Below are 115,343 nucleotides of genomic sequence, written 5' to 3' on the forward strand. Positions count from 1 at the left end.
AGATGTAAGCTAAGCTATGCGTTTGGTGGCGATGGCGGAGGGGTTCCACACGTACCCATCCCGAACACGACCGTTAAGCCCTCTAGCGCCGATGGTACTTGGACCGCAGGGTCCTGGGAGAGTAGGACGCCGCCAAGCAATCAAAAGACACGATCGTAATTAAGCGATCGTGTCTTTTTCTGTTATTATGATCATGGGAATGAATATAACTCCTGTAGGCTGTTTTATATATCTTCGTCTTAGAGATAAAACTCATTTTATACATAAAATACTGGCCTTCCCATCATCCAAGCTGTGATACAATAGGTGGGGTCTATATAGAAACGGAAACACGCATGAGTACGAGGAGGAACTGAATTACGATGAAATCAGCCCCGTTTATTGCCGTGGAGGGTCCGATTGGTGCGGGGAAAACAACGTTAGCAACGATGCTTTCTCAGGAATTGAACCTTCCGCTGGTCAAGGAAATTGTAGAAGAGAATCCTTTTTTGGCTTCCTTCTATCAAGATATAGATGAGTGGAGCTTCCAGCTTGAAATGTTTTTTCTGTGTAACCGGTTTAAGCAACTGGAAGACACAGGCGTGCACTATATTAAGAAGAATACACCCGTCATTTCAGACTATCATATCTATAAAAATATGATTTTTGCTGAACGTACCTTAAAGGGAACGAAACGGGACAAATACCGTCAAATCTATCATCTCTTAACGGATGATCTGCCGAAACCCAATCTGGTGCTCTATATTGAGGCTGAACTCGATACATTGATGAACCGGATCAACAAACGTGGACGGTCTTTTGAGCAGGATATGGACCCGGCTTATATGGAGCAGTTAATTGCAGATTATAAAACAGGTATGGCTTACCTGGCCAGCAGCCCAAATCCGCCGATAATTATCAAGGTGAATGCGGAACAACTCGATTTTGTAGAACATCCCGAACATTTCAAACAGATTGTTAATCAGGTAAAGGAGTATATCACATGAATAACTATGGCATTCCGGCGAATGCATTAATTACGGTAGCAGGTACCGTTGGGGTGGGCAAATCCACTCTGACAGCCGCACTGGCTGAGCGTTTGAGCTTCAAGACTTCACTCGAGCAAGTCGACCACAATCCATATCTGGAGAAGTTCTATCATGACTTTGAACGTTGGAGCTTCCATTTGCAGATTTATTTCCTGGCAGAGCGTTTCAAGGAACAGAAGAAAATCTTTGAATTGGGCGGTGGATTTGTACAGGATCGTTCTATCTATGAGGATACAGGTATCTTTGCGCAAATGCATGCGGATCAGGGCACAATGTCTGCTACGGATTTCGAGACGTACAGCAGTTTGTTTGAAGCTATGGTGATGACACCGTATTTCCCTCATCCGGACGTACTGATTTACCTGGAAGGCAGCTTGCCATCCATTCTGAATCGAATTACGGAACGCGGACGGGAGATGGAGATTCAGACCGACCGTTCCTACTGGGAGCATATGCATGAGCGCTATTCGGTATGGATTAATCAATTTACGGCTTGTCCAGTGCTGCGTTTGAACATTGATGAGTATGATGTGAATGACCCAGCATCGGTGGATGCCATTTTGGCGCAGATTGCTGCTGTCATTAATCCTGCCAAGGGAGCTTGATTTATATAAAATACCTTTTGACATGAGATAATTAGATCTATATAGTATTCCCCTCTACGCCAGCGAAAGCTACTAGAGGGGATTTTTTTCGTTATTTGGTAAGAGGAGAATTCTCAAAAGATGTTTTTGACTTATGCTTTGTTAAGTAATACAGGAACCAGACGGCATGTCTCTGTTCATCCGTTGCTGCACGTCGAAACGATTCCTTAATGTAAGGGTCATTTGCTTGATCTGCGACTTGTGAGTAAAACTCAACCGTGTTTTGCTCATCACTAAAAGCATAATCTATTCCCGCGAAATAATCTGATGGACAATCCGAAGAGATTTGGACCGTAGGTTGCGTACCTGTTAACGAAACATAAATGGCGGTGAATTTTTGAAGATGCTCTAATTCATCAAGACGTATCTCCAGAATACGAGCTTTTTCCACTTCTGAGGGTGCTAATTCTGCCAGTTTGGCGTAACAGGCAATTGCTGAGGATTCTCCATTAATAGCTTTGGAAATTTGCGCTAACAGCAAGTTGTCATTTCTGTAATAGGGAACATAGTACATGGGGAGTACTCCTTCCAAAACACGTTTTAACCAGAATATGCGGTTATTAGGCGGATGTGCCTATTTCTTAAAGAGTGAGGGGACGAAACAAAAGCAGAGAGAATTTTGTTGAATAAAAGGAGTAATTGTGGTTTCATAGGAAAGGTGAATTCTGGAAAAGAAGCATAAGCATGACTCAGGAGGGAAAGACAACGTGGAAGAGAAACAAGGGATCAAGATTGGCATGCCAATCGTTGGTGGATTATTGGCAGCAATTGTAGGAGGAATTGTTTGGGCAGTAATCGCTGCCATGACGGAAAGGGAGCTAGGGCTCATTGCTATCGTCATTGGGGCGCTCACAGGCTACGCGGTTGTATTGTTCTCGAACAAACGGATCGCGACGGCACATAAAGCCATTGCAGTTATCTTTGCCCTTATCGGCATTTTGCTTGGGAAGTATCTGACGGTGGTGTATTTTACTTCCGAGTTGTTCAGCGATGCAAGCATGTTGGATCTGGTGTTCGATGGTGAGATGGTTAGTGCATTTGTGGATACCTTTACGGATTATTTCAGCGAGCCGGTTGACCTGTTATTCATCGTACTGGCGATTGTATCGGCATGGCAGATTCCAGGACGGATGGCGAAGACCAGTCTGGCCTCGGATGCTTCTTCGTCTGATCACGCTCCTAGAGCTTAACCAATGGCTAGCAGGAAGCAAGACTTGTGTAATACAGGGACTGCCTTCATTAAAAAAGTACTCAGAGTGAATAACTGTAATGGCTTATTCACATTGCGGCTGAGATACTACAAGAGGGACGTGACGTCTTAGGGCGTACGTCCCTTTTTTGTGTAAACTGAGTAATGTTGAATCCCTCGGCTGTCCAGCACATTCCATGAACACGGATAAGATGTGGCAGAACGGGGTTCTATATAATACGAGCATATTGCCTATATCGAGAGAGCAGGTTTTCATTTGCAATAGAAAGATCGAAATGGAACTACTTGTCTACAACTTACACCTGATTGCGAGGGGTATCGGATAATATGGATAATGCTATAGGTGGAATCCATGTAGGCCTAGATTAACTGTTTCGATCAGCAAACACAGCCATGGCATCCCTCATAAATACAGCCAAGCCTTCGCCGAATTGATCAATATTACTTGTAAAACGTTCGTCATCTACGTACATTTGGCCCAACCCTCTGAAGGCTTCAGGAGAATAATTGCCCATGTTGTTCAGATAGCTGTACCATTCCGAGATTCCGGCTTGAGCTTCGGCAGAGTTTGGATCCGTGTGACGAATTGCTGCAAGACGAGTGTAGATTGAATTCATTTGATCGGATAGATCTTTTTGCTCCCCAGTAGACTGTTTGTGTAACTTTTGATTAGCCTGATCCACCGCTTGATCTCCCCAACGTTCCCTCGCTTCCTGTTCATACGGATTATGACTGAAGTTAAACCCTTCAAATTGTTCTTTGGCTGTCATCTTAATTTCTCCTCTCACGTGTTGAACCGATTTATCAATGGTGGCGATCATTTGGTCCAACCGCTGGCGTTTCTCCAGCAAAATACGGCGATGCATATTTAGAGCTTCTTCTCGATCGAACGATGGATTGTTTATAATCTCCTTGATATCTTTCAGAGAGAAATCGAGTTCTTTAAAAAATATAATCTGCTGCAGCATTTCAAGATTGGCATCTGAATACAGTCGATATCCGGCAGAAGTCACTTCGTCCGGTGTTAACAGTCCGATCTCATCATAATGATGCAGTGTGCGCACACTGATCCCGACAAGTTCGGCCACTTCTTTTACTTTCATGGCCATGATGGAAAACCTCCTTACACCACCGATTGTACAGCGTCACGTTACGTGAGAGTCAACTATTAAAAATGAAAAAATAAGATGCAGGCACAGAGGCTGCATCTTGAGAATGATTGAATGTGTTGCACCATCTATCTGGTGCAGCACACGGCTGGCGGTGCAGGGAGCGCATGGCTACGCCTGCATCCCGCGCACCGCCGCAGCGAACTGCGCAGCCGCTGCGCGCACATCGGCCGCACCCGCTATGGCGGAGATGACGGCTACGCCGTCGGCTCCTGCCGCCATCACGGCGGCCGTGGTATCGGGCGTAATGCCGCCGATACCCACCACCGGAACTGCGATGCCTGCGGCGCGCAGTTCGGCAACCCCGGCGGGGCCCAGCACAGCGTGGGCATCCGCTTTGGAACGCGTCGGGTACATTGGCCCGACGCCAAGATAGTTGGCGCCCGCCTGCACCGCACGGCGGGCTTCCAGCACGGAGTGGGCGGATACGCCAAGCATCCGCCCTTCTCCGATGCGGGCGCGTACCAGCACCGCGTCCGCATCGTCCTGGCCGACATGTATGCCGTCGGCCTCCACCGCCACAGCCAGCTCCACATCATCGTTCACGATGAACGGTATTCCGTGCTGGCTGCACATCTCGCGAAGCCGCCTCGCAAGCGTGATGCGTGCTTCGCCAACCAGAGCGCCAGTTCCTTTTTCCCGGAACTGGAACAGCGTAATGCCGCCAGCGATGGCTTGGCGCAGCACCTCTACAGGGTCACGCGTCGTATTCACGCTGCCCATGACCAAATACACCTGCAGCGCATGCCGTATTGCTTCTGCATCCAGAGGGCGCATTACTGTTCACCCCGCAGTCTGCGCTGATACGCAAAATGATTCGTCGGCCCATGTCCGTCCCCAATCCCCAGCTCATCTTCGATGGCTGCCTGAATGAATGCTCGCGCGGTGGTGACGGCAGCCAGTACAGTTGAGCCCTTCGCCAATTCGGCAGTAATGGCCGCAGAATACGTACATCCCGTTCCATGAGTATGCCTTGTCACTACCCGAACGTTCTCCAAATAGTGAAAAGATTGCCCATCATAAAGCACATCGACAATCATGCCACTTCCCTCATCATGACCACCTTTCACCAAAGCATACGTGGAGCCCATCTGCACGATTCGTCTTGCGGCTTCTTCGCGCTGACTCAAATTCAAAATGGACATTCCAGTAAGAAGCTCGGCTTCCGGAATGTTCGGTGTCGTGATCAGTGCATGAGGCAGCAGCTCTGTAATTAACGCTTGAACGGCCTCCTGTTGCAGCAGAGGGGCGCCGCCTTTGGCAACCATAACCGGATCGATGACCAAATTGGACCATCCATATTGCTGCCATTTCTCGGCAACCAGTTTAATTATTTCAGCACTATAGAGCATGCCCGTCTTCACGGCTGTAGGCTGAAAATCATCACCAGTCGAATCCAACTGTTGAGCAATACCTTCATATGAAATAGGGAAGACGCCCTGCACACCTGTTGTATTTTGGGCAGCGATAGCTGTAATTATAGTCATGCCGTACACACCAAGCTCCTGAAAGGTCTTCAGATCAGCTTGAATTCCGGCGCCGCCACCATTATCGGAACCAGCAATCGTCAAAGCCTGCGCAATACTCATTACGCACCTCCATCAAACTGGCGAACCTGTGCTCGCTCTGCGAGAACGTCAGGTGTCACTTGGGCCAGTTGATTCAGCAATTCGATCTGGAAGCTGCCCGGTCCAAGGTCAGCGGTGCGTTCCGCCGCAATCTCTGCTGCAACGCCATAGAAAGCGAGTGCCTCCACAACACTGTTCAGCAAGTCTTCTCCCGGTTTCGCAATGGCTGCAAAAGCACCAATTACCGAGCTGAGCAAGCAGCCTGCACCAGTCACTTGGGTAAGCAAGGCATGTCCATTACTCGTCAGAAACGTCGTTTGTCCATCCGTAATGACATCCTCGCGTCCGGTAATGACGACCACACAGCCGAGTTTTAGTGCTGCCCGTTTCGCTATTCCGATTCGATCTCCTTCGCCTTGACCTGCATCCACACCTTTGATGCTCCAACGCTCACCGATGACATTGGCGACTTCTGCCACATTGCCCCGCAACACCGTGAGGCGAAGCTCACGAACGAGCATCTGAACGATTTCCGTACGATAGGCGGTTGCGCCAGCTCCAACCGGATCGAGCACAACAGGTACGTTATTTGAATTAGCTGATCGACCAGCCAAACGGATCGCCTCAACCACCTTTTCGTCCAGTGTGCCAATGTTCAGTACAACTGCTCCCGACATCTTGGCAACATCAGCAACTTCTTCATGCGCATAAGCCATAAAGGGAGATGCACCTAGTGCGAGCAAACCGTTGGCCGTAAACGGAGCGACGACAATATTCGTAATGTTATGAACAAGCGGATTTTGCGTACGAACACGTTCCAGATAAGACATATAAGTTCCTCCTTATAAATAAGTAATTTGATCAATAAAAGCAGGGAAGGTTGCCATTATAATCAGTTGTTAGTTCTGCAACGTTGCTGGTTTCCAATTAATGACGGGTGTTAAACGTTATTCCCGGATAGCTGCAAAGTCCATATAGAAAATTCCTAATAGAAGGCCCTCATCCTCGTTAAAGATTCTATTCGTCCAAATGTAATCCCGAAACTACTCTTGTGGGCGACATCTTCCTTACTCACCCTGCAAGTTGATAAAAGCATCCTCAGCCTTTACGGAATCCGGAATCAGTTCACTTTGAACCAACCATGCACGTACATTTTCCCAAGAAGAGGCGTCCTGCCTGCCAAACGGCTGACCTTCTTCATTCATCAGTGGCAGTAAAATATTCAGACTTTTGGTTTCGATCTCCGGGTCAAGAGGAGACGTTTCGTTCTCATGTGCGAGCAGAATGTTCAGCGCGTCCTCGGGGTGCTCTGTTACATATTTCTGTCCTTCCTGTATCGCTTTGATGAAGCGGGTAAGCTGATCCTTTTTCGCTTCAATGCCCGCATCACTTGCAGTGAGGACCAGTTCATAATAATCAGGTACGCCGTAATCGACGGGATTGATCGATTTCATGGCATGACCTTCCTTTTCCAGAATCAATTGTTCATGGTTAATAAAACCACCCATAATGGCATCTGCCTGTCCGGAGGCCAGGGAAGGAATCAGGTCAAATCCTACATCGACCAGATTCATCTTGTCGGCATTACCGCCATCTTGGCTGATCATGGTACGCACCATCGCTTCATACAGAGGGATTGAGGAATAGCCAACCGTCAGCGTTTCAAGATCTTTTGGCGATTTCACTTTACCGTTGAGTTCGGTCAACAGATGCACGAGCGGATGACGAACGACCGCAGCAATTGAACGTACAGGAATGTTCTCCCCACGCGCGAGCAAAATTTGCGGCTGGTAGCTTAGTGCCAAATCGATCTTCCCGGCGGCAACAAGTTTGAGGGCATCATTCGTATCAGCAGGCATCTGGATTTCCACGTCCAGACCTTGATCCGCGAAGTAACCTTTTTCCTGAGCAACATAGATGAAGGAATGTACTGCATTTGGGTACCAATCGAGCATGATGGACAGCTTCTCTTTGGGTTCCGATGGCGTTTCTATCGCAGATGAGTCTGTATCGTTTGCATTGGAAGTTGAGCCTGTGGAGGGCGTATTGATGCCCGTTTTACCGCATCCGCTGATGATCAGCAACAGAGACATGAGCAGAATGGGGAGCAGGGAATAGATATGCTTTTTATTCATAACGTAGAGTTCCTCGTTTCTTTTGTTTTTTGTTTTGAAATCCGAAAGTTATCCAGCTTTTCTTCTACCTGCATGACGTGGTGTACCAAATCTTCTCTCCATCCATGCAATGAGTACAAACAGGGCGATACCAAGCAGGGATAATAGCATAATGGCGGCGAACATCGCATCCGTGTTCATATTGCTCGACATTCTGCGGCTGAAGTAGCCAAGCCCCTTGCTTCCACCGAGCCATTCACCGATCGTTGCACCGACCACACAATACACCACAGACATTTTCAGTCCCGAAAAGAAGGAGGGAAGGGCAAGTGGAATCTGGAGTTTGCGAAAAATATCCCACTTGGTGGCCCCCATCGTCAGCAGCAGTTCACGCTGCTCCGGATCACCCTGGCGCAGGCCATCGTAGGTGCTCACCACAATTGGGAAAAATGCGATCAGGAACACCACCGCCACTTTACTCCACAGCGTGTAGCCAAACCACAGGATGAAGACGGGGGACAGGGCAATCAGCGGGATCGTCTGACTGATCACGATGAAGGGATATAACGCTTTTTCAATCGACCGATTCATATGCATACCCGTTGCAAATGCAATTCCGGCACCAATGGACAAGCCAAAACCAACGACAACCTCCATCAAGGTGGCGGGCAGATGTGTAGCCAGCAGAAGGTGGTGATGTTCATACAGCGAACGGACAATCGCCGTCGGGGCTGGAATGATGAAGGAAGGCACCCATCCCATACACACAATCCACTCCCAGAGAGCAAGCAGCAAGATCATGAGCAAAAGAAACAGACCATAACGGGCAAGCCAACCTCTTACGCTATGCTTCATGCTATCTCTCAAGTTACCGTCTCGCATGCAATTGTTCCTCCAGTAGTCGTCTCATCTGAACGAGAGCCGGTTCGTAGATCATGTCCGAATGCCTTGGACGTGGCAAAGGTACCGTCAGATCCTGCAGCTGTTGGTCTTGGCCCACCGGAGTTAACAGGATAATCCGATCACTGAGCAGCAGGGCTTCTTCAATGTCATGTGTGATGAACAACACGGTTTTGCCCAGGCCCCCCCAGAGCTCCAGCAGCCACCGATGCATCTCACGTTTGGTCAGGGCATCGAGTGCGCCGAATGGTTCATCCAGGAGCATGAGTTGGCCACCTGTCAGCAAAGTACGAAGCAGCGCGACACGCTGGCGCATGCCACCTGACAGCTCGTCCGGGTAAGCATGCGCGTGACCGGATAAGCCAAATCGGTCGAGACCGGCCAGAATGTCCGCTCGAATCCTTACCTTATCCTGCCGACCTGGAGCAAGTTCAGCGGGGAGCATGCAATTCTCCATGACGGTTCTCCAGGATAATAGGAGGTCCTTTTGTGGCATGTAGGCCACCTGCCCCAGTCGCTTTCCTTCTTGAACCCAAGGAATGTCAATGGTTCCGTGTGTTGGCTCAAGCAAGCCTGCCAGCAGCTTGAAGAGGGTACTTTTACCGGAGCCGCTGGAACCGATGAGCGAAACGAATTCTCCTTTGGCTACACGCATCGACACATTGGAGAGCACGGGGGAATCCCTTTTTCCCGGGAAAGCGTAGCTCATGTTGTGAAGGGTTATATCGTTATCCATCTCGTTCCGTCCCCCCTTGTTATTCAAAATTCAACCTCAAACCGCGGGATCTTTAATTACACCTTCTGATCTGCCCGCAGAACGCGAAAAAGACCCACCCATTTCCGGAGAAATGAGTGGGTCTGTAAGTCAATTCACATTAAATTTCATCATCAACATGAAAAAATCCGCTTACTGAGAGGCCGCTCCACTTCCCTCCGCTGGTATGATCCAGATCAGGTTCAAAGGGTCCGAATCGTTCGATTCGTCTCAGCCGCAAGGCTCCCCTAGTGCAATGTTCAAGATATGCAGTTGTGTGTTCAGCATATATCACATGCAAGTGGAATGTAAAGAGGGCGGCTTAAAAGAAGTGTGCGTAATGTGAGTTAGGAAAGTAACCTAGGATTCTAATCGTTGGAATGTAACAGTGAATCAAGCTCACCGATCAGCCGGGCAATCTGCTCAGGTGTGCCAATCGTAATCCGAAGCCAGGTAGGCATACCGAATTCGGCACCGCCGCGAACAGAGATGCCTCTGTTCAACAATTCTTGGGTAATCGGGCCACTATCCTGCAACAGATCCACCATAATGAAATTTGTTTCGGAAGGGATGTAGGGTAAGTTCCAATGATCAAAGGACTGCATTAACGTTTCCCGTCCCTGACGATTGTAGTGCAGGCAATGAGAAACAAATTCATGATCATCCAGGCTGGCCGAAGCAGCGGCTTGGGATGTGGCTGTTAGACTGATGGGCAGCTTGACCCGGTTAATGCCTTCAATAATACTTTCATTCCCGATGCCATATCCAATACGCAGGCCGGCCAGTCCATATATTTTGGAGAAGGTCCGCAAAATAATCAGATTATTGTACTGCTCCAGCAGCTTAACCGTATCAGGATAATCTTCACTTTCCGCGAATTCATAATACGCTTCGTCCAGGACAACCACGACATGGGAGGGAACATGTTCGAGTAAACCAAGCAGGGCATCTGCCGTGAAAATGGTTCCGGTTGGATTATTCGGATTGCACAGCCAGATGATTCGGGTAGAAGCATTAATCCGGTGCCGGAATTGCTCCAGGTCCAGCGAATGGTTGACCAAAGGCACTTCATGAATAACCCCGCCTGCCAGCAGCGTAGCGCCCTTATACCAGTTAAAGGAGGGCACCGGAATGAGTGATTCCTCGCCGGGATTAAGATAGGCTTGGGCGGTAAGGGTTAGGAGCTCGAATGATCCACTGCCAAATACCAGTTGGGAGGTACGCACACCTAGACGTTCCGCAAGTTTGTCACGGAGCAGTTGGCTGGAACCGTCGGGGTATTGAGCCAAAAGATCGGAACCCAGCGATCTGACCGCTTCTGCTGCCAGGGGAGAAGAACCAAACGGATTTTCGTTCGCTGCAAGTCGATCTACACTTTCCAGTCCCAACTCCCTCCGGATCTGTTCCATGGATTTGGCAGGCGTATAAGCCGGAATTCGATTTAACAAGTCTTTAACAGGTGGAGAGGGAACGGATGAAAGGGATTGCATAATCATGCCTTCTTTCCAGTGGAATTAGATCGAGAATGATATCTGTTTCTGGGCAATCTGCTGTGGTGTCTCTTGTGGAGGAGTCAACAATCGATTCAGAATCAGGTTTTCAAAATGAGCAAACCCGCTGTCCCGAACGCGAGGCCGCTCCAGCGTAATTCGGGTATCCATCGTTATATGACCATCCTCGATTAAAAGCACCCTGTCTGCCAGCGCAACCGCCTCGCTGACATCATGCGTGACCAGAATGACGGTCAGATCTTCTTCAGCCCACAAGCGTTCGATTAACTGCTGCATCTCAATTCGGGTTAATGCATCGAGTGCACCCAGCGGTTCATCCAGCAGCAGTAAGCGCGGATGACTTGCGAGTGCTCGTGCCAAGGCGACACGTTGTTTTTGTCCGCCAGATAATACCCCCGGCCAATCACCTTCACGCTCTTCAAGTCCTACATTGCGAAGCGACTGGCGTGCATCTTCCTTGTTCTTGTCGGGGATGCCCAATCGTACATTGTCGAGCACGGATTTCCAAGGCAGCAGCCGGGCTTCCTGAAACAGAAATCGTGTCTCGGGTGCTGTACTGCCAAGCTTTCTGTTACTCAGCATAATGCTCCCGGAAGAGGGAGGTTCCAGCCCGGCGATCAGACGCAGCAAAGTACTTTTGCCGCAGCCGCTTCGTCCAACGATGGCTACAAATTCCCCTTGTCTTACGTTGACGTTAATGTCGGATAGAATCGTCCGCTGATCATACGATTTCTGAACCCCATCTACTTGAAGAAAAGGACTGATCTGACTTGTGCTCATGGATTAATTCACGCTCCTTTGGCTTTACTTGCGGGATAGAGCCGGGTTCCAGCGCAGCCAGCGCCGTTCCAGCCATTTGGCGATGGTATCGGACAGCTTGCCCAGCAAGGCATACAGCAGAATGCTTAAGACGATTACGTCCATCTGCATGAATTCCCGCGCGTTCATTGCCATATATCCAATCCCCGCATCCGCCGCAACCGTCTCGGCTACGATGAGGGTCAGCCACATAATGCCAAGTGCATAACGAACACCCACCAGAATGGAAGGCAGTGCACCAGGCAGGATAATGTCTTTATAAAGGGACCAACGACTGAGGCCATATACTTTGCCCATTTCAATCAGACCGGGATCGACCGATCGTATGCCGTGGAACGTATTCAGATATACCGGAAAGAATACACCCAGGGAAACGAGGAATAATTTGGCTTCTTCACCGATCCCGAACCACACAATAACGAGGGGGATCAAGGACAGATGCGGAATGTTACGGATCATCTGTACCGAGGAGTCGGCGATCTTTTCCGCAAGGGAGGAGATGCCGTTCAGCACTCCCAGCAGAAAACCCAGACCCCCACCAATGAGGAATCCTCCCAAAGCCCGTCTGGCGCTAATACTGATATTGTTCAGTAGTTCACCGTTACCAAGCAGACGAATGAAGGCCCCCAGTACTTGAGCGGGACGGGGCAAAATATTGGCTGCAACAACTCCGGATGCAGTCAGCCATTGCCACAGAGCCAGAATGAGTAGTGGTACAACAAAAGGAATGAACTGGTTAAACCATGCCCGGTTAAAGGTTTTGGACCGCACGTTATGCCTACCTCCTTGCTTCCTTCGTTATTGACTACCTGGAGCTGGAAGTTGATCTTGAAGTGCATCACTCCAGAATGTGCTCACATCGACTGCCTGCCCAAAAATTCCCGCTTGCTGAAACGTATCTGCTACGTCCTGTTCGGACTTGATGGCCTCATCAGAAATGGCAACAATACGTGATGGGCGTTGTGCTTCTCCATCCGTGTAGGTTTTAAGGGCTTGTTCCACCGGCTGGTGGGTGTTGTCTGCTGTAATTTGAGCCCATGCATCCTTATTGGCACGAGCCCAATCATTGAATTTGTTGATTCGCTCCAGATAATCGGCAAGGGCCTCTTTCTGTTCCGCATTGGCAATAGCCTGATCGGAGGCGGCTACAAGGAAGCTGCCTGACAGGATATCTTTGGCGCTGGCGAGCGTTGTTGCTTCATTCTGATGTGCGGAGATGATGGCATTGCCGTAACTGGCAAGGGCATCCACTTTCCCGCTAATCAGGGCGCTGAGTCCATCGGCTGTTGAAAGTTCGACCGGACTGATGTCACTCCAGGTTAATCCGGCTTCCTCCAGCATTTTGAGCAGGAAATAGTGGGCCGTTGTATTTTTTACGAAAGCAACTTTCTTGCCTTTCAGGTCAGCAACCGATTTGATCGAAGAATCTTTGGGAACAACGACCTCCTGATTTAAGGTGCTGCCTTGTTGTACCGCTATAATTTTGAAGCTTCCACCATTGGCAGCCTGAGATGCAAAAATGGGCGGAATTTCACTGGTCACACCAAAGTCCAATTGATTTGCAGCCATCGCTTCGAGGATCAGGTTACCTCCCTGAAATACGTTATAAGTGACTTTATAGGGGGTGTCATCGAGTCCGGCGGCTTTTAGCCCCAATTCGAGATTGCCCCATCCGGTCTGACCAACCCGAATAGTAACGTCTTTATTCGAAGCAGCTGATGCTACTGTCGGTGTTGTGCCTGTACCGGTGGCCTGATTATCAGTTCCGGGAGAGCAGCCGGAAATCAGCAACAACAGAAGCGCACTCAGAAAGGCAGTTAAGGGAAGAGTGTACTGGCGGTTTGGACGGATCATAGGGAGGAAACCTCCTTGGTGTATGTACTGCTTTCACTAGACTGACTGGATTCTATGAATGTTTGGCCGATGCGGTCTGCCTGAAGAATGGCTTCGGTTACCTGCGCCGTGCTAACTCCGAAGGAGAGATGTGCCGCACTGCCTTCCCGCAGCTGTAGTCCTGCTGCAATGCGCGCAGCAGCTTCCTGAGGCTGTTGTTGTATCCCAAGTTGGGCAAGAGTGATGGGCAGATTCAGCTTATGTAACAGAGTGGTCAACTCATGAAGCTCATCCCCTGCTTTGCCTTCAAGAATCCACTGGGTGAAGAGTCCAAAGGCTACCTTTTCTCCATGTAGCGAAGCGTGTGTTTCGGGTAATTTGGTGAGGCTATCATGCAGCCCGTGAGCAATCGCAGCATGAAGTGATCCATCGCTAATGCTGCCTACAAGTCCTGCGAGCACAATGATGGCATCGGCAACATCACGGAATTGAGGTGTACTACCGGTTGTATCGGTGGATTCATAGACATCGATGGCGTGCGCTTCAAGAATATCGAGTGCAAGCTTGGCAGTGCTGACACTGTTTCGGAGAGTGAGGCTGGTGGCGTTGCCACTTAGATTAACGGCGAACTCATGCCATTTTACGAGTGTGTCACCGATCCCAGCGGCCAAATACCGCCTTGGTGCACTCGCCAGAATATGAGGATCAGCCAGAACGAGATTGGGCGAACGGCGCATGGGACGATATCCTGCAGCTTGGCCCTGTTCATCATAGAGCACGGTTAAGGCGGACCAGGCAGCGCAGGTTGCGGCAATCGTAGGGACCGTTACAATGGGCAATTGGGCTTGCTCGGCCACCGCTTTGGACAGATCGAGAACTTTACCACCACCGACGCCGATAATCAGATCAACATCCAGATCGAAAGCTTGCTGCGTAAAAGTATCAATCTGGCCTGTTGTAACTTCACCATGAAACAACTGCACATGGAACTTGATCTTATGCTCTTCCAGTGAAGGAAGAAGGTAAGGCTTTACGGCTTTTAATGCAGCCTCACCGGCGATGATGAGAACATGCTGCCCAAGCTGTGCAATCCGCGAACCACTTTGCTCAAGAATGTTAGCCTCGTGTACATATACTGCGGGTGCCTTAACAGTAATCATGAATACACTCCCCTTATAACTTATTATTCTTACGTTTTAACTTGGTTTTAAATTGTTTAGATTCTAGCATTGCGTTTCAGCAACCACAATAACCCGGACAATCAATACATCCTATACTTCGATTGAAAGAATCTATAAGTAATAATAGAACGGGGGAACGAGGGGCAATCGACTCTTTACTTTGCTTATGTTACGGAGGCAGGTTTATTTAAGATGTAAGATACGGTACAATGTCTAATAATTTCTATAGGTTGCTTTCGGGATATGACCAATGGAGAGGGGAGTGCTTATGAAAACTATTGGCCTTATTGGCGGAATGAGTTGGGAGTCATCGTTAGAATATTATCGAATTATTAACGAAGAAGTAAAAACTAAATTGGGAGGATTGCATTCAGCCAAGTGCATTTTATATAGCGTGGATTTCGAAGAAATCGAGCGCTATCAAGCTGAAGGAGAATGGGAAAGCGCTGGGAAATTATTAGGCAATGCTGCTCAGTCTTTGGAAAAGGCAGGAGCTGAAATGATTGTAATTTGTACAAATACGATGCATAAAGTAATTAATCATATTGAAGAAAAAGTTAGCTTACCCGTTGTGCACATTGCTGATTCAACAGCCAATCAGATTCTAAAGTCCAAAATAAGTACAGTTGGTTTACTTGGCACTAAATATACGATGGAACAGGACTTCTATAAAAAACGAATTGAGTTTAATGGTATTAAGGTTTTGGTGCCGAATGAAGAGGATCGAACAGGCATAAATAAAGTAATATATGAGGAATTGTGTTTAGGGAAAATTCAACAAGAATCAAGGGATTATTATAAAGAGGTTATTAAGAGATTAGTTGATCATGGAGCCGAGGGGATAATATTAGGTTGCACCGAAATTGGTTTATTAGTAAAACCGGAGGATTCAGAAGTGCCCTTATTTGATACAACACGAATACATGCCATTGAATCTGTTAATCTGGCATTAGCCAAATAAAATGGACCTAACGGGATAAACCGGTTCTCGGATTTACCTTGGCACCTGAACCCGATATAATAGTGGTGGCACATATGGGCCGGATCACAAATGAGGGTGGGACTGTTCTCCCTCTAAGCAGAATGGGGACCCCGAGTTGAAAACGTTCAAGAAAGTATATATTGAGATCACAAGTATATGTAATCTGGCATGCAGCTTCTGTCCGCAGACCAAACGTGCCAAAAATTTCATTGACCCTGAAGTCTTCAACAATATATTGGATCAGATCAAACCCCATACTAAACATATTTATTTACATGTCAAAGGTGAGCCGCTGCTTCATCCCAAAATTGATCTGTTACTGGATTCAGCGCATGAAAAGGGATTCAAGGTTAACATTACGACAAACGGTACGCTGCTGCCCAAAACCCAGCACAAACTGCTCGGCAAACCGGCACTGCGTCAGATGAACTTCTCCCTGCACAGCTTTGATGGTCACGAAGGTTCTACAGACCGTGAGGGTTATCTGGGCAATGTGTTGTCTTTTGTCCGGGAAGCAGTGAAGCACAATGTCATTATTTCATTCCGACTCTGGAATTTGACACAGGATAACTTCACGAATGCGCAGATGAACCGAAACCGGGAGACGCTGGAGGTTCTTGAACGTGAGTTCAATCTGGATTTCCGTATTGAGGAGAAGGTGGTGCCAGGGAGCGGTGTCAAAATTGCCCCGAATGTGTATCTGAATCAGGACCATGAATTCCAGTGGCCGAGTCTGGATGCACCCGAAGATGATGGCAAAGGCTTCTGTCATGCGCTTCGCAGTCAGGCTGCCGTGCTTGTCGATGGAACTGTAGTTCCATGCTGCCTCGATGGTGAGGGTGTAATTAACTTGGGCAACGTTCATGAAAAATCGTTCTCGGAGATTGTGGATGGTGAACGAGCCAACAATCTGTTCTATGGTTTCTCCAAACGGGAAGCAGTGGAGGAATTATGTCGGAAGTGTGGATATCGTCAGCGGTTTGGCGCTTAAAGCGTAATTTAATAAATAAAATGAGATGCAAAATAATAGAGATCACGTTGTCTGGAAACAGATGAAGTGGTCTTTCGTTTTTTTTATAGGCCCATACAGGAACATATAGCCCTAAATTACAAGTTGTAAAAGAAGCATACCCGAAGTTGAGATCGGCACATTACACAATGGAGTACGATACAAAAAATGCCGAAATCACAGACATAATGCTGTCATTTTGATATCTAAGCTAATGATTATTATCGTAACACTCCTTTTTTGGTAGGATCAGGGTAGGTTCCGAGCCAGGGGTGCACCTCTGATCGGTTCCTTGAGGACAAGCTTATGCTTGTACGCCAATTCATCTGAATAAGGGAGGATTTAAGTGATGAAAAAAATGTTGACGTTGTTGCTGTCCGCCGGTCTGGTTGCTTCATTGTTCGGTGCAATTCCAGCTTTTGCTGCACCTACTGTTGTGAACTCAACGATTATTGTAGCCAAGGGAGAAACTTTTGATGGCAAAGGCCAAACGTATGTAGCCAACCCTTCCACCCTGGGAGATGGATCTCAAGCTGAAGATCAGAAGCCGGTATTTCGGTTGGAGGCAGGCGCCACACTCAAAAATGTAATTATCGGTTCACCTGCAGCTGACGGTGTTCATTGTTACGGTAACTGTTCTATTTCGAATGTGGTATGGCAAGACGTGGGCGAGGATGCACTGACGCTGAAGTCTTCCGGAACCGTAAACATCACTGGTGGAGCAGCTTACAAGGCCTATGATAAAGTATTTCAAATGAATGCAGCCGGAACGATTAACATTAAAAATTTCCGTGCAGACGATATTGGCAAGCTGGTACGCCAGAATGGCGGAACAACCTTCGCCGTGAACATGACGCTCGACAACTCGGACATTTCCAATGTCAAAGATTCCATTATGCGTACGGATAGCAGTACATCGCAAGGCAAAATTACAAATACCCGTTATTCCAAAGTACCGACCTTGTTTAAAGGCTTTGCATCGGGCAAAACAAGTCAATCCGGGAATACACAATATTAAAACGGAGCTTACCGGTTCGCAAGAATTTTCCTCTAAATAATATGATGCATAAACAATTAAAGGGGTTGTCCCATCAGTCATGAATATGACGGAGGACAGCCCTTGTTTGCGTTATTTTGGTTTAATGAACCTGACACACGTTATTCACTCACATTTGCACCTTTCTGAGATGTAACGAATCACAGAGACGTTATTTCTTGAAGCAGAAGCATATTTGTACAAGGAAGAACATATAGTTAATCACTCTTTCTTCTAGGTTAAACTGATTTTTCCTTATCGGGATTGTCACAAATACCCATGTGTTGTACAGTAGAAGCAATGAAATAAGTGAACCGGGAGCTCAATGAAGTTGGGCTGAGAGAGCGGCCTTGTGCCGCTGACCGTATATCTGATCTGGGTAATGCCAGCGTAGAGAACATGATTTGCGATGTGCAATATTTAAGCGATAAGGGATAAATAATAAATGTCAGCGTTTCTTGAGTGCAGCGGAATTTTTCTGATGTAACGGGGATGGTGTCGTTTGTTTTCTACTTTCTCTATATCTGCCTAATGCGCAGCATCGTGAGAATTGTAAACTGTGCGTATGGCCTGCCTGGGAACCGGGGAGGCTTTTTTGTTTGTTTTATTATTTATTTTAAATCAAGGGAAACAGAGGAAGGAAGTAGAGAACATGTCAACAGCAGTAGGCAGCAACAGATTGAAGTTAACCGATATTTTGGTAACGATTGTGATTGCGGTGGTCTTCGGGGTGATCTATAAAATATGGGGACCTACATATGATCTGATGAAGCCATTCGGCGTTCATGCGGAGCAGATGATTTACGGCATGTGGTTCATGGCGGGCACCTTTGCCTTTGTAATCATTCGGAAGCCAGGTGTAGCCATTCTGGCAGAAGTTGCGGCATCCACGGTGAGTGCTTTTCTCGGAAGTGAGTGGGGCATGTCCACACTGGTATATGGGCTGCTGCAAGGGCTGGGTGCAGAGATTTTCTTCGCCGCATTTCTGTATCGGAAAAGCAATCTGCTCGTCACTTGCCTTGCGGCTATTGGTGCAGCGGCGGCTTCGCTTGTACTGGATTATCAGTACGGGTACATTGATTCCCTCTCGGCTTGGAACTATACACTGTTTATCGGGTTCCGCTTCATTGGCAGTATTCTGATTGCAGGTGTATTCGCCTATTATCTCGCCAAAGCGCTGGAGCTTACAGGTGTAACACGATCCCTTAGACCGGTGTCGAAGCAGGATTATGAGGCGCTGGACTAGATGAATGAAGTGGAGAATGTGCAAGCGGTAGGTGTTACGAATCTAAGATGCAAGTTCCCGGGAGAGAAGGCCTTGGTGTTCCAAGGCTTGTCTCTCTCTGTGCGTCACGGGGAGAAAGTATTGTTGCTTGGACCAAGTGGCTCTGGCAAATCAACCTTGCTGCAAATTCTGAGCGGTCTGATTCCGCGATCTGTGGAGATTCCGATGAAATGTGATGATATTCAGGTTCCTGAGCAGCCCGGCATTGTTTTTCAAGATCCGGATACCCAGTTCTGTATGTCGTATACGGATGAAGAGATTGCTTTTGTACTGGAAAACCGGAATATTCCACGCGAGCAGATGTCTGCTCTTATTCATCGATACCTGGAACAGGTTGGGTTATGCTTTGAGCATAATCGCACACTCATTCAATCCATGTCACAGGGTATGAAGCAGCGTCTTGCGATGGCCTCGATTCTGGCCATGGAGCCAGACGTACTCTTTTTGGATGAACCAACGGCACTGCTGGATGACGAAGGAACCTCTCAGGTGTGGGATACGGTGAAACAGATTGCACAGGACAAAACACTCATTATCGTGGAACATAAAATTAATGAAATCGTCGAGTGGGTGGATCGAATCATCGTATTGTCGCCTGAAGGAAAGATTGTGGCAGATGGTCCGGCGAATCAGGTGTTTACAGATGAGCGGAATATGCTCAGGGAATACGGAATCTGGTATCCAGGGGTTTGGGAAGAACGAGGGCAGACGAAAGCACAGACGTTGGTCACAGGAGAGTTTATTCGTTATGGGGCAACAGAAACTGAAAGTATAGATTATAAGGAGAGGGAAACCTCTGCGCTGCCCCAACCAGCACTGGAAATGCAGCAATTCACCGGATGGCGCGGGAAAACGCCATTCATTCAGGTGGAGCAGGCCAAGGTATGGCACGGAGATTGGGTGGGGATTGTCGGGGCTAACGGGGCAGGTAAAAGTTCATTATTGCTGTCCATGATGAATATTCTAAAAACGACAGGTCATTATGGTGTGGAAGGACAATCGGCCGGAAAAACCGAGCAACTTGCAGATCGTATTGCCTTTGTGTTCCAGAATCCTGAATTCCAATTCGTGACGAATACGGTCCGGGATGAAGTGGGATTTTCCTTGCTGAGCGGCAAGTTAACTGCCGCAGAAAGAGGTATTCGAACCGATCAAATGCTGGAGCAATTCGGACTGACTGAGCTGTCGGGGAGACATCCATATCAATTGTCGATGGGACAGAAACGACGGCTGAGTGTAGCATCAGCTCTGGTACGGGAACAGCGTATTTTGTTACTGGATGAACCTACCTTTGGACAGGATGCGCGGAATACCTTTGCCATGTTATCACAGCTGGAGCGGCTGCGGCGTGAAGGGACAGCCATCGTGATGGTTACGCATGATCATGAAATCGTAAAACGTTATTGCAACCGAATCTGGAAGGTGGATGAGGGGAGGTTAACGGATGCAGCTCTCGTTTCCTCATCGTGAGACCTGGCTTCACGCGGTGAATCCGGGGTTGAAAATGATTTTCCTGACATTGCTGTTTGTCTTCGTCATCCTTGTTCACAACCTGAATGTAATGGCTAATGTGGCAGTTGTCATGCTTTTACTGCTGGGCTGGACGGGTCACCCATGGCCCAGATTATTGCTGTATGCGTCTCCGTTCATTTTGGTATTTATATCAACTTCCACAGGGATGATCATGTTTGGTAAAGGCGAGACCACCTGGTTTCAGTGGGGATTGATTCATATTACCGAAGAGAGCTTCTATCGCGGGTTGCACCTGGGATTTCGTTCCCTAAGTATGGCGGCAGCTGGATTGTTGTTCGGCTTGACGACCAAGCCTGTGCGTCTCTTTTATTCCCTCATGCAGCAGTGGAGGCTCCCACCCAAGTATGCTTATAGCTTTCTGGCGGCGATGCGCATGATTCCGATTTTGCTGGATGAATTCCAGACGTTGCGGTATGCCATCCGTATTCGGGGAACGAGGCAGCGCGGCTCCCGTTGGAATGTGTACGGCATATTGAAACGATATGCTATTCCACTACTTGCACAGAGTATTCGCCGTGCGCAGCGTATGGCGGTGGCGATGGAAGCAAAAGGATTCAAGGAAGGTGGGAGCCGGACCTATTACGTCCAGATCGGGTATTCCCGAGCGGATGTATGGTTTGTGGGATATTTTATCATCATGTTAACCGCTGCTTATATATTGGGAACCACATTTCCTTATAATTCAACCCTATTGGATGTAAGGTGAGACCTGTAATTATTTGCACCTTGTAAATATATTTGGGAGTAACAGTAACTTTTCCTTGTTCAAAACGTCTTTAATGGAAATAACTTCAAATAGATGAGGTGAACGAGTGTGAAGACAGGGTCGAAGTGGCAAAAGACGGGGTACCTATGGATCACTGTAAGCGGAATATCGGCCGTGCTGTTTACAGGATTCATGCTGCTGGATACGAATACGGAAATACAGGCAGGACAGGGCTCCGGTTCGACAACTCAATCCTTATCTGCGCAAACGAAAACGACCTATAAACCGGGTGATACATTGAATTTGGAGGCAGGTATACCCCTACACACCCAAGTTATAGGTAACAAAATGCCCGTTGATTTGATGGGAATACAGTACTACACTTCCAGCAACGAGAAAATCAAAGTACAAGCCGTTCGCGGCGAATGGATCCAATTCCAGGATTACAACAGAGGTGAACTCTGGATTCCCGCCTGGTATGCATCCAAGGAAAGCCGAAGCCTGAAGACTGTAACTCCCCAGACGTTCAGTCTTCGTCCCGGAAGTAAGCTGTATCTGGCTCCTGGAAGTACGACAAGTTGGACTCCAAGTCCAACGCTGACAGACCAGGCTTTGATTGTTGCAGCGACGAAGGATTGGTATGGCGTTTCTATTGCCCCGCGCGTCTGGAATAAGGAATCATTCACCTATCGTCCTGCATTGCTGTGGGTTAAAGCACAGGCTGTAGAGCAGCAAGCCATTGTAGCGGATGGTTGGTTTCAACAGGATGCATCGCAGTCCGCTTTGGCTGTACGTCATTTGACGGATATCACGTTGAACAAAAAAACAACCTCCAAACAAGTCAAACAATGGCTCGGCGAACCGGATTGGAAAGAGAATTCGGCCAATTTGAATGACACCGGTTATACGATGAGTATTGGACAGACTTGGCGATATGAGCGAGCAGACGCGCAATTTTTGGTGACATTCAATAAGAACGGCAAACTTGCTAGAACACGCTGGAATATACCGCAAGATGATCGGAACCATGTGGTGACGGATTGGAGCTTCAGTCGTTCGGATGAATATGAATTCACAACCAAAATCACAGGCAAGTCATTGCCGATAACGCTACCTTGGAAACCAATATGGACAAATCAAGGCGATATCAACTATACCTTTTTGAAAGCAGCGACAGATGATGTGCTCCTGATGAAAGGGGATGACGGTGGATTTAGTGGTTTTCATTATGAGAGTTCAATGTATGCTCTTGACCGACATTCCGGTAAGAAATTATGGGAGATCAATGCGGGGTATGGGAGACAGCAGGTAGAAGTAGATGCAGGACGCCAATACGTTACAATGTATACAGATTATGACCCTGACAAGAAAGAATACGTAGATCGTATACGCCACCTCCAATTGAAGAGCGGTGATGTCGTATGGGAGTATGCTCCCAAGCAAAAATTCAGATTGAACGGCATCACTGCCGCAAAGAATGTAGTTGTTGTGAGTAGTCCAGTTGTCGAAGGCTCAAGTAATAGCTGGTTAACGGTGTTGGACAGTGCAAATGGAAAAACATTATGGACAAGAAAACTTAGTACAGGATATCAACTGTTAAACAAAGGTTCAGATGACCCTTATGTGATGTATTGGGAGAAAAACCAACTGGTCGCAGCGGACCCTCTGTCTGGCCGAACCGTATGGAGCATTAAGGTTGGTAAACCGACTGTGGATCATCCTGAGAACAATTCATACTTTGATGGAATATACCGTCTTGATCCCTTTGCGTCAACTCAGCCAGAACGCTGGATGTTGTTGAGAGATCAGTGGGCGTTGCTTGATCTGAACACTGGCAAGAAGCTTGCACAATTCCCTGCTCGGAATGGACAGCAATTTGAGGTGCTGAGCGACGGCAAGCTGCTAATTCGTGAAAACAAGAAAGGGGATATATACGGCGATTACGCAGATTTCACAACAACTCTGTACGATGCCAAGAGCGGCACAAAACGTTGGACGCAAAAGGGCAAGATCGAACGAGGATTTGTGGAGGACGATCAATTATATGTAGTCAAAAACGGTTATCCGGCAGCCCTTGCATATGGTACAGGAGAGACACGTTGGAATACACAAAACACGATTTCGTCACTTCGATACCCTACCAATCAGGGGAGTTACGTGGTGATTGAAGATCAGCTTTTGCTGCCGATGGGAGAGGATCTACTGGTTATGGATAAAAATAACGGTACCTTGATTGGCCGTGTGCATGATGTTGTGATGGCCACACCGGAGCACCGGGATCGGGATGCGAAGAATGGAACCATGAATCGATTTGGAAATGAAGTCTATATTGGGTCGTCCAACGGACGGTTTAGTATATATGATGCAAATGATTTGCACACAGATATCTCACGTTAAAGCTTGTTTCATGTGGGATGATGATTTATTATAAATAAACAGGATTGCTCGCGCTCCGGTTATCGGCTGTGCGGGCTTTCTTCATGTGTTCTTGAAGGACCATGTACGATTAATCGCAGGAGGAATCTCCCATGATTTCATTATACGGGGTAAGCAAGCGTTATAACGAGCGTGGGTCCCGTGAAGATCAGGGATTCGAAGCGTTAAGCTCGGTTTCCCTGGAAGTAGGCCAGGGAGAGATCCACGGCATTATCGGCTCTAGTGGTGCAGGGAAATCCACACTTCTGCGCATGCTCAATGGATTGGAGAAGCCGGATGACGGCGAAGTCATTGTGAATGGGCAGCATCTGACCAGGATGAGTGAGAATAGTCTGCGTCAGGCACGGAGGTCCATTGGCATGATTTTTCAGCACTTCAATCTGGTCAGCAATCGGACCGTAAGTGGCAATGTCTGCATGCCTCTGGAACTCGCTGGCGTATCCCGTACCGAGCGGGTTGCACGGGGACTTGAAGTGTTGAGATTTGTCGGACTTGAAGATAAGGCCAACCAGTATCCTGCACAGTTAAGTGGAGGGCAAAAGCAACGTGTTGCCATTGCCAGAGCACTAGCCAGCCGCCCGGATGTGCTGCTCTGTGATGAACCAACATCTTCGCTTGATCCGCAGACCACGAGTGGAATTCTGGATGTGTTGCGTCATGTCAATGAAACGCTGGGGGTAACTATTGTACTCGTTACACATGAGATGGAGGTTGCCCGAAAGCTCTGCAACCGGATATCGGTGATGAAAGAAGGAAGGATCATCAAAACGCTGTCGGAAGCGGAAGTACGTAGCATACCGGCACCGAAGCCTGATCTTCTAACATCCTTGTTGATGGGCGAAGATGTATCCATGAGTGGACGAAATACCTCTCTTCATGGTGGCCAGGAGGAGCAAAACGATGATACCTGAGTCCGTTGTGAAGTATCAGCATGAAATTTGGCAGGCCATCGGAGAGACGTTTGTCATGGTGGGGATCTCCATCACGGCAGCCGTGTTAATCGGGTTGCCTCTGGGTACACTGCTGTATCTGTTCAGAAAAGGGCAACGTTATCAGAATCGACCTCTGTTCACGATTCTGGGAAGTCTCGTCAACATCATTCGTTCCTTCCCGTTTCTGCTGCTAGTGGTATTTATGATTCCGTTCACACGTCTGCTCGTTGGAACATCCATCGGGACGCTCGCGGCAACCGTGCCGCTCTCGGTCATCGCCATTGCTTATTACGCCAGACTGGTAGAACAGGCATTGCTTGATGTCCCGAAAGGGGTGGTTGAAGCTGCTTCTTCTATGGGTGCATCGACCATACAGCTTGTGGTGAAATTCCTGTATGTGGAGGCTCGCTCAAGTCTTGTACTCGGCTTAACTACGGCAACCATTAGCTTTATCTCTTACTCTACGGTCATGGGTATTGTCGGTGGTGGCGGTGTTGGTGATTTTGCGATTCGTTACGGTTATCAGCGATTCGAGACGGAGATTATGGTATTTACGATTATCATTATGATTATCCTGGTACAGATGATCCAATTTACTGGCAGCAGACTGTCCCGCTGGCTCGATCGCAGATCCTGAAGAAGGACAAGCATTGCAGAAAGATTGAATTACAGCATGAACAATACAGATTACATGATGAAGGGGTTTATATCAGATGAAAGCAAAACTAATGCTCATGCTGCTGGCAGTGACGCTGGTAGCAGCCGGATGCGGCAAAAAAGAAGAAACACCTGCGGCGGAAGGAAATAAGGAAAGTACTCAAGCCGGACAAGAAGTGACTTTGAAAGTAGCTACTTTGATTCCGCCAATGACGGATGTGCTGGATATTGTGAAACCATTGCTGAAAGAAGATGGCGTTAATCTGGAAGTTGTTGTACTTTCCGATAACGTTCAACCGAATACTGCACTGGCGAACAAAGAAGTAGACGCAAACTTCTTCCAGCACGTACCTTACATGAATCAGTACAATGAAGCAAATAACGCTAACTTGGTGGCTGTTCAACCGATCTACAATGCCATCTACGGAGCATATTCCAAAAAGGTTAAATCCATTGAAGAATTGCCTGAAGGTGCAACGGTAGCGATTGCCAACGATCCGTCCAACATTGGACGCTCGCTGGTGATGATGGAGCAGAACGGCCTGATCAAGCTGAAAGAAGGCGTCGGTTTTAATGCAACGCAAGCAGACATCACGGAAAACACGAAGAATTTCAAGTTCAAAGAAGTGGATCTGTTGATGCTCGCCCGTATGTTGGATGATGCGGATCTGGTTGCCATGACGCCAGCCTATGCGAGTCCGCTTGGACTTACACCGAAGAAGGATGCGCTGTTCACTGAGAAGGATGATTCCCATTTTGCCATTACCTTGGTTGCCCGGGAAGATAACAAGGATTCGGAAGCTATTCAGAAGCTGGCGAAGCGTATGGCTGGTCCAGAAGTGAAAGCCTTCTTTGAAGAGAAGTATGCAGATATTGCAATCCCGGCGTTTAAATAACATCCGTTAATCAGCAACTGAAATGATTGTACAGATAGGATTCAGGACAAACATGAAGACCCAGGCCTCATTGCCTGGGTCTTTTTTTGTTAACTTGTATTACGGAGTAAAGGAGAAGAGCAGCATCAGCTTTTGTCAGAGTCAGGTTCTACCTTTGGCTCCATGAGGCGGATCAATTTACGCTCGGTAGCAGTGTCCGTTGCAGGTGTGTAGATACTGCACCGCAAATCGGCATTTCCCTGAACCTGAAGTGAGGTAAGATCAAAAAGCATTTTGCCAGCTTTGGAATGTCTAAATTCAATCAACACGTCCGGGGCGCTGCTAACACTGCTTTGTTTCCAAAGGGGTTGAAAATCGGGATATCTGTCCATCATGTCATCCAAAAACAAGTTGTACCATTCATCATCGACATATTGACCATAATAAGCACGGAAAATAGCCAGGAATCCGCTGACAAAATCCTCCCAATTGACGGCCAGTCTTCGAAATTCTTTTCGTTCAAACAACAAACTGATCATGTTCCGCTGTTCAGCAGGAATCTGTTCAAAGTCCATAAACACATGCCGCGCTGCGTCATTCCAGCCCACAATGTGGCAGCGTCGGTCTGAGATGATTGTGGGACAATTGCGAAGTTCCTGCAATATTTTTTGCAAAGAGGGATGTATTTGGAGTGGCTTCTCATCCAGAATATGAAGTTCCGAATGGTAGTCCAGACCAAGGGAAAACAAATACTTCCGTTCATCCGCTGTCAGCCTGAGAGCTGAGGCGATGTTATCCAATACGGAATGAGATACCTGAATATCCCGGCCCTGTTCAAGCCAGGTGTACCATGTGGTGCTCACACCTGCCAATTGGGATACTTCTTCTCTTCTTAATCCAGGCGTTCTTCTCCGGGAGCCCGCGGGTAATCCGACAGATTCTGGCGAGATTTTGGAGCGCTGGTTTTTCAGAAAAGCGGACAGTGCCTGCAGCCTGACATCATGGTTCATTCCATCACCTCCGTTCCTGAGTTTATCATGGTAGTCATTATACTATTATAATTGACAACTTGTAATAGGATAATACGAATGGCAATATAAGTGCATAACTTAACTAAACAAGTATGGAAAGAGCACTAAAGGAGGATGCATTATGGAGCGTGTTGTTATTACAGGAATGGGGATTATCTCTCCTTTGGGGAATGATGTGCATACATTTTGGAATGGATTGGTGGAAGGCAAATCAGGAGTTTCGCCAATTGAAGCGTTTGATACAACGTCCTATAAAACGAAGATAGCAGGGGTGGTCCGTGATTTTGACGGAGAAGAACGGTTTGGACGGAAGGAAGCACGGCGTATGGACCGGTTCGTGCAATTTGCTGTTGCGGCAGCAGATCAGGCTTTATCTGACTCCGGTCTCGAGATGGAGCATGTGGACAGGGAGCGCGTTGGCGTGTATATCGGTTCCGGCATCGGCGGAATCCAGACCCTGATGGAACAAGGCAAACTCCTGTCTGAACGTGGGCCTGCAAGAGTCAGTCCAACACTGGTGCCCATGATGATATCCAATATGGCGGCGGCTATGGTGAGCATGAGATTTGGCTGTTGGGGACCTACTCTCTCGCCAGTGACAGCCTGTTCGATCGGCAACACCGCCATAGGTGAGGCTTTCCGGCTGATCCGTCACGGAGGAGCAGATGTGATTTTTGCTGGAGGGACGGAGGCAGCTGTTACCGAAGTATCACTGGCAAGCTTCGGCAATGCGACGGCGCTATCTACACGAAACGAAGCGTACGAAGGAGCGAGTCGACCATTTGATGCAGGCAGAGATGGTTTTGTCATGGCTGAGGGTGCCGGGGTCTTGGTTGTAGAGTCTTTGTCCCACGCCCTTGCGAGAGGTGCAAACATCCTTGCAGAGATCGTAGGTTATGGTGCCAGTTCAGACGCGTATCATATGGTAGCAACCCATCCCGAAGGACGTGGTGCATACTTGGCCATGAAAGCCGCTCTGGCGGATGCACAGCTTCAGCCGCAAGACATTGATGTCATTAATGCTCATGCTACCAGTACGGAAGCGGGTGATCTTTCCGAGACACGAGCAATCAAGCAGCTGTTTGGTGCGGAAGCCTATCATATTCCGGTAACAGCAAACAAATCGATGACCGGACATATGCTGGGGGCGGCTGGTGGTGCGGAAGCTATATCGCTCATTCAAAGCTTGCGTAACGGCATCATTCCACCGACAATCAATCAAGAGCAGAGCGATCCGGAATGTGATCTCGATTATGTCCCCAATGTTGCAAGAGAAGCTGACCTGAAGATCGGGATGTCTAACTCATTTGGCTTCGGTGGTCATAATGCGGTAATTATTTTGCAGAAATATCTATCGTAAACTTACAGAGAGCAGTGACTGCCCGAAGGCGCACTGTTCTCTTTTTATTTGCTGTGCGAAGACTGTTCCGGCTACGAAAGTGCAATAAAGGTCATTAGTTCGCTAGTTGCATGTAAACATGAGAAATGGCCCATGAATATGGTCGGGATATTCGTTAGAATATTCAATAGGGGCACATATGTACGTATATTTGAATGGATAACGAAATAGGCCGATGCTTAAGTTTGGCCCATTTTCCATGGTGGTATAGATATAAGGGCTGATAGAGGCTTCTTCTAACATAAAGCTATACATAGGAGGTTAAGCAGTGAACGTATGGATTACGGTGAAAAGTCTGGGTAAACGCAAGCCGGCACTTGCCAAACAAGCTGCCGAACTTCCGGAAACAACCGATACGCTGAGAAAGCTTATTAAGAACATGGTGGCTGAGCAGCTCAAGGCTCTTCAGGACAAGAAGAGTGAAGCGGAATGGCTTGCCTACCTGATGCCCGAAGACATTCAAGAGCAGGGAGCAGCAGGAAAAGTAGGCTTTGGCACGATCTATAACGAAGGGGTTCCCGATGTAGAAGGCGCCATTGATACAGCTGTAACCGCATATGAAGATGGGTTATTTAAGGTATTTCTTAATGATGAAGAGTTGCAGGCATTGGATGAGCCGTTGATGATACAGGAAGACGATAATGTGGTGTTTATCCGCTTTACAATGCTTGCCGGACGTATGTGGTAGAGAGTGATGAGGAGGAGAATGGAATGAATCAGGAAGATAAAGTTCAACAGTATCAACAAGAGTTGCAGGAAAAAGTGAAATCGCTGAAGGGTGTGGAGCAAGAACTCGCAGGCTATGTTGCAGAGATGGCTGGATTCACCTATTTGCGCGAAGACGAAAAGGCCTATTTGGATGCAGTGCAGCAATTGCAAGGTATGTCCGCTGAGACGAAAACGCCATTGTTCCGTCCATTGCTGGATGTGCTGGAGCAACTGGTCAGTGGATCCTTCCTGACTCGATTCCGTTACATTGCAGAACGTGCCGTGAATTTTCCTTATAGCAAACATTATGAGCGCAGACCATTTCGTACAACCGATCCCGAGCAGCATATTGGACAGGTTCTTCGTAAAATGATTGCCTTGTTCCGCATGGAGATGCATGGCTTCTCTCTGAACGAATATGTATCCATGCGGGAGTACAAGTTTGATTATCTTCATGAGATCAGAGCCGTTTTACCGGATTGTATTGCCTATGAACTGGATCATGAAACCGGTGATATGAAGCAGGCGCTGCATGATATCATCTATGGCGACAATCAGAATGCATTGCTGACCAATGAAATGATCAAGGGTATCTTCATGAGCAATCAGGTGGATGCTTATCAAATGGTTGGGGAATTGCTGGTAGCAGCCAGACTGCAGGAGGGGTTGCGCCAGAGCATTGTAGAACGGATGGATGAAGGAACGCTTGAGGCGTATATATACATATTAAAAATAATCATCGACAACAACCTGATTCGGTTCAGTTCAGTGGTGAGAGCGCTCGCCGTATGGACAGGTATTGGAATTGAAGCGGCGAATCAGCGTGTTGCTACGCAATTAATTACACAAGCGCATCAAGCATTGACTGATTCTGCGGTGCGAGAGGAATGGCAGCAAAGTGCCAATGCAAACCAATTATTCATTAGTCTTTGGGCAACCGCAGTCATCGAAGAGAATGAATTGGAGCGAAAAGTCATCCAAATCATGGATCACGGGCAAGTATATCAGCAGATTGTTGCACAATACGTACTTGCTAACAGTCAGAACAGAGGGCTGCGCTTAAACATGGCACGTCAGTATCTTGAAGTACAGGATCTGGAGTTGCTGCATTGGGTGATTGAGAATTATGATGCCATGTACATGTTTAACTGGAGCTTTGAAAATGGGGAGAATCAACGTAGTGTTCACGTCTGGCCCCTGCCTGTTTTTGGAGATAAAGCCGTGCGTCGTCGTGACTTTGATCTGTTTAAACAAATGCTGGCCTACATTCCGCAGGGAGGGACAGGTGGACCATCCGGTGTTCTTGAATTTGTTCAATATCGGATCGATCCGGATGATGTAGTGAAAAAAATGCTGTACCTTGCTGCATATGACATGGACCCGGAATGGATTGGCGAGGTCATTGCACTCAAGGACAAACTAAGCCCGGATTTGCGAGGAGAATTGTTGTCCCAATTTGTCCATCATCCCGAGAACGAAGTACAAAGACAGTTTATTTTTGACAGTCTGTCGGATAAGAGCATGAACAATCGTGAGAATGCTCTGCTCAAAGCCAAGCTGCTGACGCTGACGCTCGAAGAGATGCTGCAAATGGAGGCGTTGCTCAAACTGAAAACGGGATCTTTGCGTCAGAAGACCATTCAGGTGTTACTGCTTCAGCCAACCGATCAGCTTATGGTATCCCTGAAACGACTTGTACAATCCAAAACTGAATTGCAACGATTGGGTGCGCTGGAACTGTTGACCGAGATCTCCGCAGATTCACAACGCATGGAGCAGCAGGAGCAGATGCAGCCAATCATAGCGTTAATCAAGACACCAACAGCCAAGGAGCAGAAGCTGCTGGACAAGCTTACAGAGCAGAGCAGCAGGTATACGGCGGCTAATGGATTCGGTTTGTATGATCCTTCATGGGAAAATCCATTGCTTCAGGAAGAACGTGATCTCGGTAGCTTCAAGCCGAAGGACATGTTTACCCTTTCCCTGGAAAAAGCGAAGCAGTTTCTTGATGGTTTGGATGCGTTGTTACATGAGCACAGAGACCATGAATATGAGGCCGAATATTATGCCGGTTACAAAGAAACCTTGCTTGTAGGTGCGACATTGCGTGCCATGGTCTTCATTCCTTATGATCAGCGGCAAGATATAGCATTATTGGAGCAGTTCCCTCTCCATAACATATGGGGAGAATATGTTCAGAAGAGTGGTCTGGATAGTAAAGAACTGCTGCAAATTTTGTTTGTGATTCGTTTGGAGGATCTGAACAAGAAGCTGGATAGTTATTACCGTTACTATTCCAACATATACGAATATAGTGAATTGGAGAAACACTGGCTGCTGGAAGGATGGCGCAAGGAATTTGCCGAAGAGGTCTATTCGGTTCAGTATATCCAGGACATGAAAAAGATGGTCAGTGAGCTTCGTTACACAGATCAGGTGAAAACGCTGATTGAGGCCGTTTATGAGGACAGTGATAAGTCAGATACATTTGAAATCGCTGAGCGGACATTGTATGCGCTGATGAAAATGATGCCTGAGGAACAAATGGAAAAGGAATCGGGCATACTTGCTCTCTTGTCTGGTCCATGGTTCTATATTGTCCGGGATCGTGTATATGACGATGAGAGTTTCATGCGATACTTCCAGACGATAAGCCAATTCGACCGATTAAATAAGGAAAGTAACCGAGGCTCCTTCCTCACTCTGGACGATTACCTGCGTGCTTATGAATTGGACTTCATTGATGCACAGGAAGTCTACAAGCAGCTGCTTGTGGGAGATTCTCGTGCCCAGTTTATTCGGGAATTGACATCAAGCCGGTCCGACTGGATTACGGAGAAACCGGTATTGGCAGAACTGCGAAGAACAGTTGTTGAACGAATTTTGGAGATTGAGTTAACCCGAGGAGAGCTCTCAACAGAAGTAAGTACGCTGGCCATGAAGCTTGAACGCATTGAAGGTATGGAGCATTGGGTGCATCTCGTTGCAGCCATGGATCAGGATACCTTTGTCCGTGGATATATCTACAGCTACGGTGACAATACGACACGTAAAGAAACGTTCAGCCATCTGATCCAGGTTTGCCATCCACGTGATGGAGAGGACGAAGTACTGTTGGGACAATTGCTGGCGAAGCATCCCATCCAGGAGAAGAAGCTCCTGGAAGCCGCAATGTACGCACCGCAATGGATGGAGATTGTTGCGAAGCATCTCGGATGGGAAGGACTGCGCAGTGCAGCCTGGTACTTCCATGCTCATATCAATGAACGGTTCACTGCTGAAAAGGAAACCATTGTGGCGCATTATTCTCCAATTTCACCTCAGGACTTTAACGAAGGTGCGTTTGATATCGCCTGGTTCGAGGAGGCATATGAAGCCGTCGGTGAGGAACGGTTCAGTCTGTTGTACGATTGTGCCAAATATATCTCTGGGGGAGCCAATCATCGCAGATCACAGTTGTTCGCGGATGCGGCACTTGGGAAGCTGAAGCTTGAAGATATGCGTCAGTCCGTGGAAGATAAGCGTAATAAAGATCATTTGTTGACCTACAGCCTGATTCCATTTGCAGAAGAACGGGAACAGGACCTGCGTGAGCGGTACGACTTCATTCAGAAGTTTCTGATGCAGAGCAAACAGTTTGGTGCACAGCGCCGTGCCAGTGAAGGTCTGGTATCCCAGATAGCGCTGGGTAACCTTGCCCGTAATGCAGGATATGCCGATGTTACCCGGCTGATGTGGGATATGGAAGCTCGCAAGCTGGATGAGATGAGATCCTATTTTGAGCCGCATGAACTGGATGAGGCTACTACAGCCCAATTGGTCATTGATGAAGAAGGCCAGCCGGAACTGCTCATCCTAAGCAAAGGGAAAACACTCAAATCTGTACCTGCTCGGTTCAAGAAAGATGGATACATCACCGAATTGAAGGAATTAAAAACAGATCTGGTTGATCAGTATCGCCGGGCAAGACAGGAATTGGAGCGTTCCATGACGGCAGGAACATCCTTTACGAGTGAGGAAGTTTCAAGCCTGCTGCAGAATCCGGTTCTTCGTCCACTGGTTCGCACGCTTGTGTTCCAAGCAGATGACAAGCTTGGAAGATTCGACGTAACGTCCGGTGGGTTGGTTACTCCAGCTTCGGATGATTCGACAAGCACGATACAAACCTTGGCGGCACATGATCGCCTACTGATTGCGCATCCATTGCATCTGTTCCAGAGTGGAAGCTGGAGTGAATTCCAAAGGGATCTGTTCAACCGTCAGGAACGTCAGCCATTCAAGCAGGTATTCCGTGAACTCTATCTTCCAAATGAGGATGAGCTGGCTAATGGAACGGTATCCCGTAGGTATGCAGGTTATCAGATTCAGCCGAAAAAAGCAGTTGCTCTGCTTAAAGGACGTCAATGGACCGTCAGCTATGAGGAAGGACTGCAAAAGGTAAGCTATGAACATAATCTGATTGCCAATCTCTATGCTATGGCAGACTGGTTCTCACCCGCAGATACAGAAGCGCCTACCCTGGAGACGGTGCAGTTCTATGATCGAAAAACTTATAAACCTGTCGCGTTAAAAGATGTACCGCCAGTCTTCTTCTCAGAGGTCATGCGTGACATTGATTTGGTGGTTAGCGTTGCGCATGTTGGCGGAGTAGATCCGGAAGCCAGCTTGACCACGATTGAGATGCGTCATGTGATTGTGAATGAGTCACTGCGTCTGTTGAAGGTCGATAACGTACGGCTCGATGGAAATTACGCTCGAATTGATGGTGAACTGGGCGAGTATGCCGTTCATCTTGGCAGCGGCAATGTGTTCAAACAGGCGACAGGCGCGCTTCATATCGTACCTGTGCACAGTCAGCATCGAGGTAGGATCTTCTTGCCATTCCTTGATGAAGATCCGAGAACGGCTGAGATTTTATCGAAAGTAATGTTATTGGCTGAAGACAAGAAGATCAAGGATCCGCAAATCCTTGCACAATTGCAGCAATGATTAGCAATGTTGAAATGATGCCGTAGCAAGTGGCATTAGTTGACGAAGCAGAATGAACCTATCGAATATCAGGCAGCTGAAGCACCGGTCCAAGGTGTCTTGGGCTGTCTTTTACTTTCTGTTTTTTGGTAAGGAATCAGCAGTGAGTTGACTCAAGATTGGCAATGGTGGGTACAGATTGAGTGTTGGGCATGGTAAAATATGCGTAGAATGATATAAAAATTGATGTATTAACCAAATCCAATCGCAGGATCGGATGGTTACATAATCGTTATATGGAAAAGGAAAAGGAGAATACATTGGACATGTTAATCGCTTCATATCGTGAACAGGATCATGACAAGTTGGTCGAGATTTGGGAGAGGGCCGTTCGGGCAACACACACGTTTTTGGAAGAACATCACATCCAGTTTTATAAAAAAGTAGTGAGCGATGTGTTGCAGCAAAGACAAGTTGAGGTATGGGAAGCGCTGAATGCTGACAATGAACCTGTCGGTTTTATCGGTTTGGATGATAACTTTATTGAGATGTTGTTTGTAGATGTCAGTCAGCACGGACAGGGTCTGGGACGTCTTCTGATCAACCATACCCTTAACATCAAAGGCCGTCACCTCAAGGTGGATGTCAATGAGCAGAATGCTGGAGCGGCCCAATTCTACGAGAAAATGGGATTTGTACAAATTGGTCGTTCTGAGTTGGATGGTTCCGGTAATCCGTTTCCGCTGCTGCATCTGGAGATTAAGGCAGATCAGGCTGCAAGATAATCATCGGTGGACCACGAAACAGGAGGAATATGACGAAGAGGAGTGTGCAGGATGACACAGATTAAGGTAACACCGGAACAACTGGATACAGTTAGTGGGCAATTCGCCCAGGCACATCAGCAATTGTCGGGGTTCATGTCCACATTGGATAGCCAGATCCGTGTCATGCGCAGCAATTGGGACGGAATGGAGCGGGAACGCTTTTATAACGATTATGCAACGGCTCAAGGTACAATGAAGTCTGTCCTTGAGCTGGTCTTGTCCATTCAGTCGGAACTCAAGAAAATTGCTGAGCGTTTCCGCACCACAGATGAAGATGTTGTGAACAAGGCTCTTATGGTGGCTTTGGCTGCGGCACAGACTCTTACGTCCCTCGGTAAACATAAAGGTGATGGCCCGGGCAAAACGTCAGGTCCTCCGGAGAATATGGAGGATTGGGATAAGAAGGACGCCGAGGATTACAAAAACTATGAGGAAATGTTAAAGAAAGCCGAGGAGATGGGTGACGAGAAACTTGCGCAGCAGCTTCAGGCCAGCATGAATGTTATTCGGCTTCAATATGAGGACGAAATCTACCAGATTGATCCGAACACGGGCAAGACGGTGAAGATTACCGAGGATTCGATTGTAGGTACGTATCAGGTTAAAAGCGACAAGGGTGAAACGACCAGCATCAGCTTGGATAAACAGGGTAACGTCGTGGATTACAACAAGGATACGAAAAAATACGAGTATTGGGAACAAACCCATACGACCAGTCAAGGGGAGCATCTCTTTGGCAAAGGAGCACAAACGGCTACAGCTTATGGAATCGGCCTGCTGTTGACCAGCAAAAGCGGATCTGCCTTTACAGAACATGCGACAGGGCTCGGTTCCTCCTTTGTTGCGGACAAGTTCCTGTTCTCCGTGCCGGAAGAAGGCGAGACACGTACGATGATTTACCGAACCAACAAGGATACGGGCAAAATCGAGAATATGATCGTGGTCACGCGTGGCGACAACGATATTGAATATATTCCGTGGCGTGAGTATAACTAAGCCACGGAGCAAGCCTTGTAGCCTCCATTCGGATACAAGGCAGATATAACCGAGGGCAGGCACATAGTGAGCCTGCCCATAAACAAACACCCGCACAACCTTCATCACAGGATCGAAAGGTTGCGCGGGTGTTTGTGGTCTGGCTTACCGTCCAGCCAAGGTCAGGTGACCGGGTAGTAAGGAGGATTTTTTTTCAAAAAATTAGTGTGTCTCTTCGTCCAGAAACGGTTTGTTCACCGCATAATACATGAAACCCATCAGCAGCACGCCGCCCACTAGATTGCCGAGTGTCACCGGAATCAGGTTGTGAATAACCCCGCCGAATGAGATCGTCCCTGGATGGTTCAGTACCAGCGCAATCGCAAACGTACACATATTGGCGACGCTGTGCTCATATCCCGAGATGAAGAAACAGAAAACAAAGAGCATCATGGCGAACATTTTTGCACCATTCTCCTTCATGAACATTGGCACAAAGAACGCCAGACATACGAGCCAGTTACACAGAATGCCCCGGAAGAAGAGCTGCATGGCTGGTGCCTCCATCTTGTGCTCTACGACACTCAGCAGAAAACCATTCACCTGAGATGAATCGAACAGACCCGTCAGGTAGATTAACAAGGCAAATACCGCCGCACCCATCAGATTTCCACTGTAACTTGCAATCCACAGCTTCACCACTTCGAACCATTTCAGTTTCTTGCGTAAGGCTGCATAGGTGTAATAGAACGTATTTCCTGTGAACAAATCACCGCCACCATAGGCGATCAGAATAATTGCCGCGCCGAACGTGAGGGCCGCCATAGGGTATGTAAAAGGGGAATCCTCCATATAAAAGAAGTTACCCGTCTTGAACGCCACGATGACGCCAAACCCGATAAACATGCTGGCGAGCATGGAGCGTGCAAGGTACCTGATCAAGCTTTGTTTGTAAATCTTGTGTTTCTTCAGCGCCAGCTTCTCTACGTTGCGTAAACCTTCCGTTTCCATAATTCGCCTCCTGTCTTCCTGATGTCTTGTTTACATTATAACGAAAATATGGAAGTTGGGGAGAGAGGGCCTGAATTTGTGATGTTTATTTAATAGGACATGGGCTAAGGACTGGGCGGAAGAATGATTGGACGAGCAGACAGCGCCTCTTCCACAATCTGTTCGGGTGTCAGGTCTCGATTATCCCAGAAAATCAGATTACTGATCTCAGCATAAGGCATCTGTTGCTGTAGCTCGTTTAGCATCTCATCCAGTTCATTTTCTGTTCCTTCGGCATTCATCAACTTTCGAACTAATTCTACCAAGTGCAAATGGTTGGACATGTCGATACCTCCTGAATGATTCATAGAGTAAATAATTTAGTCTTTCATGGGTTGATCCAATGGATCATACGTAACGATCACCGGTAAAAATTCGGGCTCTAGCATCAGGCTTATGAGTTGCTCGTCTTGATTAGCATAAGAAATGAAATAGCTTCCAAAATGAGATTCAAAGATGAAATCCCTGTATTGATAGGAGCGTTCCGGATACTTTATGTTCAAATATAGCGTAGTTATCCCTCGAGCAAAGGTTGCTTTCAACATAGGAATTTGGGACAAAAGTATAATTGCGACCAGAACAATGGCTGTACGTTTAGCGAGACGGGTCAGATGGATTCCTCCATTATCTTAAAATGATTTGTACCAATTAATGAAGGTCCATCTAAAGGAAGGTCCATCTAAAGGAAGGTCCATCTAAACCAGATGTCACTCCACGAGTATAGCAAGATTGCCAAACTGCTCTCCCTTTTCCATACGTTCGAAAGCTTTCGCTGTGTCCTGTAGTGGATATATGCTATCGATCACAGGATGTAAATTATGTTCTTCCACCCATTGCAGCATCTGGACAAACTCTTCACGGCTGCCCATGGAGGTGCCAATCAGGCTAACTTGCGGGAAAAAGATGGAGCGGATTGGAACATTCAGATCATCTCCCGAGCTTGCGCCATACATCACGATACGACCACCTGGTCTGATTATATCAAAATATTTGGGGAACATGGCTTGTCCGATGCTATCCAAGATGAAATCAACAGGATCAAGATCGTTCTGCAGACTCCAGTCTGCATGACTGTCCAGAGCTTGGAAAGCGCCCAGACGCAGAGCCTCATGTCTCTTGGCTTCTCTTCTGGATGTAACGGTTACCTTGGCACCAGCAGTTACGGCCATGAGCAGGGCATAGGTCGCTACACCGCCGCCAATACCGGGAATAAGGATATGTTCACCCTGCTTAAGTCCGCCACGAGTGAATAAGGCGCGGTATGCTGTCAAAGCCGAAAGGGACAACACTCCTGCTTCCGCCCAGGATAGATGAGAGGGTTTGGGCAAGGCATTTCTAGCAGGCAGCATAATATATTGTGCGAGAGTTCCATCCATAGGGCCTCCTACAATATCGGGCACAATGGGCACGTCTACTGCGTGGTTCCAACCGAGAGTAGGGTGGATAATGACCTCATCACCTACGGATAAGTCCTTTACACCTTCTCCAATCGCTATGATTACACCTGCTCCATCGGAACCAAGAATGAGTGGTGAGTCTTGGAATGTACGTCCTGCCATGATGAACAGATCACGATGATTAATTCCAGCAGATTTCAGTTGGATCTGTACTTCCCCGGCTTCCGGTGCCCGAGATGTTGACTCTGTATATTGAAGACCTTCAAGTCCGCTCTGGCCGGAGTGTATAACAGCTTTCATTTACAAAATTCCTCCTTGTGTATATAAAAACTTCACTACTGAGCCTCATTGTACAGATGGGGCAGATTCACGTAAAATGAACAAAAATGAATGTCAGTATCAATTCAGATAATAGATAACAAGCAGGTGATCAGGGCATGGATGCAGGAGATTTAAAAGTATTTCAGGCGGTTGCCCGCGAAGGCAGTATCAGCAAAGCAGCATTAGCGCTGAATTATGTGCAATCTAATGTAACAACACGAATTAAACAGTTGGAAGATCAGCTGCAAGTACCACTGTTTTATCGCTCCAACCGAGGCATGTCGCTCACACCAGCGGGTGAGAATTTGCTGGGATATGCGGATAAAATATTACATTTATTATATGAAGCGGAGCAGGCAACGCAGATCGGAAATCCACCTGCAGGGATGCTTCGTCTTGGTGCGATTGAGACCGCTGCCTCCAGTTATCTGACGCCGCTGCTCGCTGAATATCGTTTATGTTACCCCGAGGTTCAGCATTCGTTAATTACAGGGGGGACACATGAACTCAATCAGAAGGTCATTCAACATGAGCTGCATGGAGCTTTGGTATATGGCCCGATCGACCACCCTGAGCTGAACTATATGAAAGTGTACGACGAAGAGTTGGTACTGATTGCAGAACCCGGAACCTATGAAATGCATGCTCTATTGTGCAAACCGATGTTGTTTTTTGAAGTAGGCTGTACCCATCGCGCGCAGGCAGAAGCCTTTTTGAAAGATCAAGGCGTGCACACCCTCAACGTTACGGAATATGGAACACTGGACACCATTATGAATGGCGTATCTGCGGGAATAGGTGTGTCATTGCTCCCACGATCCTCGGTTACGAAAGCCGAAAGGAGAGGTGAGGTTACAGTGTTATCTTTGCCTGATCCATATCGCAGGTTGGAAGTAGGATTTGTGCATTCCAGGAGTGAGCATCAATACGGAGCGCTGGGTGCACTGGTGCAGATGGTAACGAACCAAAAAACCAGAACAACAAAGGAGTAAATAACCTTGAAGAATACAGAGTTAACATTAGCGGAAGCTTTTAATCAGGCAGAGTTTATTATAGGCGGTCACGGAAGTCGTAAAGTCAAAGTACTTCAGGAAGCGCTGGAGCAGGTGGATGGGGAACAATATAGTGATCATTATGGCAACGGTAAAATCATTGATCAATTCCAGCAGCAGATGGCTGACGTTCTGGGCAAGGAATCGGCTGTATTTTTCCCCAGTGGTACGATGGCACAGCAAATCGCCTTACGTATCTGGTGTGACCGCAAAGGCATCAAGCGGGTAGCTTATCATCCTTTATCTCATCTGGAAATCCATGAGGAAGACGGACTGAAAGAGTTACATCAGATTGAATCCATTTTGCTGGCGGATGAGAACCGACTGATTCGATTGGAAGATGTAGAGGGGATGAATGAGGAAATTTCCTGCCTACTGCTTGAACTGCCACAACGCGAGATTGGTGGACAATTGCCTGCCTATGAAGAGTTGGAGGCGATCTCAGCCTATTGCCGTGAACGTGGAATCAAGCTTCATCTGGATGGGGCACGTTTGTTCGAAATCACGCCTTATTATCAGAAGACACCCGCCGAGATTTGCAGTCTGTTCGATAGTGTCTACGTGTCTTTTTACAAAGGCATTGGAGGAATTGCTGGGGCTATATTGGCAGGAGATACGGATGTTATGCAAGAATCGAAAATATGGAAGCGTCGGCACGGCGGCGATCTGATTGGCCTATATCCGTATATTCTTAGTTCTCAATATTATTTCAATGAACGAATTGGCAAAATGGGGCTTTATTATGAGCAGGCCAAGGAACTCGCCTCCATGTTGAATGCGTGCCATGGTATACGTACATTGCCAGAAGTACCCGTCTCCAATATGTTTCACGTACATATTCCCTTGGCCCAAGCCGAGGCGGAGCGTATTCTGGCATCCATGACTCAGCAATTCGGGTTGGGGATTACTTCATACTTGCAGCAGACCAGTGCTCATAGTTGTGCCTTTGAATTGTCAACGGGGGATCGATATCAGAATGTACCCAAGGACAAGCTGCATTCAGCGCTACAATGGCTGGATGGAGAACTACGGAAACATGTGAACTAAAATAAAGCTATGCTTATTCTGCCTTATCCACTTGCTGGATAGGGCATTTTTGTTGCAGGAAAAGAAGGATAGCTGACGAAAGGTACTTTAATGCAGCAATAACAGCAATAATGCAGCTTCTGGTATCATCGCGTCGTTAATAGTGAACATATTCGTGGACCACAATTTCATTGATTTTCATTTATAGAGGAGGAGTTCAAGTGGAGTCGATAGGTTTGGAACCCATTCGTGATCTTTTGGTTGAAGCTTACAATACAACAATGGGAGAAGGGTGTACTCCTGAAACGCAACAGAGCATTGAGGATTTTGAGCAAAACTATAACGTGAAATTGCCCGCAGTGTATCGTGAGCTCTTGCTTGAATTTGGTGCATGCAACTTCGGCGATCCTGCCTTGTATTCGGTGAAAGAATTGAATTGGGCATATCCCGAGTTCCTGGAAGTATACCGTGAATATGAGAAGGAATACGAGTTGCCCGCTGAGCTGCAACCATTTCCAATTGGTGGGTTTGGCGAAGGAAGCATTGCTATACTGGATCAAAATTCTGGCAAGGTTCTGATGTTAATCCACGATGCGGGAGAACTACCTCTTCGTGAGATAGCCGTGGACTTTAATGAATTAATGACGATGCTGGCTGAATCAGCCGTTTGGGTTCAGGAACAGATGAAGTAAGAGGTCAGACAGAAGGGAAGTACATCAGGCGAATGGATATTCGAAAATTACGATACTTTATCACCGTGGCGGAGGAGCTTCATTTCCACCGTGCGGCTGAGAAATTAAATATGACGCAGCCGCCGCTGAGCCAGCAGATTCAGAATCTGGAGGAAGAGCTCGGCGTGAAGCTATTGGAACGCACGAAAAAAATGGTTCGTCTCACGGCAGCCGGTGCCGTATTTCTGGAACAGGCGAGGCTGATCATGGCCCAACTTGAGCGATCCATCCAGCTTACGCAGAAGGCTGACCAGGGCATCATTGGACATTTAACGGTTGCTTTTGTGGATTCGGCTTCGGGGAGTATTATGGTCAATGTGTTGAGGAAATTTCGTGCGGCGTACCCGCAGATTGAACTTACGTTGCGTGAGATGACCTCGTCCCAACAATTGCAGGCACTAGCAAATGGACAGATCCATATTGGATTTTTGCGGTATCAGGATCACAACGGAGATTTGTCGTTCCGGGTCTGTCAGACGGAAACATTACTCGCAGTGCTGCCAGACCATCACCCTTTAGCTTCACAGACTCAGGTGTCAATAACCGAGCTGGAGGAAGAAGATTTTATTTTATTCCCGCGGCATCTGGGCTCTCCGTTCCATCGTCTTATCCTGGATTATTGCAGGGAGCATGGTGTAGATCCTCGTATTACACAGGAAGCCATTCAGATGTACACGATTGTGAATCTCGTTGCAGCGGGCATGGGGATATCCATCGTTCCTTCTTCAGTAGATGTGTTCGAGCGGAGGGGTGTGGTATTTCTACCACTAATAGAAAGTCCGCCCTCCGTACCGTTATACACGGCATGGCGGACGGACATGAATCAGGAAGTGATTTCCCGTTTTATGAATATTGTAGATGAAATTGTTGAAGGGTTGTCGTGAAAATGATTAGTTCAACTTATAGAGTATGGTTAGAGTAGTTTAAGAAGAGCTACTAACCCGTCTTGGCAGGGTTTCTCTCAATCCATTCACCTAATATTTCATCAATGCGGGACAGGATGTCCCGATCCAGTTGAACACCAGAGGCTTTCACATTCTCAAGGACTTGCTCTGGACGGGATGCCCCAATAATGACGGATGACACATACGGATGCTGAAGAACCCAGGCGACGGCAAGTTGAGGGAGCGTCAGCCCGATCTCTTTCGCGAGTGGAATAAGCTGCTGAACAGCAGTCAGAACGTCGTCACGTAACCACCGACCAGCAAGATTATTGAAAAAGGGTGCTCCAGCCTCGGCAGCTGCACGTGATCCGGCTGGCAGTGCTTCGTGCGGAATATATTTACCAGATAGTATGCCCTGAGCCAAGGGAGACCATGTAATGTGGCCAAGACCTGCTTGTGTACTTGCTGGTACAACTTCCTGCTCAATAACCCGCCATAACATGGAATACTGTGGCTGGCTCGCAATAAAAGGCACGCGAAGCTCCTTAGCTAATGCGGAACCTTCTTCGATCTGAGCCGCAGTCCATTCGCTAACTCCGATATAGTGAACCTTGCCCTGGCGAACCAGATCGGCAAACGCAAGGAATGTTTCCTCCAGCGGCGTATTTGGATCGTAACGATGAGCATAATAGACATCGATATAATCGGTTTGCAATCTTTGCAATGAAGCGTTGCAGGCCTCCATGATATGTTTGCGGGAAAGTCCTCTGTCGTTGCGACCTGAGCCAGTTGGATGACAGACTTTGGTACACAGCTCAATACTTTCTCTTCGAGTCTCCTTTAGAGCATGTCCTAACACAGTTTCTGCCTTGGTGTTGGAATAGACGTCTGCCGTATCAAATGTCGTGATGCCTGCCTCCAAAGCAGCTCGGACACAAGCTTTTGCGGTTCCATCTTCCACTTGTGCTCCATGTGTAATCCAGTTGCCCAGTGAAATCTCACTGACGGTTAGACCGCTGTTTCCCAATTTGCGATATTCCATGCGTGACGCCTCCCTAAGTAATCTGGACTCCATTGTAGCAATGGCAGATTAATAGGTGAAATATCTTTTAACCCCATCTTTAATATGAAAAAGATATCATTGAGTTTTCTCTTGTAACGAAAACGTATGGCTAAACGTGCTCATTGTTTCTGCATGTATTCGCGATATAAGGCTGGCGTAATCTCCTCGAATTTCTTAAATATTTTGATGAAATAACCCGATTCATTGAACCCCAGTTCATCACTGATCTGTGACACGGGCATGTCCGTAACTTCCAGCAATTGCTTGGCCCATTTGATTTTGAGTCGTGCAATATAAGTCGTGAAGTTCTCACCTGTTTCCTTAGCAAACAGCCTGCTGAAATAACTTGGACTCAGGTGGCACAGATCGGCCATTTGTTTAAGCGAGACTTGCTCACTCTTGTGACTGTGGATATATTCAAAGGCAGGTTGGAGCACCGGACTGGAGCTCTCTGTATCACTTGGACTGTTTTTAAGATAGGCATCTGCAATCGCATTGGTCATTTCTTTTTTGATCGACTCAATATTACGGATGGAGTATCCAGGCAAAATAGTGGACAGATTCAGAGACTCCTGATGACCCGAAGCTTTCTCGAACATTTCCACCAGCAAATTTTTGTTCAGTGCTTCCTCCACGATGTAATTACAGAGTAAAGAAAGCATGTTGGAAATTTTCACAACCTCTTCATAGGTCATGACAGGCAACTGGTCGTAATCGTCCTGTAATTCCTTTAGCTTTGCAGCATGCATAGGCACGTTCTTGGACGTGACGATCTGTTCCAGTTCCGTCCCTTTCTCCGGGTCAGCGAGCTTCACCTGTCCTGCCATTACCGCACCGATATATTTTCCATCAATGGTGATTGGAATCGCGATATCCACGATATTAAAATGACACAGATATACATAAGGTTCGTTCAATCGAACGGCTTCCAGACCACCACGAGAATCACATTTCTGGCAGTAGGGGAGCAGTTCGGGATCTTTGCGAACATTTTGGCAAAAGGCCTGACAGCTGCTATGGCTGGTTACGGGAATGCCTTTATAATCAACGGTTAGAATAGCCAGCTTGGTCACAGTGGCAAGAGAATCCTGTAGACGCTTCCATTTATTCAGGTCGAGGATTTTATTGATGTGCAGATATTCTTTAATCATGGGTGGAACCCTCCATAGCTAACCTGATGAATGATTTCGTTCGTTAAAAGTTAGCAAGTTGTACATATTAAGATGAGTTAATGACGGGTAATGTATAGATGATGTCAAAAATTAACCTATCGCATGACAATAAGATACCATGATTCCATTGAAAAGCAAAAAATTACGATTGCAAATTATAATAATTTGTTATCAAAATCCACTGTAAACCTCACATGCATGGTATATATTTAGGTTAATTGTGAGTATTTAATGTTGAAGGTATGCAGGACATTTATGCAGTAAACGAAAACGAACTTATATCATCCATAGGAGGTTTATATCATTATGAGAAAAGCATTTATTAGTCCAACGAAATATGTGCAAGGCGAAGACGAATTGTTGAACCTCGGTTACTTTGTGAAATCCTTTGGTGAATCTGCATTGCTGATCGCACATCCGGATGATGTACAGCGTGTAAAGGCGAAGCTCGATGCAACGGCACAAAAATTCAATATTACGTTTGTTGAAAGCGGTTTTAGAGGGGAATGTTCCCGCGAGGAAGTTGCTCGTCTCCAGGAAATTGCCAAAGAAAAAGGATGCACATGTACAATTGGCCTCGGTGGCGGTAAAGCGATCGATGCAGCCAAATGTGTGGCAGAAGGCGAAGCGCTAATCATCTGTCCTACCATCGCAGCAACGGATGCGCCAACAAGTCACTCTGCTGTGTTGTATACGCCGGAAGGTGCTTTTGATGACTATGCGTATTTCAAACAAAGCCCTAGTGTTGTTCTCGTGGACACAACGGTTATTGCAAACGCACCAACACGTTTCCTTGTATCGGGTATGGGTGACGCGTTGTCTACGTACTTCGAAGCAAGAGCTACAGCAAAGTCGTACTCTCGTGTTAACGCAAGTCTGCCGATGGGTTCCCGTGAAGGATACACGCCATCCGCAGTAGGTACGAATGCAGCACTTGCTCTTGCAAAACTGTGTTATGAAATGCTGCTGACGGATGGATTAAAAGCGAAAGTAGCCAGTGACAGCAACGTCGTGACTCAAGCGCTGGAAAACATCGTTGAGACAAACATTCTGTTGTCTGGTCTTGGATTTGAGAGTGGCGGTCTGGCTGCAGCCCATGCGATCCACAATGGTTTGACTGTTCTGGAGGGTACACATCACTTCTTCCACGGTGAAAAAGTATCATTCGGTACGATTGCACAACTCGTCCTTGAAAATGCACCAACCGAAGAGCTGCATGAAGTCATGGACTTCTGTCTCGCAGTGGGACTGCCTGTAAGCTTGGCGGATATCGGTGTAGATACCATTACTCAGGAAGAGTTGTTGAAGGTGGCCGAGATCGCATGTATTCCGGAAGAATCCATTCACGCCATGCCGTTCCCGATTACTGTTCCTGAAGTGGCTGCTGCCATTGCGGCTGCTGACCGTATGGGACGGGACTACAAAAAAGCTCGCCGGGAGGCGAAATAAATGAAAAAAATTATCAATCAGGCTGAAAATGTTGTCATGGAAATGTGCAACGGGATTGCGCTGGCGCACCCGGAGCTTGAATTTTTGAAAAAATATAAGGTCATTAAACGCAGAGAGATTAATGGGGACAAAGTCAGCCTCATCAGCGGAGGCGGCAGTGGTCATGAACCTGCTCATGCGGGTTACGTTGGCAAAGGTATGCTGGATGCTGCGGTCTGCGGAGATGTATTCGCATCCCCTTCCCAGATTCAGGTATACCAGGCGATCAAGGCCACAGCCAGCAATAAGGGTACGCTGCTAATCATCAAGAACTATAGCGGCGACATGATGAACTTCAAGAATGCGGCGCATCTTGCAGAGGAAGATGGCATTGACGTGCAATATGTGCGGGTTGAGGACGACATTGCTGTTCAAGACAGTCTGTATACGGTAGGACGCCGCGGCGTTGCCGGAACTGTACTGGTGCACAAAATCGCTGGAGCCGCAGCCGAAGAAGGCCGCAGTCTGGCAGAGGTGAAATCCGTAGCCGAGAAAGCAGCCCAGAACGTTCGCAGCATCGGATTTGGATTCACTTCCTGCACCGTGCCCGCCAAAGGCACACCGACATTTGAAATCGCTGAAGATGAGATGGAATTCGGTGTAGGCATTCATGGTGAGCCAGGCATTCGCCGCGAGAAATTGGTATCTGCGGATGAGCTTGCAGGACGCATGGTTGAAGCGCTGCTTGCAGACATGAAGCTGGACAACGATGCTTCCGCTGAGATTGCTGTGCTCGTCAATGGCTTTGGCGCTACACCGTTGCAGGAGCTCTATCTGCTCAACAACTCGGTTCAACGTGAGCTGGCAAAGCATTCAGGTCTGGGTGTAGCCACTACGTTTGTTGGCAATTACATGACGAGCATCGATATGGCAGGCGCATCGGTAACCATCCTGAAACTGGACGATGAACTGAAAACGTTGTTGTTTAAGGAAAGTGATACACCTGCTTTCAAAGTGTCTGGTCCTCCAGTAGCACAAGTGACATATTCCGAAGCACTGGAAGCCGTCGTGACTGAAGATGCGCCAGTATCCTATGAAGTGGAGACACCTGCATCTTCTGCTGTAATCAACAACAATCAATTCTCCCTGGATAATATCGTCTACCTGATCGATAAGATGAGTGAGATCATCATCAAGAACGAAGTACCATTCTGTGAACTGGATTCCCATGCAGGTGACGGCGATTTTGGCATGAGCGTAGCGAAGGGCTTTAGACAGCTCAAACGCGAATGGAACCATATCGTGAACGAAGAGAAAAAGAATATCGGTTCATTCCTCGATGCATGCTCTCTTGTCATTATGGAATACTGCGGCGGTGCATCCGGCCCAATCTGGGGTTCGGCATTTCGGGCAGCAGGCAAAGCCGTTGGTGACAAGCAGCAATTGAACGTTGCAGAATTCGCTGACATGATGCAGGCGGCAGTGCAAGGGATTCAATCTACAGGTGAACGTTCCTTCGGACGTGGTGCCGTTGTAGGTGACAAGACATTAATTGACGCACTTGTCCCTTGTGCAGACTCATGGACGCAAAGTGCGAAGTCTGGAGATGACTTCAAAACGGCGTTTGCCAAAGGTGCCGAAGCGGCAGTAGAAGGTGCGAAGAAAACAGAAGACATCGTGGCACGTATGGGCCGCGCGGGTGCTGTTGGCGATCGCAGTCTGGGATACCCGGATGCTGGAGCGTATGCACTGGGTGTTATTTTCACAGAGCTATCCCAGTCAATGAAATAAATATGGCGTGCAACGAGATTACACTTGGCCAATCCGATTGCAGACCATACTTGATTTAGACACTCAGGAACTACACAGACAGAAAACCTTTCGATCTCTCTTACCCCCGGATTTCAATGATTTTCCCCTGAAGGGAGAAATCCGGTGATAAAGGAGCACGCTCCGCTTCTTCAGGTCCGTTCTGTCTGTTTCGCTCTTGTGTCTATACCAAATTAATATGACTACATCTCGTTTTGGTGTAATCATAGGTACAAACCATATCCAACGTTTCATTAAACGTGGATAGTGGATATTAAGTAAGGAGACCGCTCTGTAGCTTGGCTTGCAGAGTGGTCTTTTTTGATATGGAAAACGGAGAAGTGAGGCGGAAAATTTGGCTTGGCGGTTCCAGATAGTGTAATCTGGAGAGTATGGATAGCCATTTGAACGAGAAGGGATCGGGATGATTCGATGACGCAAAAAATCTATTATGACTCCGCGTACACACGGGAGTGGCATACACAAATTACAGGCAGAGTGGACAAGGACGATGGTTTATATGTCACGCTGGCGGAGACGGCTTTTTATCCACATGGGGGTGGACAGCCTTGTGATCTGGGGCAAATCGGCGGCATTGAAGTGTTGGATGTAATTAGTGAAGACGGTGAGGTGCTGCATAAGCTGGAGCGTGCGCCGGAGCAGAACGATGTGGATTGCCACATCGATTGGCAGCGCAGGTTCGATCATATGCAGCAGCATAGCGGGCAGCATTTGCTGTCGGCTATTACGTTGAAGATGGCAGATGCGATGACGCTCAGCTTTCATCTGGGGACAGATTATATCTCGATTGATGTGGCTGCAGCCGAACTGGGAGCGAATCAACTGGCTGCAATTGAAATGGAGGTCAATCAGCAGATTTACCGGAATGCCAAAATCAGCAGTTCATGGGTCACTGCGGAAGAGGCGGCTCGTCTGCCGCTGGTGAAGCAACCTTCCGTAACCGAAGATATTCGAATCGTGGAGATCGAGGGCGTGGAATATAACGCTTGTGGTGGAACACATGTGTCAGCCACAGGAGAGATCGGGATTATTAAACTGTTGAAAACCGAGAAAGTGAAGGGCGGTACCCGGATCTATTTTAAATGCGGATACCGAGCACTGAATGAGTTCAACGCCGCACAAAGCGTGCTGACCGGAATTACAGCCAAATTGAAGACCAGCCGGGAAGAGCTGGCGGATCGGATCGACAAAATGGAAGCAGAACAAAAGCAGCTGCAAGCAGAGTTGAACGCTGTTAAATCTTCCAATGACGCTTATTATGCGCAAGAGCTTTTATCTGCACGGGAAGGGCTTGTCATTGCTCAAATCTTTGAGGACAAATCGCTCAAGGATATGCAGAGTCTGGCGACCAAGCTGACATCAGAACATGAGGGCCTTGTACTCTTTGCGAGCATCTCGGAGGCCAAAGTTGTATTGGCGCAGAACGGGCAGCCGCCGGAGTGGGCTTGTGGACCTTTCTTCAAGGGCAATCTCGGAGCCTACCAGGGCAAAGGTGGCGGCAGCGATAAGATGGCACAGGCGGGTTTTGCCAGCAGCGAAGATGCGATCGCATTTTATGAATTTACGAAGGATCAACTGGGACATCACTAATCTACCTTCCCACTAATTGATATCGAATGGACTCGATGGATCGTGAAGCGTGATCAATAGCAGAGGAGGTACCCATAGATGACAGAACGTATTCCGTGCATACGAGAGGAGTGCCCAAATACAATTTTGCCAGCAACGGCTGCCAGAACAGGTGGGTACTGCATGCCTTGCAAGCAGGAGATGGAACGCGAGGCACATCAGAGATACATTGAAGCCAATCGGCGCGACGTGGATTTGTATGAGGGAATCACGGACCCTGTGGAGATTTTGAAAATTATGCATACACGCCATGTTCATGATCCACTAATCCGTTATGTGGCATACGCGCATTCCAAAGAAGAAGTATATCTATCCTTGTCTACGGAGCAGCAAGCCCTCATGATCGATTATGCGATGCAACTGATTCGTATGGGGGATGACGATACAGGTAAAGATATTTTGGTGTATCTGGTCTGTTACCATGATACGTCGTTGTCTGCACAGATTCCTGAGCTGTTGGAGCACGAAATCTACTACCCTGTCATTTTGTATAAGAGTGCCTCGGCTGAAGTACGTGATCAACTGTTACAACGGGTGAACACCGATGATGAGAATCGGAATAATCTGTTGCTCATGCTCGCCTATATTGGAGATGATGGGGTCGTACGTCAGTTCCAGCAATGGAGGCAGTCGCCACCCCGTTGGGCAGATCAGCTGCATGTCGCACCAGAACACTATACTACCGAAGCCGGTTGGGAGTTAACGAATGAAGGCCAGCGCAAGGAGTTATTTATCACCCCAAGTTATTCACTCTATAAAGTAAAAGAGAATGAAGGGGCTGACGACAACTCTATTGGCGATCCGATCTCCATGCTGTTGACCAGTACCGATAACTGTGAGTGGTGTGGTAGTCAGTTAACAACCTTAATTGATCTGGATGTACGGCATCCAGCATTGCAGGATGTTGCTTGGAACAGTGAGCGACTTCAAGTGCAGACTTGCGTTAGTTGCAGTTGTTATGGCGTCGTTTATATGGAGATGGATTCAGCAGGTGAACCGTGCTGGAGTACGCATAATGTGATGCTGATGGGAGCGGATGACCTTGACCCGGACGACAATGTTCAGCTTGCACCGGATGCAGGCCGGCAGTTTCGGATTGCGACTGCTCCACGTCATGCGTTCCATGGCAGTGAGTGGGCGATGGAGCCTTCTATATCCCAGATCGGGGGCCACCCCGGATGGGTTCAGGACGCGGAGTACCCGAACTGTCCATGCTGCTCTTCTAGGATGAGGGCCGTTGGACAAATGGACTGGAGCGAGGTTGAGGAGTACGGGGATGGCATGTATTACATGTTCGTTTGCGAGCCGTGTCAGATGACCGCGGTATCTTATCAACAATCCTGATGAGTGATCTCTAATGATCTGTTATTGCATAGAGCGATTTAGTTGTATTGACAGCTGCATACCCAAAAGGGGCTATTCCATATGTGTTCAACAGTATAGGAAGCCCCTTCGTATGATCAGGTCAACCAGATATGCTGGTTGGCCTTTTTAATAGTTGCTATAGTCGGTTAGAAAAATCTATGACACGTTATATCCTCGATACCAGCTTAAAGTTCTGCCGATGCCTGTGTCAGAAGTGCAGCCAGCCACTCATAATCAGGCGTATCTTTTTCCTTGATCTTGATTGTTTTACGTTCCGCTGGGCCTTCAAATATCCCATCTGGCAGCTCAAGTCCGGTTGCATTGAAGATCGTGAAGGATACTGCTGGCTTGGAAGGGGAGATGACTGCTGCATATTTACCGTTTTTCAGGAAATGAGGTTTCTTGTATTGCACACGTTCCTCTACTTCAGGGATGGACTCATGTACCAACTCCCGCAGTTTACTTGCAACCTGGGCTTGCCAGGGAACCGGGATCTGTTCGATAAATTCAGTAACTTCCGCATTCATATTCATGCTTGTCCACCCTCCACATTGATCTGATTGTGTACTTCCCATTCTGGTCTTAGAATTCCCATCAATAAGCGATCATAGCGTTTTCCATCACGATACACGGCTGATCTAGCACGACCTTCCAACTGAAAGCCGACCTTCTCATAGGCACGGATGCCCTTGGCATTATAGGCGATGACATCCAGACCTACCCGGTCCAGATTCAATTCATGGAAGGCATACCGCAAAATAAGGTTCAACGCTTCCGTTCCGTATCCCTTGTTGCGATGCTCTGCGAGTCCAATGCCAATGGCAAGTTGTCCGCAGCGGTTGTTCCATTCAATGCTGTGAATGACAACGAATCCGATCAGTCGTTCATCCTCAAGCGTTCGAAGCCGAAAGTAAACTTCCTTGTCCTTCGTCTCGCCCTCATCTTCAAGCTGCTTTTCCGAAAATGGAATGGCAATATCCGTATCCACATTTCGCAAATACTCAGGATCTTCATTCCATTGCAGCATGGTCTGCACGTCTTCAGCACGGGGCGGAGTCATTTTCAAGCGTTTGCTATAAAACAGATTTTTAGTCGATAATGTCATGATGGTCTCCTTTTCACAAATTAAGTTCGCTTCACCTCGGTACGACAATTAGCTATATGACTGCTACGCAATATTCTTCGCTCCTTTTGGTTTCAGATAGCCTCACTATAATGGAAATTTAAGGGTATCACAATAGACATTTCATTCGTGTCTCTGAAGTTGTTGTCAGGAAACCTGTCATGGTAGTACTATATAAACAATAGACATGTATTCAGTGATACAACACACAACAAAATGTCGGCAGGAGTGGTAGATATGGAGATCAAAGTAGACGATTTGAGCGGTCATCAAGTCATTGGATTAATTGCAGAACATCTGCAGGGAATGGCAGCAGATTCGCCGCCGGAAAGCATTCATGCCCTGGATCTCGATGGGTTAAGGAAACCTGAGATAACATTCTGGTGTGCATGGGAAGCGGAGGAGCTGCTTGGTTGCGGGGCCATGAAGGAATTGAATTCGGAGCATGCAGAATTGAAATCGATGCGTACAGCATCAGCCCACCTGAGAAAAGGCGTAGCAAGACAAATTCTTGCCCATATTATTGAGGTTGCCAAGAATCGGGGATATAAACGAATCAGTCTGGAGACAGGTTCGATGGATTCTTTTATTCCGGCGCGTAAGCTGTATGAGGACTTTGGGTTTGTATACTGTGAGCCATTCGCAGATTATAGTTTGGACCCGAACAGCGCTTTTATGACGAAGGAATTATAAATTACATGATAGGAAGTAAAACATAGCAGGGACAAAGGAAACCAGTATTCTGTTGCATACAGACGGCTGGTTTTTTACGTTTATTAATTGTTTTGCGAAGTGATGGACTGCAACAAATCATACATATTGGAGATCGCAAGAAGAGTAGAATGTATTCAAATGAACGATTGGACTGCATACAGATTGCTTTGTCTCACTGTGGGGTATAAAACATAGGTTATGTCAGCATTCGTTTGGGATGAATTGGCCGTACGGAACTGCTGGGCTGAGGCATGGACAATAGGGTATACTGGACATTATGTTTATATAAACATGAAACAGAAATGCAGACGTTTTTTACATCAGGAGGACTTGAATTGGCTCAGACAGAAGGAACATTGCAGAAGAAACTTAAACCAAGGCATATTAGCTTTATGGCTATGGGCGGTGTCATTGGAACCGGAATTTTCAAAGGAAGCGCCGAAACAATTGGACTTGCAGGTCCAGGAGTTATTGTAACGTACATTTTTGCAGGATTATTGTTACTGGTTGTCATGGCTGCGATGGCGGAGATGGCTACGGTATACAAGAATAAAAATATGAAAGACTTTGTGCAGGAAGCGTTCGGCAGCAGAGTCTCCTTTATCATGGGATGGATGTATTGTTTCCTCTGGTTGTCGGTATGTGTGATTGAGGTGATTGCAGCAGGGAGCTTTTTGCAGTATTGGTTCACGGAAGTGCCGCTGTGGGCGTTGAGCCTTGCGTGTGCGGTGTTTATTATACTGATTAATCTGCTGAGTGTGGGCGTATTTGGGGAATTTGAATTTTGGCTGGCGGGCATTAAAATCGCCATGATTATTATTTTTATTATCCTCGGGGCTGGTCTGATCTTCGGGATCATTCCAAGTGATAACACGCCTTATCTGCATAATTACACGCAAGCAGGCGGTTTCTTCCCTAATGGATGGTCATCGATCTTTTCGGCATTATTGGTCGTCATGTTCTCTTATGGAGGATCTGAGCTTATTGGCTTAACCTTAACGGAGACGGAAAATGCGGACAAGGTGATGCCCAAAATTGTAGGGAACTTTATGCTGAGAATCATTTTATTTTTCACGCTGCCGATTCTCATCATCTGTGGGCTCATTCCGTGGAATGAATTAGGGCCCGAGAGCAGTCCTTTTGTACAGGTGCTGGCTTCCACGGGACTTCCGGGTGCAGCACATATTATGAACTTTATTTTGGTGACCGCCGTTCTGTCTGCTGCAAATTCCGGCATTTATGGCGCATCCCGTATGATGCATTCTATGGCGGTAGGTGGTGAAGCTCCCAAGGCTTTATCACATACGAATCGCAACGGCAGTCCGGTAAATACACTGCTGGTATGTGCTGTGATTCTACTTGGGGGCTCCATGCTGGGGCTATTCGCACAAGATCAGCTCTTCCGCGTGCTGCTGGCGGTTCCGGGGTTTGTCGTGATGCTTGTGTGGATTTGTATCGCCACATCACAGATGAAGCTGCGCAAGAGATATCCAGTACAACCGACATTTAAGGTGTGGGGATTTCCTTACGTTACTGGAGCTGCTGTGCTGTGTCTCGGTGTCATTGCAGTCATGTTTGTATTTGATGAAGGCAATCGTTTTAGCATCAGCATCTGTCTAACTGTACTCGTGTTACTGATTCTCTGGTCACTGATTCGATTCAGGAAGAATCAAAGGTAAGAAGTTTAGTGTTGTAAAAGCATCAATAGCTATGCAGTAACAAGACATCTCAGCGTTCACGCTGGGGTGTTTTTTTTTGAGAAAGCAAAGTATTAATGGGGACTGATTTGAAGTTTGATGTTATATTATGGAAAAATAGGGGTAATGCGAACTAGATAAATAAATCGCCAGTAGCTACGAAATGACATGAGCTGCTTTTATAATAAAGGACCAGAAGTGTGTTTGAATCTTACATAAATCAGACTCCTCCCTTGGATTCATATAACAACGAATATATTTTGAACGAGGTACCACATGACGACGATAAAAGTAACCCCGGAACAGCTGTTATCAGTCTCCAGACAGTTTGAAGCAGCCCAAAGCCAGGTTTTTCAGATGAAGCGTTTAAAAGCGGAAGGGCCTTTGAACTATATAATCTTGATGATGCAACGTATGCACGAAATTTTGCTGGACGAAGCACAAGCCAGCATAAGAGCAGCGAGGTTTGCACCAGAATTAACTTCTGTAGAGAGAATGACACTACTTAGAGATGCAGTAACGAGATTAAAAAAACGCAGATCTCCGTGTACAAGATGTGAAGAATGAACTTTATATTCAACACAGATAGAAAGGATGATAAATATGCATAAATTGATGAAGGTTGGAGATGTTTTTGAATCATCCGAATATGGCACTATTTTAGTGGGTATCAATCCTGATCTTGATGACCTAAGCCATGATCAGATCAAAAAGCGAATCCATAATCATATTGTTGTTCGAACACCTGACAATAAGGAATTTCCAATAGATGTGGTTTCTGTACAAATCTCAAGTTCATTAATGAATAAGAAGAGCATTGGTATATGCGTTGGTAAGTCAATAAACCAATCTGAAATCCCTATTAACTCAGTGGTGTATACAGATATCTCTTAATGGGTTTGATTGGTGATGAATCTGTGAGATCACTTACGAAAACCAGGCTTAACCTACCCATGTTGACTAAACTCTGACGCATACGTCGGAGTTTTTCTTTGTATAAAAGCGTAACAGTTTCATCGAAACAAAGATGGATATACTTCTATAAAAATAAAGCTAACACAGTGATGATAGTGTTCTAATCTCTATCCAATATTTTCTTGCCTAATTCGACAACTTCATATACTATTTTCACATTACATAGTGCTTCAAGCATGTAGTTTTTGGATAGGGCGTAGTCGAAAAGGCTTACATACAGGTGTGAGAGGAAGAGGATTGGATGGTCGGTTTTTTCAAGAAACGTTTGGTTGTTCGCATTGTTGCCATTGTTACCTTGGTCATTGTGATTATATCTGCGGGAAGCATGCTGCTTCAGCTGGCGAATATGAAGCTAGCCGCGCAGGAGGCCATATCGAGTTACAATATTCAAATTGCCGAGAGTTATGTGAAACAGCTGGATACAGGACCGTATGTGGAATTTGCCAAAGACCCCAAGGAAAATGACGTGTTCTTGAAGATTCGTGATGAGCTGGATGATTTTCGTGTGAGCATCGGTGCGATGTATGTGTATTTTGTAAAAATAGACGATACAGGCACACCTCTCATTATGGTGGACGGCATGAAAGATGCAGATAAAGCATCACCGATCAATGAAGTGACGGATATCCCAGGTGATGCAGTCCAAAAGCTCTTGCAAGGGAAAACAGCCAGTTCCCCTATCATTAATAATGAGGAGTATGGCGAATATATTTCCTCATACGCTCCGATTCTGGACAGTAATGGGGCCTTAACGGGTGTGTTAGGAATCGATACAGCTGTGTCGGTCATTGGAAGTATTGAGTCAGATATTATGAAATCCAGCATTCCGTTGTATGCCCTGTTGTTGTTCATCACGGTTGCAGGCATCGCAGTTGTATTGTGGTTCATCGTAAGAGGCCTGCGACCGCTGAAACCGTTGAAGGCAAGCGTCGAACAAATGGCGCAAGGTGAGCTGGCGGAAGCCAATCGAATCCTGACCGCGTATCGGCTGCAAAGTGAGGATGAGATTGGCAGCACATTCAAGGCGATGATTCATATGTCTGGGGACTTAAATAAAATGATTGGCGACATGGTCGCGGGTGTTTCGGTAACCACTGATATTCTCGCGGAATCAACGGAGCAATTCAATCGTGATGCAGAAGATATGCTTGAGATGAATAAGAGTGTTGACCAATCCGTGCAGCAGATCAGACAGGGAGCGCATACCCAGAAGCAAGGTGCTAGCGACAGCGCCAATGCGATGGAAGAAATCGCTAAAGGGATTACCGATATTTCAGAGTCATCTACAGCCGTGTCCGACGCTGCAACAACTGCGCTTGCTACGGCACAATCGGGTAAGCAGAGCATGACGCAAATGAAGAAACAGATGGAGAGCATTTCGGCTGTATCTGCTGAAGTTGTAGCCATGGTCCAAGTGCTTAACAACTTCTCGCAGCAAATCGGCGGTGCACTTCATACGGTGCGGGATTTTGCGAGTCAGACCAAGCTGCTGGCGCTGAATGCTTCAATTGAAGCCGCTCATGCAGGAGAGCATGGGAAGGGATTTGCCGTTGTAGCGGATGAAGTACGAAAATTGGCTGAGGCTTCAGGCACATCTGTGCAGACGATATCGGATTTGTTGCTCGGTATTCAGAAGGAGTCCCAGCATATCGGATCACAGATGGATGTTACCTCGCAAGAGATCGGCCAGGGGGTGACGAGCACAGCAGAAGCAGAGCTTGCCTTTACGCATATGGTTGAGGCGTTTCGTGTGGTAACACATCGTATCCAGGAGGTATCCGCAGCAGCGGAGGAAATATCGGCGGGTTCCGAGGAAGCGGCAGCATCGGTCAATACGATCTCGCAAATTTCATCCGGCGTTTCAGATCATTCGGATGACATTTATCGTTTGACAGGGGAGCAGTCGAGCATGTTCCAGAAGGTGGCACAAACGTCCACCCTGCTGAGGCAGCATACGATTGAGTTGAGCGAAGCTGTAAGAAAAGTAAAGGTATAAAGGAAGCAAGCAGTAAGCAGTAAGTTGAATCCTTATCAAATGTGGAACACTCTGGTGCAAACACCGGAGTGTTTTTTTTGACATCCCAATTATGACTTAGACTCTGCCATCATAACTGATCCAGCTCAATTGCCTGTCTGAAGCGTTGAGCAAATCGCTCTGCGGCCACAGCAACCTCCTTGGATTCAGTCTGTACGAAGCCGATTTGCATTTTAGGTTGGTCGATCGAGGCGATCTCTACCATTTTTGCAATGCCTTCTTTCCATAGCGGATGTTGGTAGAAGGAAAAGTCATGACCGATGGTGGCGGCAATATTGTTTCTTAGAACGGTGCTGATCGCTTCCGAGTTGTTCGTTTTGAACAGGATGGACAGAGGGCCATAATCATACGTGAACTCCTGCAGGAAATCTTCGATAAATCCATCACGATACAGAGCAAGCTTATGTTCTTTTAATTGTTCGGGAGTAACCCGGTTAAGCTTGGCTAGTTCGGATTGGTGATGAGTGCATACAACCAGTTTGCCTGAATACATAGGACTGAAGTGCAGTCCATCGAATTCCCTCAATTGTTTGGCGTAGATGGCGATGAAGCCCAGGTGGGTTCTGTTGTTACGGATGTCCTCGATAATTTCCATGGAACCTTTCTCTTTAATGGCAATATTCAATTGAGGGTGCTCACGTTTCATATCTGCAGCAGTCTGAACAAGGTAAGGCATCACACTTGGAAAAGTAGCAACATGCAGGTCTCCGGTTATCGAGGATGTCTCGGCATTCAGTGATTTCAATTCATCAATTCGCTGCAAAATATCGAGTGCCTTGGCAATAAACTGTTTACCTTCAGGGGTGGGGAACGTCCCATGGCGCGAGCGTTCGAACAGGATCATACCCAGCTCATTTTCAAGTCGATGTACAGATTGGCTGATTGCCGACTGAGTGACATGCAGGTGCTCCGAGGCAGCCGAGAACGATTGGGTTTTGGCAATTTCAACGACATATTCAAGTTGTTCCAGATTCATGGTTTCATCTCCGTTTTAGCATTAGTACAAGTAATATTAACATTAGTATCTATAAATATGAATAATACGTGAACAGCGATATAATTAATAGACAGTAGTTGAATCTCAGGTAGACAAGATAACCAAAGGGGATGTATCTTATGAAAGCAGCAGTATGGTATGCCAAAAAAGATGTCCGGGTCGAAGAACGGGAAATACCGGTAGCCCAATCAGGACAAGTGAAAATTAAAGTCGAGTACGCAGGAATCTGCGGCAGTGACTTGCATGCTTATCATCATGGCGTAGGCATTCAGGAAGGGCAGAACCACCCGCTTTCAGGACAGAAAGCCCCGCTGACACTTGGTCATGAGTTTGCAGGAACGGTCAGTGAATTGGGAAGTGATGTAAGCGGTATCAGTGTAGGGGACCATGTTGTTGTTGAACCGTTGTATCATTGCGGACAGTGTGAGTACTGTATTCAGGGGCGTTATAACCAATGTACCGAGTTCGGATTTGTGGGACTGAACGGTGACGGAGGCTTTGCTGAATACGTTGTGGTTGAGGCGTATATGGTGCACAAATTGCCAGATAACGTCTCCTTTGAAGAGGGCGCACTGGTTGAGCCTACAGCGGTAGCTTTCCATGCGGTTCGCCATAGCAAATTAAAAGTAGGTCAGAAGGTTGCTGTATATGGTGCAGGTCCGATTGGTTTGCTGACGATCCTTTCAGCTAAAGCCGCTGGAGCTTCCACGATCTATGCAGTCGATGTATTTGAAGAACGCTTGAATTTGGCTGCCAAGCTGGGAGCCATTCCGGTGAATAGTGCCAAAGTTAATGCCACTGAAGTGATTTTGCAGCAGTCTGGCGGAATAGATGTAGCATATGAAGCGGCAGGTGTACAGCCAACCATGGATAGCGCCGTAGCTGTGATCAAAAAAGGTGGAGAAGTTGTTGTCATCGCAGCAATTCCGAATCCACTACAGGTGAATTTCTTCGATCTGTTAGTGAAAGAAGCGAACCTGACAGCAACGCTGGCCTACCGTCATATCTTCCCTGAAGTCATCTCTTTGATTGCTGAGGGAGCACTTGATGTGAAACAGGTGATCACCAGAAAAATCAAGCTGGACGACATCGTTCAGGAAGGACTTGAACTGCTCATGACCGACAAGAGCCATGCGAAAATTCTGGTGGAAATCGGCGGTTAATAGTGTGGAAAATGGAGCGAATAGCATTTGCGGCTCTATTCCGATTCTTTAGCTCAGAATAACCGCTAAAAAGGGATACCATCTGTCATGTTAATGACTTATGGGTATCCCTTTTTGTGTTATCCGCGCTTAGTACCATTTGCGAGAATTATGAATCATACCGGTAGCAAATCGCTTTGCCTCCACCACTCTCGGAACTGAATTCCGGGTCTTCTACAAAACCGAAACGTTCGTATAATCGGATCGCGTTGACCATCTGGCCGCCCGTATATAAATACACCGTATTTTTGCCCATGTCTTTAGCAGACTCAACACATTGTTGAAGCAATTCTCTGGCAATACCGTGACCTCTCCACTTGGGATCAACGCCCAGCAGTCGAATAAACGGATAATCAATAGGCAACTCGAAGCTCGGATAAGCCTTATGCGCAGTCTCAAACAATTGGACCGTTCCAACAATCTGATTATCTATTTTGGCAATCCATAATTGCTTGATATAAGGATTGCTCGGCGATTCCCGAATGTCCTTCAAATAATGTTCCCATTGTTCCTGTGTTTGGAACGTGTCCCGGTACTCGGAGTAACTTTCAATGAGAATATGTACAATTTCTTCATGGTCAGCTTCTGTAGCGGGATGAATCGTTACTGCCGTTGTCATCTCAAGTTCTCCTTCTGATTTAATCTTGGTTTGATAAGAGATATAGTTGACTTGAATTGTATCACACCCAATGGTACTGGATTAATTCAAATTTTCTATATATGACTCATGAAATTCTATGAGTTGGTACTTCCGCACAAGACATCCAAGGTTCGCACGTATAAGGTTCATTATAGGCGGTTGAGCTGTGTGGAATACAAATTATTGCGATATTCGGTGGGAGTATTGCCTTCGTATTGTTTGAACATGCGCAGGAAGAGTTTGTAATCCGAAAAACCGCATTGCCCCGAAATTTCTTTCACACTGGCATTGGTATTGAGCAGCATCTGCTTAGCCCGGCGAATCCGTTCCGTGAGGATATAGGTTTTGAGCCCAATGCCTTTCTCACGTTTTACCATTTTGGAGATATAGTCCTTGTTAAAATTAAAAGTCTCGGCAATCTTTCCAACCGTAATGTCGGTATGCAGATGGATATCCACCCACTTGCAGATGTGGTCAACGATCGCATTGTGCGGCCGATAACCCGCCTGTGTGTTGCGTTCCAGTTCTTTGAGCAGCAGCAGCAATGCCGCGTCTGCTTCTTCCGGTGAGAACGATGAACTATGCAGCAATTGCTTGAACAGCTGATTGGCGGTGGACGGAACCTGAATAGTCGCATGGGTAGGATACTGGTCGAACTCTTTCTCAATCGAATCATAATGTACCCAATAAAAGCTAACGGGAGCATCGCTGACCTGATAGCCATAATGGATGTGTCCAGCCCTCAGAAATAGCAGATCATTTGCACGAACCACAAACTGCTCGTCCTCCTCGGCAATGTACATCTCGCCTTCCAACATCAAAATGACCTCGTGAACAGGCATGCTGCGCTTCATATGGCTCCAATTGCCTTCGGTTATGAACTTGCCGCACAAGTAATGTTCCAATGGCTTTTGCATAGGACGGATTTCTCCACCTTTTCTTGGATTATGAGTCTGATGTAGTTGTATTTTATTTGATAATATGAGGATATTCAAGGCCTGTATGAAGAAAGTTCGTAAGGGACACATGAATTTAAAAACGGATTTTACCCTTTGTACACTTATATAAGTACTTCTAAATATCCACTACATACCGAGGAGGAGCGAGCAGAATGATTGAAACCAAAAAGGGATTTCTGGGACCTGAGCATGTAGATCTGTTAAATGGCGTTTTTCAAACGTCACAGGAAGTTGGAGAAAAGTATTTGTTATCACTGGACATTGATCGTTTTCTGGCACCGTGTTTTGAGGCCCATGGGTTACCGGCGAAAAAGGAACGATACGCGGGTTGGGAGGCACGCTCGATTAGCGGGCATTCCCTTGGACACTATCTGTCTGCCCTGGCTGTGACCTATCAGGCGACAGGTAATGAAACGTTAAAGCAAACGCTGGATTATGCCGTCAGTGAGCTTGCATCTATTCAGCTGACAACGTGCAGCGGGTATGTCGGAGGCTTATCCGAAGAAGCTTTCCGCATTGCATTTCGGGCAGAACACATTGGTGGTTTTAACATCGGTGAATATTGGGTTCCATGGTACAGTGTGCACAAGATCTATCGCGGACTAATTGATGCATACAAATTAACGGGCAACCGGCAGGCCCTTGACGTGGTAACGCGGTTTGCAGATTGGGCGGTAGAAGGTCTGAGCCCGATGACCGAGGAACAGATGCAGATCATGCTTCAATGTGAACACGGTGGCATGAATGAAGTGTTTGCCCATTTGTATGGAATCACCGGGAAGTCTGTATACCTTGAGATAGCCAACAAATTCACACATCAATTAATCCTCGAACCGTTGGAGCACAAGCAGGACGATCTTCAGGGCAAACATGCGAATACGCAGATTCCGAAAGTCATCGGTGCAGCTGAAATATACAATCAGGATCATAATCACGAGAGCTACCGGACAGCGGCGGAGTTTTTCTGGGACACTACGATTCATCATCGGTCTTATGTATTTGGTGCTACGAGCATTTCGGAGCATTATGAAGCGAAAGGCATGGAGAGTCTCGGCATCAAAACCGGAGAGAGCTGCTGTACCCACAACATGATGCATCTGACGAAGCAGCTCTACACATGGAATCCCGACAGTGCCTACATGGACTATTATGAAAATGCGATCTACAACCATATCCTGGGCACACAGGACCCGGACACAGGCAACAAAACGTATTTTGCATCAACACTGCAAGGCCACTACAAAATCTACGGTACTCACGATACTGCCTGGTGGTGCTGCACAGGATCTGGCATGGAGAACCCGGGCAAATACGCCGAGGCAATCTACTTCGAGGATGAGCAGGATCTGTGCGTAAATCTATATATCGCTTCCCAATTGGACTGGAAATCCCAAGGCATATCACTGAAGCTCGAAACCGACTTTCCTTATTCGGAAAAGGTAACCCTTACGATCACCGAAGGCAGCGCCTCGGCCAATCTTAGACTACGTGTGCCCTCATGGCTGCAGGAGCCCATGACGGCAACAGTCAACGGGGATACGGCCCATTCGTACACCCGGATGGAACCCGGATACCTCAACATCGAGCGCACATGGACCGCTGGTGATGTCATCACCATCACGCTGCCGATGTCGCTCCACCAATACACATCCCGGGATGATGCACACAAGGTGGCATTCCTGTACGGCCCGATTGTACTGGCAGGGGCTCTGGGAAGCGAAGGGCTGCCCGAGGATACCATCGTGGACGAAACGGCACTGAATCCCAAAACGGCACCTGTACCTGTGATCTGGACAGAGCAGGAGGATGTACGCGAGTGGATCAAGGCCGTAGACGCAAGTACGTTGACGTTTGAGATCAGCAAGGATGTCACATCAGACGGTAACCCGGTGAAACTGATTCCGTTCTATGATGTGCATCATGAGTTCTATACAATCTATTGGCCGTTTAACGATGAAGGGGATGCACTGGAGAAGGAATTGAATGATATCACCATCGACAGGGTGCAGCCTGACGGTCAGCAGGATGAGATTGGACATCATCTGGATAGCAATTGCCGCGCAGAACATCATAACGGTTCATATACAGACAGCCGCAACAAGCTGCATATGTGGCGGGAAGCATTTGGTGTCAGCGGAGCTTACTTCAGCTACCAGCTGGCGGTGGATGGTTCTGTGCCGAACTATGTATGCGTGGCATACTGGGGCGGGGATCATTCTCCTTTTGAACGGGAAGGAACGATGCATGAAAGAATCTTTAGTATCGCCGTCGATGGACATGTGGTCGGTGAACAGCGAATTCATATGAACAAGATCGGTGAAGTATTCTACGTAACCTATCATGTCCCTGAGAAGCTTACGTCAGGCAAAGACAACGTTCGAGTTGCATTCCAGGCGTTTGACGATAACGGATGTGCCGGGAAAGTGGTGGAGGTGCGTACAACGCGAAGTAAACCGGAATCCATCTTTTCGTAAAATAAAATGAGCACACACATCATCATCACTCCGGCGCTGGCGTCGGGGTGTTTTTTTTGATTTTTATCGTATCGAATAAGCCCTATATAAAAAATGACACGCACAGCAAATTTCCACGTATTACCTGATAACATTTCTTTTTCCGCCACCGATTGTTCAAGGGTATCAGGCTCATTTTCCAAAGGTTACAAAATCTTATCCACGTTGTCCCTCTAAAGATGAAATGGGATAAGCCCAAGCCACGTATATTATGAATATCCATATTAATCCACCCGAATGCGGCAACATCATGTACAATGAAATAAAGCTCCAATGGTAAATATCGACATAAAGCTCCAACACATAGCGCGAAAGGAGGTCTGATGATTTACATGATAAAGTACATAAAACTGCTGGGGCTGATCTTCGGCGTTGTGGTCATGAATGTTCTATTGTTCTCACCCGGATTCATCGGACTGGAGTTTGGCGGGGGAGCATTTACAACAGCGCTCTCGGTGACATTTCTGTTCGGTAGCGTGATGGCTCTCTTCTATGGAAGCTACACTTTATTGTTCAGACAGCCGGTAGTCTTGCCTGTGAAGAATATCGAAACCCATGAAGACTATGTGGAAGCGTTATCCTTTTATCGACGAATTAAAGTACTTGAGGAAGATATCACACTGGGATTATCTCAACTAAGCCGCATGAAGAAAAAGAAAGAAACCCTCCTGAACGTGCTGAATCAGCGATTTGATCCGGGAGAACTGAGTTACAAGAAATTTGCTTCGGTCACCCTCGAAGTGGAGAAGCTGTTATACCTCAACATCCGAAGTGTACTTAACCGACTCAATGTGTTCGATGAAGCGGAGTACGCCAGCCTGATGAAGTCCAAATCCGCAACACTTCCCCAGAAGCTTTTTCAAGAAAAGACCAAAGTATATAACGACTATCTAAGCTATGTGAAAAACTCGCTTCATACCAATGAGGAAATTCTTTTGAAGCTTGACCAATTGATGCTGGAAATCTCCCGCCTGGACAGCTTTGAAGCAGGAGATATTGAACAAATGCCATGTATGCAAGAAATTGACCAATTAATCAAGCACACCAAATTATACAGACAGTGAGGGGTTGTACGTATGGCTAAGAAGGGAAAGTTTTTTTTCATATCGATCGTGATGCTGGTACTCGTGTTTGGCCTCGTATATGCAGGGATTACGCTGACGTCGAACGTTGGTAAATCCAGCACACAGGTAACGACAGAGAATGCAGGCAAAGAGTTAGGCAAGCTGTATGCGGACATTGCGCCGGCAACGGCTGAACCCGTGAAGGGACAGATTGATCTCGACCCGGTGGATGTGGCTGAATCACTGCCGGACATCTCCAAATTTCCGATCACGGTCGAGAATACAACGAATGATTATGTAGAGATCTTTTCTTCCATCGAGAAGGCGGGAACCGGAGCGGATGGCTGGTTAACCGAAGTAACCGAAGAGTTCAACAAGGCTAACATTACCGTTGGCGGCAAACAGGTTTCGGTAAAATTACGCAATATCGCATCCGGTACGGCGGCTGATTATATTAAGTCTGGTAAATATGTGCCTGATGCGTTTACCCCTTCGAATGAGTTATGGGGCGAGATGGTAGCTGCAAGCGGAGTAAAGACAGACCTGGTATCCAAAAGACTGGTGGGGAACGTTCCTGGTATCGTCATCTCGAAAGCCAAATATGATGCGCTGGTCGACACGTACGGATCGGTTAATGTAAAAACCGTGACCGAAGCGATTGCCAACAATGAGCTCGCGATGGGGTACACCGATCCATTTGCCAGTTCCACGGGCCTAAACTTTCTCGTGACGGCACTCAACACATACGACAGCTCCAATCCGCTTGGTGAGAAAGCGATTGAGGGTTTTGAGAAGTTCCAAGCGAACGTACCGTTTACGGCGTCCACAACCATTCAGATGCGTGAGGCAGCCAAGTCAGGCCGACTGGACGCATTTGTACTGGAGTACCAGACTTACGTAAACACCGCAGATCTGAAAAGTGGATACGTCTTTACCCCTTTTGGCGTAAGACATGACAGCCCGCTGTATGCACTGGGGCAACTGCCGCAGAACAAGCAAGAGATTATTAAGAAGTATGCAGAATTCGTAACCCAAGCGAAGTATCAGCAATCGGCTGAGGAATTCGGCTTCAACGGCTTGCAGGACTACAAGTCTGAATTGAACACAGTGGATGGTGGCACCTTGTTGTCCGCTCAGAAAGTGTGGAAAGAGAAAAAGAACGGCAGTAAACCGATTGCCGCCGTATTTGTAACCGACGTATCCGGCAGTATGGACGGCGAACCGCTGAACCGACTCAAGGAATCATTGCGCAAAGGCCAGAAGTTCCTTGGCACAGATAACAGCATCGGCCTCGTCTCCTACTCTAGTGGAGTAACGGTGAATCTGCCAATTGCCAAGTATGATACGAATCAGCAGTCGATGTTTGTTGGTACGGTGGATAGCCTGCAAGCGGGTGGCGGTACGGCAACCTTTGATGGGATCGTCGTGGCGATGAAGATGCTTGAAGATTATATGGCTACCAATCCAAATGTGAAACCACTGATCTTTGTCCTAAGTGATGGAGAGACCAATGAGGGTCATACACTGAAGGATATTCGTGATCTGGTTGAGACGTACAAAGTGCCAATCTACACGATCGGTTATAACGCGGACATCAAAGCTTTGGAGAGTATCTCCAGCATTAACGAAGCAGCTAGCATTAACGCCGATACAGACGATGTGGTGTACAAAATCGGTAACCTGTTCAACGTGCAGATGTAGCACGGGGACTGCACTCGAAGTGACCTAATGTAAGGTTCATTATTCCATTTTATATAGCACGTAATTGAAGGGGGAACTTGGATGTCGTTTTCGATGGAGATACCTAGCCAGAAGGAAATTCAGAAGGTAATAGAGGAGGAAATAAAGCCCGTACCTGCCGAGGTGGCGGAACTGCAGCAAGTCGCAAATGCCAATGTGGAGATGATCATGACACTCGATCTCGAATCGTTGGAGAAACGTAAGGAGATTCTGCAATCCATTGACGGCTTTGGCATGAACACGATGAGATCTTCTTCTGAGAAAAACGCGTTGCTTCAAGTCTCCGTTGGACATCTGTCCAAGACGGGAGACGAGGGCGGTCAGGTCGCCAAAGGCTTGACCGAGCTGCATATGCAACTGAAGGATCTCGACCCTAGCGTGGTCGACTTTGCCAAGACCGGATTCCTCGGTAAATTGTTTAATCCGCTGCGGGCCTATTTCCTGAAATACCAGAAGGCCGACGCGGTTATCGCCGATATCGTGACTTCGCTGGATAAAGGCAGAGCGACCCTGAGAAACGATAATACAACACTGGAGATTGAACAGCAAAATCTGCGGGAACTCACCAAACGACTGCAAAAGGAAATTCAGCTTGGCGTGCTGATGGATGAGTCAATTGACGCACAGATCGAAGCCGCCAAAGTACGTAATGAGGACCCGGAGAAAGTCCGTTTTATCACGGAAGAAGTGCTGTTCCCACTTCGTCAGCGGGTCATGGATTTACAGCAAATGCTGGTGGTGAACCAACAGGGCATCATGGCAATTGAAGTTGTCATCCGCAACAACAAGGAATTGATCCGCGGTGTGGATCGCGCCAAAAATGTAACGATCTCGGCATTGAAAATTGCCGTCACCGTCGCGAGTGCACTTTACAATCAGAAGATTGTATTGCAGAAGATTGAACTGCTTAACCGGACGACCAACGACCTGATCGCAGGTACGTCCAAAATGCTGAAAGATCAGGGCATTGCCATCCAGAAGCAAGCTTATGAGGCCAGCATTTCCGTTGATACGATGAAGCAGGCCTTCACAGATGTGCTTTCCGCGCTCGACTCCATCAGTCTCTATAAGCAGGAGGCCTTGCCACGGATGCGGGAGACGATTAATCAGTTCCGTGAACTGGCGGATACCGGAGAGCAACAGATTCAGCGGTTGGAGAAAGGGCAGAAGCTGGGGCTGTAGTTTGAAAGGCAGTGAGAAGAACACAAGGAAGTTACATGCATGACCTCAAAAAATGGTTGAACTCAGATAAGATCTGGTTCAACCGTTTTTTTGCTTTCCTGCTGATTAGGTCAAATCACGTTGAACATGGAGGACGTAGGGGATCAGCAGAAGAAGCAGAGCCAGTGAAGCTATCAGAGCAAGTAGCAGGCTTCCTTGGGTTAATAACAGTGCTCCCAGAGCTGCACCGATCACAAAAATAACCCAGGACAGGGCGAGTACTGCCCATTCGGAAGCAGGAGCCTTACTCCGAACGGCTTTGGCCAGTGCCTGTCCAATACCGAATAATGTGCCTGTTACAAATCCTTTGCCCACATCAGCATGAGCAACCATCTGGTGCATAGTGTTTTGCATACCCATGGCAACGACAATCGGGAAAAGCACGCTCTGGGTATGGAGGAACAGCAAGAATGCAATAGCACCGGCAAACAGCAGGGATTCAAAGCCCAAGATGCCCGCCAGGCGCCATTTTCCCGCTCGATCTGTGATTAACGTACCGATAAAGGCGCCTACAACGAATAAAAAGATGACTAGACCTATATTCGTTAATACAGCAAAGTCTCCTTCAAATAGCGCGATACCAAGCTTGGTACTGTTACCACTCATGAAAGACAGATATATTTTCCCCAGCTGCAGATATCCGACCGCATCAATGAAACCGGAGATCAGCACAAGCACACATGACAGTAGAAGCCGGGAAAGACCCGGCTCCAGTCGTTCTACGGTATGCCCCACATGTTTGCGATCACTGGTCGAATCGGAAGCAGAAGCCATGATGTCCAACCCCTTTTCCATGATAATGGATTGGTTCCGTGAAATAAGACAGAAGGATTTAATAACTCAGCCCTATGTTCAATAGGTACCGGGTAGTTGAACTATGACTTCGATTTATTCGGGTCAGGTGCGATAAAAAGAGTATCATTCGGAAGCTGTTCGGCTTCCTCTTTGGACATTTCCAGATTTGTGGACAGGACATCATCAGGGTTTCCTGCGAGCCACTCGCTCAGATCAATAGCTTCATAATGTCCGCTGTTGAACCCGATTAACACACGGCAGACCTCATCTCCCGTATTTTTGATATAGTGACCTGCACCCATTGGCGCATAACCCACATCACCTGCTTCGAATTGCTCTGTCACGGCATGACCTTCTGCCAGAAATACGGTCATTTCGGCAGTGCCGCTAATGTAGTACTGCCATTCGTCGGCGTTTGGATGCCAATGCATCTCTCGTAATGCGCCTGGTTGCAGCTCGATCAATGATCCGGCCATCGTGGTGGAGATGGGGAAATCTTCGACAGTAACCGTACGCTGTGTTCCGCCGCCTGGCGCACGTCTGGGCTGCTTGGCATGTAGCGGGTATCGGTGGGGAGTCGTCAGCTCTGAATTGCGGCGATAGGTTCCAGAAGAGGAACTGTCATTAGGGACAGGCCCTTTGACGAAGTAGGCTTCGCCTTGAGGCAATTTCGCTGCTCGCTCCGGGGTAATCCCAAGATTCTGGGCAACAATGTTGTTTGGTGTATGAGACAGGAAATCGGTAATGCTGAACGTGTGATCTTCCGAGAAATCACCATTATCAAATATCAGAATAAAATGGCATTCGTCCGGTCCCAATCCCTGAATGGAGTGTCCGTAACCACGTGGGAAATACCACACATCTCCTGGCTCAAATGTATCGGTGTACGCATGTCCGTCCGGATGAATGACAGTGGTGCGACAGGAGCCGCTGATCACATAAGCCCATTCCGCCGCATTGGCATGCCAGTGCAATTCACGCATGCCTCCCGGTTCCAGGCGCATGGATACGCCAGCTATTCCAATGGACGCAGGAAAATCCCGAACGGAAGCACCGCGGGTAATACCGCCCGGGCCTGTACGGGGTTCTTTTTGTTCAAGTCGATATTTGAAAGATGTCATCATGATTCCTCCTCATATTATATTAGGTACACATGTAAATAGTTAAATATGGCGTTCATACCTTTTACCCATATTTTGAGAAACTATTCAATTGATTCCTGATTAATATGAGGAAAAAGAGAGACTTTCATTCAAAACTTATGCTGGTTTGTCTGTACGTGTTGTACTTAGGGCGACTTATACGAGGTATGGTACACGACATTACCAGGTTTGAAATTAATGATTTTAAATAACTCATCTGCCATATAAGCCGGAGTATGTTTGAATTCTTGTCGAATCCATTCAATAATCATGCCGAATATCGCATGGGATTGATAACTTGCCAGCAGCTCGCGATTGATGTGGGACGGAAATATTTCGTTGAGGTCCTGAAGGGCAAGGTCACGCAGAACATCGCAAATCATTTGCTGAAAATTGGATGATGCCTCCGATTTCACAACAAGGGTGTAGAATTGCGCATGCTGATGCACATGTTCGAATATTTTGATTGCCGAAGAGGGCATATGACTTACTTCAAATATTTCTTTATCCAGATAAGGTTCACGATAGGAGAAGACCAGATCCTTAATGATGTCATCGATGATCTCATTGAACAGGTCTTCTTTGTATTGATAGTGCCTGTAAAAGGTGCCCCGATTCAGATCCGCCAGCTGTACGATATCGGTAATGGATATTTCTTTGAACGGCTGCTTTTGCATCAATTGGATGAGGGCATCCTTTAGTGCCGCTTTGGATTTCTTAATTCTTCGATCCATGGAACTCGGAAGTTCGGTCATATGCAGTACTCCTCGTAAACAGGTATTTTAAGATAAAGTACATTTGGAATTAGAAGTGTTGATTAACGTACAATTGGACAAGCTTTTACTGATTGAACAGGAATGCTATGACTTATTATACTAATGATAAGAGTTAATGAACATTTGTTTGTTAACTTATTGTAAACGAATACATGGAGGTTGATACAATTATGAGACTTCAAGATAAAGTAGCTGTAGTAACAGGTGCGGGTTCTGGCATGGGCAAAGCAATTGCAACACTTTACGCGCAAGAAGGTGCTAAGGTGGTTGTATCGGATATCAATGAAGCTTCAGCGAAGGCAGTTGCTGAGGATATCAAGGCAAATGGTGGAGAAGCGACGTTTGTGGTTGCGAATGTGGCGAAGGAAGAGGATATTCAGAACCTGCTCGATACGACGGTTAACACCTATGGAACCGTGGACATTCTGGTCAATAATGCAGGCATTATGGACGGCATGGAGCCAGTTGCTGATGTTCTGGATGACAAGTGGGAAAGAGTATTTGCAATCAACACGACCAGTGTCATGCGTGCAACACGCAAAGTGTTGCCAATCTTCCTGGAGAAACAAAAAGGAGTCATTGTGAATATCGCCTCAGCAGGTGGGTTAAACGGTGGACGAGCAGGTGCAGCCTATACGGCTTCCAAACATGCAGTGGTAGGATTAACGAAAAACACTGGCTTCATGTATGCCGAACAAGGCATTCGTTGTAATGCCATTGCTCCAGGCGGGGTGGCAACCAACATCAGTTCGTCCATGGACGGGATAAGCCCATTTGGTGCAGGGCGACAACAGCTGGGCATGGCGATCAATCCACGTGTGGGGACGAGTGAAGAAATTGCACAGGTGGCGCTGTTCCTTGGTTCCGATGAATCCAGCTTCGTGAACGGAACAGTTGTAACGGCAGATGCAGGATGGAGCTCTTACTAATCCATCGTTTATAACTGAAATATGGAAAGAAGCTCATACCAATGTATGGGCTTCTTTTTGCATGTCCACAACAGGCGTGAATGTGGAACATTAGGGCAGTAGGACAAACGTTTGCACAAACATGTCTACGCATTCCCGGATAACGTAAATAGGGACGAATCCCGAACAATCAAGCGGTGCGGAATAATAACAGGATTCTGAGGCAGGTGTTCACCGTTTAGAATTTTTAACAATACCTGAACCGCAGTATAGCCCAGTTGATAAGTTCCGATATCAATCGAACTAAGCGGCGGCGAAGCAAGTTCCGACAAGGCAATGTTGTTAAAGCTCACAACACTTATATCTTCAGGAACGTTGTATCCCAGCTCGGCCAGAGCGCGAAGCACGCCAAACGCAACATTGTCGTCGATGACAACGAGAGCGGTAGGCCTGTCGGGTAGCGACATGAACAGGGACATCGACCGGAAGCCGCTTTCCTGCAGGAATTCTCCCTCCACGATCCAGTCATTGTTAGCATCAAGACCCGCTTCTTCAAGCGCATTTTTGTATCCAAGCAGGCGATCATGAGACAACGTCAAATCTGGTGGTCCGCTAACAAATCCGACTCGTTTATGCCCTTGGGCAATCAGATGTGTGGTTGCATCGAAAGCTGTCTGTACATTGTTGTTGTCCACCATCGGAGCATCAGGATGCGTTTCGCTGCGGCCGATCAGTACAAAAGGAAACTTTTCCGCCTCCAAAAATGAAATAATCGGGTCTTCCCGTTTGGAGCCAAGCAGCAAAATGCCATCCACGCGCCGCCCATGTACCAGGCGAGATATGGCATTCAATTCATCGCTGGAAGACGTTTCGGTGGAGAGAAGAAGTTCATAATTCATACGGGTGGCATGGGTAATGATTCCCCGAAGCAATTCTCCGAAAAAGTAGTTCTGAAACAGCTCTTCAGCAGGTCGGGGCAGCATGATACCCAGGGTTTGAGTCGTTTTGGAAACAAGGCTTTTGGCCATCATATTTGGATGATAATTCATTTCTTTCATGATTTTCTTCACTTTGAGTGATGTTTCCGAACTGATTCTGGGATGGTTGGAAATAACCCGTGAGACCGTAGAAGGGGATACACCCGCCAATTTGGCAATATCTTTGATTGTAATCATGTGAAAAATCCCTTCTGTACAAGCATTTCAACATGTCTCCTATGTTAATTCAAAGACTTCGATAAATCAATTGCTAACTACTTCATGGTAAAGAGGGGAAACGAAAAATAAAGGAAGATGGTGGGAGATCAAGCAAATAGGAAATTACAGAAAGAAACACCACAAAAGTGACGGAAAATGAACGAAAATGACTTGTGCAAACGTTTGTACAAATAAAGTTTCCTGTTGTATGATGTTATTGTTATTATAGCGCTTACATGACTTAAATCAACATACTTCCTAGAATATTCATCCCGATTACATAAGGATTGGACCAGTCTGAGGTTAATATGAGCAAACGTTTGTATTACTTTCAAACGGAACCACGACGAACTTCGGAGTACAGGAACAGTACACAGAAAAACGGGTGAAAAGCGCGAGTACAGCATCGATCAAGACTACGAAAAGGGGGAAATTCAATGAGAAAATGGCAGCAAGCAGCACTTGCAGGTTTCATGGCACTTGCACTTACCGCATGTTCAAGCGGAGGTGGAGGCGCTGCGCCAACCACAACAGACAGCGGTGAGACTGGGGAAACCATGGTGACCGCGGAAAATATTCAGCCAGAAGAGGGCGCGAGCCTTGTCATATGGGAGGATAAAAATCAGCGCAGCTTTATCGAGGAGCGTGCGAAGAAATTTGAAGAGGAGTACGGCGTTACTGTAAAGATCGAGGAATTGCCACCGACCGATCAAGTGACCAAGCTCACTACGGACGGACCCGCAGGATTGGCTGCGGATGTAGTCGTTTTCCCGCATGACAAGATTGGTAGCGCTTCAGAAGCAGGACTGATCTTGCCGAACGATATTTTTGAGCAACAGACCACACAATCTACCAGTGACAATGCGGTTAAAGCCGTAACTTTCAAAGACATCTTATACGGATATCCCTACAGCGTAGAGACCTATGCGTTGTTTTATAACAAAAAGCTTTATCCCGAAGCACCGAAATCATTTGATGACATTATCAGCTTTGCCAAAACCTTTAATGACACCAAAAACAACAAATACACCTTGATGTGGGAGCTTCAGCAGTTTTATTACAACTTTGCTTATCTGGCTTCTCAGGGCGGATATATCTTTGGCGATGAAGGCATGAACAGCGAGGATATTGGTCTTAACAATGAGGGAGCCATCAAGGGCGGTCAGTTCTTGCAAACGCTGAAATCGGAAGTACTGCCTGTGAAGATGGGTGATGTGAACTATGACATCAAGAAAGGTCTCTTCTCAAGCGGGAAACTGGCCATGGATATTAACGGACCTTGGTCCATCGCCGATTATCGCAATGCTGGCATTGACTTCGGTGTGGCTCCACTCCCGGCAATTGAAGGCAAACCGATGACCTCCTTCTCTGGAGTCAAGGCATATTACGTCAATGCATTTACAACCTATCCGAATGCTGCCAAGCTGTTTGCGGCCTATCTCTCCAGTGCCGAATCCCAGATGGTCAACTTTGAGATGAACGGAACTCTCCCGGCCAATAAAGACGTGGCGGCAGATCCGAGGATTCAAGGAGATGAAATCACGAAGGCATTCCTTGAGCAATTCAACAACTCCACCCCAATGCCTTCGCTTCCTGCCATGGATAGCGTGTGGGGTCCCATCAGCGCGGCGATTACCGACATATGGGATGGAGGCAAGGATGTAAAAACCTCTCTGGATAACGCAGTCAAACAAGTCAAGGAGAGCCTTGCAACCACCCAATAAAATAAAAAATGAGCAGGTGCAGAGGAAGCTAACATGTCCTCTGCACTCTGCTATAACTGATCGGTAACTTCGCTTGCCGGGAAGGAGTAGGAATGAATGAAACAACAGCATGTTCCAGTCACTGTTAAGCCGAATCGAGAAAGACAGCATCGTATGACAGCGGCTGTGTTGTCCGTTGTCCTGCAAGGACTTGGACAGTTGTATAACCGTCAATGGATCAAGGGAATTTGTTTTCTGATCCTAGAGGGAGTGGGACTCGCATATCTGATACCCCGTTTGAATCATGCTGTATGGGGGGTATGGACGCTGGGCGAGCAGACGCAGCGTTTCGTCAAGGTCAATGGATCAACGGTGCTGCAGCAGGGCGACCACTCCATCTTTTTGCTGCTCAACGGAATCATAGTACTTTTGGTATTTTTCGTTTTTCTTCTTCTGTATATATTCAATATCCGGGATGCGTACATCACGGGAAAATTAAGAGAGGAAGGCAAGCAGGCCACCAGAGCTTCTGCTTCCCTGAGATATCTGCTCGATAAACAATTCCCGTATCTTTTCTTATCCATCCCTGCGCTCGGCATCCTGTTTTTCACCATTATGCCGATTTTGTTTACGATTACCCTGGCCTTCACCAATTACTCGGCACCGGATCATATTCCGCCTGCCAAGCTGGTGGACTGGGTCGGCTTCAAGACATTCACGGATCTGGTCCAGCTTAAATCGTGGAGCCATACCTTCTTTGGCGTATTAACGTGGACCGTAATCTGGGCCATCCTGGCAACGGTCACTACGTATTTCGGCGGGGTGCTGGTTGCACTTCTCATCGAGCAGAAAGGTATTCGTTTCAAAAAGGTATGGCGGACGATATTCATTCTTCCTTATGCCATTCCACAGATTATCTCACTGCTTCTGATGCGTAACCTGTTCAACGGACAGTTTGGTCCGATTAATACGTATATGAAGGCTTTTGGCCTTGAGGGGTTGCCATGGTTAACCGATCCATTCTGGGCAAAAGTTACAGTCGTCATTGTAAACATGTGGATTGGAATTCCAGTCAGCATGGTTCTCATACTGGGCGTGCTGACGGCGATTCCACGGGATTTGTATGAAGCGGCTGAGGTAGACGGTGCGTCCGGCTTTCAGAAGTTCCGCATCATTACGCTTCCTTTTATCATGTTCGCTACGACACCGGTGCTCATTATGCAATTTGCTGGGAATTTCAACAACTTCAACGTCATCTTCCTGCTGACGAACGGTAATCCGCTGCGTGGTGATTATCAATATGCGGGATCAACCGATCTTCTCGTGACCTGGTTGTATAAATTAACGTTGGATAACAACAAGTTCAATATGGCTTCGGCGGTAGGCATCATTATTTTCCTGATTATTGCGTCGTTCTCCATCTGGAATTTCCGTCGTTCCAAATCGTTCAAGGAGGAGGACATGATTCAATGAAAAAGCGCAATAATCCCATGCGTCTGGCGATCAGTTATGTGCTGCTGGTCATCATTGCCATCGTATCGGTGTATCCCGTCTTGTGGATATTTCTCTCGTCCCTGCGTCCAGGGGCAGCGCTCTACAGCGAACGTCTGTGGCCTGAAGCGTTCACGCTGGCCCATTACGGGGAATTGTTTACCAACCCGTCGTTCATGTATGGCACATGGTATCTGAACACGTTGAAGATCGCCTTTTTCACGATGATTTTCTCCACGCTTATGGTTACTTTGGGCATGTATGCCTTGTCCCGTTTCCGTTTTCGCGGTCGTAAGACCATTCTATCCACGATGTTGATTCTGGGGATGTTTCCCAGCTTCATGAGCATGATTGCCATTTATATTATTTTGCTTCAGATCAAATTGCTGGACACCCATGCCGCGTTGATTCTGGTTTATTCGTCCGGAGCCGTGTTGGGTGGATTTATTGTCAAAGGGTTCTTTGATACCATCCCGCGCAGTTTGGATGAAGCAGCACGAATTGATGGTGCCAGTCATCTGCGTGTGTTCACCAGTATCATTCTGCCGTTGTCCCGGCCGATGCTGACCTATGTAGCCTTAACCAGCTTCACTGGTGCGTGGATGGACTTTATTTTTGCCCGACTGGTACTTCGGACAAAAGAGAACTGGACACTTGCAGTTGGCATGTGGGATCTGGTTAGCCGTTATCAGGACAGTAACTTTACGATGTTTGCTGCCGGGGCGGTACTGATCGCCATTCCAATTACGTTATTGTTTGTATTCCTGCAACGCTTCCTGGTGCAGGGGCTGACCTCTGGCGCTTCCAAAGGATAAAAGGTTAAGAGGATAAACACCCAAATGGCATAGACAGCCTGTAGAACATATTCAGGCCACCAATCAGGCGCTTCTGAGAGGTTCCATTCATCGCTGGAACTGCTCCGGAAGCGCCTGCCTGCTGTTTGAGATCCGAATGAACAAGAGGAGGAAAAGATCGATGGGAACGCTACAGTCCCCAGAACCGGAATTGGGACCGAACGGGGCTCTTGCGGCTGCGGAAAGTCAGAAAATGGCCAACAGGGCGCTTTGGCGCAATGTTGCTTATCGCAGAATTTTGTGTGGCTATGGCATCTCGGTATTTGGTGATTGTTTCAACGGCATTGCCATCAGTCTGTGGGTATTGCAGACAACGGGAAGTGCGAAGAGTATGGCAGCTGTGCAAGTATGTAATATGGTCGTCAGTTTTCTGTTCGGATCATTCGCGGGTACGTTTGCCGACAGACTGGATCGCAGAACATTGATGTTGTCGTCAGATTTGTTTCGTGGGGCTATGGCGTTTATCATCGCGGTGAGTCTGTTTGTGCTGCATGCTCCTTTTCCAATCGTACTGCTCATGCTTTCCCTTTCGATGTTCTCCAGCCTGTTTCAGGCGCCTGCATTTCATGCTTCGGTAACCAGTCTGGTGGGGAGGGAGCATCTGCAGCAAGCTACAGGAACCATTCATCTTGTCGATAATATTGCACGTATAAGTGGACTGGCAGCAGCGGGGATTGCGGTTTCTGCATTTGGAGGGTTTACGGCTATTATGATTACGGGTGTGACCTTTCTGCTATCTGCGATATGTGTAATGTTGGCCGGGCGTTTTCCGGATGTACAACGCTCTTCGATGCATAGAGGATCGTTTGTAAAGGAGTGGGGTGGTTCATTTTCCTACATCTTTGCACATCCACTGATTCGCTCCATCGTTATTCTTAATCCGCTGCTGATTCTTTTCTTCATGTCAGCCATCATGCTTGTTCAGGTCATGGCCGTCAAAGTATGGCAGGCGAATCCAGTCCAGTTCGGACTGATTGAGACATGTATTCCACTGGGGTACATGCTGGGTTCCGGGATTCTGATTGCCTCAGGCAATCGGCTGAAACGAAGGGGGAGATGGGTGTTCATCGGTCTGCTGGTTCTCGGCCCACTGTATATGCTGTTAGCCAATGTATCTTCTCCTTTGGTGGCCTTGCCGCTGATCATTGCTGGGGGAGCCATGTTTGCGTGCTGTACGATGTTAACCCAGATCATGATGCGTGCCGAGGTTCCCGATGAGCTGCAGGGGAGAATCTACGGGGTGCTTGGAACCATAACAAGTACAGCCCCAATCCTGGGATTAACGGTGGTTTCCGTTTTGGCTGATCAGTGGGGTGCCCAAACCGTGCTGGAGAGTCTGGGATCATTGCTGCTGGTGGTAGGGATTATTGCAGCAGCAGGATTAAAATCCATTCGGACCTATCGATAGTTAATGCATGCCATAGATAAGGACGAGCCTAATCAAAGAACCCGGAAGCAGACGCTCATTGCGTCTGACTCCGGGTTAAATGATAGGACGGTGAAGGAATTAAGGCTGCCAGTCCACTGTAACGGTAGCAGTTCCACTGGCTGGTGTGGTGAAGGTATGGTTGTTGCCATTTTCCCACGTGATGGTAGAGCCGTTCTTTTTGAAGAACTTGAATTCCAGATTCGTTCCGGCTGGCACACTCACGTCATAATACCAGGTTGGATAGGAATAGATCACCTGATTGAACGCCGGACCAATGGCGAGAGGGCCTGTGGACCAGTTACCCAGTTCCGCGACATTGCCCGTCAGATAGAGATTCTGACCGAGTGTCGTGGATGCATTGTTGATGACAAACCGCACGGAAACCTGGTTGCCACTAAGAATCGTGAAATTGTTATAAGTGTTGCTGTTGACTCCGCTCGCTGCAACTTTGACTGCATAGTTGCCGGCAGCAACTGCAGGGATGGTCACTTTGATCTGAGTATCTTCCCATGATGTAATGGCTGAACCGGTAACAGCGGTTGTTCCGAAATAGACAGTGCCTTTGGTAGTACCAAATCCACGACCATCAATGGTAACGGTATTACCCGCTTTACCCATTACAGGGCCCACATGCCCGATGGTTGGTGTAGTGGTATTGGCTGTATACTGCCAGACTGCTGTAGCTCCTGCTGCCAAAGTGAAGTTAGCGACGTTACCTCCTGTAGAGGTAATGTTATTACCACTTAATGCACCTGCAAGAACATCGTTGTATGTACCCGAAGGAAGCGAAGTGGTCAGACCACTGATGGATGTGGGAGTCGAAAGATTACGGTTAACCGCTACGACGGCCACGTTGTTGCCGAATTTACGTTCATACACATACACATCGTTGTTAATCCAGCGCTGCTGGGTTGTTCCATAGGCGATGGCTGGATTGGTTTTGCGCAATGGAGCCAGCTTGCTGATGACGTTAAAAGCAGTTGTTGTTTTGGAAAACGAAGGCATTTTGGCACGGTTATCCGGGTCACCGTTACCTGTCATATACTGCTCAGTGCCATAATAGATGGCTGGTACGCCCCGTGAGGTAAGTGTAAATGCAAGAGCTTGTTCCAAGCGACGGTTGTTAACGGCACTTGTTTTGAAGCGATCCATGTCATGGTTATCAATAAAAGTCACTTGGTCATTCACCTGTGCATAATCAGCGGCAGTGCTGGTGATCATGGAATCCAGGGCAACCATCGTGGATGTGTTATCACGGAACACGTTACGTACTTCATTGTTGAAACGGAAGTCAAGCAGACTCATGCCGGACTGGTTGGCGAAGTTGGTATTGTCCGCATCGGATGCGGATGAACCCAGGAACCATTCACCAAACGTGAATACCGGTTTGTAGCCATAGATGGAGGACATCCAGTTCTTTTGCCATCCCATCGGCATATGCTTCACCGCATCCACCCGGATTCCGTCAATACCCATATCCAGCCAGAGCTTGATCGCATCCTTGAAGTAGGTGTCAATGGTGCTGTTATTGTGATTCAGGTCAGCAAGATCATAGAGGTTTTTGTAGATACCGTTCTCCAGTGTGGAGAAGTCGGAACCGCCATTGTGGTGGAAAAGTTTGTTCGTATCATTGGTGTAGCCACCAAGCAGCGTACCGTTATTGTACAACTTTCCATTCTCTGCGAACGAGGTGTCGGTTTCCATGGCAGGAGAGGTATGGTTGGGAGCAAAATCAATGATGACTTTAATGCCTTTGGCATGTGCCGTATTGATCAGATTCTGGAAATCGGTCATCGTACCGAAAGCAGGATTGGTCTTCTTGAAGTCACGTGCCCAATAGCCGTGATAAGCCGTATTGTTAACACCGGAATAGTTAATCAGCGAGTAAATGTTCTCCACAGGCTGGGAAATCCAGAGTGCCGTAATGCCGAGATCGGAAAAATAGTTGTCGTTGATCTTGTTGATCAGTCCTTGCCAGTCGCCCCCGCAATAGAGCTTCAGGTTAGAACAGGAGGCGTCATAGGCTCCCCCGGTAGGGTTGTTGGAGGGATTGCCGTCCAGAAAGCGGTCGGTAAATACCTGATAAATAACATCGGTGCTGAAGTTCTGCTTGTTGCTTACAGCCGTATCAGCATCTGCGAATACGGAGGCCGCCGGGAATAATGGCAGTGCACTTCCGGCCAGCAAGCTGAAGCTCAACGTGGTACTGAGGATGATTCGCTTGGTCCATTTGAACATTGGTAATCCACCCTTCGTTTATTATATAAATTGAACTAAAGAATATTTACACTTACCACTCCGATGACAGAACAACCTTCCGATCGCTGTTATCCTCAGATTTTTTTGATGCCCTTTTCAAAGGGGGAAATCTGGGGATAAAGGCCAAGCGTATGCTTCCGATGGAGCTTTCCTTCAGAAAGCTTTTAGCTTCACTTCTTCAGGTTATTTCTGTCCTCTCCGTTCTCGTGCAAATGTGTAGTTCAATTTATATAGATTTGTGATCTCTTTTTTGATTGGAAAAGCGCTTTCAACATTGGACGTTGGTAGGTTATTCTTAACGATATCCCCCCTTTATGAACGCCAACAACCCCGGCACCTCCTGCTGGAGTTACCGGGGTTGTCCTAAACCGATTGGGTTTAAAAGCATGGCCCTCTAGTTATAATCACAACGTTATGATAATTAAATAATGGTTTGGTTGTCAATAACTTTTTCTTGAGCATTTTTTTTCTATTTCTATATTTACAAATCAGGCTCAACAGATTTAAACTATTCGCAGACCCATCAATATAAGGGCTATGCATTTTAGAACATTTCGGTGTTTTAAAACAACCCCGTCTCTTCAGAGACGGGGTTGTTTGTCGATGTAGCCGAGGGAAGAGCGAAGCAGGACTAACAAAACAGGGAAACCCCGGTAGTGTAAAAGCGAAATCTATAGGAGAGGCGGTTGATGGATCAGTGAACACTCATTCTGTTATCGAATGTGTGGAAGGTTTCAAGGCGTCCAGGCTGGACAACACAAGGAAGATTTTTATCTATTTGCCACCAGGCTATAAGGAGCATGTGGATCAACGCTATCCGGTGTTATACATGCATGCGGGTCAGAGAGCCTTCGGCTCTTCGACTGCGGGAAATGAAACGTGGCACGTGGATCAGGCGGCAGACCAACTGATTGATCAAGGCTTGATGGATGGATTGATCATTGTCGGAATTGCCCATGTTCGTCCGGTTACACACAATGAATTCTATCATTTTATTGCACCTGCAAGAGAAGCGGTGAGTGTGGGCTGCTCAGGCCTGGATTATGAACACTTTATCATTCATGAACTGAAACCATTTATTGACGAGCATTACCGCACACTTCCAGACAAGGACAATACGGGACTGCTTGGTTCTTCCGCAGCGGCACTCAGCACCTTCCATATAGGAACACGTCATCCTGATATTTTTGGCAAACTGATCATGCTCTCTCCCTTTTTCGTGGATGTGCAGCTGGATGAAACGTCGGAGAGCAGGTTACAGGAGGAGGATATGTACCTCTTGCCTGAGGGCAGTGCTCCCATTCAAATGTGGATGGATATAGGAGATGCAGAAGGATTATTTCTTCCTTACCAGGTAAGGAATGTAGCCCATCAGATGCTTGAACTGGGATATAAGTCTGGCAAGGACATCGCATTTCTGGAACAGCCGGATGCAGGTCATCAGGAGGCGGATTGGGGAGAGCGAGTTCATATTCCGCTACTGTATATGTTCGGCCGAATCGGCAATCCAGTCTCTCTGGAGCTGATGGGAAGGGACGTTATTGGATTGAAAGGCGGCATGAGCGGGCAGATCAATGCGCTGCTTCATTACGACAGCGGGTTCACCATGAGTGTGCTTGAAGGGGAATATCATTCCGATCAACCCGATGTTCTTGAGGTTCGACCCAATGGGGAACTGGTTCCTGTCAAGATGGGTCATGCAGTAGTTACTCTCACGGTGGGAGAGTTGACGGCATCACGGATGTGCACGGTTGTGAAAGAATTATCGGGTCACGTGACAGTCTGCATGAGTGCCGAGGTACCCTTTCAAGACATGTATGATGACTCGATCTACGGAGGCATGGGCATGAAGCTTCTGCACACCGGAGGTGGCGATTATGAGGGCTGCTTCGAGGTTCCACGTGACAGCGGATTTCGGTTCAGGTTCACGCGAGGCTTCCGGCAGTTTGAAACCGATGCAGATGGCAAGGCACTGCCCAATCGGGTGTTTCGTGCCCATGATAACCTGTCTCTACATTACAAAATCCAGTCTTGGGGCAGTACGGCTGCCAAAGCCGGGAACAGGAGGTAGCCATGATTAGTCAACCATTTCAACCAACGATGGATATTCCGTATTATTATCCCTGCAATTTTCCTTTGATTCACGAAATCCTTCAGCGTCAGGGCTCGATAAGCAGTCTCGGCCTGTTGGCTTCCAGCCGCTTGTATAGTCTGACTTCCTGTTCGGATCGTGGCCTGATCAAGCCTTACTTTCATAAGCTGGATTATGAGGAGCCGATGTGGGAAGTGTTTGGAGAACGGGAGTTTGACAGCTTCGAACAAGGAAAGGCATATATACGGGAACGGCTTGAAAATGAGGGGCCTTTGGTCGTTACAGGCACAAGTTATTGCTTGCCTTATGGGGATGATTATCGAAATCCCGAGTATATTCATAAACTCGTTAAACAAGACTCACGCCTGCATCTGGTCGATCATTGGCTGGCTGTGTACGGAATGGATGAGGAGCATTTCTATGTCTATGACCCCGTTCCCTCCAAATACATGGGAGCTGTGTCATCACCTGATTTCCAAGAGTTCTGGAAAGGAAACAAAAATATCTCCGAGCTCGAAATAGCCCGGCGCAAAGAAACATTACGAACATATGGCACGATGGAGATCCGTGCTGTGGAAACACTCGACTCCGCAGGCTATCGGAACATGTTGCGCTCTGCGCTGGCGACACAGGCCTATGAATTCATCGCGGGCAGAACGATCTGGGAGGGCAATCGAAGCTATTATTTTGGACAGGCTGTCACATCACAATTGTTACAAAGATTGCACCCGGATGCCGAGGTGGATCGGGAACAGGAGAAAGCCATCTCCGCGTTCCTGTTCGACATGCGCTGGAGCCGCTACTTTTTCCACGATTTGCTGGAGGAAGCAGCCAAATGGCTCAATTCTCCTCATGATCAATATGTTGAGGAATTCGGTGCAATGATAGCCCGGTGGGAACAGGCGCATAAGCTGCTGCAGATCGCCAGAATGAAACGAAGCCCTGAATGGCGGGAGCAGTTAACGGATATTATCGAACAATTGGCGGCGGACGAATTACGCTGGTACGAAGCGCTAATGACGACACATCAGCATGCCGATCGCTTCAGACAGATCCCATCGACTGTGGAAAATCCCGGGCCTACGCCTTCACATCGGGAAGTCATTGAGCGGATTGTGCTGGACAGCTGCGATGAGCTTAATCGGTACCATAACGCGCCCATTCCACTAGAGCATGGCTTGCAGGCACCCCTATATGGAAGTCGTGGAAGACTGGACTCCCTTGAACTTGTAACTCTACTTGCGGTTATCGAGCAAAGTGTTGAAGATACGTTCGGTGTAGGGATAACCCTCGCTGAATTGGCGGCTGCTTCCATGCCAGAAAGTCCTTATCGAACGGTGGAATCACTGGTTGAGTATCTGGAGGCGCAATTGAAACCTTGCCCAAAGGATGATGAGGGATGAATATCACTTTTCTTCTGGAACGGTTCGCTGCGTATGACCATCGTCCTGCGTTGATATGGAAGGGCGAACATTATAGTTATAACTGGTTATTGGATCAGATTCACACCTTTAGCCAATGGATTTCCAGTGAAGGGCTCGAAGGGGCGATCGTTGTGCTAGAAGAGGATTATTCTCCTTATGCCGCAGCAGCATTGATCGCTCTTCTGGAGCAAAATTGTATTGTGGTTCCGATGGATCGACACTTGGTTGAGGCTAAACGGAATGAGTATACAGCGCTCGCTCAGGCAGAATGGCGCATGAGTGTTGGGGAAGGGGAAGCTATAGCCAGACGTTGCTCCGTGCAAGGCAGTCGGTCCCCGATATTGGCAAGGCTGAGTCAGGAAAAGAATGCAGGTCTGGTGATTTTCTCATCCGGATCGACAGGACAAAGCAAAGCTGCTGTTCACAGCGCGGATCGTCTGTTGCACGGGTTCAGGCGGCAAGTCCGGCCGCTCTGTACCATTCCGTTCATGATGTTTGATCACATTGGCGGATTGAATACGATGCTGCAATCCCTGTCCAGCGGCGGCTGTTTATGCGTCATACCGAATCGCTCCCCCCTGGAAGTATGCAAAACCATTGAAAAGTATCGTGTTCAGGCCTTGCCAGTCTCACCAACGTTCATGAATTTGCTGCTCCTTAGTGGAGTCTATCGGGAGTTCGATCTATCCAGTCTCGAAGTGGTCTCCTATGGTTCAGAGGTCATGCCAGAGGCGCTGCTTACTGCATGGAATAGACAGTTTCCGAATGTACGCACGGTGCAGGCTTATGGTATGTCGGAGCTTGGCATTCTGCCGACACGCTCCAAAGATTCCGGTTCATTGCAATTTACGGTTCGTGATGGGGAAGTCCATTATCGGATTGTGGACGGGCTGCTTGAGATCCAAACAAAAACGGCCATGATCGGGTATCTGAACGCTCCGTCTCCGTTCACGGAAGATGGCTGGCTCCAGACCGGGGATGAAGCAGAGATGGAGGATGGTTACATTCGCATTTTGGGTCGCCGCTCCGAGATCATTAATGTAGGCGGACGTAAGGTTTATCCTGCGGAAGTGGAGAGTATTCTGGAACAAATGGAATTCATTGAAACGGCAGTCGTGAGTGGCGAGCCAAGTGGGATCATGGGACAGATGGTAAAGGCCACGGTCAGACTTACAGGTGAGCAGCCTCTTATGGAACTGCGCAGACAAATCTGGGATTTTTGCCGAGACAAGCTGCCTCAGTACAAAATTCCACAAAAGATTGTGATTACTCAGGAGACATTAACAAGCCCAAGAATGAAGAAAATAAGAAATCCCGTTCCAAGCTCATCTGTTCAGGATGAGGTTGCGGCAAGCCTGGAGGAGGAGTTGGAAGGGACACAGCACTGAATGAACGAATGAATAAAGTGACTCATGTATGACAATGCAGGATGTCAAATGATGAGTTGTAAGTTGTAATTGGAGAGGGGAACCGTTGAATGCATTACGCATCTACGGTTCCCCTTTTGTTGAACAGAGTCGAAGTGATTCGTACGAGAGATATCCTTTCACACAATTTAATGAGAGATAGCCTCATACGACGTACCAAGAGTCTCATCGGAGAAAGGATATAGAATGAAGCAAGATGTTATGCCTTCACGTGTGATTTGACATCCAACTGCAACAGGGAGAAACCGTACGCTTCCAAGTCCAGCTTCAGCTTGTTCTGCTGAGTTTCCCGAGTTGTGGCTGAGAATACATTACGCCAAGTTCCTTGGTGTAGTGGCAACTCCATACTGCGTGGTTCTTCACTTGCATTCAGGACGAGTACGAATTGTTCCCCTGTATCTTGATCTTTGCGTCCGATGGCAATGCACGGGTCTCCGGCTTCCGCGTAAATCATGGAGATGTCCGCACTGCGCAATGCAGCGTGTTGTTTACGCAGGGCAATGGCTTGGGTGAAGAAATCGAGCAGATCCTTGTTCTGCTTCTGTTCGTCCCACTCCATACATTTGCGACAACCTGGATCATAGCCACCATCCAGCCCTACCTCGTCACCATAGTAAATACAAGGAGCACCTGGGTACGTAAGCAGCAGAATGACAGCCAGCTTCATCTTGCGTACATCCCCTTCACATAGGGTCAGCAGTCTTGGCGTGTCATGACTGCCGAGCAGGTTGAAAGCTGCTTCGGTTACAGGTTGTGAATACGCAGCAAGCAGTTTGCCAACCTCGTTGGCAAATCCGAGGCCGTCTAGCTTGCCAAGCACAGCGTAATCCATGACTGAATTCGTGAAAGGGTAGTTCATGACTGCATCAAACTGATCCCCCTGCAGCCACATGATGGAATCATGCCAGATTTCGCCTAGTAGATAGGCATCCGGGTTAAGTGATTTGACCGTTTGCCGGAATTCACGCCAGAATTGATGGTCTACCTCATTGGCAACATCCAGCCTCCAACCGTCGATACCCATATCCTGAATCCAGTAACGGGCCACCTCCAGCAAATATTCCTTAACCTCTGGATGCTCTGTGTTCAGTTTAGGCATAAGAGGTTCAAAGGCAAAGGTATCATATGTGGGAATACCATCCTCGATACGTGCCGGCCATTCTCTGACATGGAACCAATCCGCATAACGGGAAGCAGCCCCTTTTTCAAGCACATCCGCGAATGGAAGGAACTCTCTGCCTGAATGGTTAAACACCGCGTCCAGAACTACCCGTATGCCGCGTTCATGGCATGCATCCACAAGTTCCTTCAATTTCTCATTGGTGCCAAAGTGCGGATCGACCCTCATATAGTCTGCGGTATTGTACTTATGGTTGGTTGTAGCCTGGAACACTGGACAGAAATAAATGGCGTTAATGCCAAGTGTACTCAGATGATCGAGGTGGTCCAGAACGCCTTGAAGGTCACCTCCGAAAAAATTGACAGGCGTCGGTTCGCCGCCCCAAGGTTCAGCATTCTTTGGACTGATCGACGGATCACCATTGGCAAAACGTTCAGGGAAGATCTGATAGAACACCGCATCCTTAACCCAAGCAGGTGCTTCGAAGAAATCCACCGGATTCATAAATGGAAAATCGAAAAATTCCAACGGATGATCAGGCAGAGCCTGTTCGAATCCCCGTTCCGTCATCCAGACCGATTTCTCTCCCTCGATCAGTTGGAAGCCGTAGCGTAATCTGCGGTAGGGTGGTTGCGCTTCCACTTCCCAATAATCGAACAGGGCATCACGGGCAAAGATTCGCATCGGAAGGTGGAGAACCGTACGATCCCATGCATATTTATCCCCGATGATGGCGATAACAGCATCCAGGTCGCCCCGCTTGGAACGGAGCCTCAGGTGCATGGTGGAACGGTCATATACGTAGGACCAATTCATTTTGGGACGATGATAAATAGCTTCAAGTAACATAGCATTCACTCCTTATCTGGGATGGATCATATGGCTATAAACGCAAAAAAGGCACAACCCCAATGTTCACGAGGTTGTACCTTTCGGCAGCATAGCCTTTTGATTATAGTGCTATTATACGAACTAAATTGGAAAAAGAAAACACTTTTTTTTCCTGAAATCTCAATTTGTTTATTGTGGAACAAATGGTGTGTCCTGCTTCATGTGTGAGGTAGAATGATTCACAATCAACACACATTTTGGTGGACTATTATTTAAAAATCATACCCAAGCTTATTGGCATAAGCAGAGATTTCTTTATGATATTTCTCGATACTTTTCTTGCCGGTATCAATTTTGGCATTGGCTTGTTTCAGGACAGCGCTGTTTACCGTTGTTTTGGAGACAGCCTTTTTAGCGAGTTGGAATCCTTCCAGCTGTGCATAACTACCTTTAATCAAGTTGGCATGGATTTTTTGCAGTTCCGCATTTTGCGGTTTAATCAGCTTCAGCTTGGATACATATTTGGTGTAGTTAGGAATCGCTGTGTTGGTCAATTTCAGGAAAACGGACTTGCGATTGGAAGATGTAATGTAAAATCCTCCTCCAAGAGCGTTGAATGCTTTCTCTTCATATACCGATGCGCTATCCAACTGATCCAGGTAGTTGAGGAAATCTTCTTCTTCGACTGTAGGGATCGGTTCTTGTTCTGACGTGTCAACTTCTTCATAGTATTCGTCTTCCGAATATGTAGTAGTTGAGTCATCCGCAGCAGCGGCATAGGACCCTGCAGGTGCGAATACTCCGCCGAGCAAAACAAAACTCATAATGATTGATAGTACCCATGATTTCTTCACGTTCTAATTTCCCCTATCTATATATGTGATATTATTCCAATGGATAATCTAACATAGCACGACAAGAAATTACAGGAATCGATTGACAGAGATGGAATCTATGAATAGCAATAAAAGGATATAATAACGTTATGAATCAACAAAAAGGGAGGAAATCTTGATGACTGTTGAACGTTTTCATATTCATGTCTCCGATGAGATTCTGGACGATTTGCAATATCGGCTGCATCACATCCGTTGGCCAGATCAATTGGTAGACTCCGGCTGGGGGCGAGGAACAGATATTAGTTATTTAAAATCACTTGTTTCCTATTGGAGAGATCATTATGACTGGCGAGCACAAGAGTCCAGGCTGAATCAATTTTCCCAGTTTCATTGCCAGTTGGATGGGGTGGATGTGCACTTCGTACATGAGCATGGTAAAGGGCCTAATCCTCTGCCGATTATTCTTACCCATGGCTGGCCCGATAGCTATCTTCGTTATCAAAAGATTATCCCTCTCCTGACCGATCCCGCGAGTCATGGAGGTAATCCGGAGGACTCTTTTGATGTCATTGTGCCATCACTGCCTGGATTTGGATTCTCTAGCCGCCCGGACCAACCTGGCTTCAACAATTCTCGTGTCTCCCAGATGTGGGCCAAACTAATGACCAAAGAATTAGGATACAACAAATTCGCTGCTGCAGGTGGAGATATTGGCTCTGGCGTTACACGTTATCTGGCATCGAATAGTCCTGAACTTCTAGTTGGAATCCACTTAACGGATATTGGTATCATAAGAGATCTCTTATCTTCCCAGGATGAGGCAGAACGCTCAGAGGAAGAACGAGAGTACAAGGAAAATGCTTCAACATGGATTTCACAAGAGGGGGGTTATATGGCCATTCAATCAACCAAACCTCAGACACTTGCGTATGGACTTTCCGATTCCCCAGTAGGTTTGGCCGCTTGGATCATTGAGAAATTTCGTGCTTGGAGCGACTGTAAAGGTGACCTCAATCAACTATTTAGCAAGGATGAGTTGCTGACTCATATTATGATCTATTGGGTTACGAACACCATAGGATCATCCACAAGTATGTACTACGAAAATTCACATTCCTTGCCACCATTGGGACGTATAGAAGTTCCGACAGGCATTGCCATATTTCCTGCGGATATCGTGCTACCGCCCAAGTCTTGGGCGATGCAAAACCTGAACGTAACGCGCTGGACCTCCATGCCTAGTGGAGGGCATTTTACGGCTTTGGAAGAACCGGAGTTGCTGGCTGATGATATTCGGGCATTCTACAGACCGATTCGAGCAATGAACGATTAATGTAGTTATATATATGGTGGAATTCGTAAGGTCCCGACTTGGATATCTAAAGCGGGCCCTTTTTTTTCTTCAATCTGCTCAAAAAGTGACGTACAAAGGTGGTCAGATGGTATAATCGGGTAAAGTGTTATTGTCTCACCAAGTTATTTTCGAAAAGGTTTTCGGAAAATGGTCTGTTTTTGTTTGTAACCGCAATCATAATACACACAGAAAGTGAGAGCTGAGATGAATCAGAAAAAGCTTTTTACGGATGGATGGCAATTTGCGAAAAGTAAGCTGGAGGTTACGGAGTCTGCGGGGTTAACGTTTGAACCGGTTGAGCTTCCTCATGATTGGCTGATATATAATACGCTTGAACTGTATGAGGACAGCATCGGATGGTATCGCAAGACATTCCCATATACGAAGGATGAGCAGCAGGTTCTGCTTTGCTTTGACGGGGTATATATGGATTCTTCCGTATATGTGAACGGTCAGCTTGTGGGGGAATGGAAGTACGGTTATTCGGCTTTTGAGCATGAGATCACGAGTGCTTTGGTGGAAGGTGACAACGAAATTGTAGTCAAAGTTGTGCATCAGAGTCCCAACAGCAGATGGTATTCCGGGGCTGGAATTTATCGCAATGTGTGGCTCAAAACGAGAGATCGGAATCATATCGTCACAGACGGTACCTATGTATCGATTCAGCAGCAGCCAGAAGGCTGGCAGGTTGAGGTGGATACGGAGCTGAGTCTCAATCAGAACGCACAACTTGTGCACACGATTTGGTATCAGGGTAATCAGATCGTATCCAGCAAAGCGAACGTTACGGCTGCAGCGGGTACAGACACCGGACATGAAGAGATACAATCGAACAGCCAACAGCTGAAGGTCGATCTTCCGAAGTTATGGGGCCCGGATGAACCGAATCTGTATGATCTGGTAACGGAACTGCAAGTAGCTACAGGTGAGCAGGGCTATGAGACGATCGAGACCGTCACACAGCGGATTGGTTTCAGGGATATCAAGTTGGATGCAAACGAAGGATTCCACCTGAATGGGGTCAAGATGAAGCTGAACGGCGTGTGTGAACACCATGATCTTGGGGCGCTGGGGGCTGCTTTTAACCTAACTGCGCTGCGCAGAAGATTTGTGCTGTTGAAGGAAATGGGCGTTAACGCCATCCGGACTGCTCATAACATGCCTGCCAAAGAGTTCATGGAACTTGCGGATGAGATGGGTATGCTGATCGTTTCGGAAGCGTTCGATATGTGGGAGAGAGCCAAGACCCCTTACGACTATGCGAGATTTTTCCCGGAATGGGCACATACTGATGTGAAGAGCTGGGTGAAGCGTGACCGTAACCATGCAAGTCTGATTATGTGGAGTATCGGTAACGAGATTTACGACACTCATGCAGATGAGCGGGGGCAGGAAGTAACCCACATGCTGATGGATTATGTATTGGAATTTGATCCAAAAGGGAATGCAGGCGTGACGATTGGTTCGAACTACATGCCATGGGAAAACGCGCAAAAATGCGCCGATATCGTGAAGCTCGCAGGTTATAACTACGCGGAGAAATACTACGACAAACATCACGAAGAACATCCGGACTGGATTATCTATGGTAGTGAAACGTCGTCTGTAGTGCAGAGCCGTGGGATCTATCACTTCCCGTTCGAGCAATCCATACTGGCAGATGATGATGAGCAGTGCTCGGCTTTGGGTAACAGTACAACAAGTTGGGGCGCGAAGTCCGCAGAATATTGCATTTTGGCAGAACGAGATACGCCGTATTCCTTGGGGCAGTTCCTGTGGACCGGATTCGATTATATTGGAGAACCAACACCGTATCATACAAAGAATTCGTATTTTGGACAGCTGGATACAGCAACGTTCCCGAAAGATTCCTACTATATCTACCAAGCAGCCTGGACGGATTACAAGAAAAGTCCGATGGTTCACCTGTTCCCTTACTGGGATTTCAGTCCTGGTCAGCTGATCGATGTACGCGTGTGCAGTAATGCGCCGAAGATTGAATTGCAGCTGAATGGCAAGACAATTGGCACGTATGATATCGACCATGCAAAGGGAACCCAGCTGGCAGGCTGGTGGAAAGTGCCATATGAAGAAGGCGAGCTCAAAGCGATCGCTTATGATGAACACGGCAACGTTATTGCAACGGATGTGCAAAGATCCTATACAGATGCGAAGAAGATTCGTCTGCAAGCCGATCGGGAGCAGCTGCAAGCGGACGGTACGGATCTTATTTTCGTGGAAATCCAAGTGGAAGATGAAGCGGGCAATCCCGTGCAAAATGCAAACAACCGTGTGCAGGTCCAAGTGACAGGTGCAGGTCGTCTATTGGGTCTGGATAATGGAGATAGCACGGACTATGATCCATACAAAGGACTGAGCAGAAGACTGTTCAGCGGCAAGCTGATGGCAATCATCGGGGCAACGAACGAATCGGGAACGGTACGGATCGAGGTGACATCGGAAGGATTGGAAAGTGCAGCTGCCGAGTTCGAATCACGAGCTGTTGCAGGCGCAGGAGATCGTACCAATGGGGCATCCGGGGCTGCCGCAGCAGGTCAGGAGCAAACCGTACTTATGAGTAATACGGAACGTCCGGTTCTGACGGGACGTCCGCAGGAGATTCCTTTGCGGAAAATCGAGATTATCAGCGAAGGTGGGCAGTTATTCAATCCATCGAAACAGCAGATGACGGTGAGCGCCAAGCTGTATCCGGAGAACACATCCTATCGGGATATTGAGTGGGCAGTTGTGAACGACGCAGGTATCGAATCCAACATTGCCAAGGTCGAAGCCAACGGTCTGGAAGTCAACGTATCCGCTCTGGGCGATGGGGAATTCCGTCTTCGTGCGACGAGCAGTAATGGTACCGATAAAACGAAACTGATTTCTCAACTGGAGTTCAAAGCAACTGGTCTGGGTACGGCTTACAAAGATCCATACGGCTTTATTACTGGCGGGCTGTACGATTACACCAAAGGGGATGTCGGTAACGGCAATGAGCGAGGGGTAGCGACAAGCCGGGACGGGGAGACACATGTGGGCTTCCGCAATATCGACTTCGGGCCGTACGGCTCCGATACCATTACGATTCCAATCTTTGCGTTGTCTAGTGAAGAGTACTTCATTCAGATCTGGGAAGGTATGCCGGATGAAGAGGGAAGTACACTGCTGGCAGATGTGGTGTATGACAAAGAATCCAGATGGAATGTGTATCAGGAAGAGACGTATCAACTGTCCAAGCGGCTGAGCGGGATTACGTCGATCTGTTTTGTACTGAAGCAGAAGATTCATATCAAAGGCTTCTCATTCGAGCGCCAAAGCCGGGCATTTGAACAGAATACGGCTGCATCATGCGATCATCTCTACGGGGATACGTTCAAGATCGAGGGTGATCATGTCGAGGGGATCGGAAACAATGTGTCGTTGGAGTTTGAAAATATGGACTTCACAGCAGAAGGCACGTCCAAGCTTGTGATCTATGGACGTTCAACAATCGACAAAAACACGATCCATATCCGCTTTGCAGGTGAGGACGGACAGAGCAATCAGCTGGTCGAATTCACACAGTCCGATGGATATGAGGAGCGGGTGTTTGAGCTTGAGCAGGTTAAAAGTGTGCAGAAGGTGACCTTTATTTTCCTGCCGGGTAGTCAGTTTGACTTTGGCTGGTTCCGGTTCGAGAAGTAGGACGCCAGATATAGTAGTTCAGGGATAGAGATGATTTATATCAATCCTCTTCAGATAAACGTTGTTCATCAAGAACAGGACGTTTACCTGAAGGGGATTTTTTAAATCTCTTTTGTTCAGGATGGTCACATTGCTTGTTGTTATGTATAATTTTCCTGAGAAAGTTACCTAAAGGAGAAAATATACATATGAATCGTCTTAAGTCTAGTGTTAGAAAGTTTATGTTAGAAGATTTGGATTCAATTAAAAAACAAGACAAGCCGAATGTTATTGTGAACTTTAAAGCAATTTTATTAGGATTTTTGGTTATCTGGTGTCTATCCGGAGTAATTATTTATTATGCATTCTCGGATTGGAGCGACAGGGGAACATTTGGCGATATGTTTGGAGCGATCAATGCACTTTTCTCTGCTTTTGCTTTTGGAGGATTAGTGTACACTCTTTTCATTCAGAGATATGAGTTGAGTTTACAAAGAAAAGAGTTGGAGATGCAACGTCTGGAAGTGGCTCGTAATGGTGATCAATTAGAACAACAAAAAAATGTAATGATTCAGCAAAGCTTTGAAAACACTTTTTTTAAAATGATCGAGCTCCATCACAATTTAATTGCATCAATGAATGATAAACCTTATGAGGGAAGAAGAGCCATAGAGAAACTACGAGAGTTTCTCTATGATGAATTGAAACGTGCTAATCATAAGCGTGATTTGAATAAAACAATAGAAGATTTTCTTAGCCTTAAAGGTCGGCATATTAAACATTATCTTAATAACTATTATTGTATACTTGAATTGATTGAGCAGCATGGTCTGAACACAGAAGAAGATTTGAGAGATTCAAATTATACCCGTATTGCTCTCTCACAATTATCAGAGGACGAACGATTTCTGATTTTCTATACATTGGGATACAAGAGTGATACGAGATTATTTTTGGAGAAATTTACTGATATAAGTGAATTAAATCATTTCGCTCGGCATCATTATAAGTGGATGACTTCTTAGTTATTGAAGAGTGACGGATAACCGTCACTCTTTTTTATTTAGATTAGATTCTTTACGAAGTTCTTTCATCTAATTAATAGAAAATGCAGAAGTCACAAGAAGCATGCTTTTAGAAAGAAATGGACTTTTTTATCTTGTTTAGCTTCCTGAATCTTTCTTATCAGCATCGTCAATGGTCAGCATCGCTTTCTCTGAATCCCAGGACACGTTCAATCCCAAACCACGCAATACCTCAAAAGGCACTGTAGTTGCTCCCGAGTAGTTATTTATGGGTTCAGGTATCTGCACGACTCGCTCCCCAGAGGAATCGGCGGAGGTTATAACATACTGTGTCTCGTTAGGTCGGATTGTGATTGTCCGATTGTCATAATTCAACGTATAGTGGTTCGGGCTACCTTTCACCTGATGAATCTCAAATTTTGCTCCAATTGCTGTGGCGATGGCTTTGATTGGCAGTTGCACGGTCTTAGGCGTTTCAACAGCGGCATACATCGACTGGAACAGCTCACCGTTCAGATATACATCTGTACCAATTTTGGCTTGAACGGGTTTGTAGACCATTCCTCCAGATGACGTTGCAGGTGCACCCGCTTCCTCGTATTTATCACTTCCCCAGCCCCAGACGGTTCCATCCGAGGATAAGGCAAGACTGTGGTAATATCCTGCTGAAATATCAGTAATGCCGGATAGATGGTTTACTTTTCCTTCTTTACCGTTCACACTTCTTCCGTAGCTGTACACCTCACCGGATGTCGTGAGTATTAACATATATTGCGTATTTCCATCCATCTTCTTCACCTTGAAGTCGTAATGAAAGGCGAATACTTTCCCTGTCTCGTCCAAACCCCAGACTTTCCCGTTCTTATCCAGTGCAAGCAGGGACGTATCTGTTCTTGTGATCGAAGATATGTTGGTCAGACCTTTTATCTTGGTAGGTTTGGACAGGACATTCCCGGATTCGTCGGGCTCGTTCCACGTCCATACGGAGCCATCTTTCTTCAAAGCATATCCATGCAGACCTGCGGATCCAACCTGGATAACATCTTTCAGTCCGCTAATCTCATGCGGTTTACGTATGAGATCATCTGAATTGATTCCTTGAGCGTTAGGGCGTTGCCATGACCAGACTGTCCCGTTCTGGAGAAGGGCGACAGTGAAAGAACCAGTCACTACATCCTTCGCAGAGTTGATGCTTTCGACTTTGCTTGGTAGTTTGCCAGCACCCCACTCCCAGACCGTTCCATCCGCCTGAACGGCTGCGTTGATTCCACCACCGGCGGCTGAAATAGCTATTACATTAGATAGTTCCGGTACGCGGATGGGACTAAATGTATGACGATATCGAATGTTCTCGCTCACACCCAGCTCTCCAAACAGATTGCGGCCCCAGGTCCAGACCGAACCATCACTTCTCAAGGCGACTGTGTAATAATAAGCTCCCTCTACAGCGGTATAGTGGAGTTTCTTCTCTGTATTTGCTGCATTCGATTGAACAGAAGTGTTACTGGCGGAATGCTGTACGTTAGGGGCTGCATGAGTAATTGGCTCAGCTGTCAGTTCCAACAACAAGCTGGACGCAACTAGTGCTGCAGCCATTGCAATGGCGAATCGTCGGGACGATTTACTTTTACTATTAGGTCTATGATTCAAGCGTGAAGTGGGACGTCGTTTTTCTTTTGCTATGTCATCGGATGGGTTAGCCAAACGCATGTGTATCGCCTCTTTTTCAGATGAGATGGAAGTGAAAGCTGCATTGCTATATAAACACTTTATGGTGGGTTGAAGTTACATACAAATGATAAAAATTCCTTTATATTGAAGAACCGTGCTGAGTGTGTTTACGTTATTTCTAACAGCACATAGGTAACATGTACAGAGAATTTAGCGTCTTAATTCATGAGGTGATTGGATGAAAAGAGTACTGCTCACGCTTTCGTTAGCGTTAATGATGTTAACAGCCTGTGAGGCAAATGATCCAACAGTGGATTCTCCAGTGGTTTTGAATTCATTTCCGGAAATTATTGAGCCCCATAACCCTGAGCAAGCGGAGCAAAGCGGGGATGTCGTTGTGCTTCTCGAAGGCATACGGAATCAGGATAAGTGGAACACATTTGTGAAGAATGTGAAGAACAAACAGCAGGATCAGGTTCGTGTGACGATGTATACCATTGAAGGTGGGGCCATTATCCATGAATTGATTTACGATGGCTCAGCCATTCAAGCGACTTATGATAACTCTAGGGATGCCTATGGCTCCAAACAGGGGATCACGACCAACACCTGCCAAGGGATCGGTACGATGAAGAGTGAGCAGGGACGTGTTTTTTACGTGTTAACCGGTTGTGAGAAGGCAGGCAGTACCTTTTCGATTCCCAAGTGATGAGAGTTCTATCTAACCGTAAATAGTTGAGCTATGTAATTATTCATGCTGTAAATCAAAAAAGATCCTGCGAAGCCGAGGCTTTTCAGGATCTTTTTGCTGCTATATGGAGAGCGAGAGCTGGTGGTTTATGCATACAAAGCATTGGATAGTTCGATCAGATTACCGTCAGGATCACGTATATACACCGAACAGATTGGCCCCAGTGCACCTGTCCGCTTTACTGGTCCTTCTTCGATTTTGATGTTCTGGTGTGTTAAATGCGCAATGACTTCCTCCAGAGGTGTGCTGACCAAAAAACAAAGATCTGCTGAACCCGGTGTGGGGATATGAGCTTTCGGTTCAAACTCTTTGCCACGTTCATGCAGATTGATTTTTTGCTGTCCAAACTGTAACGCTTTTCGGCCTTGGCCGAATTCGACTACCTGCATGCCTAATACATTCGTATAAAATGCAATCGTCGCTTCCAGATTCTCTACGGTTAACACGAGATGATCAAGTCGTTCTATTTTCATGGATGAGCCTCCTTTGAATTGAATCATTAGTTCCTGTGAGACAAGGGTTGAATTTAGTATGTTTTCGTTTATTATAACTTAGAGCTTGGTATGGTAATCGGTTAAATCAACGCCGAGCCTTCGGACATTTTAGTGGAAAAGTAGAATATGAAGGGGAGAGCGAGCAAGATTAGACCGATGATCACAGCGACGATGATACTCTTTTTGTTCAATTTACAGGCTCCTTTCGGAAAATAGAGTCTAGCATTATGGGGATACAACCTATATATTAACCAATTGATCGAATTTTGGAGTAACATGCACGAATGCGCAATATATCTGCCTAAGGATGTTTACCAACTTCCAGTTAGACTATGTGAAAATGAATCCTCCGTTTGATTCCAATCTCCCTTCTAACTTGTTAAAATTTAGGTCATATACTACGGTCAGGTTGGCGGTGAAGATAGATGCAGCGTATTCAGGTACATCCCGATGTATTAGAGGAAAAAGCCCGATTAGTTCAGCAAAAGAAGCTGGAACTGGAGCGAATGGTACGGGAACTTGAAAAATCAATTTACCTGTTGCAGTCCGAATGGTCGGGTATGACAGGGGAACGTTTCTTTTGGGATTTTATGCAGGTGAAAGAAGTTTTCCCAGCCACACTAGGACTTTTGGATAAAATTCAGAATGAATTTATTTTTATAGCGAAGAATTTCAGAACAGCCGATGGTTCGGGTGAGGTTGCTCTATATATACCTGAAGAACTGAAACGAAATTTCGGTGTTGGGTTGCTCGACAAGTCAGTTGGAGAGACCGTAACTGGAATTGGACAGACAGCAGAGGCGCTTTTCTACGATCCATTCGGTACGGTGACCAGTGTGGCTTATGCTATGACCTTGGGCAGAGTGGTCGATGTTGGGCGAGGTATTAAGTTTGCTTGGGATGCAGCCTGGGGAAACGGAACAGCCAGGTCTGATGTAGGTCAATTTGTGGATGAGCAGAAGAAACAGGTGGATGAGAGTGGGGCTGGATACTACAGTGGCTCTGTGATGGGTCAGGTGTTGGCCTATGCCTTTGTTGGCAAGGCGCTTCGTACTGTTGAAAATAAGCATAGCGATCTGGGAGGATCAGGTGGGGGTAAGCTGCATACTAATGGAACTCCAAGTCCTACACATAACGCTAATGGAGATAGAATTGATAATGCTGAGGTTTCAAAAGTAAAAGAGCCTTCTTCAGTCTCTGAGTTTATGAGGCAGGAGGATTTAGCATTTGATATGTATGGGGCATTCAAAAAACTGAAAAATGATACAAGCGATATTGCTAGAAATACAGGGTGGAAGGAATCTGATATTCAACAAATTAAGGATCATTTATTTTTCGAAAAGCATAAATTTGATAGTGGAGAAATCAAGTCTTTTGACCCGAATTATCAGCAGGCTTTAGCTTGGGAGCGATTAATGAAAGGAAGCTATAATAAAAATGACATCTTATTACTCAATCATGAATTATTTGAATCCAATTATATAAAAAAATATGGAGTAACCTACGAAAAAGCACACTCTGAATCACAAAAACATTATAATTGGTCAGATAGCGTATATGAATAATATTAGGGAGGTAGAACATTGGCTACTTATGTTCTGTTAGTTAAAGAAGAAGAGACAAGGGATTTTGTAGTATATAAATTTGGCCCGGATGAAAATTCATTAGGGAAAATTAAGTTAAGTAAGTCGGATGGGGAATGTGAAGAAATCGAAAAGGTTCCGGGTTCAACCACAAATTTCTATTTCTTACGCGCAGCTTCAAAATTAATTAGAATCTTAAAAGAGAATGATGGTATTTTCCCAGATAGAACATCCTACGCCTCTTAAGGGTCTGAGTTCATTTACACCTCCAACAGCAAGTTATTACAATTTACCAACAATCGTGTACTCTAAAAAATTCAAACTTTTTAATTAGAGAAATTTAAAAGCTTATTCCAACTTTTTCGAAGGAGGAATAAGCCTTTTTTATAGAAAAGCGGAGTGGCCTGCCATTCATAGGCAATAGAGAGTGCTCTTTTTTTATATACAAACAACTAATGCATATGAAATGATATCACTTACATATCCACAGCCATCCTAACTCTCGCGAGGTATATTCATGAAACAAGGCATATATGAACAGTTTATTAACACTATCACCAGACAGGAGATTTCGGCGCTGAACCCGGATTAGAGCAGATTCGAACGTGTAATGAGATTATTGCTAGCTGAAAGGCACGCTTGGGGAAGAAGAGTACAACGAATTGCAACTGGATGAGCAGGGGGAAGTACTTGACCCATGTGTATTCCAAGCTGAACAGCATTCGCAAATATTAACGGTAAAATTGTCGGGAAAGTTGATATATCTAGTGAGTTTGGTGTCTATCAAGCCAATGTTGAAATTAATGGAGTACCAAAAGGACCCAAATCCACATTTTTTCCAAAGGAATGGAAACCACAACAGGTAATTGATTCAGTAAATGAAGCTTTTAATAATAAAGTAAATATAAAAAACAATAAATATATAGGGAAAATAAGCACAGGAATGGAAATAGAGCTTATTTTAAGAAATGATAAGATAATCTCAGCATACCCAATATACTGAATTGGAGGGTAAATTAGTGATGATAAAATATAAATATAAATTAAAATATATGGATGAATTTAATATGGTTGTATTGGATTTTGACGAGGAAAAATCACTAGAGTTCGCTAGTATGATAAGTGATCCCTTAGGATCTGATATACCTTGGAGATTTAAAGATTTGAAAAAAGATATTGAGAATTATTTTGAATTATTAAGGGGGGATATACCCGAATATAGACATGGAGGAAATGCATCCAGCGTTATATCACATAAAGACTATACAATAATTGAAGATCTATTTTATGATGAGGAAGAAGATGAAATTGAACCGATCTGTAAATTAGAGACAGTTGAATTTTTGAAAATAATATTACTATGGGCTTACGAAACTTACAAATTCAAAAGTAAAAAGGGAGTGATTGATTTAAAGGAGGCAGAAATGGTTATGAAATGGGTTGAACAAAAGATGTTAGAAATTGAGAGTATAGAAAATGAATCTATACAATAGCTGATGTAAAGCTCATCCCTCATCATAGCCGACAAGCAGTGAAAAGTTGTATCATCTTATTATTGGGAGCTTTAATTCATGGGGATATCATCTTTTATACTATTTAGACATGGTAAGAGCATACCGACTTATCTTATATCGAGTGCTACTCGGAACATATGTGAAAAAGAGAAACTTTTCTTTGATAAGGATGAAGAAACTTACAATAGCGAAGGTGCATTAAAATATACTCGATTGTATATAAGCGACACCCCATTCAAGGAGAATTACTCAAGGACGCTTAGCTTTAGTGTATATGATGAGCCTTATGAATTTCAAACCGTTACTTATTACTGGGATGATACGCAAAATGAATATTTTAAAGCAGTAGTTTCTGATGACTTTGATGATAATGAGGATTTATTATTTAAATTCCTTTTTGCTTTTCTGAACGAATTCCCCGATGCAAGAGTATGGATTGAAGAAGATTGGTTTTACAATCTGGAAGACATGAAAAAGATAAAGGCATCCTACAATAATAATTGGTGTTATATTGATCCAAAAAACAATTAAGTGAAACACAATAATTAAGATTCAGGCACTTCTACCAGACCATAAGTAGAGGTGCTTTTTCTATAAAATCACAACAACTAGATTGAATAGATAACGAGATTAAAACCTTAGAAAAGGAGAAAAAATATGTTTGGTAATTTTTATTTTGGAGGTTACTCTGAATATAGAGAATTAAAGAATTCATTAACTAAATTATTTCAAAATGTTGAAATAATAATAATAGAAGAGAATAATGAGCTAACTGTCCCTTGCGACGGGTTCACACTATCCATTAATGAGGGAGGCCCTGGTACTATGTTTGCAAGTGAAGATTATAATATTGAATTAAAATTTAGTTGTTACATTGATATTATATCTTCTTATAGTCATTGGGCAGACGAGCTAATGGTCTTTATTGGAAAATTAATTAATGGTATGGATGGAGACTGTCTTCTAGAGTTGAATGATAAACCAATATTAATGCGAAAAAACAGTGTAATAACTGTGGATGATAAAAAGCTAAATGGATCAGCTGAATTCCCTTTTCATGGGTTAGGACTAAGTTATCAGGTTGGAGATATAATCTAGGTGATGCTCAGAAGTTTGCGTGGGCTGCAAAGTCGAGTTTGGGGAAGATAAATAAAATGGATTACGAATTATTTTTACGATCTAATTTAGATCTTAATTCTTTAGGGAAACTGTTACAAAGATATACCACTGAATTTGTTAACGGATCGGCTTCTTTCAATAGTAACGATGAAGAAATTGTAAATGGTTCTGATTTTTTCTCATTGACTCTTGAGATAGAGGATATTTCTGATATCACTTTTGTTCAACAGCATTATAACTTAGATGTGAATGTATGCATTAGGGTTCAATTGTATGGGAGTAATTTTTTATAAAGGTATTGAGAATTTATTTAAAGTCATAGGGAAGCTCATAAGATATATTAACGGAAATCTATTATTCTTGGAAGATGGTTCAGCTCAGTTACTTAGAATGGAAAGTGGTCAGTTGATGGTTAATAATTCTTTAAATCAGTATCAAGTGAAGTATTTAACTTCAAGCCTACTTTGTTTACTTAACTGTTCTTATATTCATTGAGGTTGAATGGAAAACAAGATGCGTTATGGTTGGAGAAAGTAATTGAAAGTAAGAACTTTGAAGTGAATTATATAACCAGACAACACAATTCATTGTTCATCCATGAGTTTGATCTAAGCGGTGGTTTGAAAATATCTGCTTATGATAATATTTTTCCACCTGACCATCCAGCAGCATCTTATGAAACGATGTTTCAAGAAGAGGATTTTATTTATCAACAAACAATATCTTATGAATTGGAGAATAACCAGCAATATGAATTATGGTATAAAACAATGTATGAAATTTCTTTCGCTATATTAGAATCACTTAAAGTAGATGGCGTATTCTATCACACTTCTGGAGAAGAGATATTTTTCTTTAAAAACGGAAAGTATACGTTCAACGGAACTTACCTTGAATTGCTCCAGACGCATTATGGAGAACTTCTTGAAAATATCGAGTATTCGGTTTTTACGAAACCTCACAACTGAATTACAGATAATGCATAAAGGCACTTCTACCAAACAACGTAGAAGTCTTTCTTACTTTCAAAATCCTAGGAGAACAAATTGCCATAATATTAAAGAAACGATTTGTAATGATTGGCTGCTGCATTGGATTTGTATTCTTGCTTGTTCTAACCTACTCCAGAGGAATGAATTAATACCCTAAAGGAGACAAAAGATAATGTCACAATCCAATATCGTAATGTACATGGAAGAAGAACTTAGTTTTGAGAAATTAAATAGTGTGCTGTCTGAGTTTGGTGCCAAAGATCAAATATCCTCTTGGGGAATAGAAAGATCCAACAGTTGGATATGGGTTAACTATTATATTCTTAAAGATCATGATGAGATACGGAATATGTGGTTTGATATTTCTAAGGATAAGGTTAAAAATACTAATCTGAAAACTGCATTATTTATTCAACCTAGCAAGGATCGAAATGCTACGTTTTTGGCGTTATCTTTTTGTAAAAGTATTTATTCGATCCTTGATAAAAGCAAGGATGTGTTTATATATCATGGTGATAGTGGATTATTTGTTAATGATGAGATAGAGAATCTGAAATTTAAAAACACTCAACAATTTTATAACTCTAGACTAATAAATGATGAAGTAATCGAAGGTATTATCCAATGTTTAAACGAAGAGCTTGTCGGTGGAATAGAGTGTATTGAAGAAGACGGTGGATGGGATGGAGAGGAGTGGCAATACTTAGATTTATTTAAGAACCTTTTTGAGATGAGAGACGATCTAAAAGTTCAATCTTTAAATAAGTCTCTTAAAGAAAAGATAAATCATGTAGATGAGTTGATTTTGAGATTATTGGATATAGATGATGGAAAATTACTGATTACTGTTGGGGATAAGAATAGAGACCTACCTATTAACAGTTGGTGGTGGCATCTTGATAAAGTAGATTCAGGAAAACTCAAAGTACATATCAAGGAGCGATTTTCTAGTCACCAAGACCAAAATAATGATAAATGATCGATAAGTATGTTCTAAAATCAATAGAAATAAATTGAAAATACTTGAACCACAAAATGATTTTGAAAAGAGTTTTTTTGTACCAGTGCAACAGAAACTTTTTTTAAGGATTGCTGGAACCCGCTGTTGAAGTATTAGATTTAAAATGGATAGATCCTTCTCAACTGGTGTTGATTTAGAAGAGGAAGATGTTTGTTTATATAGGTTAGAGGATCTATATTATATGAGTTACTAAATCAACTAAGAAAATGTATTGTAAGTATTTCTCAGCTAATATCTAATTAAGAAGAATTGAAAGTGGGCTGTTTGAGATGAGTTCTGTCATTTTCCTAAAAAAGATAGAAAATTATGTTCCTGAAAAAGCCATTGAGGATTTTAAGAAAGCAGCGCAAAAAGCGAATATGTTTTGCATTTTGATAAAAGATAAATACCGTGATGATCTCTTTATATCTGCTGAAGGGACACTATCAGATGTTGATGAATGTACTTTTAAAAGCATAGATAATAAAGACAACTTAAAGTATTTCACATTTAATGTTAATCAAGTAGAAGAAGACTCAGTTGATAGTTTTACTTGGCTTACTCAAGACGAAAATTACTTCTGGGCTTTAGATATTGAAAATATAAATCATGAGTACAAATTTATCTTTAGATTCGTTGTAGAGTATTTTAAAGATAACGGCGAGGATTATTTATGGTTTGATGATGCCGAATGGTATTACACGGCTGAGGATATTTTAAAATTAAGTCAGATGCCATATGACTCTAAGTGGTGCAGTGAAAAGATTGTCTAGTTTTATACATTTAAAAATAACGGGGTATTAATAGGGATTAGACATCGGCAAGGAGTATTAAAATAATGGGAACTTTCGCATTTATATTAACGGAACGAAAAAAATATACAACTGAAAAGTTACTATCAGATTCTATAGTTGCAGCTTTTAATGCAGATGTTATGCTTAACTTTCACAATAGTAAAAATTACTCAACCGATGGACATTTCCTCACAACTACCATGAATAAGCCATAAATTAGTCGAAGAAAATAACTATTCGTTTATCTTCTACGTGGATGCAACAGATAATCCGGGATTGGAATATTACTATTATGATGAAGTTGGGCTAGAAGCAGACAGAGATCTTTTTCAGGTTGGCTGCATAGAAGAGATATACGGTTTTCAGGAACTTGTATTTGAGTTTATTTACCACTACCTCATTCGATGATAAGAGTCTAACTATAAAGAAAATGAGCGTTTTTGTTAATACAGCTTCGTTTTTGGCGTTGCAAAAAGAGATAACTAGCCTGAACGTTGATGTTCACACTCAAAGAATAAGTGATGCCTTATCAATCTCTATCAAAGATAAGACGATCATTTTAATAGAGACATAATTACGCCCATTGCCCAAAGTGCATTATTCACAGGCGCGAGGTCCGACCGAGTGCTGTTGGAGTTGCAAAAGGAACTCTGACCGTCGATCAGATTGATTGGCTTGTTTCGTTTGAGATAGAGCAGCAAAGTATAATTAGTGTCAAACATGCACTATTGCGCAAAAGAGCTGGTTCAGGAATGTTCCCCAACTACCCGATAACCAATGAGAAAATGAATCCTCCGTTTGATTCCAATCCTTATTCTCACTTGTTAAAATTTAGGGATAATGACTACGAACAGGTTGGCGGTGAAACGACATGCAACGTATTCAGGTACATCCTGATGTGTTGGAGGAGAAGGCCCGATTAGTTCAGCAAAAGAAACAGGAACTGGAGCGAATGGTCAGGGAACTGGAGAAATCAATCTATATGTTGCAATCCGAATGGTCGGGTGTGACGGGAGATCGTTTCTTCTGGGATTTTATGCGGGTGAAAGAAGTGTTCCCGGCTACATTGGGTCTGTTGGATAAAATTCAGAATGAGTTTATATTTATTGCGAAGAATTTCAGGACAACCGATGGCTCAGGCGAGGTAGCATTGTACATACCGGAAGAATTAAAACGGGATTTCGCTGTAGGGCTGCTCGATAAATCTATTGGCGAAACGATAACCGGAATGGGCCAGACGGCGGAAGCGCTCTTCTATGATCCGTTCGGCACGGTGGCCAGTGTGGCATATGCGATGACGGTGGGCAGGGTGGTCGATGTTGGGAGAGGCATTAAGTTCGCATTTGACACAGCCTGGGGAAACGGAACGGCGAGATCTGACATAGAGCAATTCGTGGAAGGACAGATAAAGCAGGGCGACCAGGATGGATGGGGTTATTACAGTGGTTCGATGGCGGGTCAGGTACTGGCTTATGCGTTCTTTGGAAAGGCAATTCGTGCGGTAGAGAATAAGCATAGTGATCTGGGGGGATCGAGTGGGGGTAAGGCGGAGAGTGCTTCTACACTCAAAGAACCTATAAAGATTAAAACAAATAAGGGGATAGAAGTTGAATTCACCAATCCATCAGGAAATAAGATTAGCTGGATTGAACAAAATCCTAAAAATATACCAAAAGCAATCGAAATTTCGTTAAAAAGCCCTAATCCAGGTAGAGCCCTTGAGGGGAAGGTTGGGGATTATGTTCAACAAAGAATTGAAGTAGTTGGATTTGCATTGAAAGCAAACAATATTACAAAGAATGAGATTGCAGGGGATCTAGATGTTGTTACGAGTAAACAAATTATTGAAGTAAAGAAGTCTACATCTGCTTTAGACATGGAACAGATCGATAAATATATCAATTCAGGTAATCCTAAGTTTTTCAATCATGACATGAAGGAAGTTATTGTCTATATTGACAAGCCCATCGATTTGTCAAATAAATACGTAAAAGAGAATATAAATCATTTAAGAGACTCGGGTGTTATCGTTGTGAATTCACTAGACGATTTAGGAGGAGTATTGAAATAATGGGGACATCAGCAGTTATTCTATTCAAAAGTGGGGAAAGTGTTGAAATAAATATATTATTACCCCGCTTAAATGAGTTATGTAATAGAGAAGGTTTATTTCATAGTCATGATCTGAAAAAGATTGATGAAACCGAAAAGTTGAAATATTGCGAATTTTGCATTAGCGATGTACCAATGAAAGATAGCTATGACAGGCAGCTATGTTTTGGGATAGCAGATGAACCATACCCGTATAAACTTGTTAATTTTGATTGGGATTCTTCTGAAGAAGATTATTTCAAAACAGTGGTATCTGGTGAGTTTGATGGTAATGAGGATATATTATTTAAATTCCTTTTTGCATTTTTGAATGAATTCCCGGTTGCAAAAGTATGGATCGAGGAAGATTGGTTTTATACCTTGGATGACCTGAAAAAGATAAAAGCTTCGTATAATAATAGCTGGTGCTATATGAGTCCCAAGGACATCATTTAAATGAAATAACAACATTACAACAAAGATAAAGTTAACATTGTACAGGCACTTCTACCTGATCACAAGTAGAGGTGCTTTTTCTATGGAATCAAAACAACTAATGAAATTTCCCTCATGCTGGACGATAATATAAAAGAAAGTTATTTATCAGCTATACCATTAGTTTCACCAAGTATTTATTTGAACTACTTACATATCCACAACCATCCTACACCCACACGAGGTACATTCATGAAACAAGGCATATATGAACAGCTTATCAACACAATCACCAGACAGGAGATTTCGGCGCTGGACCCGGATGTGTATAACATTGGGACCGAGAAGTTGGATGCAGAGGAAGCACGTAAACTACTGTCTACATATTTGGCGGCTGTGACCCGACGAGCGCTCAAGATTGTGCGGGAACAGACGGAAGATAAGACGGCAGTGTTGGCGCAGATCCGAACGTGTAATGAGATTATTGCTACTCTCAAAGGCACACTAGGGGAAGAAGAGTACAACGAATTGCAACTGGATGAGCAGGGGGAAGTGTTGACCCATGTGTATTCCAAGCTGAACAGCATTCGTGCGGTTAGGGATACCAGAATCGTTCGTCCAGATACGCCTATCAGCCAAAGCTCTTTATTCACAGGTGCAAAGTCCGAACCGAGTATGTTATTGGAGTTGCAAAAGGAGATCGTGACCGCCGATCGAATCGATTGGCTGGTGTCATTTATCAAATTCAGCGGGCTTCGCCTGCTTCTGGAACAGCTTCAACAATTCACGGCGGGCGGTGGGAAGCTGCGGATCATCACGACCACCTATATGGAAGCAACCGACCTTAAGGCTATTACCGAACTTAGCAAATTACCTAACACAGAGATCCAGATTTCGTATGATACCAAAGTGACTCGGCTGCACGCCAAAACGTACATTTTCCACCGTGATACTGGATTCACCACCGCCTATGTCGGCTCTTCCAACCTGTCCAACCCGGCGCTGACCAGTGGCATGGAGTGGAACCTCAAGGTGACCGAGAAGGATTCACTCGACGTGCTGCGCAAGATCGAAGCGACCTTCGAGAGTTATTGGAATGACCGTGAATTCACGCGTTATGTAGCTGAGGATGAAGGCCATGAGGCACAGTTGAAGGCCGCTCTGAATCGTAAAAAAGATCAGCCCAACCACTTTCACCTCGACATCCAGCCTTACGATTATCAAAAGGAAGTGCTGGAACAGCTTCACGCCGAGCGTACGCTGTATGGTCGAACCCGCAACCTAATCGTTGCCGCCACAGGCGTTGGCAAGACGGTCATCTCTGCCTTCGACTACAAGCGATTCCGGGCAAGCCATGCGGGAGCCAAGCTTCTTTTTGTCGCCCATCGCGAAGAAATTTTGAAGCAAAGCCGTGACACGTTCCGGTATATCCTGAAGGATATGAACTTTGGTGAGCTGCATGTGGGAAATCACCGAGCAGAGGCGCTGGATCACCTGTTTGTTAGTATTCAGAGTCTTAACTCCATGAAGCTGACGGAGATCACCAGCCCAGGTTATTACGATTACATCATTGTGGATGAATTCCACCATGCCGCAGCGCCTTCTTACCAGAAACTATTATCCCACTACGAACCGAAGATTTTGCTAGGACTTACTGCAACACCGGAACGGATGGATGGCAAAGACATTACCGCCTACTTCGATCATACGATTGCCGCCGAGATCCGTCTCACTGATGCCATTGACCGGAAACTACTGAGTCCTTTCCAGTATTTTGGCGTCACCGATACTGTCGATCTATCCCAGGTGAAGTGGTCGCGCAAAGGCTACGATCTGAACGAACTGGAGAAGCTCTATACCCATAACAAAATCCGTGCCAACCAGATCATCCAAAGTCTGAACAAATATGTAACCGATCTGGACGATGTGAAGGGGCTTGGGTTCTGCGTAGGGGTGGATCATGCGATGTATATGGCAAAAATATTTAACGAAGTCGGCATTCCATCCATAGCCCTGCATGGCGGGTCGAGCGAACAGGAACGTCATTCTGCGAAAGGACAGCTGGTGAACGGGGAACTGCGCATGATCTTTGTCGTGGATCTGTACAATGAGGGCGTGGATATCCCTGAGGTGAACACCATTCTGTTCCTGCGTCCTACCGAAAGTCTGACCGTATTCCTGCAACAGTTGGGACGTGGACTACGGATGGCGGATGGCAAAGAGTGCCTGACCGTGCTCGACTTCATCGGACAAGCGCATCAGGAGTACAGGTTCCAGGATAAATTCCGCGCTCTGATCGGCGCTACTAAACATTCCATCTCGTACTACGTCGAGAACGGCTTTTCGAACCTGCCACGCGGCACGTTCATTCAATTGGAAAAGCAAGCGAAAGATTACATTATGCGCAACCTCAAGCAGATGAGTCGTAATCGCAAAGCGTTGATCCAGAAGCTTCTAACGTTCCAGCAAGATACCGGACTGCCGCTGACCTTGGCTCATTTTGTAGAGCATCACGGGATGACACTATATGAATTGTATGGTGGACGTACGGGCAAAAGGTATTTCCGGGGTATGTTGGCCGAAGCCGGACTGACAGAGCCAATCGAGAGTGAGAAGGATGAGTACATCCGCAGACTGCCGTCTGTGCTGACGATTAACTCCCGAAGCTGGCTAACGTTCCTGATTAACTACATTGAAAAAGGCGATGAACCGACCAACACTGATGAACAGCGCATGTTGATTATGTTCTATTACACTTTCCACCGTGCCGCGCCTGAGAGACTAGGGTTGAGCAGCATCGAAGAGGGTGTACAGCGTGTGCTGTCTTGTGAAGCATTCCGAGCAGAGCTTGTGGATATTTTCAAATATAATCGGGCTCATCTGCGATTTGTGGATAAAAGCAATTCGTTCCCGTACACTTGTCCACTGGATATCCACTGTATGTACTCCATGGACCAAGTGCTTGCCGCCTTCGGTTATTGGAATGCCCAGCAATCGCCCGCCTTCCGTGAAGGCGTGAAGTATTTTGCGGATGAACAGACCGATATTTTCTTCATTACATTGAACAAATCGGACAAAGATTTCTCTCCATCTACGCTGTATGAGGATTATGCGATTAACGAGCGTCTGTTCCACTGGCAGACTCAGAGCCGGGTGTCGGAGCATACGGCTACGGCGCAGCGATATATTCATCACCGGGAGACGGGCAACCGAATAGCCCTGTTCGTGCGGGAGTATAAGGAGGAGCATGGCTATACATCTCCATTTGTCTTTTTAGGCGAAGCGGATTATGTGAGTCATGAGGGGAACAAACCGATGAGCTTTGTTTGGCGGTTACGGGAAGAGATGCCTGCGAAGATGGTAGCGGTGGCGAATAAGTGTATTGTTTAACGGATATTAGATTAGAAGTTAAAAGTTAGAATGGAGTTGTTATAGAAAGTGTGGAGTCAAATCGCTGAATGGTCTTTACTTTCAAGGTTAAGTGGTCTAAGTAGTATAATTATTTTTATCGGTGCTTTATATACATTTTTACGAAAAAATCAATTCATAACGACACTAACATCTACCAAGATAGAACAGTTATTTTTTTCGAAAGAAAAGAAAATGATTCTCAAGACTATATATTTTTTGTCCCAGTTAATCCTAGGCTTTGTTTTAAGTGTAATCTTAACAACTGTATATTATTTTATTGAAGTAAGTGAATATTTCATCCAATATGTTTCTATTATAGGTGCTTTCTCTTATCTACTAATCTTGTATATCTCTCTTAGGGAAAACAGCTATTTCGATAAAAATCTTTCTAGAGTACAGAATATTATATTGTGGAAATTCATGTTGTTAGTTCAAACTTTATGTATGTTTTCACTATTTCCAATTTCAGTTGCTCAATCAATATTATCAGGAAAGGTAAGCTTTTCACCTACTCCAAGCGATGAATTCATATTAACGATAGTTGCTGTTACCATAGTATTAGGTCTATCTACTCTAGTTTTTATGATTATTATAAAATTCAGTAACAAGAAAATTAATGAAAAATTTAGTGAATATGATTATGGCTGTTTTTATATCACAGATAAGCATGATACAAGCTTAAAGTGGTTTGTTTATCATCTTATTGATAAAGAAAACTTTCTGTTAGGTAATTCAAAGATTAAAGAAGAAGCAGCCATTTATAGAGTTGAAGAGCGAAAAAATGTTTTAACAGAGGAAATTCATATATTGAGAGTAAAGAAAAATTCTAATGAATAACGTATAGGCGGTGCATCATGATTATCTACAGCAGTAACGCATTAGCTTTCCGAGAATCAGTTGACAACAACCAAATTACAGTTCAGATTGAAGAAGCATTTATTAAAGGTATGGGAAAAAGACCTAATCAAGGGGAAGTACGAGCTTGGAACAACTCTATGCAGTTTATGGAGAAAATTATCCGTAATTCGAAGGTAGCAGATGACTGCGGGATATTAATTGAGTACAACATTCCTTCTACAAGTAAACGAATAGATTTTATCATTGCAGGTCAGGATGAACAAAAGAATGATAACTTTGTGATCGTTGAGTTAAAACAATGGGATGCAGTAGAAGCTATGGATCGCGAGGATGTCGTAAGGGCCTTTATTGGAGGTAGAACAAGAGAGACACCGCATCCTTCATATCAAGCATGGTCATACAAACAGTATTTGAGTGATATGAATGAGGCCGTATATTCCAAAGATATTAACGGATACTCATGTGCATATCTACATAACTACAGGACAGTACACCCGGACCCCCTTCAATATAATCAATATCAGGATATCATCCGTGAAGCTCCTTTGTTTCTAGCCGATGATGCTTCTAAACTTCAAAATTTTCTAAAAAGGCATGTAGGTGAAGGAAATGGAGTTAATTTACTTTATTTAATTGAGAATGGTAAGATTCGTCCTTCTAAGAGACTAATTGATCATATTGATGGATTATTTCAAGGGAACTCTGATTTTGTTTTACTTGATGAGCAGAAGGTCGCGTATGAGGCCATTATGAGCCTTGCCAAACAAACAGATGTAAAACGAACCATCATTGTGCAAGGTGGGCCTGGAACTGGTAAATCAGTGATATCTATGAATGCACTTGGTGGATTACTTAGAAACAAGTTAAATGTTAAATTCATTGCCCCGAATGCTTCATTTCGGACGGTTATGGTAGAGACCTTGACTCAGCGACAAGCTAGAAACAAGACTAGGACAAAGATGTTATTTACGGGATCAAGTCAGTTTTACAAAGAGCCAGCTGATATGTACGACGTACTTGTTGTGGATGAGGCACATCGCTTAAAAGGTAAAGGAGCATATCAATATCTTGGGGAGAATCAGATCGAGGATATCATAAAAGCATCTAAAGTGAATGTGTTTTTCATAGATGATTTTCAACGTATTCGTCCTGAAGATATAGGATCTATAGACGAGATTAAACGTTTAGCTGCCCTATATAATTCGGAAGTGCATGAATATTCACTAGCAGCACAGTTCCGTTGTTCTGGAGCAGAAGGATTTTTGAATTGGGTTGATGATGCTTTACAGATTCGTCCCACCTTTTGATGGTTGGGATCAAGATTCTTTTGAATTCAAATTAGTAGACACGCCTAACGAAGTATACGATCTAATCAAAGGTAAAAACGATCAGGGGTATAAGGCGAGGATGTTGGCAGGTTTTGCTTGGAATTGGACAGCTGATAAAGAAGGTAATCGCAATGGGGAAATTCCGGATGTAACTATTGAAGAACATCGTTTTGCTATGCCTTGGAATGCACGTTCTATATCAAGCACCTGGGCCATTCATGAGAGTGGTATAGATCAGATCGGGTGCGTTCATACGTCTCAAGGTCTTGAGTTTGATTATGTAGGCGTTATTATAGGGAATGATCTTAAATTCGATTCGGAGAAAATGGAACTTTATTCAGATTATGATGAGTACAAAGATAGAATGGGAAAACGAGGGCTTAAATTTAAGAATGAGGAACTAACAAAACTTATCAAAAATATTTATAAAATCTTGATGTCTCGGGGGATGAAAGGCTGTTATGTTTATTGTAGGGATCAAGAATTGATGAATTATTTATGCAGCAGAGCAAATTCAAGATGATGTGCACCAGGGACTATGCAAAGTAGAGAGAAACCCGATCCTTCCATAAATAGAAGGATCGGGTTTTCCGTTTTCACATCAATATTCCTTTAATAACATTTTTGGCTACACGAATATTATCAGGAGAAGAATCTCTTAGCAGTTGTACAATTTCTTTGATTTGTTTCTCATCTTCAGTTACTTCAAACTCTTCTTCTATATAAGCAAATAATTGAATCAAATTAACATCCAGTGACTCAGCGATCTTTGCTAAGTTCACCAAAGAAACATTCTTTTCTCCACGTTCGATCTGTCCTATGTATGAAAAATGAAATCCGCCTTTTTCTCCGAGGGATTCCTGTGAATACCCTCTTTCTTTCCGTAGTGCGCGAATTCTGGCTCCGACCAGCTTCAAAACTTCTCTGTCCTCGTTCATGGTATTCACCTCTCTATGTTCAAAAGTGTAGACAAGTTTCCTCAAGGTAAACACCAAACGAAGAATACAAATAATTTATTTGATTACTATAAGTATCGTTTTATTGTATAATACTGGTATTAACTCTTTGGAGGGATGACAATGGCAAGAAATTGGTCCATAACCGAAGCACATTGTAATCACCAAGTAGATTTTACCCCACGTTTACAAGACCATGATATCTCCACACAACCTAGGTCCAAAGATATTCCTGCTTACCATATGCTACGTACCACAATAATGGCCTATCACCAACAGGCTAAGTATCATCTCAAACTTGCCACTATCATGCGTAATCACAATCAGTTCAAAGCCTGCCTCATTCTCTGTGATTGGGCTCTAGCCTCCATGATCAAGGCGCTTTATATCTATAAGTATCATTCAGTACATCCACCTAAGGAACTCACGATGAACGAAATCTTGCCTTAGTGCATACGGACACTGAACCCGGAGTGGATATCGCTTTGTTCATCGGCACGATACAACATATTTCTTCCCTAGCAGATTACCCGAACGACCAGCCAATAGAACTGGACAACATTGAAATGCTTCTTCAACGAACAGAAGACACATTGGGAGAGTTAGCCATTCGATTGAATGATAATTCATCAGAGTAAGATGTTTTTTTAATTGATCATTTGGGTTAAATGTTTGATTTATCTGTGTTACGCTTACAAAATGACATCTTCCAAATAAAGGGGATATGATGCAGAGATTACAAAGGATTTTCTTTGCTTTGCATCGGGAAAGTAGGTGTACATTTTGAAAAGAGTAATTGCTATCGTGTTTTTCATATTATCTATATTGGAATTGGTTACATTAATCCTAATTGGTAAAAGCATGATGACTGGGTATATGGAACCGAGTACGTTTAGAGGGATAATTTCATTCCCACTAGGCGCTACGTACCTCTCGATCTGGATGTTCTTTTCACGGCAAGAGTTTACCGGAGGACGAGTCGCGGGACAGATCAGTATGACAGCGGCATTGTTGACGTCGTGCCCGTTGGTGTGTTTGTTAATCATTTTCTATTAAATCCACCATCCCTCTTCTTAGCAAATGGTATAATGGCAAAAAAGGGATATTCTAGCGCGAGGCTTGAAGGCTCTCACAGCAGAAAGGATGTTATACCACATGCCTACATACAACAAATTGGTGCGGGACAAGATTCCGCATATTATCACATCCAGCGGTAAGGAATGCCGCACACGCATTCTGGACCCGGAGGAGTATAAGCAAGAACTAAGAACAAAGCTGCAAGAAGAATCGAATGAGTACTTAAGTGCAAGAAGCGATCAGGAAGCGCTAGAAGAACTGGCCGACATGCTCGAAGTGATCCGGGCGCTGGCTGAGGTGCATGGAGCGAATGCGGCGCAATTGGATAAGCTACGTGCGGACAAGGCTGAGGCACGCGGTGGATTCCAGGAGAGAGTGTATCTGATCGATGTCGACGAAGCTTAACGTTAAACTCATTACAGATAACTTGGCAGACGAACTGATTGCCCGGATGCAGCATGCATCCGGGATTTATATTATGACGTCCTTTATTATGCAGTCTGGTGTGAAACTGCTTGCTCCGCATTTGAAACGGGCAGCAGAACGTGGAGCTGAGGTGCGAATGCTCGCGGGAGACTATCTGTATATCACGCAGCCGGAAGGACTTCGGGCGCTCTGTGAGGTCGATTCACGAATTGAAGCGCGGCTGTGGCGAAGTATGGGGACTTTTTTTCACCCGAAAGCGTATCTGTTCGATCATGACAACGGGGAAGGACTGTTGATCGTCGGCTCGTCGAACTTTTCGTTCACGGCGCTCAAGACGGGGTATGAATGGAATCTGGCGATGAATGCGGAGGCGGAGCCGTATACGTTCCAGATGGCTTTGGATAAGTTCATGCAGAGCTTCTACCACGAGACAACCCTGCCGGTGAACCCGGATTCGATTGAACTTTATGAGGAAGAGTACCGTAAATATCACCAGAAGAACCCGGAGATGATCCAGCGCATCACAGAGATGGAAGAAGCGGAATTTGGCACAGGTCTACCAGAGGACAAAGAGGAAGAAACCTCCGAGCTGTC

Annotated in this window: 103 protein-coding genes, 1 rRNA gene, 1 pseudogene and 1 riboswitch (1 of these 106 running past the window's edge); of the genes and pseudogenes, 71 read left to right on the top strand and 34 right to left on the bottom strand. The window is 45.8% G+C overall.

Annotated features, from left to right (window positions below; all coding sequences use genetic code 11):
• The first annotated feature begins 21 nt into the window (after nt 1–21).
• From rrf to HP548_RS27725, 3 genes are all read left to right on the top strand, one after another.
• Nucleotides 22–138 (top strand): 5S ribosomal RNA (gene rrf / locus HP548_RS27715).
• A 224-nt stretch (nt 139–362) separates the two neighbouring features.
• Nucleotides 363–986, top strand: coding sequence for a deoxynucleoside kinase (locus HP548_RS27720; protein ID WP_076290440.1), 624 nt, complete (start codon nt 363–365; stop codon nt 984–986).
• The gene (locus tag HP548_RS27725; RefSeq protein WP_076290439.1) at nt 983–1,633 is read left to right on the top strand and encodes a deoxynucleoside kinase; all 651 of its coding nucleotides are present in this window, start codon (nt 983–985) and stop codon (nt 1,631–1,633) included. Before HP548_RS27720 ends, HP548_RS27725 begins: the two co-directional genes overlap by 4 nt.
• Before the next feature lie 91 nt (nt 1,634–1,724).
• On the opposite strand, the gene HP548_RS27730 is transcribed toward HP548_RS27725, so the two are convergent.
• Nucleotides 1,725–2,186 (bottom strand): ferritin-like domain-containing protein, encoded by a 462-nt coding sequence (locus tag HP548_RS27730; protein ID WP_175383443.1) that lies wholly within the window; start codon nt 2,184–2,186, stop codon nt 1,725–1,727.
• 193 nt (nt 2,187–2,379) lie between these two features.
• On the opposite strand from HP548_RS27730, the gene HP548_RS27735 reads away from it, so the two are divergent.
• Entirely contained in the window at nt 2,380–2,862 is a 483-nt protein-coding gene (locus HP548_RS27735; protein ID WP_343054945.1) for a hypothetical protein, read from the top strand.
• A 385-nt stretch (nt 2,863–3,247) separates the two neighbouring features.
• On the opposite strand, the gene HP548_RS27740 is transcribed toward HP548_RS27735, so the two are convergent.
• From HP548_RS27740 to HP548_RS27795, 12 genes are all read right to left on the bottom strand, one after another.
• Nucleotides 3,248–3,991, bottom strand: a complete 744-nt coding sequence (locus tag HP548_RS27740; RefSeq protein ID WP_175383444.1) for a MerR family transcriptional regulator — start codon at nt 3,989–3,991, stop codon at nt 3,248–3,250.
• Between the two features lie 171 nt (nt 3,992–4,162).
• Nucleotides 4,163–4,828 (bottom strand): thiamine phosphate synthase, encoded by a 666-nt coding sequence (gene thiE, locus HP548_RS27745; protein WP_175383445.1) that lies wholly within the window; start codon nt 4,826–4,828, stop codon nt 4,163–4,165.
• Complete coding sequence (thiD, locus tag HP548_RS27750) at nt 4,828–5,640, bottom strand: bifunctional hydroxymethylpyrimidine kinase/phosphomethylpyrimidine kinase (protein ID WP_076290435.1); 813 nt, start codon at nt 5,638–5,640, stop codon at nt 4,828–4,830. The genes thiE and thiD overlap by 1 nt, the downstream gene beginning before the upstream one ends.
• Nucleotides 5,640–6,449, bottom strand: a complete 810-nt coding sequence (gene thiM / locus HP548_RS27755) for a hydroxyethylthiazole kinase (protein ID WP_175383446.1) — start codon at nt 6,447–6,449, stop codon at nt 5,640–5,642. The genes thiD and thiM overlap by 1 nt, the downstream gene beginning before the upstream one ends.
• Before the next feature lie 237 nt (nt 6,450–6,686).
• The gene (locus HP548_RS27760) at nt 6,687–7,754 is read right to left on the bottom strand and encodes an ABC transporter substrate-binding protein (RefSeq protein WP_076290471.1); all 1,068 of its coding nucleotides are present in this window, start codon (nt 7,752–7,754) and stop codon (nt 6,687–6,689) included.
• 48 nt (nt 7,755–7,802) lie between these two features.
• Nucleotides 7,803–8,615 carry an ABC transporter permease gene (locus HP548_RS27765; protein ID WP_409347681.1) on the bottom strand — a complete coding sequence of 271 codons (813 nt, stop codon included), beginning with the start codon at nt 8,613–8,615 and terminating at the stop codon, nt 7,803–7,805.
• Entirely contained in the window at nt 8,602–9,369 is a 768-nt protein-coding gene (locus HP548_RS27770; RefSeq protein WP_175383447.1) for an ABC transporter ATP-binding protein, read from the bottom strand. The genes HP548_RS27765 and HP548_RS27770 overlap by 14 nt, the downstream gene beginning before the upstream one ends.
• Nucleotides 9,370–9,544: 175 nt before the next feature.
• A riboswitch (TPP riboswitch) is annotated at nt 9,545–9,647 on the bottom strand.
• A gap of 108 nt (nt 9,648–9,755) precedes the next feature.
• Complete coding sequence (gene hisC, locus HP548_RS27775; RefSeq protein ID WP_099855369.1) at nt 9,756–10,877, bottom strand: histidinol-phosphate transaminase; 1,122 nt, start codon at nt 10,875–10,877, stop codon at nt 9,756–9,758.
• A 24-nt stretch (nt 10,878–10,901) separates the two neighbouring features.
• Nucleotides 10,902–11,678 (bottom strand): ATP-binding cassette domain-containing protein, encoded by a 777-nt coding sequence (locus HP548_RS27780; RefSeq protein ID WP_076290431.1) that lies wholly within the window; start codon nt 11,676–11,678, stop codon nt 10,902–10,904.
• Nucleotides 11,679–11,702: 24 nt separating this feature from the next.
• Nucleotides 11,703–12,488 (bottom strand): ABC transporter permease subunit, encoded by a 786-nt coding sequence (locus HP548_RS27785; RefSeq protein ID WP_175383448.1) that lies wholly within the window; start codon nt 12,486–12,488, stop codon nt 11,703–11,705.
• Nucleotides 12,489–12,515: 27 nt separating this feature from the next.
• Complete coding sequence (locus tag HP548_RS27790; protein ID WP_076290429.1) at nt 12,516–13,571, bottom strand: ABC transporter substrate-binding protein; 1,056 nt, start codon at nt 13,569–13,571, stop codon at nt 12,516–12,518.
• On the bottom strand, nt 13,568–14,710 hold the full coding sequence (locus tag HP548_RS27795) for an iron-containing alcohol dehydrogenase family protein (RefSeq protein WP_175383449.1): 1,143 nt from the start codon (nt 14,708–14,710) through the stop codon (nt 13,568–13,570). Before HP548_RS27795 ends, HP548_RS27790 begins: the two co-directional genes overlap by 4 nt.
• Nucleotides 14,711–14,999: 289 nt before the next feature.
• Here HP548_RS27795 and HP548_RS27800 point away from each other — a divergent pair, with 289 nt between their 5' ends.
• The 10 genes from HP548_RS27800 (at nt 15,000) to HP548_RS27845 (ending at nt 26,203) form a co-directional block, all read left to right on the top strand.
• A complete protein-coding gene (locus tag HP548_RS27800) occupies nt 15,000–15,692 on the top strand; it encodes an aspartate/glutamate racemase family protein (protein ID WP_076290427.1) in 693 nt (230 codons plus the stop codon).
• Nucleotides 15,693–15,828: 136 nt separating this feature from the next.
• The gene (locus HP548_RS27805) at nt 15,829–16,704 is read left to right on the top strand and encodes a radical SAM/SPASM domain-containing protein (RefSeq protein WP_064640556.1); all 876 of its coding nucleotides are present in this window, start codon (nt 15,829–15,831) and stop codon (nt 16,702–16,704) included.
• A 367-nt stretch (nt 16,705–17,071) separates the two neighbouring features.
• Entirely contained in the window at nt 17,072–17,740 is a 669-nt protein-coding gene (locus HP548_RS27810; RefSeq protein WP_076290425.1) for a pectate lyase, read from the top strand.
• A gap of 670 nt (nt 17,741–18,410) precedes the next feature.
• Complete coding sequence (locus HP548_RS27815; protein ID WP_076290424.1) at nt 18,411–19,004, top strand: ECF transporter S component; 594 nt, start codon at nt 18,411–18,413, stop codon at nt 19,002–19,004.
• Entirely contained in the window at nt 19,005–20,513 is a 1,509-nt protein-coding gene (locus HP548_RS27820) for an ABC transporter ATP-binding protein (protein ID WP_175383450.1), read from the top strand.
• Entirely contained in the window at nt 20,488–21,282 is a 795-nt protein-coding gene (locus HP548_RS27825) for an energy-coupling factor transporter transmembrane component T family protein (RefSeq protein ID WP_175383451.1), read from the top strand. The genes HP548_RS27820 and HP548_RS27825 overlap by 26 nt, the downstream gene beginning before the upstream one ends.
• A 108-nt stretch (nt 21,283–21,390) precedes the next feature.
• Nucleotides 21,391–23,679 carry an outer membrane protein assembly factor BamB family protein gene (locus tag HP548_RS33980; RefSeq protein WP_175383452.1) on the top strand — a complete coding sequence of 763 codons (2,289 nt, stop codon included), beginning with the start codon at nt 21,391–21,393 and terminating at the stop codon, nt 23,677–23,679.
• A 131-nt stretch (nt 23,680–23,810) separates the two neighbouring features.
• On the top strand, nt 23,811–24,629 hold the full coding sequence (locus HP548_RS27835; RefSeq protein WP_175383453.1) for a methionine ABC transporter ATP-binding protein: 819 nt from the start codon (nt 23,811–23,813) through the stop codon (nt 24,627–24,629).
• Nucleotides 24,619–25,287 (top strand): methionine ABC transporter permease, encoded by a 669-nt coding sequence (locus HP548_RS27840; protein WP_083678999.1) that lies wholly within the window; start codon nt 24,619–24,621, stop codon nt 25,285–25,287. The genes HP548_RS27835 and HP548_RS27840 overlap by 11 nt, the downstream gene beginning before the upstream one ends.
• 76 nt (nt 25,288–25,363) lie before the next feature.
• Nucleotides 25,364–26,203, top strand: coding sequence for a MetQ/NlpA family ABC transporter substrate-binding protein (locus HP548_RS27845; protein WP_175383454.1), 840 nt, complete (start codon nt 25,364–25,366; stop codon nt 26,201–26,203).
• A gap of 125 nt (nt 26,204–26,328) precedes the next feature.
• Here HP548_RS27845 and HP548_RS27850 read toward each other — a convergent pair whose 3' ends face one another.
• A complete protein-coding gene (locus HP548_RS27850; RefSeq protein WP_099855384.1) occupies nt 26,329–27,192 on the bottom strand; it encodes a helix-turn-helix transcriptional regulator in 864 nt (287 codons plus the stop codon).
• Nucleotides 27,193–27,334: 142 nt separating this feature from the next.
• On the opposite strand from HP548_RS27850, the gene fabF reads away from it, so the two are divergent.
• The 5 genes from fabF to HP548_RS27875 all read left to right on the top strand — a co-directional run bounded on the left by fabF (nt 27,335) and on the right by HP548_RS27875 (nt 36,111).
• Nucleotides 27,335–28,573, top strand: coding sequence for a beta-ketoacyl-ACP synthase II (gene fabF, locus HP548_RS27855; protein WP_175383455.1), 1,239 nt, complete (start codon nt 27,335–27,337; stop codon nt 28,571–28,573).
• A 307-nt stretch (nt 28,574–28,880) separates the two neighbouring features.
• Nucleotides 28,881–29,300, top strand: a complete 420-nt coding sequence (locus HP548_RS27860) for a hypothetical protein (RefSeq protein ID WP_175383456.1) — start codon at nt 28,881–28,883, stop codon at nt 29,298–29,300.
• Nucleotides 29,301–29,323: 23 nt separating this feature from the next.
• Nucleotides 29,324–34,309, top strand: a complete 4,986-nt coding sequence (locus tag HP548_RS27865) for a DUF4132 domain-containing protein (RefSeq protein ID WP_175383457.1) — start codon at nt 29,324–29,326, stop codon at nt 34,307–34,309.
• 305 nt (nt 34,310–34,614) lie between these two features.
• Nucleotides 34,615–35,073 (top strand): acetyltransferase, encoded by a 459-nt coding sequence (locus HP548_RS27870; protein ID WP_409347682.1) that lies wholly within the window; start codon nt 34,615–34,617, stop codon nt 35,071–35,073.
• A gap of 51 nt (nt 35,074–35,124) precedes the next feature.
• A complete protein-coding gene (locus HP548_RS27875; protein WP_099855393.1) occupies nt 35,125–36,111 on the top strand; it encodes a WXG100 family type VII secretion target in 987 nt (328 codons plus the stop codon).
• Between the two features lie 201 nt (nt 36,112–36,312).
• Here HP548_RS27875 and HP548_RS27880 read toward each other — a convergent pair whose 3' ends face one another.
• The 3 genes from HP548_RS27880 to HP548_RS27890 form a co-directional block, all read right to left on the bottom strand.
• Nucleotides 36,313–37,101 carry a formate/nitrite transporter family protein gene (locus HP548_RS27880; RefSeq protein WP_053784134.1) on the bottom strand — a complete coding sequence of 263 codons (789 nt, stop codon included), beginning with the start codon at nt 37,099–37,101 and terminating at the stop codon, nt 36,313–36,315.
• A gap of 104 nt (nt 37,102–37,205) precedes the next feature.
• Complete coding sequence (locus HP548_RS27885) at nt 37,206–37,424, bottom strand: hypothetical protein (protein ID WP_246318253.1); 219 nt, start codon at nt 37,422–37,424, stop codon at nt 37,206–37,208.
• A gap of 423 nt (nt 37,425–37,847) precedes the next feature.
• Nucleotides 37,848–38,837 carry a quinone oxidoreductase family protein gene (locus tag HP548_RS27890; RefSeq protein WP_175383459.1) on the bottom strand — a complete coding sequence of 330 codons (990 nt, stop codon included), beginning with the start codon at nt 38,835–38,837 and terminating at the stop codon, nt 37,848–37,850.
• A 137-nt stretch (nt 38,838–38,974) separates the two neighbouring features.
• On the opposite strand from HP548_RS27890, the gene HP548_RS27895 reads away from it, so the two are divergent.
• From HP548_RS27895 to HP548_RS27910, 4 genes are all read left to right on the top strand, one after another.
• On the top strand, nt 38,975–39,850 hold the full coding sequence (locus tag HP548_RS27895) for a LysR family transcriptional regulator (RefSeq protein WP_175383460.1): 876 nt from the start codon (nt 38,975–38,977) through the stop codon (nt 39,848–39,850).
• Between the two features lie 6 nt (nt 39,851–39,856).
• On the top strand, nt 39,857–40,957 hold the full coding sequence (locus HP548_RS27900; RefSeq protein WP_175383461.1) for a threonine aldolase family protein: 1,101 nt from the start codon (nt 39,857–39,859) through the stop codon (nt 40,955–40,957).
• Between the two features lie 200 nt (nt 40,958–41,157).
• Nucleotides 41,158–41,628 (top strand): SMI1/KNR4 family protein, encoded by a 471-nt coding sequence (locus HP548_RS27905; RefSeq protein ID WP_175383462.1) that lies wholly within the window; start codon nt 41,158–41,160, stop codon nt 41,626–41,628.
• A 32-nt stretch (nt 41,629–41,660) separates the two neighbouring features.
• Nucleotides 41,661–42,551, top strand: a complete 891-nt coding sequence (locus HP548_RS27910; RefSeq protein WP_175383463.1) for a LysR substrate-binding domain-containing protein — start codon at nt 41,661–41,663, stop codon at nt 42,549–42,551.
• Between the two features lie 52 nt (nt 42,552–42,603).
• On the opposite strand, the gene HP548_RS27915 is transcribed toward HP548_RS27910, so the two are convergent.
• Nucleotides 42,604–43,593: an aldo/keto reductase family protein gene (locus HP548_RS27915; protein ID WP_076290402.1), complete on the bottom strand. Its 990-nt coding sequence runs from the start codon at nt 43,591–43,593 to the stop codon at nt 42,604–42,606.
• 140 nt (nt 43,594–43,733) lie between these two features.
• Nucleotides 43,734–44,765 carry a PocR ligand-binding domain-containing protein gene (locus HP548_RS27920; protein WP_175383464.1) on the bottom strand — a complete coding sequence of 344 codons (1,032 nt, stop codon included), beginning with the start codon at nt 44,763–44,765 and terminating at the stop codon, nt 43,734–43,736.
• A gap of 327 nt (nt 44,766–45,092) precedes the next feature.
• Here HP548_RS27920 and HP548_RS27925 point away from each other — a divergent pair, with 327 nt between their 5' ends.
• The 4 genes from HP548_RS27925 to HP548_RS27940 all read left to right on the top strand — a co-directional run bounded on the left by HP548_RS27925 (nt 45,093) and on the right by HP548_RS27940 (nt 51,017).
• Nucleotides 45,093–46,235 carry a glycerol dehydrogenase gene (locus HP548_RS27925; protein ID WP_175383465.1) on the top strand — a complete coding sequence of 381 codons (1,143 nt, stop codon included), beginning with the start codon at nt 45,093–45,095 and terminating at the stop codon, nt 46,233–46,235.
• Nucleotides 46,236–48,005 carry a dihydroxyacetone kinase subunit DhaK gene (gene dhaK / locus HP548_RS27930; RefSeq protein ID WP_175383466.1) on the top strand — a complete coding sequence of 590 codons (1,770 nt, stop codon included), beginning with the start codon at nt 46,236–46,238 and terminating at the stop codon, nt 48,003–48,005.
• Nucleotides 48,006–48,455: 450 nt separating this feature from the next.
• Nucleotides 48,456–49,634, top strand: coding sequence for an alanyl-tRNA editing protein (locus HP548_RS27935; protein ID WP_175383467.1), 1,179 nt, complete (start codon nt 48,456–48,458; stop codon nt 49,632–49,634).
• 78 nt (nt 49,635–49,712) lie between these two features.
• Entirely contained in the window at nt 49,713–51,017 is a 1,305-nt protein-coding gene (locus tag HP548_RS27940) for a DUF1963 domain-containing protein (protein WP_175383468.1), read from the top strand.
• 206 nt (nt 51,018–51,223) lie between these two features.
• Here the strand turns inward: HP548_RS27940 and HP548_RS27945 are convergent, their stop codons facing one another.
• Both HP548_RS27945 and HP548_RS27950 read right to left on the bottom strand, forming a co-directional pair.
• On the bottom strand, nt 51,224–51,565 hold the full coding sequence (locus HP548_RS27945) for a DUF1801 domain-containing protein (RefSeq protein ID WP_175383997.1): 342 nt from the start codon (nt 51,563–51,565) through the stop codon (nt 51,224–51,226).
• 2 nt (nt 51,566–51,567) lie between these two features.
• Nucleotides 51,568–52,143, bottom strand: a complete 576-nt coding sequence (locus tag HP548_RS27950; protein ID WP_175383469.1) for a GNAT family N-acetyltransferase — start codon at nt 52,141–52,143, stop codon at nt 51,568–51,570.
• 255 nt (nt 52,144–52,398) lie between these two features.
• Between HP548_RS27950 and HP548_RS27955 the strand changes: the two genes are divergently transcribed.
• From HP548_RS27955 to HP548_RS27980, 5 genes are all read left to right on the top strand, one after another.
• A complete protein-coding gene (locus HP548_RS27955; protein WP_175383470.1) occupies nt 52,399–52,854 on the top strand; it encodes a GNAT family N-acetyltransferase in 456 nt (151 codons plus the stop codon).
• Nucleotides 52,855–53,210: 356 nt separating this feature from the next.
• Entirely contained in the window at nt 53,211–54,554 is a 1,344-nt protein-coding gene (locus tag HP548_RS27960; protein ID WP_256716862.1) for an amino acid permease, read from the top strand.
• 294 nt (nt 54,555–54,848) lie between these two features.
• A complete protein-coding gene (locus HP548_RS27970) occupies nt 54,849–55,139 on the top strand; it encodes a hypothetical protein (RefSeq protein ID WP_246318254.1) in 291 nt (96 codons plus the stop codon).
• A gap of 36 nt (nt 55,140–55,175) precedes the next feature.
• Nucleotides 55,176–55,466, top strand: coding sequence for a hypothetical protein (locus HP548_RS27975; RefSeq protein WP_099855422.1), 291 nt, complete (start codon nt 55,176–55,178; stop codon nt 55,464–55,466).
• A 322-nt stretch (nt 55,467–55,788) separates the two neighbouring features.
• Nucleotides 55,789–57,543 carry a methyl-accepting chemotaxis protein gene (locus HP548_RS27980; protein ID WP_175383471.1) on the top strand — a complete coding sequence of 585 codons (1,755 nt, stop codon included), beginning with the start codon at nt 55,789–55,791 and terminating at the stop codon, nt 57,541–57,543.
• Nucleotides 57,544–57,652: 109 nt separating this feature from the next.
• Here HP548_RS27980 and HP548_RS27985 read toward each other — a convergent pair whose 3' ends face one another.
• Entirely contained in the window at nt 57,653–58,558 is a 906-nt protein-coding gene (locus HP548_RS27985) for a LysR family transcriptional regulator (protein WP_175383472.1), read from the bottom strand.
• Between the two features lie 140 nt (nt 58,559–58,698).
• Between HP548_RS27985 and HP548_RS27990 the strand changes: the two genes are divergently transcribed.
• Nucleotides 58,699–59,742: a 2,3-butanediol dehydrogenase gene (locus HP548_RS27990; RefSeq protein WP_175383473.1), complete on the top strand. Its 1,044-nt coding sequence runs from the start codon at nt 58,699–58,701 to the stop codon at nt 59,740–59,742.
• Between the two features lie 148 nt (nt 59,743–59,890).
• On the opposite strand, the gene HP548_RS27995 is transcribed toward HP548_RS27990, so the two are convergent.
• The gene (locus HP548_RS27995; RefSeq protein ID WP_063566024.1) at nt 59,891–60,400 is read right to left on the bottom strand and encodes a GNAT family N-acetyltransferase; all 510 of its coding nucleotides are present in this window, start codon (nt 60,398–60,400) and stop codon (nt 59,891–59,893) included.
• A 170-nt stretch (nt 60,401–60,570) separates the two neighbouring features.
• Nucleotides 60,571–61,338, bottom strand: a complete 768-nt coding sequence (locus HP548_RS28000; protein WP_175383474.1) for a helix-turn-helix transcriptional regulator — start codon at nt 61,336–61,338, stop codon at nt 60,571–60,573.
• Between the two features lie 194 nt (nt 61,339–61,532).
• Here HP548_RS28000 and HP548_RS28005 point away from each other — a divergent pair, with 194 nt between their 5' ends.
• The 4 genes from HP548_RS28005 to HP548_RS28020 all read left to right on the top strand — a co-directional run bounded on the left by HP548_RS28005 (nt 61,533) and on the right by HP548_RS28020 (nt 67,879).
• The gene (locus HP548_RS28005) at nt 61,533–63,854 is read left to right on the top strand and encodes a glycoside hydrolase family 127 protein (RefSeq protein ID WP_175383475.1); all 2,322 of its coding nucleotides are present in this window, start codon (nt 61,533–61,535) and stop codon (nt 63,852–63,854) included.
• A 371-nt stretch (nt 63,855–64,225) separates the two neighbouring features.
• On the top strand, nt 64,226–64,957 hold the full coding sequence (locus HP548_RS28010) for a hypothetical protein (protein WP_063566066.1): 732 nt from the start codon (nt 64,226–64,228) through the stop codon (nt 64,955–64,957).
• Nucleotides 64,958–64,969: 12 nt separating this feature from the next.
• On the top strand, nt 64,970–66,658 hold the full coding sequence (locus HP548_RS28015) for a vWA domain-containing protein (RefSeq protein ID WP_076290389.1): 1,689 nt from the start codon (nt 64,970–64,972) through the stop codon (nt 66,656–66,658).
• A gap of 81 nt (nt 66,659–66,739) precedes the next feature.
• Nucleotides 66,740–67,879, top strand: a complete 1,140-nt coding sequence (locus HP548_RS28020; protein ID WP_063566020.1) for a toxic anion resistance protein — start codon at nt 66,740–66,742, stop codon at nt 67,877–67,879.
• 105 nt (nt 67,880–67,984) lie between these two features.
• Here the strand turns inward: HP548_RS28020 and HP548_RS28025 are convergent, their stop codons facing one another.
• The 3 genes from HP548_RS28025 to HP548_RS28035 form a co-directional block, all read right to left on the bottom strand.
• Nucleotides 67,985–68,692: a YoaK family protein gene (locus tag HP548_RS28025; protein WP_175383476.1), complete on the bottom strand. Its 708-nt coding sequence runs from the start codon at nt 68,690–68,692 to the stop codon at nt 67,985–67,987.
• Nucleotides 68,693–68,793: 101 nt separating this feature from the next.
• A complete protein-coding gene (locus HP548_RS28030; RefSeq protein WP_063566019.1) occupies nt 68,794–69,834 on the bottom strand; it encodes a cupin domain-containing protein in 1,041 nt (346 codons plus the stop codon).
• 167 nt (nt 69,835–70,001) lie between these two features.
• Nucleotides 70,002–70,610: a TetR/AcrR family transcriptional regulator gene (locus HP548_RS28035; protein ID WP_076290386.1), complete on the bottom strand. Its 609-nt coding sequence runs from the start codon at nt 70,608–70,610 to the stop codon at nt 70,002–70,004.
• Between the two features lie 191 nt (nt 70,611–70,801).
• Between HP548_RS28035 and HP548_RS28040 the strand changes: the two genes are divergently transcribed.
• Nucleotides 70,802–71,560, top strand: a complete 759-nt coding sequence (locus HP548_RS28040) for an SDR family oxidoreductase (protein ID WP_175383477.1) — start codon at nt 70,802–70,804, stop codon at nt 71,558–71,560.
• A gap of 125 nt (nt 71,561–71,685) precedes the next feature.
• Here HP548_RS28040 and HP548_RS28045 read toward each other — a convergent pair whose 3' ends face one another.
• Complete coding sequence (locus HP548_RS28045; protein WP_175383478.1) at nt 71,686–72,714, bottom strand: LacI family DNA-binding transcriptional regulator; 1,029 nt, start codon at nt 72,712–72,714, stop codon at nt 71,686–71,688.
• A 458-nt stretch (nt 72,715–73,172) separates the two neighbouring features.
• Between HP548_RS28045 and HP548_RS28050 the strand changes: the two genes are divergently transcribed.
• The 4 genes from HP548_RS28050 to HP548_RS28065 all read left to right on the top strand — a co-directional run bounded on the left by HP548_RS28050 (nt 73,173) and on the right by HP548_RS28065 (nt 78,191).
• Entirely contained in the window at nt 73,173–74,459 is a 1,287-nt protein-coding gene (locus HP548_RS28050; RefSeq protein WP_175383479.1) for a sugar ABC transporter substrate-binding protein, read from the top strand.
• Nucleotides 74,460–74,555: 96 nt separating this feature from the next.
• Entirely contained in the window at nt 74,556–75,911 is a 1,356-nt protein-coding gene (locus HP548_RS28055) for a carbohydrate ABC transporter permease (protein ID WP_076290383.1), read from the top strand.
• Nucleotides 75,908–76,744, top strand: coding sequence for a sugar ABC transporter permease (locus tag HP548_RS28060; RefSeq protein WP_076290382.1), 837 nt, complete (start codon nt 75,908–75,910; stop codon nt 76,742–76,744). The genes HP548_RS28055 and HP548_RS28060 overlap by 4 nt, the downstream gene beginning before the upstream one ends.
• Nucleotides 76,745–76,904: 160 nt before the next feature.
• On the top strand, nt 76,905–78,191 hold the full coding sequence (locus tag HP548_RS28065) for an MFS transporter (RefSeq protein WP_175383480.1): 1,287 nt from the start codon (nt 76,905–76,907) through the stop codon (nt 78,189–78,191).
• A 99-nt stretch (nt 78,192–78,290) separates the two neighbouring features.
• On the opposite strand, the gene HP548_RS28070 is transcribed toward HP548_RS28065, so the two are convergent.
• Nucleotides 78,291–80,450: an alpha-amylase family glycosyl hydrolase gene (locus HP548_RS28070; protein WP_175383481.1), complete on the bottom strand. Its 2,160-nt coding sequence runs from the start codon at nt 80,448–80,450 to the stop codon at nt 78,291–78,293.
• 718 nt (nt 80,451–81,168) lie between these two features.
• On the opposite strand from HP548_RS28070, the gene HP548_RS28075 reads away from it, so the two are divergent.
• The 3 genes from HP548_RS28075 to HP548_RS28085 are packed head-to-tail and all read left to right on the top strand — an operon-like array spanning nt 81,169 to nt 85,375.
• Complete coding sequence (locus tag HP548_RS28075) at nt 81,169–82,542, top strand: alpha/beta hydrolase-fold protein (protein ID WP_175383482.1); 1,374 nt, start codon at nt 81,169–81,171, stop codon at nt 82,540–82,542.
• 2 nt (nt 82,543–82,544) lie between these two features.
• A complete protein-coding gene (locus HP548_RS28080; protein ID WP_175383483.1) occupies nt 82,545–83,966 on the top strand; it encodes a cysteine peptidase family C39 domain-containing protein in 1,422 nt (473 codons plus the stop codon).
• Nucleotides 83,963–85,375 carry an ANL family adenylate-forming protein gene (locus HP548_RS28085; RefSeq protein ID WP_175383484.1) on the top strand — a complete coding sequence of 471 codons (1,413 nt, stop codon included), beginning with the start codon at nt 83,963–83,965 and terminating at the stop codon, nt 85,373–85,375. Before HP548_RS28080 ends, HP548_RS28085 begins: the two co-directional genes overlap by 4 nt.
• A 238-nt stretch (nt 85,376–85,613) precedes the next feature.
• On the opposite strand, the gene HP548_RS28090 is transcribed toward HP548_RS28085, so the two are convergent.
• Both HP548_RS28090 and HP548_RS28095 read right to left on the bottom strand, forming a co-directional pair.
• Nucleotides 85,614–87,383 (bottom strand): alpha-glycosidase, encoded by a 1,770-nt coding sequence (locus HP548_RS28090; RefSeq protein ID WP_175383485.1) that lies wholly within the window; start codon nt 87,381–87,383, stop codon nt 85,614–85,616.
• A 254-nt stretch (nt 87,384–87,637) separates the two neighbouring features.
• Nucleotides 87,638–88,219: a hypothetical protein gene (locus HP548_RS28095; protein ID WP_099855450.1), complete on the bottom strand. Its 582-nt coding sequence runs from the start codon at nt 88,217–88,219 to the stop codon at nt 87,638–87,640.
• A 160-nt stretch (nt 88,220–88,379) separates the two neighbouring features.
• Here HP548_RS28095 and HP548_RS28100 point away from each other — a divergent pair, with 160 nt between their 5' ends.
• From HP548_RS28100 to HP548_RS28110, 3 genes are all read left to right on the top strand, one after another.
• On the top strand, nt 88,380–89,537 hold the full coding sequence (locus HP548_RS28100) for an epoxide hydrolase family protein (protein ID WP_175383486.1): 1,158 nt from the start codon (nt 88,380–88,382) through the stop codon (nt 89,535–89,537).
• 225 nt (nt 89,538–89,762) lie between these two features.
• On the top strand, nt 89,763–93,245 hold the full coding sequence (locus HP548_RS28105; protein WP_175383487.1) for a glycoside hydrolase family 2 TIM barrel-domain containing protein: 3,483 nt from the start codon (nt 89,763–89,765) through the stop codon (nt 93,243–93,245).
• A gap of 188 nt (nt 93,246–93,433) precedes the next feature.
• On the top strand, nt 93,434–94,249 hold the full coding sequence (locus tag HP548_RS28110; RefSeq protein WP_175383488.1) for a putative phage abortive infection protein: 816 nt from the start codon (nt 93,434–93,436) through the stop codon (nt 94,247–94,249).
• A gap of 138 nt (nt 94,250–94,387) precedes the next feature.
• Here the strand turns inward: HP548_RS28110 and HP548_RS28115 are convergent, their stop codons facing one another.
• The gene (locus tag HP548_RS28115) at nt 94,388–95,959 is read right to left on the bottom strand and encodes a stalk domain-containing protein (RefSeq protein ID WP_175383489.1); all 1,572 of its coding nucleotides are present in this window, start codon (nt 95,957–95,959) and stop codon (nt 94,388–94,390) included.
• 199 nt (nt 95,960–96,158) lie between these two features.
• Here HP548_RS28115 and HP548_RS28120 point away from each other — a divergent pair, with 199 nt between their 5' ends.
• The gene (locus tag HP548_RS28120; protein WP_175383490.1) at nt 96,159–96,629 is read left to right on the top strand and encodes a DUF4362 domain-containing protein; all 471 of its coding nucleotides are present in this window, start codon (nt 96,159–96,161) and stop codon (nt 96,627–96,629) included.
• A gap of 128 nt (nt 96,630–96,757) precedes the next feature.
• Here HP548_RS28120 and HP548_RS28125 read toward each other — a convergent pair whose 3' ends face one another.
• Nucleotides 96,758–97,144 (bottom strand): VOC family protein, encoded by a 387-nt coding sequence (locus tag HP548_RS28125; RefSeq protein WP_175383491.1) that lies wholly within the window; start codon nt 97,142–97,144, stop codon nt 96,758–96,760.
• 446 nt (nt 97,145–97,590) lie between these two features.
• On the opposite strand from HP548_RS28125, the gene HP548_RS28130 reads away from it, so the two are divergent.
• The 18 genes and pseudogenes from HP548_RS28130 (at nt 97,591) to HP548_RS33795 (ending at nt 112,813) form a co-directional block, all read left to right on the top strand.
• Nucleotides 97,591–98,730 (top strand): WXG100 family type VII secretion target, encoded by a 1,140-nt coding sequence (locus tag HP548_RS28130; protein ID WP_175383492.1) that lies wholly within the window; start codon nt 97,591–97,593, stop codon nt 98,728–98,730.
• Between the two features lie 18 nt (nt 98,731–98,748).
• Nucleotides 98,749–98,994 (top strand): hypothetical protein, encoded by a 246-nt coding sequence (locus HP548_RS28135; RefSeq protein WP_063565997.1) that lies wholly within the window; start codon nt 98,749–98,751, stop codon nt 98,992–98,994.
• A 271-nt stretch (nt 98,995–99,265) separates the two neighbouring features.
• Nucleotides 99,266–99,474 (top strand): annotated as a pseudogene (locus tag HP548_RS34160) (hypothetical protein); the annotation flags it as partial.
• Between the two features lie 16 nt (nt 99,475–99,490).
• On the top strand, nt 99,491–99,751 hold the full coding sequence (locus HP548_RS28140) for an EndoU domain-containing protein (protein ID WP_343054970.1): 261 nt from the start codon (nt 99,491–99,493) through the stop codon (nt 99,749–99,751).
• 19 nt (nt 99,752–99,770) lie between these two features.
• Nucleotides 99,771–100,241: a hypothetical protein gene (locus tag HP548_RS28145; RefSeq protein ID WP_175383493.1), complete on the top strand. Its 471-nt coding sequence runs from the start codon at nt 99,771–99,773 to the stop codon at nt 100,239–100,241.
• Between the two features lie 78 nt (nt 100,242–100,319).
• Nucleotides 100,320–100,793, top strand: coding sequence for a hypothetical protein (locus HP548_RS28150; protein WP_175383494.1), 474 nt, complete (start codon nt 100,320–100,322; stop codon nt 100,791–100,793).
• Nucleotides 100,794–100,919: 126 nt separating this feature from the next.
• Nucleotides 100,920–101,360 (top strand): hypothetical protein, encoded by a 441-nt coding sequence (locus HP548_RS28155; RefSeq protein WP_175383495.1) that lies wholly within the window; start codon nt 100,920–100,922, stop codon nt 101,358–101,360.
• A 56-nt stretch (nt 101,361–101,416) separates the two neighbouring features.
• Nucleotides 101,417–101,674, top strand: a complete 258-nt coding sequence (locus HP548_RS33540; protein ID WP_246318255.1) for a hypothetical protein — start codon at nt 101,417–101,419, stop codon at nt 101,672–101,674.
• 231 nt (nt 101,675–101,905) lie between these two features.
• Nucleotides 101,906–102,349 (top strand): hypothetical protein, encoded by a 444-nt coding sequence (locus HP548_RS28165; protein WP_175383496.1) that lies wholly within the window; start codon nt 101,906–101,908, stop codon nt 102,347–102,349.
• A 196-nt stretch (nt 102,350–102,545) separates the two neighbouring features.
• Nucleotides 102,546–103,352, top strand: coding sequence for a hypothetical protein (locus HP548_RS28170; RefSeq protein WP_175383497.1), 807 nt, complete (start codon nt 102,546–102,548; stop codon nt 103,350–103,352).
• Nucleotides 103,353–103,663: 311 nt separating this feature from the next.
• Nucleotides 103,664–104,146 (top strand): hypothetical protein, encoded by a 483-nt coding sequence (locus tag HP548_RS28175; protein WP_175383498.1) that lies wholly within the window; start codon nt 103,664–103,666, stop codon nt 104,144–104,146.
• A gap of 65 nt (nt 104,147–104,211) precedes the next feature.
• Nucleotides 104,212–104,382, top strand: coding sequence for a hypothetical protein (locus HP548_RS28180; protein ID WP_175383499.1), 171 nt, complete (start codon nt 104,212–104,214; stop codon nt 104,380–104,382).
• A gap of 656 nt (nt 104,383–105,038) precedes the next feature.
• On the top strand, nt 105,039–106,238 hold the full coding sequence (locus HP548_RS28185; protein ID WP_175383500.1) for a WXG100 family type VII secretion target: 1,200 nt from the start codon (nt 105,039–105,041) through the stop codon (nt 106,236–106,238).
• Nucleotides 106,238–106,714, top strand: coding sequence for a hypothetical protein (locus HP548_RS28190; RefSeq protein ID WP_175383501.1), 477 nt, complete (start codon nt 106,238–106,240; stop codon nt 106,712–106,714). Before HP548_RS28185 ends, HP548_RS28190 begins: the two co-directional genes overlap by 1 nt.
• A gap of 231 nt (nt 106,715–106,945) precedes the next feature.
• The gene (locus tag HP548_RS28195; RefSeq protein WP_175383502.1) at nt 106,946–110,083 is read left to right on the top strand and encodes a DUF3427 domain-containing protein; all 3,138 of its coding nucleotides are present in this window, start codon (nt 106,946–106,948) and stop codon (nt 110,081–110,083) included.
• A 48-nt stretch (nt 110,084–110,131) separates the two neighbouring features.
• The gene (locus HP548_RS28200) at nt 110,132–110,941 is read left to right on the top strand and encodes a hypothetical protein (RefSeq protein ID WP_175383503.1); all 810 of its coding nucleotides are present in this window, start codon (nt 110,132–110,134) and stop codon (nt 110,939–110,941) included.
• A 17-nt stretch (nt 110,942–110,958) separates the two neighbouring features.
• Nucleotides 110,959–112,269, top strand: a complete 1,311-nt coding sequence (locus HP548_RS33790) for a DNA/RNA helicase domain-containing protein (RefSeq protein ID WP_217504857.1) — start codon at nt 110,959–110,961, stop codon at nt 112,267–112,269.
• Nucleotides 112,241–112,813, top strand: a complete 573-nt coding sequence (locus tag HP548_RS33795; RefSeq protein WP_217504858.1) for a DNA/RNA helicase domain-containing protein — start codon at nt 112,241–112,243, stop codon at nt 112,811–112,813. Before HP548_RS33790 ends, HP548_RS33795 begins: the two co-directional genes overlap by 29 nt.
• A 73-nt stretch (nt 112,814–112,886) precedes the next feature.
• Here HP548_RS33795 and HP548_RS28210 read toward each other — a convergent pair whose 3' ends face one another.
• Nucleotides 112,887–113,228: a helix-turn-helix domain-containing protein gene (locus tag HP548_RS28210; protein ID WP_036606225.1), complete on the bottom strand. Its 342-nt coding sequence runs from the start codon at nt 113,226–113,228 to the stop codon at nt 112,887–112,889.
• A gap of 141 nt (nt 113,229–113,369) precedes the next feature.
• On the opposite strand from HP548_RS28210, the gene HP548_RS28215 reads away from it, so the two are divergent.
• The 4 genes from HP548_RS28215 to HP548_RS28230 form a co-directional block, all read left to right on the top strand.
• A complete protein-coding gene (locus HP548_RS28215) occupies nt 113,370–113,696 on the top strand; it encodes a hypothetical protein (RefSeq protein ID WP_175383504.1) in 327 nt (108 codons plus the stop codon).
• Complete coding sequence (locus HP548_RS28220; RefSeq protein ID WP_175383505.1) at nt 113,696–113,884, top strand: hypothetical protein; 189 nt, start codon at nt 113,696–113,698, stop codon at nt 113,882–113,884. Before HP548_RS28215 ends, HP548_RS28220 begins: the two co-directional genes overlap by 1 nt.
• 517 nt (nt 113,885–114,401) lie before the next feature.
• Complete coding sequence (locus HP548_RS28225; protein WP_175383506.1) at nt 114,402–114,728, top strand: nucleoside triphosphate pyrophosphohydrolase; 327 nt, start codon at nt 114,402–114,404, stop codon at nt 114,726–114,728.
• On the top strand, nt 114,712–115,343 hold the start of the coding sequence (locus tag HP548_RS28230; RefSeq protein ID WP_175383507.1) for a DEAD/DEAH box helicase family protein. The gene runs 1,828 nt beyond the window's last position; only the first 632 of its 2,460 coding nucleotides appear in the window; the start codon lies at nt 114,712–114,714; its stop codon lies off the right edge, out of view. The genes HP548_RS28225 and HP548_RS28230 overlap by 17 nt, the downstream gene beginning before the upstream one ends.

The sequence above is a fragment of the Paenibacillus taichungensis genome (genome assembly GCF_013359905.1).
In the GTDB taxonomy this organism is placed as follows: Bacteria; Bacillota; Bacilli; order Paenibacillales; family Paenibacillaceae; genus Paenibacillus; species Paenibacillus taichungensis.

Bases quoted from the DNA above. Each gene is read 5' to 3' on its own strand.
- HP548_RS27720 (WP_076290440.1), top strand. From the start codon at position 363: ATGAAATCAGCCCCGTTTATTGCCGTGGAGGGTCCGATTGGTGCGGGG.
- HP548_RS27725 (WP_076290439.1), top strand. From the start codon at position 983: ATGAATAACTATGGCATTCCGGCGAATGCATTAATTACGGTAGCAGGT.
- HP548_RS27730 (WP_175383443.1), bottom strand. From the start codon at position 2,186: ATGTACTATGTTCCCTATTACAGAAATGACAACTTGCTGTTAGCGCAA.
- HP548_RS27740 (WP_175383444.1), bottom strand. From the start codon at position 3,991: ATGGCCATGAAAGTAAAAGAAGTGGCCGAACTTGTCGGGATCAGTGTG.
- thiE (WP_175383445.1), bottom strand. From the start codon at position 4,828: ATGCGCCCTCTGGATGCAGAAGCAATACGGCATGCGCTGCAGGTGTAT.
- thiD (WP_076290435.1), bottom strand. From the start codon at position 5,640: ATGAGTATTGCGCAGGCTTTGACGATTGCTGGTTCCGATAATGGTGGC.
- thiM (WP_175383446.1), bottom strand. From the start codon at position 6,449: ATGTCTTATCTGGAACGTGTTCGTACGCAAAATCCGCTTGTTCATAAC.
- HP548_RS27760 (WP_076290471.1), bottom strand. From the start codon at position 7,754: ATGAATAAAAAGCATATCTATTCCCTGCTCCCCATTCTGCTCATGTCT.
- HP548_RS27765 (WP_409347681.1), bottom strand. From the start codon at position 8,615: ATGCGAGACGGTAACTTGAGAGATAGCATGAAGCATAGCGTAAGAGGT.
- HP548_RS27770 (WP_175383447.1), bottom strand. From the start codon at position 9,369: ATGGATAACGATATAACCCTTCACAACATGAGCTACGCTTTCCCGGGA.
- hisC (WP_099855369.1), bottom strand. From the start codon at position 10,877: ATGCAATCCCTTTCATCCGTTCCCTCTCCACCTGTTAAAGACTTGTTA.
- HP548_RS27780 (WP_076290431.1), bottom strand. From the start codon at position 11,678: ATGAGCACAAGTCAGATCAGTCCTTTTCTTCAAGTAGATGGGGTTCAG.
- HP548_RS27790 (WP_076290429.1), bottom strand. From the start codon at position 13,571: ATGATCCGTCCAAACCGCCAGTACACTCTTCCCTTAACTGCCTTTCTG.
- HP548_RS27795 (WP_175383449.1), bottom strand. From the start codon at position 14,710: ATGATTACTGTTAAGGCACCCGCAGTATATGTACACGAGGCTAACATT.
- HP548_RS27800 (WP_076290427.1), top strand. From the start codon at position 15,000: ATGAAAACTATTGGCCTTATTGGCGGAATGAGTTGGGAGTCATCGTTA.
- HP548_RS27810 (WP_076290425.1), top strand. From the start codon at position 17,072: ATGAAAAAAATGTTGACGTTGTTGCTGTCCGCCGGTCTGGTTGCTTCA.
- HP548_RS27815 (WP_076290424.1), top strand. From the start codon at position 18,411: ATGTCAACAGCAGTAGGCAGCAACAGATTGAAGTTAACCGATATTTTG.
- HP548_RS27820 (WP_175383450.1), top strand. From the start codon at position 19,005: ATGAATGAAGTGGAGAATGTGCAAGCGGTAGGTGTTACGAATCTAAGA.
- HP548_RS27825 (WP_175383451.1), top strand. From the start codon at position 20,488: ATGCAGCTCTCGTTTCCTCATCGTGAGACCTGGCTTCACGCGGTGAAT.
- HP548_RS27835 (WP_175383453.1), top strand. From the start codon at position 23,811: ATGATTTCATTATACGGGGTAAGCAAGCGTTATAACGAGCGTGGGTCC.
- HP548_RS27840 (WP_083678999.1), top strand. From the start codon at position 24,619: ATGATACCTGAGTCCGTTGTGAAGTATCAGCATGAAATTTGGCAGGCC.
- HP548_RS27845 (WP_175383454.1), top strand. From the start codon at position 25,364: ATGAAAGCAAAACTAATGCTCATGCTGCTGGCAGTGACGCTGGTAGCA.
- HP548_RS27850 (WP_099855384.1), bottom strand. From the start codon at position 27,192: ATGAACCATGATGTCAGGCTGCAGGCACTGTCCGCTTTTCTGAAAAAC.
- fabF (WP_175383455.1), top strand. From the start codon at position 27,335: ATGGAGCGTGTTGTTATTACAGGAATGGGGATTATCTCTCCTTTGGGG.
- HP548_RS27865 (WP_175383457.1), top strand. From the start codon at position 29,324: ATGAATCAGGAAGATAAAGTTCAACAGTATCAACAAGAGTTGCAGGAA.
- HP548_RS27870 (WP_409347682.1), top strand. From the start codon at position 34,615: ATGTTAATCGCTTCATATCGTGAACAGGATCATGACAAGTTGGTCGAG.
- HP548_RS27875 (WP_099855393.1), top strand. From the start codon at position 35,125: ATGACACAGATTAAGGTAACACCGGAACAACTGGATACAGTTAGTGGG.
- HP548_RS27880 (WP_053784134.1), bottom strand. From the start codon at position 37,101: ATGGAAACGGAAGGTTTACGCAACGTAGAGAAGCTGGCGCTGAAGAAA.
- HP548_RS27885 (WP_246318253.1), bottom strand. From the start codon at position 37,424: ATGTCCAACCATTTGCACTTGGTAGAATTAGTTCGAAAGTTGATGAAT.
- HP548_RS27890 (WP_175383459.1), bottom strand. From the start codon at position 38,837: ATGAAAGCTGTTATACACTCCGGCCAGAGCGGACTTGAAGGTCTTCAA.
- HP548_RS27895 (WP_175383460.1), top strand. From the start codon at position 38,975: ATGGATGCAGGAGATTTAAAAGTATTTCAGGCGGTTGCCCGCGAAGGC.
- HP548_RS27910 (WP_175383463.1), top strand. From the start codon at position 41,661: ATGGATATTCGAAAATTACGATACTTTATCACCGTGGCGGAGGAGCTT.
- HP548_RS27915 (WP_076290402.1), bottom strand. From the start codon at position 43,593: ATGGAATATCGCAAATTGGGAAACAGCGGTCTAACCGTCAGTGAGATT.
- HP548_RS27920 (WP_175383464.1), bottom strand. From the start codon at position 44,765: ATGATTAAAGAATATCTGCACATCAATAAAATCCTCGACCTGAATAAA.
- HP548_RS27925 (WP_175383465.1), top strand. From the start codon at position 45,093: ATGAGAAAAGCATTTATTAGTCCAACGAAATATGTGCAAGGCGAAGAC.
- dhaK (WP_175383466.1), top strand. From the start codon at position 46,236: ATGAAAAAAATTATCAATCAGGCTGAAAATGTTGTCATGGAAATGTGC.
- HP548_RS27935 (WP_175383467.1), top strand. From the start codon at position 48,456: ATGACGCAAAAAATCTATTATGACTCCGCGTACACACGGGAGTGGCAT.
- HP548_RS27940 (WP_175383468.1), top strand. From the start codon at position 49,713: ATGACAGAACGTATTCCGTGCATACGAGAGGAGTGCCCAAATACAATT.
- HP548_RS27945 (WP_175383997.1), bottom strand. From the start codon at position 51,565: ATGAATGCGGAAGTTACTGAATTTATCGAACAGATCCCGGTTCCCTGG.
- HP548_RS27950 (WP_175383469.1), bottom strand. From the start codon at position 52,143: ATGACATTATCGACTAAAAATCTGTTTTATAGCAAACGCTTGAAAATG.
- HP548_RS27955 (WP_175383470.1), top strand. From the start codon at position 52,399: ATGGAGATCAAAGTAGACGATTTGAGCGGTCATCAAGTCATTGGATTA.
- HP548_RS27970 (WP_246318254.1), top strand. From the start codon at position 54,849: ATGACGACGATAAAAGTAACCCCGGAACAGCTGTTATCAGTCTCCAGA.
- HP548_RS27975 (WP_099855422.1), top strand. From the start codon at position 55,176: ATGCATAAATTGATGAAGGTTGGAGATGTTTTTGAATCATCCGAATAT.
- HP548_RS27980 (WP_175383471.1), top strand. From the start codon at position 55,789: ATGGTCGGTTTTTTCAAGAAACGTTTGGTTGTTCGCATTGTTGCCATT.
- HP548_RS27985 (WP_175383472.1), bottom strand. From the start codon at position 58,558: ATGAATCTGGAACAACTTGAATATGTCGTTGAAATTGCCAAAACCCAA.
- HP548_RS27990 (WP_175383473.1), top strand. From the start codon at position 58,699: ATGAAAGCAGCAGTATGGTATGCCAAAAAAGATGTCCGGGTCGAAGAA.
- HP548_RS27995 (WP_063566024.1), bottom strand. From the start codon at position 60,400: ATGACAACGGCAGTAACGATTCATCCCGCTACAGAAGCTGACCATGAA.
- HP548_RS28000 (WP_175383474.1), bottom strand. From the start codon at position 61,338: ATGCAAAAGCCATTGGAACATTACTTGTGCGGCAAGTTCATAACCGAA.
- HP548_RS28005 (WP_175383475.1), top strand. From the start codon at position 61,533: ATGATTGAAACCAAAAAGGGATTTCTGGGACCTGAGCATGTAGATCTG.
- HP548_RS28010 (WP_063566066.1), top strand. From the start codon at position 64,226: ATGATAAAGTACATAAAACTGCTGGGGCTGATCTTCGGCGTTGTGGTC.
- HP548_RS28015 (WP_076290389.1), top strand. From the start codon at position 64,970: ATGGCTAAGAAGGGAAAGTTTTTTTTCATATCGATCGTGATGCTGGTA.
- HP548_RS28020 (WP_063566020.1), top strand. From the start codon at position 66,740: ATGTCGTTTTCGATGGAGATACCTAGCCAGAAGGAAATTCAGAAGGTA.
- HP548_RS28025 (WP_175383476.1), bottom strand. From the start codon at position 68,692: ATGGCTTCTGCTTCCGATTCGACCAGTGATCGCAAACATGTGGGGCAT.
- HP548_RS28030 (WP_063566019.1), bottom strand. From the start codon at position 69,834: ATGACATCTTTCAAATATCGACTTGAACAAAAAGAACCCCGTACAGGC.
- HP548_RS28035 (WP_076290386.1), bottom strand. From the start codon at position 70,610: ATGACCGAACTTCCGAGTTCCATGGATCGAAGAATTAAGAAATCCAAA.
- HP548_RS28040 (WP_175383477.1), top strand. From the start codon at position 70,802: ATGAGACTTCAAGATAAAGTAGCTGTAGTAACAGGTGCGGGTTCTGGC.
- HP548_RS28045 (WP_175383478.1), bottom strand. From the start codon at position 72,714: ATGATTACAATCAAAGATATTGCCAAATTGGCGGGTGTATCCCCTTCT.
- HP548_RS28050 (WP_175383479.1), top strand. From the start codon at position 73,173: ATGAGAAAATGGCAGCAAGCAGCACTTGCAGGTTTCATGGCACTTGCA.
- HP548_RS28055 (WP_076290383.1), top strand. From the start codon at position 74,556: ATGAAACAACAGCATGTTCCAGTCACTGTTAAGCCGAATCGAGAAAGA.
- HP548_RS28060 (WP_076290382.1), top strand. From the start codon at position 75,908: ATGAAAAAGCGCAATAATCCCATGCGTCTGGCGATCAGTTATGTGCTG.
- HP548_RS28065 (WP_175383480.1), top strand. From the start codon at position 76,905: ATGGGAACGCTACAGTCCCCAGAACCGGAATTGGGACCGAACGGGGCT.
- HP548_RS28070 (WP_175383481.1), bottom strand. From the start codon at position 80,450: ATGTTCAAATGGACCAAGCGAATCATCCTCAGTACCACGTTGAGCTTC.
- HP548_RS28080 (WP_175383483.1), top strand. From the start codon at position 82,545: ATGATTAGTCAACCATTTCAACCAACGATGGATATTCCGTATTATTAT.
- HP548_RS28085 (WP_175383484.1), top strand. From the start codon at position 83,963: ATGAATATCACTTTTCTTCTGGAACGGTTCGCTGCGTATGACCATCGT.
- HP548_RS28090 (WP_175383485.1), bottom strand. From the start codon at position 87,383: ATGTTACTTGAAGCTATTTATCATCGTCCCAAAATGAATTGGTCCTAC.
- HP548_RS28100 (WP_175383486.1), top strand. From the start codon at position 88,380: ATGACTGTTGAACGTTTTCATATTCATGTCTCCGATGAGATTCTGGAC.
- HP548_RS28105 (WP_175383487.1), top strand. From the start codon at position 89,763: ATGAATCAGAAAAAGCTTTTTACGGATGGATGGCAATTTGCGAAAAGT.
- HP548_RS28110 (WP_175383488.1), top strand. From the start codon at position 93,434: ATGAATCGTCTTAAGTCTAGTGTTAGAAAGTTTATGTTAGAAGATTTG.
- HP548_RS28115 (WP_175383489.1), bottom strand. From the start codon at position 95,959: ATGCGTTTGGCTAACCCATCCGATGACATAGCAAAAGAAAAACGACGT.
- HP548_RS28120 (WP_175383490.1), top strand. From the start codon at position 96,159: ATGAAAAGAGTACTGCTCACGCTTTCGTTAGCGTTAATGATGTTAACA.
- HP548_RS28125 (WP_175383491.1), bottom strand. From the start codon at position 97,144: ATGAAAATAGAACGACTTGATCATCTCGTGTTAACCGTAGAGAATCTG.
- HP548_RS28130 (WP_175383492.1), top strand. From the start codon at position 97,591: ATGCAGCGTATTCAGGTACATCCCGATGTATTAGAGGAAAAAGCCCGA.
- HP548_RS28145 (WP_175383493.1), top strand. From the start codon at position 99,771: ATGATAAAATATAAATATAAATTAAAATATATGGATGAATTTAATATG.
- HP548_RS28150 (WP_175383494.1), top strand. From the start codon at position 100,320: ATGGGGATATCATCTTTTATACTATTTAGACATGGTAAGAGCATACCG.
- HP548_RS28155 (WP_175383495.1), top strand. From the start codon at position 100,920: ATGTTTGGTAATTTTTATTTTGGAGGTTACTCTGAATATAGAGAATTA.
- HP548_RS33540 (WP_246318255.1), top strand. From the start codon at position 101,417: ATGGATTACGAATTATTTTTACGATCTAATTTAGATCTTAATTCTTTA.
- HP548_RS28170 (WP_175383497.1), top strand. From the start codon at position 102,546: ATGTCACAATCCAATATCGTAATGTACATGGAAGAAGAACTTAGTTTT.
- HP548_RS28175 (WP_175383498.1), top strand. From the start codon at position 103,664: ATGAGTTCTGTCATTTTCCTAAAAAAGATAGAAAATTATGTTCCTGAA.
- HP548_RS28180 (WP_175383499.1), top strand. From the start codon at position 104,212: ATGGGAACTTTCGCATTTATATTAACGGAACGAAAAAAATATACAACT.
- HP548_RS28185 (WP_175383500.1), top strand. From the start codon at position 105,039: ATGCAACGTATTCAGGTACATCCTGATGTGTTGGAGGAGAAGGCCCGA.
- HP548_RS28190 (WP_175383501.1), top strand. From the start codon at position 106,238: ATGGGGACATCAGCAGTTATTCTATTCAAAAGTGGGGAAAGTGTTGAA.
- HP548_RS28195 (WP_175383502.1), top strand. From the start codon at position 106,946: ATGAAACAAGGCATATATGAACAGCTTATCAACACAATCACCAGACAG.
- HP548_RS33790 (WP_217504857.1), top strand. From the start codon at position 110,959: ATGATTATCTACAGCAGTAACGCATTAGCTTTCCGAGAATCAGTTGAC.
- HP548_RS33795 (WP_217504858.1), top strand. From the start codon at position 112,241: ATGCTTTACAGATTCGTCCCACCTTTTGATGGTTGGGATCAAGATTCT.
- HP548_RS28210 (WP_036606225.1), bottom strand. From the start codon at position 113,228: ATGAACGAGGACAGAGAAGTTTTGAAGCTGGTCGGAGCCAGAATTCGC.
- HP548_RS28215 (WP_175383504.1), top strand. From the start codon at position 113,370: ATGGCAAGAAATTGGTCCATAACCGAAGCACATTGTAATCACCAAGTA.
- HP548_RS28225 (WP_175383506.1), top strand. From the start codon at position 114,402: ATGCCTACATACAACAAATTGGTGCGGGACAAGATTCCGCATATTATC.